At 74.6% G+C, this 108,441-nt stretch carries 85 protein-coding genes and 1 pseudogene; 58 read left to right on the forward strand and 28 right to left on the reverse strand.

Annotated features, from left to right (window positions below):
• Positions 1 to 161: 161 nt before the first annotated feature.
• Positions 162 to 560 (forward strand): annotated as a pseudogene (locus ACJ6WD_RS21715) (solute carrier family 23 protein); the annotation flags it as partial.
• A 129-nt stretch (positions 561 to 689) separates the two neighbouring features.
• Here ACJ6WD_RS21715 and ACJ6WD_RS21720 read toward each other — a convergent pair.
• On the reverse strand, positions 690 to 1,118 hold the full coding sequence (locus ACJ6WD_RS21720) for a PPOX class F420-dependent oxidoreductase (protein WP_331249419.1): 429 nt from the start codon (positions 1,116 to 1,118) through the stop codon (positions 690 to 692).
• A 483-nt stretch (positions 1,119 to 1,601) separates the two neighbouring features.
• Entirely contained in the window at positions 1,602 to 3,095 is a 1,494-nt protein-coding gene (locus tag ACJ6WD_RS21725; protein ID WP_407616355.1) for an MFS transporter, read from the reverse strand.
• 334 nt (positions 3,096 to 3,429) lie between these two features.
• On the opposite strand from ACJ6WD_RS21725, the gene ACJ6WD_RS21730 reads away from it, so the two are divergent.
• From ACJ6WD_RS21730 to ACJ6WD_RS21755, 6 genes are all read left to right on the forward strand, one after another.
• Complete coding sequence (locus tag ACJ6WD_RS21730) at positions 3,430 to 4,176, forward strand: GntR family transcriptional regulator (protein ID WP_233659625.1); 747 nt, start codon at positions 3,430 to 3,432, stop codon at positions 4,174 to 4,176.
• Positions 4,177 to 4,279: 103 nt separating this feature from the next.
• Entirely contained in the window at positions 4,280 to 5,458 is a 1,179-nt protein-coding gene (locus ACJ6WD_RS21735) for an adenosine deaminase (RefSeq protein ID WP_233659626.1), read from the forward strand.
• A 146-nt stretch (positions 5,459 to 5,604) separates the two neighbouring features.
• Positions 5,605 to 7,308: a right-handed parallel beta-helix repeat-containing protein gene (locus ACJ6WD_RS21740; protein WP_407616356.1), complete on the forward strand. Its 1,704-nt coding sequence runs from the start codon at positions 5,605 to 5,607 to the stop codon at positions 7,306 to 7,308.
• Positions 7,305 to 7,712 carry a hypothetical protein gene (locus ACJ6WD_RS21745; protein ID WP_044379501.1) on the forward strand — a complete coding sequence of 136 codons (408 nt, stop codon included), beginning with the start codon at positions 7,305 to 7,307 and terminating at the stop codon, positions 7,710 to 7,712. The genes ACJ6WD_RS21740 and ACJ6WD_RS21745 overlap by 4 nt, the downstream gene beginning before the upstream one ends.
• Positions 7,713 to 7,820: 108 nt before the next feature.
• Positions 7,821 to 8,792 carry an alpha/beta hydrolase gene (locus ACJ6WD_RS21750; RefSeq protein WP_331249422.1) on the forward strand — a complete coding sequence of 324 codons (972 nt, stop codon included), beginning with the start codon at positions 7,821 to 7,823 and terminating at the stop codon, positions 8,790 to 8,792.
• Positions 8,793 to 8,947: 155 nt separating this feature from the next.
• On the forward strand, positions 8,948 to 10,759 hold the full coding sequence (locus tag ACJ6WD_RS21755; protein WP_407616357.1) for a serine/threonine-protein kinase: 1,812 nt from the start codon (positions 8,948 to 8,950) through the stop codon (positions 10,757 to 10,759).
• 21 nt (positions 10,760 to 10,780) lie between these two features.
• On the opposite strand, the gene ACJ6WD_RS21760 is transcribed toward ACJ6WD_RS21755, so the two are convergent.
• Both ACJ6WD_RS21760 and dnaE read right to left on the reverse strand, forming a co-directional pair.
• Positions 10,781 to 11,122, reverse strand: coding sequence for a DUF6300 family protein (locus tag ACJ6WD_RS21760; RefSeq protein ID WP_407616358.1), 342 nt, complete (start codon positions 11,120 to 11,122; stop codon positions 10,781 to 10,783).
• The gene (gene dnaE, locus ACJ6WD_RS21765; RefSeq protein ID WP_233659631.1) at positions 11,119 to 14,715 is read right to left on the reverse strand and encodes a DNA polymerase III subunit alpha; all 3,597 of its coding nucleotides are present in this window, start codon (positions 14,713 to 14,715) and stop codon (positions 11,119 to 11,121) included. Before dnaE ends, ACJ6WD_RS21760 begins: the two co-directional genes overlap by 4 nt.
• A 375-nt stretch (positions 14,716 to 15,090) precedes the next feature.
• Between dnaE and ACJ6WD_RS21770 the strand changes: the two genes are divergently transcribed.
• Positions 15,091 to 16,038: a LysR family transcriptional regulator gene (locus tag ACJ6WD_RS21770; protein WP_233659632.1), complete on the forward strand. Its 948-nt coding sequence runs from the start codon at positions 15,091 to 15,093 to the stop codon at positions 16,036 to 16,038.
• Here ACJ6WD_RS21770 and ACJ6WD_RS21775 read toward each other — a convergent pair.
• Together ACJ6WD_RS21775 and ACJ6WD_RS21780 are read right to left on the reverse strand one after the other, a co-directional pair.
• A complete protein-coding gene (locus ACJ6WD_RS21775) occupies positions 16,035 to 16,976 on the reverse strand; it encodes a GNAT family N-acetyltransferase (RefSeq protein ID WP_407616359.1) in 942 nt (313 codons plus the stop codon). The genes ACJ6WD_RS21770 and ACJ6WD_RS21775 overlap by 4 nt on opposite strands.
• 41 nt (positions 16,977 to 17,017) lie before the next feature.
• Positions 17,018 to 17,509 (reverse strand): DNA-binding protein, encoded by a 492-nt coding sequence (locus ACJ6WD_RS21780; protein WP_331249425.1) that lies wholly within the window; start codon positions 17,507 to 17,509, stop codon positions 17,018 to 17,020.
• Positions 17,510 to 17,757: 248 nt separating this feature from the next.
• On the opposite strand from ACJ6WD_RS21780, the gene ACJ6WD_RS21785 reads away from it, so the two are divergent.
• The gene (locus tag ACJ6WD_RS21785; protein ID WP_407616360.1) at positions 17,758 to 19,347 is read left to right on the forward strand and encodes an alpha/beta hydrolase; all 1,590 of its coding nucleotides are present in this window, start codon (positions 17,758 to 17,760) and stop codon (positions 19,345 to 19,347) included.
• Between the two features lie 15 nt (positions 19,348 to 19,362).
• Here ACJ6WD_RS21785 and ACJ6WD_RS21790 read toward each other — a convergent pair whose 3' ends face one another.
• From ACJ6WD_RS21790 to ACJ6WD_RS21805, 4 genes are all read right to left on the reverse strand, one after another.
• A complete protein-coding gene (locus ACJ6WD_RS21790) occupies positions 19,363 to 20,472 on the reverse strand; it encodes a Ku protein (RefSeq protein WP_233659636.1) in 1,110 nt (369 codons plus the stop codon).
• Positions 20,473 to 20,657: 185 nt separating this feature from the next.
• Positions 20,658 to 23,081 (reverse strand): phosphoketolase family protein, encoded by a 2,424-nt coding sequence (locus ACJ6WD_RS21795; RefSeq protein ID WP_331249427.1) that lies wholly within the window; start codon positions 23,079 to 23,081, stop codon positions 20,658 to 20,660.
• 40 nt (positions 23,082 to 23,121) lie between these two features.
• Positions 23,122 to 23,379 (reverse strand): DUF5133 domain-containing protein, encoded by a 258-nt coding sequence (locus ACJ6WD_RS21800; protein ID WP_233659637.1) that lies wholly within the window; start codon positions 23,377 to 23,379, stop codon positions 23,122 to 23,124.
• Between the two features lie 123 nt (positions 23,380 to 23,502).
• A complete protein-coding gene (locus tag ACJ6WD_RS21805) occupies positions 23,503 to 23,697 on the reverse strand; it encodes a hypothetical protein (protein ID WP_233659638.1) in 195 nt (64 codons plus the stop codon).
• 107 nt (positions 23,698 to 23,804) lie between these two features.
• Here ACJ6WD_RS21805 and ACJ6WD_RS21810 point away from each other — a divergent pair, with 107 nt between their 5' ends.
• The 7 genes from ACJ6WD_RS21810 (at position 23,805) to ACJ6WD_RS21840 (ending at position 31,784) form a co-directional block, all read left to right on the forward strand.
• Entirely contained in the window at positions 23,805 to 24,584 is a 780-nt protein-coding gene (locus tag ACJ6WD_RS21810) for a class I SAM-dependent methyltransferase (RefSeq protein WP_407616361.1), read from the forward strand.
• A gap of 126 nt (positions 24,585 to 24,710) precedes the next feature.
• Complete coding sequence (locus ACJ6WD_RS21815) at positions 24,711 to 25,886, forward strand: FAD-dependent oxidoreductase (RefSeq protein WP_407616362.1); 1,176 nt, start codon at positions 24,711 to 24,713, stop codon at positions 25,884 to 25,886.
• A gap of 125 nt (positions 25,887 to 26,011) precedes the next feature.
• On the forward strand, positions 26,012 to 26,776 hold the full coding sequence (locus tag ACJ6WD_RS21820; protein WP_407616363.1) for a VOC family protein: 765 nt from the start codon (positions 26,012 to 26,014) through the stop codon (positions 26,774 to 26,776).
• Between the two features lie 186 nt (positions 26,777 to 26,962).
• A complete protein-coding gene (locus tag ACJ6WD_RS21825) occupies positions 26,963 to 27,409 on the forward strand; it encodes an SH3 domain-containing protein (RefSeq protein ID WP_233659642.1) in 447 nt (148 codons plus the stop codon).
• Positions 27,410 to 27,631: 222 nt separating this feature from the next.
• Positions 27,632 to 28,831 (forward strand): acyl-CoA dehydrogenase family protein, encoded by a 1,200-nt coding sequence (locus ACJ6WD_RS21830; RefSeq protein ID WP_016573817.1) that lies wholly within the window; start codon positions 27,632 to 27,634, stop codon positions 28,829 to 28,831.
• A 23-nt stretch (positions 28,832 to 28,854) separates the two neighbouring features.
• Entirely contained in the window at positions 28,855 to 29,769 is a 915-nt protein-coding gene (locus ACJ6WD_RS21835) for an oxygenase MpaB family protein (RefSeq protein WP_376439074.1), read from the forward strand.
• Between the two features lie 26 nt (positions 29,770 to 29,795).
• On the forward strand, positions 29,796 to 31,784 hold the full coding sequence (locus ACJ6WD_RS21840; RefSeq protein ID WP_233659644.1) for a serine/threonine-protein kinase: 1,989 nt from the start codon (positions 29,796 to 29,798) through the stop codon (positions 31,782 to 31,784).
• 34 nt (positions 31,785 to 31,818) lie between these two features.
• Here the strand turns inward: ACJ6WD_RS21840 and ACJ6WD_RS21845 are convergent, their stop codons facing one another.
• A complete protein-coding gene (locus ACJ6WD_RS21845) occupies positions 31,819 to 33,123 on the reverse strand; it encodes a glycoside hydrolase family 27 protein (RefSeq protein WP_376439068.1) in 1,305 nt (434 codons plus the stop codon).
• A 195-nt stretch (positions 33,124 to 33,318) separates the two neighbouring features.
• Between ACJ6WD_RS21845 and ACJ6WD_RS21850 the strand changes: the two genes are divergently transcribed.
• From ACJ6WD_RS21850 to ACJ6WD_RS21880, 7 genes are all read left to right on the forward strand, one after another.
• Positions 33,319 to 34,890 carry an NAD(P)/FAD-dependent oxidoreductase gene (locus tag ACJ6WD_RS21850; RefSeq protein WP_233659646.1) on the forward strand — a complete coding sequence of 524 codons (1,572 nt, stop codon included), beginning with the start codon at positions 33,319 to 33,321 and terminating at the stop codon, positions 34,888 to 34,890.
• A gap of 100 nt (positions 34,891 to 34,990) precedes the next feature.
• Positions 34,991 to 36,094 (forward strand): nitronate monooxygenase family protein, encoded by a 1,104-nt coding sequence (locus ACJ6WD_RS21855; protein WP_016571726.1) that lies wholly within the window; start codon positions 34,991 to 34,993, stop codon positions 36,092 to 36,094.
• 36 nt (positions 36,095 to 36,130) lie between these two features.
• The gene (locus ACJ6WD_RS21860; protein WP_376556550.1) at positions 36,131 to 37,681 is read left to right on the forward strand and encodes an acyl-CoA synthetase; all 1,551 of its coding nucleotides are present in this window, start codon (positions 36,131 to 36,133) and stop codon (positions 37,679 to 37,681) included.
• 138 nt (positions 37,682 to 37,819) lie between these two features.
• The gene (locus ACJ6WD_RS21865) at positions 37,820 to 38,449 is read left to right on the forward strand and encodes a hypothetical protein (protein ID WP_407616364.1); all 630 of its coding nucleotides are present in this window, start codon (positions 37,820 to 37,822) and stop codon (positions 38,447 to 38,449) included.
• Positions 38,446 to 39,471 (forward strand): tetratricopeptide repeat protein, encoded by a 1,026-nt coding sequence (locus ACJ6WD_RS21870; RefSeq protein WP_233659649.1) that lies wholly within the window; start codon positions 38,446 to 38,448, stop codon positions 39,469 to 39,471. The genes ACJ6WD_RS21865 and ACJ6WD_RS21870 overlap by 4 nt, the downstream gene beginning before the upstream one ends.
• A 59-nt stretch (positions 39,472 to 39,530) precedes the next feature.
• Positions 39,531 to 41,102, forward strand: coding sequence for an acyl-CoA synthetase (locus ACJ6WD_RS21875; protein WP_331248690.1), 1,572 nt, complete (start codon positions 39,531 to 39,533; stop codon positions 41,100 to 41,102).
• 80 nt (positions 41,103 to 41,182) lie between these two features.
• Positions 41,183 to 41,983 carry a VOC family protein gene (locus ACJ6WD_RS21880; protein WP_233659651.1) on the forward strand — a complete coding sequence of 267 codons (801 nt, stop codon included), beginning with the start codon at positions 41,183 to 41,185 and terminating at the stop codon, positions 41,981 to 41,983.
• A gap of 14 nt (positions 41,984 to 41,997) precedes the next feature.
• On the opposite strand, the gene paaK is transcribed toward ACJ6WD_RS21880, so the two are convergent.
• On the reverse strand, positions 41,998 to 43,335 hold the full coding sequence (gene paaK / locus ACJ6WD_RS21885) for a phenylacetate--CoA ligase PaaK (RefSeq protein ID WP_407616383.1): 1,338 nt from the start codon (positions 43,333 to 43,335) through the stop codon (positions 41,998 to 42,000).
• 120 nt (positions 43,336 to 43,455) lie between these two features.
• On the opposite strand from paaK, the gene ACJ6WD_RS21890 reads away from it, so the two are divergent.
• Both ACJ6WD_RS21890 and ACJ6WD_RS21895 read left to right on the forward strand, forming a co-directional pair.
• A complete protein-coding gene (locus tag ACJ6WD_RS21890) occupies positions 43,456 to 44,154 on the forward strand; it encodes an alpha/beta fold hydrolase (protein ID WP_233659652.1) in 699 nt (232 codons plus the stop codon).
• 163 nt (positions 44,155 to 44,317) lie between these two features.
• On the forward strand, positions 44,318 to 44,947 hold the full coding sequence (locus ACJ6WD_RS21895; RefSeq protein ID WP_407616365.1) for a chorismate mutase: 630 nt from the start codon (positions 44,318 to 44,320) through the stop codon (positions 44,945 to 44,947).
• 79 nt (positions 44,948 to 45,026) lie between these two features.
• On the opposite strand, the gene ACJ6WD_RS21900 is transcribed toward ACJ6WD_RS21895, so the two are convergent.
• Positions 45,027 to 46,655 (reverse strand): acyl-CoA synthetase, encoded by a 1,629-nt coding sequence (locus ACJ6WD_RS21900; RefSeq protein ID WP_233659654.1) that lies wholly within the window; start codon positions 46,653 to 46,655, stop codon positions 45,027 to 45,029.
• Between the two features lie 163 nt (positions 46,656 to 46,818).
• Between ACJ6WD_RS21900 and ACJ6WD_RS21905 the strand changes: the two genes are divergently transcribed.
• The 5 genes from ACJ6WD_RS21905 (at position 46,819) to ACJ6WD_RS21925 (ending at position 51,189) form a co-directional block, all read left to right on the forward strand.
• The gene (locus tag ACJ6WD_RS21905) at positions 46,819 to 47,664 is read left to right on the forward strand and encodes a crotonase/enoyl-CoA hydratase family protein (RefSeq protein WP_020929323.1); all 846 of its coding nucleotides are present in this window, start codon (positions 46,819 to 46,821) and stop codon (positions 47,662 to 47,664) included.
• 24 nt (positions 47,665 to 47,688) lie between these two features.
• Complete coding sequence (locus ACJ6WD_RS21910) at positions 47,689 to 48,636, forward strand: Zn-ribbon domain-containing OB-fold protein (protein ID WP_407616366.1); 948 nt, start codon at positions 47,689 to 47,691, stop codon at positions 48,634 to 48,636.
• Entirely contained in the window at positions 48,636 to 49,682 is a 1,047-nt protein-coding gene (locus ACJ6WD_RS21915; RefSeq protein WP_275465706.1) for a thiolase domain-containing protein, read from the forward strand. The genes ACJ6WD_RS21910 and ACJ6WD_RS21915 overlap by 1 nt, the downstream gene beginning before the upstream one ends.
• A complete protein-coding gene (locus tag ACJ6WD_RS21920) occupies positions 49,679 to 50,860 on the forward strand; it encodes a thiolase domain-containing protein (RefSeq protein ID WP_407616367.1) in 1,182 nt (393 codons plus the stop codon). Before ACJ6WD_RS21915 ends, ACJ6WD_RS21920 begins: the two co-directional genes overlap by 4 nt.
• Before the next feature lie 86 nt (positions 50,861 to 50,946).
• Complete coding sequence (locus tag ACJ6WD_RS21925) at positions 50,947 to 51,189, forward strand: DUF397 domain-containing protein (protein WP_233659658.1); 243 nt, start codon at positions 50,947 to 50,949, stop codon at positions 51,187 to 51,189.
• A gap of 120 nt (positions 51,190 to 51,309) precedes the next feature.
• Here the strand turns inward: ACJ6WD_RS21925 and ACJ6WD_RS21930 are convergent, their stop codons facing one another.
• Positions 51,310 to 51,963, reverse strand: a complete 654-nt coding sequence (locus ACJ6WD_RS21930; RefSeq protein ID WP_078488495.1) for a pyridoxal 5'-phosphate synthase — start codon at positions 51,961 to 51,963, stop codon at positions 51,310 to 51,312.
• A gap of 49 nt (positions 51,964 to 52,012) precedes the next feature.
• On the opposite strand from ACJ6WD_RS21930, the gene ACJ6WD_RS21935 reads away from it, so the two are divergent.
• Together ACJ6WD_RS21935 and ACJ6WD_RS21940 are read left to right on the forward strand one after the other, a co-directional pair.
• Complete coding sequence (locus ACJ6WD_RS21935) at positions 52,013 to 52,618, forward strand: CGNR zinc finger domain-containing protein (RefSeq protein ID WP_331248686.1); 606 nt, start codon at positions 52,013 to 52,015, stop codon at positions 52,616 to 52,618.
• A gap of 71 nt (positions 52,619 to 52,689) precedes the next feature.
• Positions 52,690 to 53,190: a hypothetical protein gene (locus ACJ6WD_RS21940; protein ID WP_233659660.1), complete on the forward strand. Its 501-nt coding sequence runs from the start codon at positions 52,690 to 52,692 to the stop codon at positions 53,188 to 53,190.
• Positions 53,191 to 53,281: 91 nt separating this feature from the next.
• Here the strand turns inward: ACJ6WD_RS21940 and ACJ6WD_RS21945 are convergent, their stop codons facing one another.
• Both ACJ6WD_RS21945 and ACJ6WD_RS21950 read right to left on the reverse strand, forming a co-directional pair.
• The gene (locus tag ACJ6WD_RS21945) at positions 53,282 to 55,294 is read right to left on the reverse strand and encodes an N-acetylmuramoyl-L-alanine amidase (RefSeq protein WP_407616368.1); all 2,013 of its coding nucleotides are present in this window, start codon (positions 55,292 to 55,294) and stop codon (positions 53,282 to 53,284) included.
• 344 nt (positions 55,295 to 55,638) lie between these two features.
• A complete protein-coding gene (locus ACJ6WD_RS21950) occupies positions 55,639 to 56,772 on the reverse strand; it encodes a phosphotransferase (RefSeq protein WP_233659662.1) in 1,134 nt (377 codons plus the stop codon).
• 286 nt (positions 56,773 to 57,058) lie between these two features.
• Between ACJ6WD_RS21950 and ACJ6WD_RS21955 the strand changes: the two genes are divergently transcribed.
• Positions 57,059 to 58,585, forward strand: coding sequence for a hypothetical protein (locus ACJ6WD_RS21955; RefSeq protein WP_233659663.1), 1,527 nt, complete (start codon positions 57,059 to 57,061; stop codon positions 58,583 to 58,585).
• A gap of 312 nt (positions 58,586 to 58,897) precedes the next feature.
• Here ACJ6WD_RS21955 and ACJ6WD_RS21960 read toward each other — a convergent pair whose 3' ends face one another.
• Positions 58,898 to 60,364 carry a PP2C family protein-serine/threonine phosphatase gene (locus tag ACJ6WD_RS21960; RefSeq protein WP_407616369.1) on the reverse strand — a complete coding sequence of 489 codons (1,467 nt, stop codon included), beginning with the start codon at positions 60,362 to 60,364 and terminating at the stop codon, positions 58,898 to 58,900.
• Positions 60,365 to 60,676: 312 nt separating this feature from the next.
• Between ACJ6WD_RS21960 and ACJ6WD_RS21965 the strand changes: the two genes are divergently transcribed.
• From ACJ6WD_RS21965 to ACJ6WD_RS21985, 5 genes are all read left to right on the forward strand, one after another.
• On the forward strand, positions 60,677 to 62,101 hold the full coding sequence (locus ACJ6WD_RS21965; protein WP_407616370.1) for a HEAT repeat domain-containing protein: 1,425 nt from the start codon (positions 60,677 to 60,679) through the stop codon (positions 62,099 to 62,101).
• Between the two features lie 113 nt (positions 62,102 to 62,214).
• Positions 62,215 to 63,348 carry a glycosyltransferase family 1 protein gene (locus ACJ6WD_RS21970; RefSeq protein ID WP_233659666.1) on the forward strand — a complete coding sequence of 378 codons (1,134 nt, stop codon included), beginning with the start codon at positions 62,215 to 62,217 and terminating at the stop codon, positions 63,346 to 63,348.
• Positions 63,345 to 64,589, forward strand: a complete 1,245-nt coding sequence (locus ACJ6WD_RS21975; RefSeq protein WP_407616371.1) for a glycosyltransferase — start codon at positions 63,345 to 63,347, stop codon at positions 64,587 to 64,589. Before ACJ6WD_RS21970 ends, ACJ6WD_RS21975 begins: the two co-directional genes overlap by 4 nt.
• The gene (locus ACJ6WD_RS21980; RefSeq protein WP_407616372.1) at positions 64,586 to 65,446 is read left to right on the forward strand and encodes an SGNH/GDSL hydrolase family protein; all 861 of its coding nucleotides are present in this window, start codon (positions 64,586 to 64,588) and stop codon (positions 65,444 to 65,446) included. Before ACJ6WD_RS21975 ends, ACJ6WD_RS21980 begins: the two co-directional genes overlap by 4 nt.
• The gene (locus tag ACJ6WD_RS21985) at positions 65,443 to 69,063 is read left to right on the forward strand and encodes a hydantoinase B/oxoprolinase family protein (protein WP_407616373.1); all 3,621 of its coding nucleotides are present in this window, start codon (positions 65,443 to 65,445) and stop codon (positions 69,061 to 69,063) included. The genes ACJ6WD_RS21980 and ACJ6WD_RS21985 overlap by 4 nt, the downstream gene beginning before the upstream one ends.
• 104 nt (positions 69,064 to 69,167) lie before the next feature.
• On the opposite strand, the gene ACJ6WD_RS21990 is transcribed toward ACJ6WD_RS21985, so the two are convergent.
• The 3 genes from ACJ6WD_RS21990 to ACJ6WD_RS22000 are packed head-to-tail and all read right to left on the reverse strand — an operon-like array spanning position 69,168 to position 71,577.
• A complete protein-coding gene (locus ACJ6WD_RS21990; RefSeq protein ID WP_233659670.1) occupies positions 69,168 to 70,061 on the reverse strand; it encodes a biotin-dependent carboxyltransferase family protein in 894 nt (297 codons plus the stop codon).
• Positions 70,058 to 70,804 (reverse strand): 5-oxoprolinase subunit PxpB, encoded by a 747-nt coding sequence (gene pxpB, locus ACJ6WD_RS21995; protein WP_407616374.1) that lies wholly within the window; start codon positions 70,802 to 70,804, stop codon positions 70,058 to 70,060. The genes ACJ6WD_RS21990 and pxpB overlap by 4 nt, the downstream gene beginning before the upstream one ends.
• A complete protein-coding gene (locus tag ACJ6WD_RS22000) occupies positions 70,801 to 71,577 on the reverse strand; it encodes a LamB/YcsF family protein (RefSeq protein ID WP_038517990.1) in 777 nt (258 codons plus the stop codon). The genes pxpB and ACJ6WD_RS22000 overlap by 4 nt, the downstream gene beginning before the upstream one ends.
• Positions 71,578 to 71,779: 202 nt before the next feature.
• Here ACJ6WD_RS22000 and ACJ6WD_RS22005 point away from each other — a divergent pair, with 202 nt between their 5' ends.
• From ACJ6WD_RS22005 to ACJ6WD_RS22035, 7 genes are all read left to right on the forward strand, one after another.
• Positions 71,780 to 72,523 carry a GntR family transcriptional regulator gene (locus ACJ6WD_RS22005; protein WP_016578041.1) on the forward strand — a complete coding sequence of 248 codons (744 nt, stop codon included), beginning with the start codon at positions 71,780 to 71,782 and terminating at the stop codon, positions 72,521 to 72,523.
• A gap of 163 nt (positions 72,524 to 72,686) precedes the next feature.
• Entirely contained in the window at positions 72,687 to 73,397 is a 711-nt protein-coding gene (locus tag ACJ6WD_RS22010) for a DUF969 domain-containing protein (RefSeq protein ID WP_233659673.1), read from the forward strand.
• Positions 73,394 to 74,362, forward strand: a complete 969-nt coding sequence (locus ACJ6WD_RS22015) for a DUF979 domain-containing protein (RefSeq protein WP_016578043.1) — start codon at positions 73,394 to 73,396, stop codon at positions 74,360 to 74,362. Before ACJ6WD_RS22010 ends, ACJ6WD_RS22015 begins: the two co-directional genes overlap by 4 nt.
• Positions 74,363 to 74,424: 62 nt before the next feature.
• Complete coding sequence (gene pcp / locus ACJ6WD_RS22020; protein WP_038517987.1) at positions 74,425 to 75,090, forward strand: pyroglutamyl-peptidase I; 666 nt, start codon at positions 74,425 to 74,427, stop codon at positions 75,088 to 75,090.
• A 109-nt stretch (positions 75,091 to 75,199) separates the two neighbouring features.
• Positions 75,200 to 76,738, forward strand: a complete 1,539-nt coding sequence (locus ACJ6WD_RS22025) for a hypothetical protein (protein WP_376556467.1) — start codon at positions 75,200 to 75,202, stop codon at positions 76,736 to 76,738.
• Between the two features lie 94 nt (positions 76,739 to 76,832).
• A complete protein-coding gene (locus ACJ6WD_RS22030) occupies positions 76,833 to 77,843 on the forward strand; it encodes a hypothetical protein (RefSeq protein WP_233659676.1) in 1,011 nt (336 codons plus the stop codon).
• A 53-nt stretch (positions 77,844 to 77,896) separates the two neighbouring features.
• Positions 77,897 to 82,570 (forward strand): hypothetical protein, encoded by a 4,674-nt coding sequence (locus ACJ6WD_RS22035; protein WP_233659677.1) that lies wholly within the window; start codon positions 77,897 to 77,899, stop codon positions 82,568 to 82,570.
• 42 nt (positions 82,571 to 82,612) lie between these two features.
• Here the strand turns inward: ACJ6WD_RS22035 and ACJ6WD_RS22040 are convergent, their stop codons facing one another.
• On the reverse strand, positions 82,613 to 83,416 hold the full coding sequence (locus ACJ6WD_RS22040; RefSeq protein WP_407616375.1) for an IclR family transcriptional regulator: 804 nt from the start codon (positions 83,414 to 83,416) through the stop codon (positions 82,613 to 82,615).
• A 162-nt stretch (positions 83,417 to 83,578) separates the two neighbouring features.
• On the opposite strand from ACJ6WD_RS22040, the gene ACJ6WD_RS22045 reads away from it, so the two are divergent.
• Positions 83,579 to 83,908 carry a bifunctional 3-phenylpropionate/cinnamic acid dioxygenase ferredoxin subunit gene (locus ACJ6WD_RS22045; protein WP_233659679.1) on the forward strand — a complete coding sequence of 110 codons (330 nt, stop codon included), beginning with the start codon at positions 83,579 to 83,581 and terminating at the stop codon, positions 83,906 to 83,908.
• Positions 83,909 to 83,936: 28 nt separating this feature from the next.
• Here the strand turns inward: ACJ6WD_RS22045 and ACJ6WD_RS22050 are convergent, their stop codons facing one another.
• Positions 83,937 to 84,317, reverse strand: a complete 381-nt coding sequence (locus tag ACJ6WD_RS22050; protein ID WP_037632386.1) for a hypothetical protein — start codon at positions 84,315 to 84,317, stop codon at positions 83,937 to 83,939.
• Between the two features lie 371 nt (positions 84,318 to 84,688).
• Here ACJ6WD_RS22050 and ACJ6WD_RS22055 point away from each other — a divergent pair, with 371 nt between their 5' ends.
• From ACJ6WD_RS22055 to ACJ6WD_RS22075, 5 genes are all read left to right on the forward strand, one after another.
• A complete protein-coding gene (locus ACJ6WD_RS22055) occupies positions 84,689 to 87,433 on the forward strand; it encodes a nitrate- and nitrite sensing domain-containing protein (protein ID WP_233659680.1) in 2,745 nt (914 codons plus the stop codon).
• Positions 87,430 to 87,855: a roadblock/LC7 domain-containing protein gene (locus ACJ6WD_RS22060; RefSeq protein WP_016576599.1), complete on the forward strand. Its 426-nt coding sequence runs from the start codon at positions 87,430 to 87,432 to the stop codon at positions 87,853 to 87,855. Before ACJ6WD_RS22055 ends, ACJ6WD_RS22060 begins: the two co-directional genes overlap by 4 nt.
• 31 nt (positions 87,856 to 87,886) lie before the next feature.
• Positions 87,887 to 88,300 carry a DUF742 domain-containing protein gene (locus tag ACJ6WD_RS22065; protein ID WP_016576598.1) on the forward strand — a complete coding sequence of 138 codons (414 nt, stop codon included), beginning with the start codon at positions 87,887 to 87,889 and terminating at the stop codon, positions 88,298 to 88,300.
• A gap of 187 nt (positions 88,301 to 88,487) precedes the next feature.
• On the forward strand, positions 88,488 to 89,357 hold the full coding sequence (locus tag ACJ6WD_RS22070; protein WP_376441435.1) for an alpha/beta fold hydrolase: 870 nt from the start codon (positions 88,488 to 88,490) through the stop codon (positions 89,355 to 89,357).
• A 213-nt stretch (positions 89,358 to 89,570) separates the two neighbouring features.
• A complete protein-coding gene (locus ACJ6WD_RS22075; protein ID WP_016575673.1) occupies positions 89,571 to 90,179 on the forward strand; it encodes an ATP/GTP-binding protein in 609 nt (202 codons plus the stop codon).
• 219 nt (positions 90,180 to 90,398) lie between these two features.
• On the opposite strand, the gene ACJ6WD_RS22080 is transcribed toward ACJ6WD_RS22075, so the two are convergent.
• Positions 90,399 to 91,703: an MFS transporter gene (locus ACJ6WD_RS22080; RefSeq protein WP_407616376.1), complete on the reverse strand. Its 1,305-nt coding sequence runs from the start codon at positions 91,701 to 91,703 to the stop codon at positions 90,399 to 90,401.
• Between the two features lie 82 nt (positions 91,704 to 91,785).
• Between ACJ6WD_RS22080 and ACJ6WD_RS22085 the strand changes: the two genes are divergently transcribed.
• Entirely contained in the window at positions 91,786 to 92,733 is a 948-nt protein-coding gene (locus ACJ6WD_RS22085; protein ID WP_407616384.1) for a GlxA family transcriptional regulator, read from the forward strand.
• 73 nt (positions 92,734 to 92,806) lie between these two features.
• On the opposite strand, the gene ACJ6WD_RS22090 is transcribed toward ACJ6WD_RS22085, so the two are convergent.
• The gene (locus tag ACJ6WD_RS22090) at positions 92,807 to 94,585 is read right to left on the reverse strand and encodes an EAL domain-containing protein (RefSeq protein WP_407616377.1); all 1,779 of its coding nucleotides are present in this window, start codon (positions 94,583 to 94,585) and stop codon (positions 92,807 to 92,809) included.
• A gap of 208 nt (positions 94,586 to 94,793) precedes the next feature.
• On the opposite strand from ACJ6WD_RS22090, the gene ACJ6WD_RS22095 reads away from it, so the two are divergent.
• From ACJ6WD_RS22095 to ACJ6WD_RS22110, 4 genes are all read left to right on the forward strand, one after another.
• The gene (locus tag ACJ6WD_RS22095; RefSeq protein ID WP_407616378.1) at positions 94,794 to 95,894 is read left to right on the forward strand and encodes an ABC transporter ATP-binding protein; all 1,101 of its coding nucleotides are present in this window, start codon (positions 94,794 to 94,796) and stop codon (positions 95,892 to 95,894) included.
• An 86-nt stretch (positions 95,895 to 95,980) separates the two neighbouring features.
• Positions 95,981 to 97,150, forward strand: a complete 1,170-nt coding sequence (locus ACJ6WD_RS22100; protein WP_407616379.1) for an ABC transporter substrate-binding protein — start codon at positions 95,981 to 95,983, stop codon at positions 97,148 to 97,150.
• A 14-nt stretch (positions 97,151 to 97,164) separates the two neighbouring features.
• Positions 97,165 to 98,004, forward strand: a complete 840-nt coding sequence (locus ACJ6WD_RS22105; protein WP_020929337.1) for an ABC transporter permease — start codon at positions 97,165 to 97,167, stop codon at positions 98,002 to 98,004.
• Positions 98,005 to 98,019: 15 nt separating this feature from the next.
• Entirely contained in the window at positions 98,020 to 98,832 is an 813-nt protein-coding gene (locus tag ACJ6WD_RS22110; protein WP_016572073.1) for an ABC transporter permease, read from the forward strand.
• A 64-nt stretch (positions 98,833 to 98,896) separates the two neighbouring features.
• Here the strand turns inward: ACJ6WD_RS22110 and ACJ6WD_RS22115 are convergent, their stop codons facing one another.
• On the reverse strand, positions 98,897 to 99,739 hold the full coding sequence (locus ACJ6WD_RS22115; protein ID WP_376441417.1) for a M15 family metallopeptidase: 843 nt from the start codon (positions 99,737 to 99,739) through the stop codon (positions 98,897 to 98,899).
• Positions 99,740 to 99,841: 102 nt separating this feature from the next.
• Positions 99,842 to 102,319, reverse strand: a complete 2,478-nt coding sequence (locus tag ACJ6WD_RS22120) for a glycoside hydrolase family 31 protein (protein ID WP_407616380.1) — start codon at positions 102,317 to 102,319, stop codon at positions 99,842 to 99,844.
• Positions 102,320 to 102,604: 285 nt separating this feature from the next.
• On the opposite strand from ACJ6WD_RS22120, the gene ACJ6WD_RS22125 reads away from it, so the two are divergent.
• Together ACJ6WD_RS22125 and ACJ6WD_RS22130 are read left to right on the forward strand one after the other, a co-directional pair.
• On the forward strand, positions 102,605 to 104,629 hold the full coding sequence (locus ACJ6WD_RS22125) for an acetoacetate--CoA ligase (RefSeq protein WP_331248667.1): 2,025 nt from the start codon (positions 102,605 to 102,607) through the stop codon (positions 104,627 to 104,629).
• Between the two features lie 151 nt (positions 104,630 to 104,780).
• A complete protein-coding gene (locus ACJ6WD_RS22130; RefSeq protein WP_407616381.1) occupies positions 104,781 to 105,689 on the forward strand; it encodes a hypothetical protein in 909 nt (302 codons plus the stop codon).
• 100 nt (positions 105,690 to 105,789) lie between these two features.
• Here the strand turns inward: ACJ6WD_RS22130 and ptsP are convergent, their stop codons facing one another.
• Positions 105,790 to 107,460 carry a phosphoenolpyruvate--protein phosphotransferase gene (gene ptsP / locus ACJ6WD_RS22135; protein ID WP_020931368.1) on the reverse strand — a complete coding sequence of 557 codons (1,671 nt, stop codon included), beginning with the start codon at positions 107,458 to 107,460 and terminating at the stop codon, positions 105,790 to 105,792.
• 84 nt (positions 107,461 to 107,544) lie between these two features.
• The gene (locus tag ACJ6WD_RS22140) at positions 107,545 to 107,994 is read right to left on the reverse strand and encodes a PTS glucose transporter subunit IIA (RefSeq protein ID WP_016577441.1); all 450 of its coding nucleotides are present in this window, start codon (positions 107,992 to 107,994) and stop codon (positions 107,545 to 107,547) included.
• Positions 107,995 to 108,441: the final 447 nt, after the last annotated feature.

The following is a 108,441-nucleotide window of genomic DNA, read 5'->3' on the forward strand; positions in this document are numbered from 1 at the left end:
ACCGGAACCGATCGGCGCACACCCTCACGGGTGGGCCGCAATGCGTCGAACTGGTCCGAGAATTCCGGTCCTTGACAGAATCTTGAAACCGTGAGGCACTAACTCGGCTCGGTGAGACCGGAGCCGCCCCGATCCCGTGGACACCACGGCCGTGCGGCTTCGGCCTGGTCGCCGGCACTCTGATCTCCCTGCCCCTGGGCGCGGCCGACTTCAGCGGCGTCACCGATGCCCACCTGGTCGGCTTCCCCACCCCCTTCCACTTCGGAGCCCCGCAGTTCTCGGCCGCCGCGGTGATCTCGATGTGCATCGTGATGCTCGTGATCATGACCGAGTCGACCGCCGACGTCCTGGCCCTCGGCGAGATCGTCGGCCGGCCGGCCGACGAGAAGACCCTGGCCGCAGCATTGCGCGCCGACGGCCTCGGCACCGGCATCATCCCCATGGCCGATCCGGACTCCTACCACGCCTTCCCCGAGAGCCTGCGCATCATCCTCGACTCCGGGATCAGCGCGGGCTGCGTCGTCGCCGTCCTGCTCAACCTCGTCTTCAACCACCTGGGGCGGACATCCGAGCCGTCACCCGCGCCGGCCGCCCCCCCAGCCGGTGCACTGACCCCGCAATCGCCCCCAGGCGCCGCGCAGTTCGGGCACGCCTCGGTGGTGGGCGGGTGCGTGCTGTCGGAGGGAGGGCTACCAGCCGGGCGGCTTGGCCGTGCCCATGGCGCGGGTGACGGTGATCTCGATGACGACGCGCTGGGGATTGGGGCGCGGGGTCTTGTAGCGCTCGGCGTACCGGCGTTCGGCGTCGGCGACGGCTTCCGGGTCGTCCTTGACGGTGGCGGTGCCCTCCAGGGTGCACCAGAGTCGGCCTTCGGCCTGGCTGACGGCGACGACGGTACCGGGAGTTGCCGCGCGGAGGTTGCGGACCTTCTTGCTGCCGGCGCTGCTGATGACCCGGGCGACGCGCGTTTCGGGGTCGTAGGTGACACCCACCGGTACGAGGTGAGGTGTGCCGTCGGGCCGGGGCGTGGACAGGAAGCAGATGCGACGTTCTGTCCAGAAGGTGTCGGCAGATGCTGGAGGCGTATTGCTCTGGGAGGTCACGGCAGATTTTCGCATGACCGCTTTGCCGCTGTGCCGAGGCATGCGGCGCAGGGGTCGATGCGGAAACGGGTGCGGCCGGTGCGCCAGTCGATGCCGGTGAGGTACCAGGCGTCGACGCCCTGGGCGTTGGCGGGCTTGGTGTAGGCGTACAGGATGCCGTTGGCGCGGGAGAGTTCGGTGACGACGGTGGGGGACTGCTCCGGGCTGGTCCAGGCGACGTGGCAGGACCTGGCCGTTGCTCATCGGGGCGGAGGGGGGAGGGTGATTCCCCCAGCGGGGCGGTGAAGTGGCGGGGCGCCAGGACGGGGCCGGCCGGATCGCGGGCCGCGGCTCACGGCCCACGGCCCGCGACCCGCGGCCCACGCCACCCCGCGGTGTCGGTCGGCCGGACCGATCGCCCGGGCTCCGCCGCCATCGCCACCGTGCGTCACCGGGGGAACCTGCGTCGCCGGCTGACTCGGATCTGCGCCACCACCCGAGCGGAGCGGCGGACCGGCGTCACAGATGGGCGGGTACCGCCTGCCGGGGGCGTTCGCCGTCCTCGTGGTCCGCTGCGGTGGCGGGCAGCCGCTTGATGAGGAGGGCGGCTCCCATGGCGAGGACGAGGAGGGCCAGCGAGGCGTACAGGGCGCCGGTGTAGACGTCGGTCCCCTTGGCGCCGCCGGCGCCGGCCGCGGTGATGAGTCCCGAGGCGAGGGCGGTGCCGAGCGACGCGCCGATGCCGAAGCAGGCGCCGGTCAGGCCGGTGAGGGCGCCTTCCTGGCCCTTGGGAGCGGAGACCACGGCGAGGCCGTTGAGCGCGGTGATGCTGATGCCGTTGTAGGTGAGGCCGAGGACGGCGAGTGCCGCGAAGAGCGCCCAACCGCTGTGCAGGAAGGTCACCGCGGCCGCGAAGGCGAGCAGTGAGCCCGCCGCGCCGATCAGTGCGATGCGCCGCCAGCCGAACCGCGGGCCGAGGTAGCCGGCCAGCGGGGCGCCGACCACGCCGATGGCGGAGGCCGGGGTGGCGTACATGAGGGCGGCGTGGGTGGCGGAGAGCCCGTAGCCGGCGTGCGGGTCCTGGGTGAAGAGCGGGATGGTCAGGGCGAGGGCCCCGAACGCGCCGGCGAGGGTGAGGGTGACGGTCAGCAGCAGCGGCCAGGCGCGGCGCGAGGCGAGCAGCCGGATGTCGATCACCGCGGTGGCGGCCGTCCCCGCCGCGGCGGCGGTGGCCCGGCGCTGGTCGCCGCGGGCGCGTTGGACCAGGACGAAGACGATCAGGGCGAGCAGGCCGCCCACGAGGCTGACCGCGCCGGGCAGGGAGGTCCAGCCCCAGGAGGCGCCCTGGGCCAGCCCGACCAGCAGCCCGGTCAGGCCCAGCCCGAGCAGGCCGGCCCCCAGCCAGTCCATGCGGCCCCGCGACGTGGGCGGGACGGCCGGCACGCCGCGGAACACGGCGGCGGTGCCGAGCACGGAGAGCAGCAGGCTGCCGAGGAAGATGGCGCGGAAGCCGACGGTGTCGGCCAGCCAGCCGCCGGCGATGGCGTCCACGCCCGCGAAGCCGCCGTTGACGGCGCTGATGATGCCGGCCGCGCGGCCGAAGGAGGCCGGGTCGAGGACGTCGTTGAGGGTCAGGAAGGCCAGGGAGAAGGTCGCGGCCGAGACGCCCTGGAGCACGCGTCCGGCGATGAAGACGGCGATGTCCGGCGCCAGCGCGCAGGCCAGGCTTCCGACGATCAGCATCGCCAGGCAGGCCAGCATCATCGGCTTGCGGCCCCGGTAGTCGCTCAGCCGCGCCAGGGTGACTTGCCCGACCGCCGCGAACAGGAAGAACAGCGTCTGTGACAGCCCGACCAGGCCGCTGGTGGTGTGCAGGCGCCGGACCACGTCGGGCAGCGCCGGGCTGAGCATCGTGGCGTTGATCTGGTACCCGAGCACGGCCAGCATCAGGGCCGGCAGCATGAAGCGCGGGTTCGCGGGCCGCGCCGTACGGGGGCGCTCACGGCACGTCATGGGCATGACGGCTCCTCGGGGCTGGGCGGGATGGAGTGCGGAGGGGGGCGTCGGCGGCGGGCCGGCGGCGGGCCGACGGGGGGCGCCGGTGCGGCGTGCGGTGCGCGCCTGCCTCACGTCGCCTGCTTGTCGGACAAGCTCACGCCGTTCGCACCGGTCTATCTCGCCTTCAACAAAGTGTCAATGCTTCTTTGTCGATCCTTTGTGGGGGTGAAACGGGCCGCGGATGCGTGAACTGCCAGTGGAAAGAGTCGGAACGCGGGGAAAACCGCAGGTCGGTGGCGCGATCGAGGACAATGGTGGGGTGTCGGACCGCGATCACGGAGAGAGGGCCATGGTTGCCAGACAACCTCAGCGGAGGCCGGTCGTCCTGCTGTACGAGCGGATGGTGGAGGCCATCCGCGCCGGCAGTTATCCGCCGGGGTCGACCCTGCCGACCGAACCGCTGCTCGCCGCCGAGCTGGGGGTGAGTCGGGCGGCGTTGCGCGAGGCGTTGATCCTGCTCCAGGAGGACGGCGTGATCACCGTGCGGCGCGGGGTGGGGCGCACCGTCAACCACCACCTCCCGCCACGCGGCTTCGAGTTCCTCAAGTCGCTGGAGGCGCTGTTCGGTCAGGGCGGGCCGGTCGTGGTCCGGCCCCTGGCCCGCGGGTACGAGGAGCCGACCGACTTCTCCACCCAGCACCTGCTGCTACCGGGCAGCGGCCGGGTCCGCTTCTGGGAGACCCTGCTGGAGGTGGGCGGGACGCACGGCTGCCTCACCCAGGAGTGGGCCGCCCCGGACGACGTGCTGTGCCGGGTCCTGCCGCAGGCCGCCGAGGTGTTCGACGGGCCGGGCGGGCGGACCGCTTCGCTGCTCGGCCTGCTCCTGGACGCCGGACGGCACCTCTCGCTGACCGGCAGCAGCAGCATCACGGCCACCACCCTCGGCCGCCAGCGCGGCGCCCAGCTGGGCCGCCCCGGAGACACCCCCGCGCTGCTGGTCACCCAGGTCGTCCGGCTGGACCGCACGCCGCTGCTGGCCGCCAAGCACATGCTGCCGCCCGGTGTGCCGGCGCTCCAGGTCTGGCACGCCCGATGAGGGTCGGCGCAGGGCGGACGCCGCGTCCCGAAGGTCCGGTGTCGGGTGGCTTCGGCCCCCGGCGCTTCGCCCGTCACGGGAAGTCGTGCCATACTCCCGCCCCATGACCTTGTCTGACAAGCTGCGGCTGGAATCCCCGACCTCTTCCCGTTCCCTCACCGAGGACCAGATCCGTCGTGCGCCGAAGGTGCTGCTCCACGACCACCTCGACGGGGGGCTGCGGGCGGAGACGATCATCGAGTTGGCGGCGGAGATCGGCTATCGGAACCTGCCGGCCACCGAGCCGGTCGCGTTGGCCGACTGGTTCCGCGACGCGGCCGACTCGGGCTCGTTGGAGCGGTACTTGGAGACCTTCGCGCACACCTGTGCCGTGATGCAGACCGCCGAGGCGCTGTTCCGGATCGCCGCGGAGTGCGCCGAGGACCTGGCCGCGGACGGGGTGGTCTACGCCGAGGTGCGGTACGCGCCCGAGCAGCACCAGGCCGGCGGACTGACCCTCGACCAGGTGGTCGAGGCGGTCAACGCCGGCTTCCGCGAGGGCGAGCGCCGGGTGGCGGCGGCCGGCCGGCGGATCCGCGTCGGCACGCTGCTGTGCGCGATGCGGCACGCCGACCGGGCGGTGGAGATCGCCGAACTGGCCGTGGCGCACCGCGACCGCGGGGTGGCGGGCTTCGACATCGCCGGCGGGGAGATCGGCAATCCGGCCGGTCGGCACGCCCAGGCATTCGACTACCTGCGCAGTCAGGGCGCCCGGGTGACCGTGCACGCCGGCGAGGCGGTCGGTGCGGAGTCCATCCGCGAGGCGGTGCTGCGGTGCGGCGCCCACCGCATCGGGCACGGGGTGCGGATCACCGACGACATCACGATCGACGCCGACGGGCGCGTCACGCTCGGCCGGTTGGCCTCCTACGTCCGTGACCAGCGCATCGCGTTGGAGGTCTGTCCGACCTCCAACCTCCAGACCGGTGCCGCGGCCGGCTACCCGGAGCACCCCATCGACCTGCTCCGTCGACTGGGCTTCCGGGTCTGCCTGAACACCGACAACCGCCTGGTCAGCGGCACGACGATGACCGAGGAGTTCCAGCACCTGCGGGACGCCTTCGGCTACGGCGCCGCCGAACTGGAGGAGTTCACCGTCCACGCGGCCAAGGCCGCCTTCCTCCCCTTCGACGAGCGCACCGCCCTGATCAACGAGGTGATTCTTCCCGGCTACGCGCACCTGCGGGCCCGGGAACTGGGCCGGGTGCCGGTGCGGGAGGGCGACGCCGCCACGGCGGCGTGAGCCCCTCCGCACGACGGACGGCACCCGCACCAGGGGTCGGGACCGGGCTTGCTGGCCCCGGTCCCGGCCCCGCCGAAGTCGCCGCGCCGGCACCGCCGCTCCGGTAGCATCGGCGGCTCCAAGTCGCCGGTACGGGGGAAGTCCGGATGGTCGCGCGGTACGTCGTCTCGCCGCAGGGTGCGCGTCGCGCGCACCCGGACATCGGCTCGGCCCTGGCCGCCGCCGCCCGGCGGGGTCGCGCGGCACGGGTGGAGATCGCGCCCGGCCGCTACGAGGAACTGCTCCTCGTCGAGGGCGAGGTCGAGTTGGTGGCGGTCGACGGGCCGGGCTCCGTGGTGGTGCACCGGCCGCGCGGCACCGTCCTCGACGCCGCCGGCACGGTCCGGGTGAGCGGCCTCGTGCTGAGCGGCCGCGACGCCGACGTCGTCAACTGCCGTGCCGGCACGCTCGTGTTGGAGCGCGTCGAGGTGCGGGCCCCCAGCGGTGTCGGCGTGCACGCGCGGCCGAACACCACCGTGACGCTGCGGGACAGCGAGGTCCGACACGGCCGCACCCTCTTCGCCGGCTCCGACGGGCGCATCGAACGGTGCCGGTTCGTCGACGCCGCCGACAACGCGGTCGCGGCCATCGAAGGCGCCCGCATCACGGTCCGCGACAGCTGGATCGGCGGCAGCCGCCTCCACGGCGTGCGGGTCAGCGATGCGCGGGCCGAGGTCACCGGGTGCGAGCTGACCGGCACCCGGAAGGCGTCCCTGGTCGCGGACACGCAGGCGGAACTCGCCGTGGCCGACTGCGCGATCGACGCCGTGGACGCCGAGGGCGTCCTCTTCATCGAGCAGTCCCGTGGTTCCGTGGACGGCACCCGGGTCACCGACGCGCAACACGGCATCGCGGTCGCCAGCGGCGCCGACCCGGTGGTGCGCGGCTGCACGCTCACCGGATGCCGGGACACCGGCATCAACGTCCAGACGGGCGGCCGCGGCAGGTTCGAGGACTGCACGGTCGTCGCCGCCGGCAACGTCGCGGTGTTCTCGACCGACGGCGGGGCCCCCGACGTCCACGGCTGCCGCGTCACGGGGGGCAACGTCGGCATCGCGGTGACCGCGGCCGCCAGGGGCCGCTTTGCCCGGATCGAGGTCGAGGACCTGACGAGCGTGGCGCTGCGGGTCCGCGACGAGTCCAAGGCCACCTTCGAGCGGGTCCGGGTGGCGCGCTGCCCGTCCGGCCTGGAGACCAAGGGCGGCGTGGGCACCACCGCCGAGGTCGTGGACGCCGCGTTCCGGGACTGCGGCATGTCCGCCGTGGAGGTGCTCGGGCACTCCCGGGCCACGCTCAGGGGCGCGGTCGCCGACGGCGGACGGCTGGGCTTCGGCGTCGGCGAGGACGGCCAACTGTTCCTGCACGACTGCGCGGTGACGGCGGTGAGCGCCGGCGGCGCGATCGGGTTCGGCGCGGCGCGGCTCGTCGCGCGCGACCTCACCGTGACCGGCTCGGCGGCGTTCGGCGTCTGCGGGCTGGGTTCCGCCTATCTGGACGTGGCGAACGGCCGGTTCGTCGACTGCGCGGCCGTCGGCGCGAGCTTCGACGAGCGGGCCACCGGCCGGCTGGCGGACTGCGCGATCGACGGCGACCGGGGCGCGGCGGTGCTGGACAACGGCCGCGTCGAGCTGGTCTCGCTCCGCACGACGCTGCGGGTCGTCAAGCGGGAGCCGACGCCGGCCGAGCCAGCGCCGACGATCGTCAACAACTACGGCCCGGTCTTCAACGCCGCTGCCAACGGCGTCCAGTTGGCGTGGCACAACCACGAGGTCCACCAGCAGCAGACCAACGAGGACGGATCCCGCACATGAGCGAGCCGCAGCACGAGCAGCACCCCGCCGGGCCGGTGTTCCACGGAGCCGTCTCCGGCTCCCAGTTCGCCTGGAACAACCAGACGGTCACCCAGAACCAGCAGAACGCCGACGGCGCGGCGCCGGGCTTCGAGGCGCTCGCCGCACTCGTCACCGACCTGCTGCGGGAACTGCCCCGGGTCGGCCTGGCCGAACAGGACCGTGCGGACACCGAGGAGGCGGCCCGCGAGGTGCTCGCGACGATCACCGAGCCGACCCCGCCGGAGGCGGGCCGGCTCCGCAGGGCGCTGGCCGTGCTCAAGGGCGTCCTGGCCCCGGTCGCGACGGGCGTGGCGGCCGGTACGGCGGCCGGTGCGCAGGACTGGGCCCGTACCGCGATCGAGGGTCTGACCAGCAGCCTGTGACCTCCCCGCGCGGCCACCGGGACCGGACGCGGGCGAACGGGGTAGAGCACAGGGACGGACCGGGGGCGAGCCCGCCGCCGGTCCGACGTCTCACTGAGGGAGTCGGAGATGACGACGGCCATCAAGCACCACGACGTCGAGGTCAACGGAGTGCGGCTGCACGTCGCCGAGCAGGGGGAGGGGCCGCTGGTCGTGCTGCTGCACGGCTTCCCCGAGTGCTGGTACTCCTGGCGGCATCAGTTCGCCCCGCTCGCCGCCGCCGGGTACCGGGTCGTCGCCCCCGACCAGCGCGGCTACGGCCGCAGCGACCGTCCCAAGGACCCGTCCCAGTACACCGTCCACCACCTCACCGGCGACGTCGTCGCGCTGATCCACGCCCTGGGGGAGTCCCGCGCCTTCCTCGTCGGCCACGACTGGGGCGCACCGGTGGCCTGGACGACCGCGCAGCTCCGTCCGGACCTGGTGCGCGGCGTCGCCGGACTCAGCGTGCCGCCGTTCCCGCGCGGCCGGCAGTCGATGGCCGCCGCGTACCGCCAACAGCTGGGCGAGCGCTACTACTTCGTGTACTTCCAGGAGCCGGGCCGGGCCGACGCCGAGCTGGCGCGGGACGTCCGCACCACCTTCCGGCGCATCCTGGCCGGGCGGCCCGCTGACGGCGACGGCCTGCTGTGGAACGCCCCGGCCGACGGGCGGCTCCTCGACGCGCTGGCCGACCCCGGGGAGCTGCCGGCCTGGCTGACCGAGGCCGACCTCGACGCCTTCGTCGCGGAGTACGCGCCGCACGGCGCCGAGGCGTTCACCGGCGGCCTCAACTGGTACCGCGCCACCGACCTCAACTGGGAGCTGACCGCCGCACTGGACGGGCTGCCGGTCACCGTGCCGGCGCTGTTCCTCGCCGGCGAACAGGACATCGTCACCGCCCTCCCCGCGGCGCGGGACTTCATCGCCGCGTTGCCGCAGGTGCTGCCCCGACTGCACCACAGCGCACTGCTCCCGGACTGCGGCCACTGGACGCAGCAGGAGCGGCCCGACGAGGTCAACGCGGCGCTGCTGGACTTCTTCGGCAGCGTTCGGGACTGACGTCCGGGACCGACGTCCGGCGGGCGGTGCGCGGGCGGGGCAGCACTGCCCCGCCGCGCCCGGCCCGGTCCGGAATCGGTCAAGTGCCTTGCCTGGAACCAGAGTTCGGGGACAGGCGTCCGTACCACCATGGCGAGGAGCACGGGGGTGCCGCTGTGACAGAGCCGTTCGAGATGGGCGTGTTCGCCCTGAGCGGGGAGCTGCGCCGGCTCGGGCCGTACCGGCTGCTCGGCCAACTGGCCACCGGTGGGATGGGTGTGATCTACCTCGGGCGGGATCCGGGCACCGGTCGGATCGCCGCAGTGAAGACCCTGCTCGCCCCCGGCGGCGTGACCGCGGAGGCCCGCAAGCGCTTCGACCGGGAGGTCCGGCTCGCCCGCCGCGTCACGAGCACCTACACCGCCCGGGTGTGGGACTCCGACGTCGAGGCCGGTCGCCCCTGGATGGCCATGGAGTACGTGGCGGCGCCCTCGTTGGAGGCGCTGGTGGTGCAGCAGGGGGCCCTGGAGGACGAGCGGGCCGTGCGCTGGATCGCCTCCGGGGTCGTGCGGGCGCTGGCCGAACTCCACGGCAAGGGCATCGTGCACCGGGACGTCAAACCGCTGAACATCCTGCTGTCCGCCGACGGCCCGAAGGTCATCGACTTCGGCATCTCCCACGCCAGCGACCTCACCAGCACCCAACTCACCCTGGGCACCATCGCCTTCGCCGCGCCGGAACAGGCCGAGGGACAGCCCAGCACCCCGGCCTCGGACATCTACGCGCTCGGCATCACCCTGTACTACGTGGCCTGCGGGAAGCTGCCCTACCCCTCGACCCACGAGCCGTTGCAGCAGCTCAACTACGTGCGGCGGGCCGCCATCGACCTGGCCGGACTGCCCCCGGACCTGACCGGAGTGGTCCGCGACTGCCTCGCGGTGCAACCCGACGAGCGGCCCACCGCCGACCAACTGGTCCGACGCTTCGCGAAGGGCACCACCGGGGTCCTGCCGCCCGGCTGGACGTCGCTCATCGGGCGGTACGCCGACCAGGGCCGCCGGCTCCGCCGCGCCGCCGACCAGGCGGAGGCCGAGACCGTCACCCGCAGCTGGACCTCCGACCTCCCGGGCCGGACCAGACTCCTCACCCAGGAGCGGACGGACCGGGCGGACCGGGCGGACCGGGCGGACGCACCGCGGCGGCCGCGCCCGGAGCCGAGGAACGCCCCGCCCCCGGCGCCGCCGCGACCGGACGGAAAACCGGCGCGCAAGGTCGAGTGGGGCGCGATGTTCGGGGCCGTACTCGTCGTCCTGGCCATCGTCTGGTTGGTCCAGCACCGCAACGACGCGTCGACGGACACGGCGACCGGTGGGCCGACGAGCAGCACCTCCGACGCCACCACCTACGGCGCCGCCCCGACGACCTACGGCCCCGACCCCACCACCTACGGCCCCGATCCGACCACCTACCGTCCCGACCCCACGACCTACCGCCCGAGCCCCACTCCGTCCAGCGCCGACGACCTCGCCTTCGGCCGGATCGCCACCGACGACTGCCTGGGCAACCGCTACGACGCCAGCTGGACGCCCGACACCCCGACGGTGACCGGGTGTTCCGGTTCCGACGCCTACTACCGGGTGCAGTCCGTGTCGCGGTCGTCGACCTGCACCTCCGACGACATGACGTGGTTCCACACCAACGGCGACACCACCGAAGCCAACCTCTGCCTGCGGCGCAACTACGCCGTCGGCCAGTGCATGTTCGCCGTCGCGCAGGGCTCCTCGACGCTCTCCGTCTACACCAACGCCGTCACCCCGTGCGGCGCCGGCATCCCGGCCAAGTACCAGTACACCGTCCAGGTCACGCGGGTGTTCCCCAACGGTGCGCCGAACGACGCCTGCGGCAGCGACCGGCTCTGGAAGACCGACGGTGCCACCGTCTACTGCGGCAAGGCGATCTGGAAGCGGCACGGACTGCCCGACATGTAGGGCGCCGCCGGCCGCGGCCCGTCACAGCTCGCCCGCCCGCCACCGGGACTCCTCGTCGGCCAGGGCCGCCGCGCACGGGGTGCGTGCGCGCACCGCGGCCAGCCAGACGTACAGGCGCGGGCCGAGGGGCGCGGGCGGGTCCGGGGGCGGGCCGTCGCCGTCGCCGAGCAGGGCGAGGAGGGCGGCCGCGGTCGGGTCGTCCGGGGCGCAGGAGGGGCAGAGCACGGATTCCCTGAGGCCGTGCACCGGCGTCCCGGAGCGGTTGTGCCAGGTGTGGGGGTGGCGCACCACCAGCAGTACCGGGGTCCGGCAACGCGGGCAGGAGGGGGCGGCGGAATCGGCGGGATCGGCGGTGGGGTTCATGCCAGGCCCGCCCAGGCTTCGGCGCCGAACGCGCCCTTGACGTCGGAGGCGAGGGTGCCGGCGTCCACCGTGGCGGGCAGGGCGTAGACGGTGGTCTTGACGCTGCCGCGGACGCTGAGGTGGACGGGGTGGTCGCCGGGATGGTCGGCGAGGAGCCGCTTGAGTTCGTGCACCCCGTCCTCGGTGAGGCGGTGCGCGAGGAAGGCCAGCCGCACCGGAGGACGTCCGCCGTGCTCGGCCGCGGACAGGTCCAGCACGGCCAGTTCGCGGCCGAAGACGTTGAGGGTGCCGTCGCGGTCCTCGATCCGGCCGCGGACGGCGATGACGGCGTCCTCGGTCAGGGCGGGCTGCACGAGCTGGTAGGCGGCGGGGAAGAACAGCACCTCGATGCTGGCGTCGCGGTCGGCGAGGGTGACGATGGCCCAGGCGTTGCCCTGTTTGGTCACCTTGCGCTGGATGCCGGTGATCAGCCCGGACAGCTGCACCTCCCCGGTGGTGCGGCCGGAGCCGAGCAGCTCGGCGAGCGAGCAGTCCCGGGCGCCGGCGAGGACGTGCTCGGCCCCGTCCAAGGGGTGGGCGGAGACGTACAGGCCGAGCATCTCGCGCTCGGTGGCGAGCAGGTGGCGGCGCGGCCACTCCTCCGCGTCGATCGGGAGGTCCAGGCCGAAGGCCGGTCGGTCGTCGGCCCCGCCGCCGAGTCCGGCGAACAGGTCGTCCTGGCCGAAGCCGGCCGCCTTCTTCACCGGGATGATCGCGTCGATGGCACCCTCGTGGACCGCGGTCAGTCCCTTGCGGGTGTGGCCGAGCGAGTCGAAGGCGCCGGCCTTGATCAGGGATTCCACGGCCCGTTTGTTCAGCGCCGGCAGCTCGACCTTGTCCACGAAGTCGGCGAACGAGGTGAACTTCCCCTTCCGCCGGCGGGCGTCGACGACGGCCTCGATGACGGCGTCTCCGACGTTGCGCACCGAGCGCAGCCCGAACCGCACGTCGTCGCCGATCGCGGTGAACTCCGCGACGGAGGCGTTGACGTCGGGCTGGAGGACCCGGACGCCGTTCTTGCGGGCGTCGGCGAGGTAGACGGCGGCCTTGTCCTTGTCGTCGCCGACCGAGGTGAGCAGCGCGGCCATGTACTCCGCCGGGTAGTTGGCCTTGAGGTACGCGGTCCAGTAGGAGACGAGGCCGTAGCCGGCGGTGTGCGACTTGTTGAAGGCGTAGCCGGAGAACGGCAGCATCACGTCCCACAGGGCCCGGATCGCCTCGTCGGAGTAGCCGTTGTCGCGCATGCCGCCGTGGAACTTCTCCCACTCCGCGGCCAGCACCTCCGGCTTCTTCTTGCCCATCGCGCGGCGCAGCATGTCGGCGCCGCCCAGGGTGTAGCCGGCCAACTGCCGTGCGATGGCCATGATCTGCTCCTGGAAGATGAGCAGGTGGTGGGTGGAGCCCAGGATCGGCTCCAGCGCCTCCTTCAACTCCGGGTGGATGGGTGTCGGGTCCTGTTTGCCGTTCTGCCGCAGGGCGTAGTTGGTGTGCGCGTTGGCGGCCATCGGCCCCGGCCGGTAGAGGGCGTTGGCCGCGGCGATGTCCTCGAACCGGGTGGGCTCCATCAGTCTGAGCAGGGCCCGCATGCCGCCGCCGTCGAGCTGGAAGACGCCGAAGGTGTTGCCGTCGGCCAGCAGCCGGTACGTCGGGGCGTCGTCCAGGGGGATCACGACGGTGGCGGGGTCGCCGTCCAGGGGGTCCACGGTGGCCAGCCGCACGCCCCGGTTCCCGCGGATGTTCGCCAGCGCCTGGTCGATCACGCCGAGGTTCCGCAGGCCCAGGAAGTCCATCTTGACCAGGCCCATCGCCTCGCACGACGGGTAGTCGAACCCGGTGATCCGCGCGCCGTCCGCGGCCCGCATGTGCAAGGGGATCCGGTCGGTCAGCCGGGTCTTGGAGAGGATCACCGCCGCGGCGTGCACTCCGGTGCCGCGGGTCAGGCCCTCCACGCCGCGGGCGGTGTCGATCACCTGCTGCACGTCCGGTTCGGTGGCGTACAGCCGGCGGATCTCGCCGGCCTCGGCGTACCGCTCGTGCGCGGGGTCGAAGAGGGCGGCGAGCGGGGCGGACTTGCCGTTCTGGTCCGGCGGGAGCGCCTTGGTGATCCGTTCGCCGTGTGCGTAGGGGTAGCCCAGGATCCGGGAGGAGTCCTTGATCGCGTTCTTCGCCTTGATCTTGCCGAACGTGTTGACCAGGGCGGTGAACGCGTCGCCGTACTTCTCGGTGACGTAGCGGACCATCCGGTCGCGCTGGCGGTCGTCGAAGTCGAGGTCGACGTCCGGCGGGTTGATCCGCTCGGGGTTCAGGAACCGTTCGAAGAGCAGGCCGTGCTCCAGCGGGCAGAGTTCGGTGATGCGGGTGGCGTAGGCGACGAGGGAACCGGTGGCCGAGCCGCGGCCCGGGCCGAGCGGGATCCGGTTGTCCCGGGCGTGCCGGCAGATGTCCGCCACGACCAGGAAGTAGGAGCTGAAGCCCATCGGCCCGATGACCGCCATCTCGGTCTCGAACCGCTCCAGGACGTGCGGGGGTACCGGGTCCCCGTAGCGCAGGCTCAGCCCCTTGAGGACTTCCTTGCGCAGCCAGGACTCCTGGGTCTCGCCCTCGGGCAGGTCCGGGAACTGCGGCATCTCGTCGACGTGGTCGAAGACCGCGTCGTAGGGTTCGACGCGCTCGGCGACCAGCAGGGTGTGGTCGCAGGCCGCCGGGAGTTCGGCGAAGAGGCGCCGCATCTCGGCGGCGGACTTCAGGTAGTAGCCGGAGCCGTTGAAGCGGAACCGGTGCGGGTCGGCCTTGTTCTTGCCGACGCCGATGCACAGCAGGTTGTCGTGGGCGTCGGCCTGGTCCTCGGTGACGTAGTGCGCGTCGTTGGTGGCCAACAGCGGGATGTCGAGGTCCCTCGCCAGGCGCAGCAGGTCGTCGCGGACGGTCCGTTCGATGTCCAGGCCGTGGTCCATCAGCTCCAGGAAGTAGTTCTCCCGCCCGAAGAGGTCCTGGTAGGCGCCGGCCGCGGCCCGCGCCTCGGCGTACTGGCCGAGCCGCAGCCGGGTCTGGACCTCGCCGGAGGGGCAGCCGGTGGTGGCGATGATGCCGTCCGGCCGCTGCGCGATCAGCTCGCGGTCCATCCGCGGCTTGCCGGCCGGGAACTGGCCCTCGTAACTGGCCTGTGTGGAGAGCCAGAACAGGTTCCGCAGGCCCTGGACGTTCCGCGCCCACATGGTCATGTGGGTGAAGCGGCCGCCCCCGGAGACGTCCTTGGACCCCTCGCCGTCGTCGCTGACGGCGCGCCGGCCCCCGGGACCCCAGAACTCCCGCTTCCGGGTGAACCGGGACGACGGCGCCACGTACGCCTCGATCCCGATGATCGGCTTGACCCCGTCGAAGCCCTTCGCGACCTGCGCGAACTCGTAGGCCCCGAACATGTTCCCGTGGTCGCTCATGGCGATCGCCGGCATCTGCTGCCGGGCGACCTCGGCGAACATCGGCTTGAGCTTCTGCGCGCCGTCCAGCATCGAGTATTCGGTGTGGTTGTGCAGATGGACGAAAGTGTCCGACACGGGTGCGTCACCTCCGGGAAGATGGGCGGCCCCACCCGGCCGGAGCCGCGGCGGTGGCCGTGCGGGCAGGCAGCAACGGAGCCGTGGGACGGACCGGCCGGACCGTCCGCCACTCCGGACCCTTGCATGCCAGATACAACCAGAAGTTGTTCATGGTGCGGCCGGGCGTCGTGCCCGTGCGGACCGCGCAGGCGAAACCGGCGGACGTGCGCACGCCTGCGCGCCGCTGACCTACCGGTTTGTGCTGCACACTCCCTGGAGTGCAGTCCGGATCCCCGTTGACGACCGCCATCCAAGCCGCCCTCCGTGCGGCGGATCAAACAACCGCCACATCGGCGTGCCACAACGAACTGTTGTGTATGTAGGGTGGCGGCCGTGGACCTCAAAGCTGTGCGGACCTTCGTCGCGGTCGCGGAGACGGGGCAGTTCCAGAAGGCCGCCGTCGACCTCTCGCTCACCCAGCAGGCCGTCTCCAAGCGCATCGGCGCCCTGGAGGGCGAGCTCGGCGTGCGCCTGTTCACCCGGACGGCGCGGGGCGCCGTCCTCACCATCGACGGGCAGGCGTTCCTGCCGCACGCCCGCGCCCTCGTCCAGGCCGAGGAGCGGGCGGCGGCCTCCGTCCGGCCCGGCAGCCGCGCGCTCCGCGTCGACGTGGTCGGCCGGCGGCTGGCGACGGCCGGGCTGCTGCGCGACTTCCACCGCGCGCATCCCGCCATCACCCTCGACGTGGTCACGCTCTCCGACGCCGACGAGGCGGTCGCCGCCGTCCGGGCCGGTGCGATCGACGCCGCCTTCCGCGCCGTCACCCGGCCCGGCGGCCAACTGCCCGACGACGTCCGGGCCACCCCGGTCTTCGACGAGCCGCTCCAACTGTGCGTCGGCCCGGCCCACCGGTTCGCCGCCGCCCCCGCGGTCACCCCGGGCCAGCTCGCCGGGCACCGGATCTGGATGCCCGGCGCCGCCCCCGGCACGGAGTGGCGTGCCTACTACGACGACTTGGCCGCCGCCTTCGGCCTGACCCTCGACACGATCGGACCGGACTTCGGCATCGAGGCGCTCCTCGACGCCCTCGCGGACTCCGCGACGCTGGCCACCTTCTTCGGCCGCCGGACCCCGCTCGTCTGGCCCGACGGCCACGACCTGCGGCGGATCCCGATCCACGGGCCGACGCCGGTGTACCCGCACTCGCTGCTCTGGCGCGGCGACAACCCGCACCCCGGGCTCACCGCGCTCCGCGACCACCTCGCCTCGCTGCCCGTCGACCACCCCGACACCGAGACCTGGCGGCCGAGTTGGGCGCAGCGGCGCACACCGCCCGGTTAGGCCGGCGGCCCGGCGCCGGGTCCGTCGCCCGCCAGCCCCTTGCGGAAGACCGTGGAGCTCCGCGCCACCGTCATGCCCACCCGCAGGTACAGTTCGAGCGCGCCGGTGTTCGAATGGGTCCACAGGATGCAGCGTCGCCTGCCGTGCCGGTGGAAGGCGCGGAAGGCGTGGCGCAGCAGCAGGCGGGCGATGCCCCGGTTGCGGTGGTCGGTGCGGACCGCGACCTGCTCGACGTAGCCCTCGCCGGTCTCCGGGAGGTCCAACGACATGACGGCGCCCACCAGTTGGCCGTCGGCGAAGGCCAGCGACGACAGGCCGGGGGCGAAGGTGGGCCGTTCGACCGTGTGCCGGGCCCACTCCGCGTAGGACTTGCGGCGCGGCTGCCACGCGGCGAACGCGTCCTCGATGAGGCGGTGGGCGGCGCGTTCGTCGCCGGGGCGGAACGGCCGGACCGTGAGGTCCGCGGGGGACGCGGGCACCACCGGCTCCTCGGGCATGGCGTACGCCAACTGCCAGGAACGCACCAGGGGTTGGTACCCGCGCGAACGCAGCAGGGCGACGGCGGCGGTGTCGTCGTCCGGCACGGTCTGCACGATCCCGGCGCTCCCGACCTGGCGCGCCCGGACCTCGGCCCAATCCAGGAGGGCGGCGCCCAGTCCACGGCCCCGGTGGGCGGGATGGACGTCCACCTCCGAACGCCGGTCCACCCAGGCCCGGGCGGCCAGCCGGCCCGCCTGGTCGTGGACCAGCAGGGTGTCCCGCACCGGGTCCAGCCCCGGACGGTGCAGGTCCGCTGCGATGCCGCCGGGATCGGTCTCCGCCCTTCCGTGGAGGGCGCGTTCGCAGGTGGCCACCAGGCGGTGGACCGCGGCCAGGTCGTCGGCCGTGGTCGGTCTGGCCCGGTAGCCCGCGGGCAGAGGCGGCAGGAGTTCGGACATCGCCGGAGACTACCCCCGGGGCGGGGCGTCCGCCATGGTCCTCAGCCCGCCGCGGGGTCGGTGGCGGTGCGGTCGACCAGGCGCTCGTAGCGCTGGCGGGCCGCCTGGGGCGTGCCGAGGCCGAGGCCGAAGGAGATCTCCTGCCAGGTCATGCCGCGGCCGCGGGCCATCTGGAGGAGACCGGCCTCCAGTTCGTCCATCTCCCCGCGCACCATCGGGACCAGGCTCAGTGCGGCGGTGACGTCGGCGCGGTCCACCTCCGGCTCGCCGTCCTGGAGCAGGGCGGCCCCGCTGAGCAGGAAGGACACGAGCCGGACGGCCTCGTGCGGGCTGACGAAGGCGGGGTGCACCTGCCGCCGCCGCTGTTCGTCGGTGGCCGCGTGCCGCTCGGCGATCCGGAAGAGGGCGGCGTGGGCGCGGTGCGCGCGGGCCCGGCCGGGGTCCGGGGGAGTGAACGGGTCGGCGGGGGCGGTCGGTTGATCGGGCTGCTGGGGCTGCTGGGACTTCTGAGGCTGCTCCGAGGTCGCTGACATGACGTCAGGATGCCGACTTGTGTGAGGCGTTGTCAATGGATTGAGGTGAACGAGTTGTTCAAGCGTGTCGCGGTCGAGGGAGGAGGGGTCCCTGTCGGGGCTGATCGGGGTGGAGGGTCGGCGGCTCGCTACCCCCTCGGGGTATGTGGTACCCCTCCCTTTCCCTATCCGGCCCGTGCGGCCCGTGCGGCCCGTGGGGGCTCCGGCGTCCGGATGCCCGTCCGGGGCCGCGGCCCTACCCTCGGGGTATGCCGGGTCTTCGCGGAGCCCTAGCGGTGTTGGCGTCGGGTGCACTGGCCGGCGCCCTGGTGGGGATTCCGGCACCGGTCTCCCTCGCCGGGCCGCGGGGGGCGGCCGGCGGAGGGGCCCTCGACCCGTTCTACGCCCAGCGGCCGGCCTGGCAACCCTGCCCGGCGGACTTCCCCGGGACCGCTGCGTCGGGCCACGGCTCGGCGCCGCCGGCCACCACCGCGCCGCCCACCGCCGCCGGCCGCTTCCAATGCGCCCGCCTGGACGTGCCGCGCGACTACGCCCACCCGGAGAACGGCACGCTGCGCGTCCAGATGGTCCGGCTGCCCGCGACCGGGCCGGGCAAGCGGCTCGGCTCGCTCGTCATCAACCCCGGCGGCCCCGGTGATTCAGGCGTCAACTACCTCGTGGGCAACAGCGACGGCTTCGCCCACCTCGGCCAGCGCTACGACCTGGTGAGCTTCGACCCGCGCGGCACCGGCCACACCGAACCGGTCTCCTGCGGCACCGGCTACACCCCGGCCGGCGGCTCGGGCGCGGCCGGCCTCGCCGCCGACGAGCAGCGCATCAACGAAGCCTGCGGCCGGTACTCCGGCGCGCTGCTGCCCTGGCTCGGCACGCCGAACGTCGCCCGGGACATGGACGTGCTGCGGTCCGCGGTCGGCGACCGCAAGCTCAACTACCTCGGGTTCTCCTACGGGACCCGGCTCGGCGCGAACTACGCCCACCTCTTTCCGCGCACCGCCGGCCGGTTGGTCCTGGACAGTGTCGAGGACCCGACCAAGAACACCTGGCAGACCGCGGTCGCCCAGGCGGGCAGCTTCCAGCGGGTGCTCGACGACTTCGCCGCCGACTGCGTCCGCACCAGCGGCTGCCCGCTCGGGTCGAACGCCACCGGCGCCGACCGCCAACTCACCGACTGGTACCAGAAACTGACGGACCATCCGATCTCCGCGCAGGGCACGGACGTGGACGGCACGACCTACGTCTACGCGCTGCGGGAGGCGCTCTACAGCCGCGACAGCTGGCCCTCGCTGCGGGACGCCCTGGCGCGGCTGCGCCGCGGGGACGCCACCGGCATCCTCCAGCTGAGCGGTGGCGGCAGCGGCGGCAGCGGCACCGGTCGGCCCGGCGGCCGCCCCGTACGCGGCCCGACCACGGCGCTGCCCGCCCAGGACCAACTGGCCCTCCGGGCGATCAGCTGCCGGGACACCTCCGAGCGCTACGGGCCCGCCGACTACCCGCGCGCCGTGCGCGAACTCACCCAGGCCTCCCCGCTCTTCGGCCCGGACATCGCCCCGACGCTGCTGGACTGCTACGGCTGGCCGGTCCCGGGCGACGACTCCTCCCGCGAGGTGGCCGCGCACGACGCGCCGCCCGCCCTGCTCGTCGCCACCACCCGCGACCCCGCCACGCCGTACGAGGGCGCCGCGCACATGGCCCGGGCGCTGGGCAACTCCAGCGTGGTGCTGACCTACCACGGCGAGGGCCACGCCGCGTACACCTCCGGCAATCCGTGCGTGCGACAGAAGGTGGACGGGTTCCTGCTGGACGGCGTGCTGCCGGTGGGGGGCAGCGGCTGCCGCTGAGCGGCCCCGCGGGGCTCAGCCCGCCTTCCGCCCGCGGCCGGTGGTCTGCTTGGCCGCCGCCTTCCCGCGCGCCGTCCCCGCGGTCTTCTCCGCACCCTTCCCGCTGCCCGTGGCCTTCGTGCCGGCGCCCTTCGTGCCGGTGCGCTTGGCCGCCGCGGACTTCTTCGCCGCCGTCCCGCCCTTCGCGGTGCCGGCCGCGGCCCGTTTCGCGGGCTGCCGCTCGGCGGTCTTCCGGGCTGCGGTGGACTTCCGGGGCGCGGTCCTCGTCGCCGTGCGGCCGGCCGGCCGCGCCCCGCCACCCGACCCGGCCGTGCCGTCGGCGCCCTCCGTCCCCTCGGTCTCGCCGCGGGCCCGCTGTGCCGCCCGCACGCTGTCCTGGAGCGCCGCCATCAGGTCGTGCACCTGTCCCGCCGGCCGCTCCTCGCCCGCCTCGAACGCCGGCTCGCGGTGTGCGAGCTTGGCCGCCACGATCTCCTCCAGTGCCTCGCGGTAGTGGTCGTGGACGTCGTCCTCGGACAGCTCGCCGAAGGAGTCCATCAGCGTCTCGGCGGCCCGCACCTCGTTGGCGGCGACCTTCACCTCCCCTTCCGGGAGGACGCCGGTCATCGGGCGGATCTGGTGCGGCCACAGCAGGACCTGCATCACCAGCACGTCCGCCACCGGCCGGATCATCGCCAGGGTCTCCCGGCCGTGCAGGGCGATCTTGCCCAGCCCCACCCGTTGGTGCCGCTCCATCGTGTCCCGCAGCAGGGCGTACGGCTTCGCCGCCGCCGGCCCGTCGGCGCCCAGGTAGTAGCCCTTGCCCATCTGGAGCGGATCGATGTCGCCGCCCGCCACGAAGGCCAGGATGGTGAGGGTCTTGGCGGTCGGCAGCGGCAGCGCGTCCAGGTCGTCGTCGGTCAGCGGGACGACGGCGTCGTCGTCGGTGCGGTAGCCGCGGCCGATCTCGTCGGGGGAGACCTCGGTGCCTTCGAGGGAGCAGACGGGCTGGTTGCGCACGCGTCCGCCGTCGGCCGTGTGGATCCGCACGAAGCTGACCGCGGCGGTGGGGTCGGTGGCGTTGTAGGCGGCCACCGGGATCGTGACCAGGCCGAAGCTGAGGGAGAACTTCGCGGTGGGGCGCATGGGGGGAGCCGCCTTCGTGGTGCGGTTCGGTGCCGTTCCATGCTAGGAGGACGGCGCGCCGGCCACCTCCCGAGCCGGTCCGCACGGGCCGTGCCGGCCGTCGGCGGCCGGCACCGGCGACCGTGCCACCGACCTGACGTCACGTCATCTGCCGAGCGGGTGCCCGAACGGGCCGCCGGTGGCGCTCACCCGCCGGTCCAGGTCCATTCCGCGACCTCCGGCAGGTCCGTGCCGTGCTCCCGGATCCAGGCGTGGTGGCGGATCCGGGCGTCCGTCATCGCCTGCCGCAGTGCCACCGCGCGCACGCCCAGCCCCGGCACCCGGTCCACCGCGTCCAGCACCAGCCGGAACCGGTCGAGGTCGTTGCGGACGACCATGTCGAAGGGCGTCGTGGTGGTGCCCTCCTCCTTGTAGCCGTGGACGTGCAGGTGCTGGTGGCCGGCGCGGCGGTAGCAGAGCCGGTGGATCAGCCAGGGATAGCCGTGGTACGCGAAGATGACCGGCTTGTCCCGGGTGAACAGGGCGTCGAACTCGGAGTCCGGCATTCCGTGCGGATGGACCTCGGCGGGCAGCAGCCGGGCGAGGTCGACGACGTTGACCACCCGCACCGCGAGCTCCGGCAGGTGGTGTCGCAGCAGGTCGGCGGCGGCCAGGGTCTCCAGGGTGGGCACGTCCCCCGCACAGGCCAGCACCACGTCCGGTGCGCGGTCGCCGGTCTCGGTGCCCGCCCACTCCCAGGCGCCGGCGCCGCGGGCGCAGTGCACCCGGGCCTGGTCCAGGGTGAGCCAGTCGAAGCAGGGTTGCTTGCCGGCGACGATCACGTTGACGTGGTCGCGGCTGCGCAGCGCGTGGTCGGCCACGGTCAGCAGGGTGTTGGCGTCCGGCGGGAGGTAGACCCGGACGACCTCGGGGCTCTTGTTGAGGACGTGGTCGACGAAGCCCGGGTCCTGGTGCGAGAAGCCGTTGTGGTCCTGCCGCCAGACGTGCGAGGTGAGCAGGTAGTTGAGGGAGGCGACCGGCCGCCGCCAGGGCAGCCGGCGCGCGGTCTTCAACCACTTGACGTGCTGGTTGACCATCGAGTCCACGATGTGCGCGAACGCCTCGTAGCTGGCGAACAGCCCGTGCCGCCCGGTGAGGAGGTAGCCCTCCAGCCACCCCTGGCAGAGGTGTTCGGAGAGCACCTCCATCACCCGGCCGTCGCGCGCCAGGTACTCGTCGGTGGGGAGCGTGGCGGCCTGCCACGCCTTGCCGGTGGCCTCGTAGACGGCGTCCAGCCGGTTCGAGGCGGTCTCGTCCGGGCCGACCAGCCGGAAGTCGCGGCGCTCGGCCGTCGCCGCCATGACGTCGGCCAACAGCCCGCCGAGCACCCGGGTCGGTTCGTGCAGCACGGTGCCGGGCTTGTCGACCTCGACCCCGTGCCGCTGGAGCGGCGGCAGTGGCAGGTCGCGCAGCAGCAGCCCGCCGTTGGCGTGCGGCGAGGCACCCAGCCGCCGCCGGTCCTGGGGCACGCACGCCAACACCTGCGGGCGCGGCCGCCCCGCCTCGTCGAACAGCTCCTCCGGACGGTACGAGCGCATCCATCGCTCCAGCTGGTGCCGGTGGTCGGCGTGTTCGCGGACCCCGGGGAGGGGGACCTGGTGGGCGCGCCAGGTGCCCTCGACGGGGTGCCCGTCCACCTCGCGCGGACCGGTCCAGCCCTTGGGGGTGCGCAGCACGATCACCGGCCAGTGCGGGCGTCGGGCGTCGCCGTCGGCGCGGGCCCGGCGGTGGATCGCCGCGATCCGGTCCAGCGCCCGGTCCATGGCCGCGGCCAGCGCCTGGTGCACCGCCGCCGGGTCGTCGCCGGTGACGTGCAGCGGCTCGTGTCCGTAGCCGCGCAGCAGCGCGTCGAGTTCGTCCTCGGGGATGCGGGCCAGCACCGTCGGATTGGCGATCTTGTAGCCGTTGAGGTGGAGGATCGGCAGCACCGCCCCGTCGTGCACCGGGTCCAGGAACTTGGTGGCGTGCCAGGACGCGGCGAGCGGCCCGGTCTCCGCCTCGCCGTCGCCGATCACGCAGGCGACCAGCAGCTCCGGGTTGTCGAAGGCCGCTCCGTAGGCGTGGGTGAGGGAGTAGCCCAGTTCGCCGCCCTCGTGGACGGAGCCCGGGGTCTCGGGCGCGACGTGGCTGGGCACCCCGCCCGGGAACGAGAACTGCCGGAACAGCTCCGCCATCCCGGCCCGGTCCCGGGTCACGTCCGGGTACGTCTCGGTGTACGTGCCGTCCAGCCAGGAGTTGGCCAGCACCGCCGGGCCGCCGTGCCCCGGCCCCCAGACGCACAATGCGTCCAGGTCGCGGGCCTTGATCACCCGGTTGAGGTGGGTGTGCACGAGGTTCAGGCCGGGGGAGGTGCCCCAGTGGCCGAGCAGCCGGGGCTTGATGTGCTCCGGGCGCAGCGGCTCGGTCAGCAGCGGATTGGCCATCAGGTAGATCTGCCCGACGGCGAGGTAGTTGGCGGCCCGCCAGTGCGCGTCGAGGGCGCTCAGCTCGGCCGCGTCGAGCGGGGCCGCCGCGTCCGCCGCGCCGGCCGCCGAGGGGGCCGTGGTCGTCCGGGTCCGGGTGTGTGCCACAGTCAGCTCCTCATGTCGCGCGGTGCCGCCGCGGAGCGGGCTAGCCGTTGCGCCGGTCGGCGGTCCGCGGCACGGTCCGGCCGGCCGCGAGGTAGCGCTCCGCCTCCAGGATCGCCTCGTGGACGGTGCGCCGGCCCATCAGCACGCACAGCGTGTAGGCCAGGTCCTCCAGCTGGCGGCGGGCCGCCGGATCGTGCGGATCGGCGAGCACCACGCGTTCCCAGACGCGGTAGCGCCGCAGCAGGTCGACGAGCACGGACTTGTCCGGCAGCAGCATGTCGTCTTCTTCTCCCGACATCGGTCCGGCGTCCCCGAGGCGGCCGACGGCCGTGGCCGGGCGGGGCCGGGCACGGGTCGTTCCCACCTTGCGCCGGCGGTGCGGCGGCTGCAACCGGACGGCCCGCCGCCGGCCGGGCGGCGCTCAGTCGGGCGGCTCGGGCGGTTCGGGGTGCTCGTCGGGGCGGTTGCCGGGCGGTTCCTCAGGCGGCTCCCCGGCCGGCTCCTCGGGCTCCGTCGCCGGCTCCCGCTCGGGGTCCGGCGTCCCCGGGTCGCGCGGTACCGGGTGGGGCGTGCTGGGTACGGGCCCCGGCCCGTCACCCGTCGTTCCTCCGGCCATGCTGGCGGACCTCCCTCCTGGTGGTTCCATCCTGCGATGGTCCGCTGCCCGCCGCCCCTTTGCCCAAACCCCCGCCCGCGCCACCCAGCCGTTGATACGTTCAGGTCATGAACGCGCGTGCGGACGACGGCAGCGCCGGGGACGTCGACTACGGCGCGATCGGCGCGGGATACGCCGACCACCGCCGGCCCGACCCCCGCATCGCGGCCCTGGTCCACCAGGCCCTCGGTACCGCCCGCACGGTCGTGAACGTCGGGGCGGGCGCCGGCTCCTACGAAGCGGTCTCGCTCGACGTCACCGCCGTCGAGCCCTCCGCGGCGATGCGGGCCCAGCGGCCGCCGCACCTCGCCCCGGCGCTCGACGCGGTCGCCGAGCGGCTGCCCTTCGCCGACGACTCCTTCGACGCCGCGATGACCACGTTCAGCGTCCACCAGTGGAGCGACCCGGCGGCCGGGCTGCGCGAGCTGCGCCGGGTGGCGACCGGCCCGGTCGTGGTGCTGACCTGCGACCCGCGGCGGGTGCGGGACTTCTGGCTCCACGACTACTGCCCCGAGGTGCTGGACACCGAGGCCCGCCGCTACCCCGAGGTCGACGCCCTGACCGCCGCCCTCGGCGGCACGGTGCGCGTGACGCCGGTCCCGATCCCCCTGGACTGTTCCGACGGCTTCAACGAGGCGTACTACGGGCGCCCCGAGCGCCTCCTCGACCCCGCCGCCCGCCGGGCGTGCTCCGCCTGGAGCTTCGTCGACGCGCCGGTGCGGGACCGCTTCGCCGACGCCCTGCGCCGCGACCTCGCCGACGGCACCTGGGACGCCCGCCACGGCGCGCTGCGCGAACGCCCCTCGCTGGAGGGCTCGTTGGTGCTGCTGCGGGCCCTGCCGGCGTGATCCCCGTCGGTCCGGCGCCCGGCACCGATCGCGCGGGCGGGCCCGCTGTGCTCCGCTGGTAGGCAGGACGGTCCCGGTCGCACGGGACGGGCCGCGGACCGAGCACCAGCCGAGGAGCGCCGTGCCATGCCCGCCACCGCCTTCCGCATCGCGATCATCGGGGCCGGCCCCGGCGGGCTGGTCTGCGCCGGGATCCTCCAGCGGTACGGGGTGCCGGTGACCGTCTTCGAACGGGACCCGGGCCCGACGCGGGTCGGGCCGGGCGGCCCCCTCACCCTGCGCGCGGCGACCGGGCTGGCGGCGTTGCGGGTGGCGGGGCTGGAACGGGCGTTCCGCGCCGCGGCCCGGCCCGCCGGCCAGGAGCTCCGGCTGCTCGACCGCACCGGCGCGGTGCTCCACCGGGACCTCCCGGTCCCGGGCCCGGAAGCGGACCGCCCCGAGATCGACCGTGGCGCGCTGCGCCGCCTGCTGGTGGCGGCGCTCGCGCCGGGCACCGTCCGCTGGGCCAGCCACCTGCGGACGCTGCACCCGTGCGGCGGCGGCCGCCACCGGGCGGTCTTCGACGACGGCGGGACGGCCGCCTTCGACCTGGTCGTCGGCGCCGACGGCATCTGGTCGCGGGTCCGCCCGCTGCTGTCCGACGCCGAGCCGCACTACTGCGGCGTGACCTTCGTCGAGGCCGGCCTCGACGACGTCGACACCCGGCACCCGCGGTCGGCCCGGCTGGTCGGCCGCGGCACCATGATGGCGCTGTCCGGGGGCCGGGGCCTGCTCGCCCGCCGCGACGGCCGCGGCCGGATCCGGCTCTACGCGGCCTTCCGGGGCTCCCAGGACTGGGCGCGCGGGGCCGGGGTGCGCACCACCGACACCGAGGCGGTCCGGGCCGCCCTGCTGGCCGGGTTCGCGGGCTGGCACGAAAGCCTGCTGGCGCTGCTCAGGGAGAGCGACGGCGGGTTCGCGAGCCACCCGCTGTTCGCGCTGCCGGTGCCGCACGTCTGGCCGCACACCCCGGGCCTGACGCTGCTCGGCGACGCCGCGCACCTGATGGCGCCGCTCTCCGGCCCGGGCGTCGACCTGGCGCTGGCGGACGGCTGCGCGCTGGCCCGGAACCTCGTCGAGGCGCACACCTGGCAGACCGACCCGGACCGGGCGGTGCGCGCGTACGAGGCGGCGCTCTTCCCCCGCGCGGCCACGGCCGCCCGGGCCGCCGCGCGCGACCTGGCCGCCGCCCTCCCGCCGGACGCCCCGCACCGCTCCCACCGCCCGTTCCGCCGTCGGGAACCGCACCCGCACCCGCCCTGACCCGCGCCGCCGCGCCGGGTTGCGGGCCCGCACCGCCCGTCGCACGATCGGCAGCACGGGAGCCGGGGGCGGCGCGGTCCGGTGCGCCGCCCGGCCGGCCGTGGCGCCGAGGGACGGAGCAGCGCGTGAAGATCACCGAGCCGACGCCCGGTGCGCCGTGTTGGGTCGAGCTGGGCACCTCGGACGTGGCCGCCGCCGCGGTCTACTACCGAGAGGTCTTCGGATGGCACCCGGCGACCGAACCGCGGGCCGGGGCCGGCGGTTACACGATCTTCTCGGCGGGCGACGCCCGGGTCGCCGCGGCGACCCCGCTCTACGCGGCGGGCCAGCCCACGGCCTGGACCGTCACCTTCGCCACTCGGGACGCGGAGGCGCTGGCCACGTCCGTGTCCGAGGCCGGCGGCAGCGTGCTGGTGGACCCGCGGGACGTCTTCGACATGGGCCGGTTCGCGGTGTTCGCCGATCCGCAGGGCGCGGCTTTCGCGGTCTGGCAGGCGGGCTCCTTCGCCGGCGCGGAACTGCTCAACGAGCCCGGTGCGCTCGGCTGGGTGGAGCTGGCCACCGGCGACCCCGAGACCGCGGTGGCCTTCTACTCCCGGATCTTCGGATGGTCCGTCAAGTCCCATGGCACGTACGCCCAGTGGGGGATCGAGGGCGCCGACTTCGGCGGCATGAGCACCGTGCAGGACCGCGACCGGGAGGACGTCCGGCCGCACTGGCTGCCGTACTTCGCGGTGGAGTCCGTCGACGGGACCGCGACGCGGGCCGCCGACTCCGGGGGCATGCTGCTGATGGCGCCGACCGACGTCCCGGACGGCCCGCGGATCGCCATGGTGCGCGATCCGCAGGGTGCCGTCTTCGGCATCCACCAGGCGGGTACGGAAGGCTGACCGCACGCACCGGCGCGCCGGGGGGCGGGTGATTTCCTTCGCCCACCGGCCCCACACGGCGTCACACGATCGGCCGTGCAGTCGTCGTTTCACCACACTGTTTGGGGTCTTTGCGCGTAATGTCCGCATCGCACCGTTGGGTGGCACTGCGCGGCACGCATCGCGCGTCAAGAAATGGAGACCCCTATGTCCACGACCGACGTCCTCGTGGCCCGAGGCAAGAAGCTCGCAGCCGGTGCGGGCGCACTGACCACGGCCGTCGCCCTGGGGGCGACGCTGCTCGTAGCGGCTCCGGCGCAGGCGGACCCGCGGCCCCAGCCCCAGATGCAGGCCAGCTCGGGCGACTCGTACGGCACCATCACCGCCGCCCGTGGGATGAACGAGCGCGAGTACCCGAGCACGGACTCCGCCTCGCAGGGAGACCTCCGCAACCGCGCCCGGGTCTACCTCGTCTGCAAGGTCCGCGCCCAGAACATCCGCGGCAACGAGGTCTGGTACCTGGTCCGCGGGAGCCGGCGGAGCTGGATCTCGGCCAAGCACGTGACGAACACCGGCTTCGTGAAGTACTGCAAGGACGGGCAGCGCGACCGCGACCGCGCCCGGGCCGGTGAGGCCGCCAAGCACGCCGGCTGAACCCGGCCGCCCGGCGCGGCGGTTCTCCGGCCGGGGCCCGGCGCGACACCCCTCCAGGGGGCGCGCCGGGCCCTTCGGGCGTCCGGACCGGAGCGGTCACCGCCCTTCCGTATTACTGGAACGCGTTCTACTGTGCCCCCGATCCCGGAATCCGACGGGCCGTCAGCACCCGGGCGGCCGTCGGCGCCGGGACGAGTCGACCGGACGACTGGTGGAGGGGCCGTGCACCTGGACTACACCCCGGAACAGCAGCGGCTGCGCGCCGAACTGCGGGCGTACTTCGCCGCGTTGGTACCGGACAACGCCTACGCCCGCTACGCCGACCCGGCCGCCCAGAAGCGCTTCTACCGCGACACGGTGCGTCGGCTCGGGGCCGACGGCTGGCTGGGCGTCGGCTGGCCCACGGAGTACGGCGGGCGCGGGATGACGCCCATGGAACAGTTCATCTTCTTCGACGAGGCCGCCCAGGCCGGGGTGCCGCTGCCGCTGATGGCGCTGAACACCGTCGGCCCGACCCTCATGCAGTACGGCACCGACGAGCAGAAGGCGTACTTCCTGCCCCGGATCCTCTCCGGCGAGCTCGACTTCGCGATCGGCTACAGCGAACCGGACGCCGGCACCGACCTCGCCGCCCTGAAGACCCGCGCGGTGCGCGAGGGCGACGAGGAGAGCGGCCACTACGTCGTCAACGGCCAGAAGATCTGGACCACCAACGGCGACACCGCCGACTGGGTCTGGCTGGCGGTCCGCACCGGCCCCGTCGAAGAGGGCGTCCCACCCCACAAGGGCATCACCATGCTCCTGGTCCCCACCAGCGACCCCGGCTACTCCTGCACCCTGATCAACACCCTGGCCTCGCACGACACCACCGCCAGCTACTACGAGAACATCACCGTCCCCGCCACCCGCCGCGTGGGCCAGGAGAACAAGGGCTGGCGGATCATCACCAACCAGCTCAACCACGAACGGGTCACCCTCGCCGCCCACGGCACCATGGCCATCCGCGCCCTGCACGACGTCCAGCGCTGGGCCGCCGGCACCAAGCTCGCCGACGGCCGCCGGGTCATCGACCTGGGCTGGGTGCGCGGGCGGCTGGCCCGCACCCACACCAGACTGGACGCCATGAAGCTGTTGAACTGGCGGATGGTCGACGCGCTCCACCGCGGCACGCTCACCCCGCAGGACGCCTCGGCGGTCAAGGTCTACGGCTCCGAGGCCCGACGGGACGCCTACGCCTGGCTGATGGAGGTGGCCGGCGCGGCCGGACCGCTGACCGAGGGCTCGGCGGGCGCGGTGCTCCACGGCGAACTGGAACGCGGCTACCGCTCCTCGGTCATCTTCACCTTCGGCGGCGGCAACAACGAGATCCAGCGCGAGATCATCTCGTGGATCGGCCTCGGCATGCCCCGGGTGCGGCGCTGACCGTCCAAGGAGGCGCGACGGCGATGGCAGGCGATCCGGGGCTCTTCGGGCCCCATTCGGTGACCTGGCAACTGCACGCCGACCCGATGATGTGGATCGCCGGCGTCCGGGCGCTCCACCTCCAGGCGCTGCACCCGCGCGCGGTGCGCGGCGTCCTGCAGAACTCGGCCGCCTTCCGCCCGGACGCGCAGGGTCGGCGGGACGCCTGGGGCCGGCTGATGCGCACCGCCGACTTCGTCGGCACCCTCAGCTACGGCACCACCGACGCCGCCGAGCGCGCCGGCGCCGCGGTCCGCGGCCGCCACCGCCGGCTGACCGCCACCGACCCGGCCACCGGCGCGCGCTACCGGATCGACGAACCGGAGCTGCTGCGGTGGGTGCACTGCGCCGAGGTGGACTCCTACCTCCAGGTGCTGCGCCGCTCCGGCTACCCTCTGACCGACCGGCAGGCCGACCGCTACCTCGACGAACAGCGCACCAGCGCCCGGCTCGTCGGCCTCGACCCGGACACCGTCCCCGGCGACCGGGCCGCGCTCGCCGCCTACTTCGAGCGGATCCGACCGGACCTCGCGGGCACCGACGAGGCCCACCAGGTCGACGCCTTCCTGCGCCGCCCACCGGTCCCGGACCCGTTGGCCCCGGCCCGCGCCCTGCTCTGGCGACCGGTGGCCGACCTGGCGTACGCGACCCTGCCCGGTTACGCGCACCGGCTGTACGGCCGCCCGGCGCCGCCGCCCGCCACCACCACCCGCCGGCTGCGCACCGCCGGCCGGTTGCTGCGGGCCGTACCGCCCGCGCTCCGCTGGCGGCTGCCGCCGCGGCACGTCCTGCGGGCGGTGGCCCGGCTCGGGCCCGCCGCGCGCCCGGGGACCTTCAAGCTCCGCGACTCCGCCGCCATACTGGACGGGCACGACACACAGGGGGATCCACGCGGCTGAACGCGGGAGCGGGGGCGGCGATCGGGATGGCGGAGCACAGGCTGATCCAGGGGCGGTACCGGCTGCTCGACACCATCGGGCGGGGCGGCATGGGGGAGGTGTGGCGGGCCCGGGACGAGGCGCTGGGCCGGTTGGTCGCCGTCAAATGCCTCAAACCGATGGGGCAGCGGCAGGAGCCGGGCTTCCACCGGGTGCTGCGCGAGCGGTTCCGCCGCGAGGCCCGGGTGGCCGCGGCGCTCCAGCACCGCGGGATCACCGTGGTGCACGACTTCGGGGAGGACGGCGGCATCCTCTTCCTCGTCATGGAGCTGCTGACCGGCCGCAACCTCAGTCAGCTGTTGGACGACAACCGGCGCCAGCCGCTGCCCGTCCCCGACGTGATCGAGATCGCCGAGCAGATCGCCGCGGCCCTCGCCTACACCCACGAACAGGCCGTGGTGCACCGCGATCTGAAACCGGCCAACATCGTCCGGACCACCGACGGCACGGTCAAGATCTGCGACTTCGGCATCGCCCGGCTCGGCCACGACATCGGCTTCACCGCCCGGCTCACCGGCACCGGCATCGCCATGGGCAGCCCGCACTACATGTCGCCGGAGCAGATCGGCGGCGGCACCGTCGACCACCGCAGCGACCTGTACTCCCTCGGCTGCGTGCTCTACGAGATCGCCACCGGCGCCCCGCCGTTCGCCCAGGGCGACGCCTGGGCGGTGCTGGTCGGCCACCGCGACACCCCGCCCGAGCCGCCGCGCGCGGTCCGGCCCGACCTCCCCGAGGAGTACCAGCGGGTCGTCCTCGACCTGCTCGCCAAGGACCCGGACGACCGCCCGCGGGACGCCGACGAGCTCGCCAAACGCCTCGCCGACGCCCGCCACCCCCGCGCCCACCGGGGCACCGGCCCGGCGCCAGGCGATCTGACGGTGCCCGCCCCACGACTGCCCGCCTGGACCCGCGGCCTGACCGCCGGTCCGCCGGCGGTCGGCAGCCGACCGCCCCGACGCACCCCGGTGGACCGGGCCGTCGCGGTCCTCACCGACGTCTGGACCGGCCTCGGCGACCCGCTGCGCGGCGAGGCGTCCCCGGCCCTGGGCCCCGAACGGCCGGCTCCGCCGGGCGACCAGCACGCCCTGCTCGGCACGCTCGCCGTCCGGTTGACGCACGCCGACGCGCTGACCCGGGCCGGCCGGCACTTCGAGGCCCAGGAAGTCCTCGGCGAGGTGCTGGCCGGCCGGGAGCGGCTGCTCGGCCCCGACCATCCCGACACCCTCGGCTGCCGCCACCACCTCGTGGTGGGACTCGGCCGGCTGGGCCGCCTGGAGGAGTGCCGGACCACCGCCCGCGAGGTCGCCGACGCCCGCGCCCGGGTGCTCGGCCCCCACCACCCCGACACCCTCGCCACTCGTTGGCAGCACGCCTTCGTCTCCGGGCAGTTGGGGCGGTGGCCGGAGGCGCTGACGGCTTATCAGGAGGTGGCCACCGGGCGGGCCGCGGCGCTGGGCCCGGACCACCCGGACACCCTCGCCGCCCGCTACGAGACCGGCGTCGCCCTGGGCCGGTTGGGCCGCAGCGCGGAGGCGCTGGCCCAGTACCACGACCTGGTGGCGGCCCGCGCCCGCGCCCACGGCCCGGACGACCCCGAGACCCTGCGGGCCCGGCACGGCCTGGGGGTCAACTACGGCCGCCTGGACCGCTGGCCGGAGGCGCTCGCCGAGGCCCACTCGGTCGCCGCCGCCCGGGCCCGGGTGCTCGGCGCCGACCATCCCGACACCCTGGCCAGCCGCCGGGAGGTCGCGGTGGCGCTGGGCCGGCTCGGCCGCTGGGCCGAGGCGCTGGACGCCTACCGCGACGTCGCCGACGCCCGCGCCCGCACGCTCGGCGCCGCCCACCTCGACGCGCTGGCCAGCCGCGGCGAACAGGCCCAGTGCCTGGCGCGGCTGGGCCGGACGGCCGAGGCGGACGCCCTCCACCGCCGGGTCGCGGCACTGCGCCAGGAGCGCGCCGCGCACCGGCGGTAGCGGGTCGCCGCACGGGCCGCGGGCGGCCGGGTGGTCAGTGCTCCGGACGGACCCGGTAGAGCACCGTGGCGTGCGGCGGGACGTCGCGGGCGATGAGCGTCCGGGCGGTCCGCACGGTCCGCCCGGTGACCAGGTCACGCAGCCGGTACGAGTGGGCCGCCGGCAGTCCGGCCGCGCCCGCGGAGATCGACAGCGTGCGGGCGGTGCTGCCCCCGTTGAACAGCGCGATGGCCCGGTCGCCGTTCCGCAGCGGCTTGGACAGCACCGCCGCGTCCCCGTCCTGCTGCACGATGTGGCCCTGGACGCCCAGCGGGTCCTGGTCGACCGCGATCACCTCGCGGTTCCCCAGGATCGCCAGCGCCTCCGGGGAGAGCTTCCCCAGGTCGGTGCTGGAGATCAGCGGCGCGGCCATCACCGCCCACAGCGACATCTGGCTCTGCATCTCGTGGCGGCCCAGCCCCGAGTCGCCGACCAGCAGGAAGTCGGGGTCGTTCCAGCGGCCGGGGCGCTGGAGGTCGGCGAGGTTGGCGTTGTAGCGGAAGTTGCCGGCGATCGAGGCCCACTTCGCGGCCGGGGTGCTCTGCTGCACCGCGATGTCCGCCCCGCCCCGCCACAGGTTGCCCAGTTGCGCGGACCACTCGATGACCCGGTGCCAGACCGCGTCCCCGGCGAACTGGAAGTAGGCGGGTGCGGAGATCGAGAAGGTGATCGGCCGCCCGGTCGCCCGCAGCGCGCGGCTCTGCTGCGCGTACAGGTCGTGGTACACCTGCTCCTTGGTCTGCCCCTTCGGCACCGGCACGTTGCAGCCGTCCGCCTTGAGGTAGTCCACTCCCCAACTGGCGAAGAGCTTGGCGTCCTGCGCGAAGTGGCCGAAGCTGCCGGGGAACTTCCCGCAGGTCAGCGTGCCGACGTCCTCGTAGATGCCGAACTTCAGGCCCATCTTGTGGAGTTCCTGGCCGAGGTAGGCCATGCCGTGCGGGAACTTCGCGGTGTCCGTCACCAGCTCGCCCTGGGGGCCGCGCTGTCTGGTCATCCAGCAGTCGTCGACGGTGACGGTGCGGTACCCCTTGTGTGCCAGCCCGCTGCGGACCAGCGCCCGGGCGTTGTCCAGGACGACCTGCTCGTTGAGGCCGCCGCACTGGTAGTACGACCAGTTGTTCCAGCCCATCGGGGGCGTCGGCGCCAGGTTGGGGTACCCGGACTCGGCCCGGGTGGCGGGCGTGTGGGAGGGGTCGGCGGAGGCGGGGGTGGTGGCCGAGAGCAGCCCCGCCGAGCAGGCGGTGACGGCGGTGAGTCCGGCGAGGGTGCGGCCGATGCGGGATACCGACGGATGGGACACGGGTCACCTCACGTGGTAGGTGGGTCGGCCGGGACGAACGGCCGACGGGGCGGTTCCAGGGCGCGCACCGCGGGACGCTAGAAGTCAGCTGACGGTCGGTCAAGAAGCCGCACCGCCCGGAACAAACGATTCATTCCGCTGCCGCCGCGCGTTTCCTCCCTGGCGACCACCGGCCCCCCGTGCTACTCAAGGGACATGCCGGAACGGACTTCGTACGACGTCGTCATCGTCGGTGGCGGCCACAACGGGCTGGTGGCCGCCGCCTACCTCGCCCGCGCCGGGCGCACCGTGCTGCTGCTGGAGCGGTTGGACCACACCGGCGGCGCCGCCGTCTCCGCCCGCGCGTTCACCGGGATCGACGCCCGGCTGTCCCGCTACTCCTACCTCGTGAGCCTGCTGCCCCCGAAGATCGTGCGGGACCTCGGGCTGCGCTTCGCGGTCCGCAAGCGCACCGTCTCCTCGTACACCCCCGCGGTGCGCGCCGGGCGCCCGACCGGCCTGCTGGTCGGCGCCGGAGCGGACCGCACCCGGGCCTCCTTCGCACAACTCACCGGATCCGCCCGGGAGTACGCCGCCTGGGAGGACTTCTACGGCACCACCCGACGGCTCGCCGAACGGGTCTTCCCCACCCTCACCGAACCGCTCCCCACCCGCGCCGCGCTCCGCGCCCGGGTCGACGACGACGCCACCTGGCACGCCCTCTTCGAACGCCCCCTGGGCGAGACGATCGAGGCGGCCTTCCACGACGACCTGGTGCGCGGCGTGGTCCTCACCGACGGGCTGATCGGGACCTTCACCACCGCCCACGACCCGACGCTCCGGCAGAACCGCTGCTTCCTCTACCACGTGATCGGCGGCGGCACCGGCGACTGGGACGTCCCGCTCGGCGGGATGGGCGCCCTGACCGACGCGCTCGCCGACGCCGCCCGCCGGGCCGGCGCCGAACTCGTCACCGGTTGCCCGGTCACCGCCCTCGCCGCCGACGGCCGCACCGCGGAGGTCACCACCGAAGGGCACGGCACGGTCGCCGCCCGCCACGTGCTGGTCAACGCCGCGCCCCGCGAACTCGCCCGGCTGCTCGGCGACCCCGCCCCGCCGCCCGCCGAGGGCGCCCAGCTGAAGGTGAACATGCTGCTCACCCGGCTGCCCCGGCTCCGCGACCCGCACACCGACCCGCGCGAGGCGTTCTCCGGCACCTTCCATGTCGCCGAGGGCTACGCCCAGTTGGAGACCGCCCATCGGGAGGCCGCGGCCGGCCGGCTGCCGAGCGCGCCCCCGTCGGAGATCTACTGCCACTCGCTGACCGACCCCTCGATCCTGGGCGCCGACCTGGTCCGCCGGGGCTACCACACCCTCACCCTCTTCGGGCTGCACGCCCCCGCCCGGCTGTTCGCCACCGACACCGCCGAGGAGCCGGCCACCCGGGACCGGCTGCTGGCCGCCACCCTCGCGCAGCTGGACGCCCACCTCGCCGAACCGCTCGCCGACTGCCTGGCCGAGGACGCCGACGGCCGCCCCTGCGTCGAGGCCCGCAGCCCCCTCGACCTCGACCGCGAACTGGGCCTGCCGGGCGGCAACATCTTCCACCGCGAGCTGGCCTTCCCGTACGCCGAGGACACCGCCGACCTCGCCACCGCCGCCGCCCGCTGGGGCGTCGCCACCGACCACGCCAACGTCCTGCTGTGCGGCGCGGGCGCGCTGCGCGGCGGCGGGGTGAGCGGCATCCCCGGCCACAACGCGGCGATGGCCGTCCTGGAAGAGGGCTGAGGACGGGGGCCGCCGGGCGAGTGGCGGCCCGGCGGCCAGTTTCTGACGTAGCATCAGAAAATCTCTTCCCTCGTACGACGCGCTGCGGCATCCTGCGCCCATGCAGACGGAGCTGAGCAACGCGCTGGGAGTCGAACACGCCGTCTTCGGGTTCACGCCCTTCCCCGCGGTCGCCGCGGCGATCACCAGGGCCGGCGGCTTCGGCGTGCTCGGCGCGGTCCGCTACACCGCACCCGGCGAACTGGCCCGGGACCTCGACTGGATGCAGGCACACACCGACGGACTGCCCTACGGCCTCGACGTCGTGATGCCCGCCACCAAGGTGGAAGGGGTCACCGAGGCCGACGTCGAGGCGATGATCCCCGAGGAGCACCGCCGCTACGTCGAGGGGCTCCTGGACACCTACGACGTGCCGCCGCTCGCCGCCGGCGAGGCGTCCGGCTGGCGGATCACCGGCTGGATGGAGCAGGTCGCCCGCGGCCAACTCGACGTGGCCTTCGACTACCCGATCGCACTGCTCGCCAACGCCCTCGGCTCCCCGCCGCCCGACGTCATCGCCCGCGCCCACGACCACGGCGTCCGGGTCGCCGCCCTGGCCGGCAGCCCGCGCCACGCGCTGCACCACAAGGCCGCCGGCATCGACGTCGTCGTCGCCCAGGGGTACGAGGCCGGCGGCCACACCGGGGAGATCGCCACCATGGTGCTCACCCCGGAAGTGGTGGCCGCCGTCGATCCGTTGCCGGTGCTCGCCGCCGGCGGGATCGGCACCGGCGAGCAGATCGCGGCCGGGCTCGCCCTGGGTGCCCAGGGCGTCTGGCTCGGCTCGATCTGGCTCACCACCGAGGAGGCCGACCTGCACTCCCGGCGGCTGACCGCCAAACTCCTGGCCGCCGGCCCCGGCGACACCGTCCGCTCCCGCGCCCTGACCGGCAAGCCCGCCCGCCAACTGCGCACCGCCTGGACCGACGCCTGGGACGACCCCGACGGTCCCGGCACCCTCCCGATGCCGCTCCAGGGCCTGCTGGTCGCCGAGGCCAACTCCCGCATCCAGCGGCACGAGGTCGAGCCGCTGCTCGGCACCCCGGTCGGCCAGATCGTCGGCCGGATGACCAGCGAACGCAGCGTCCAGGCCGTCTTCGACGACCTCACCCGCGGCTTCGAGCGGGCCATCGACCGGATCAACCGCATCGCCGGCCGCGCCTGACCCGCCGATCCGCCACCGCCTGAGGAGGAACCGACCATGACCGACACCCCCAACGGCTTCTGGGCCCAGGCCACCGCCGACCCCGGCCGGACGGTCCTGATCGCCCCGGACGGCGAGGAGTGGACCGCCGGCCGCCTGCACGCCGCCACCAACCGGCTGGTCCACGGCCTGCGCGCGGCCGGTCTGGAACGGGGCGACGCCTTCGCCGTCGTCCTCCCCAACGGCGTGGAGTTCTTCACCGCCTACCTCGCCGCCTCCCAGGCCGGCCTCTACCTCGTGCCCGTCAACCACCACCTGGTCGGGCCGGAGATCGCCTGGATCGTCGCCGACTCCGGCGCCAAGGTGCTCATCGCCCACGAGCGGTTCGGCGACGCGGCCCGGCAGGCCGCCGACGAGGCGGGCCTGGCGCCCGAACGGCGCTACGCCGTCGGCACCGTCGCCGGCTTCCGCCCCTACGGCGAACTCCTCGACGACCAGCCGGAGTCCGCGCCCGAGGGCCGGACGCTGGGCTGGGTGATGAACTACACCTCCGGCACCACCGGCCGCCCCCGCGGCATCCGCCGCCCGCTGCCCGGCAAGCCCCCCGAGGAGACCCACCTCGGCGGCTTCCTCGGCATCTTCGGCATCCGTCCGTTCGACGACAACGTCCACCTGGTCTGCTCGCCGCTCTACCACACCGCCGTGCTGCAATTCGCCGGCGCCTCCCTGCACATCGGCCACCGCGTCGTCCTGATGGACAAGTGGACCCCCCAGGAGATGCTCCGCCTGATGGAGCGGCACCGCTGCACCCACACGCACATGGTCCCCACCCAGTTCCACCGGCTCCTCGCGCTCCCCGAAGACGTCCGCGGCGGCTACGACGTCTCGGCGATGCGGCACGCCATCCACGGCGCCGCCCCCTGCCCCGACCACGTCAAACGCGCCATGATCGACTGGTGGGGCGGCTGCGTCGAGGAGTACTACGCGGCCAGCGAGGGCGGCGGCGCCTTCGCCACCGCCGAGGACTGGCTGAAGAAGCCCGGCACCGTCGGCCGACCGTGGCCGATCAGCGAACTCGCGGTCTTCGACGACGACGGCGAGCGCCTGCCGCCCGGCCGACTCGGCACCGTCTACATGAAGATGGCCACCGGCGGCTTCAGCTACCACAAGGACGAGGACAAGACCCGCAAGAACCGCATCGGCGACTTCTTCACCGTCGGCGACCTCGGCTACCTCGACGAGGACGGCTACCTCTTCCTCCGCGACCGCAAGATCGACATGATCATCTCGGGCGGGGTCAACATCTACCCCGCCGAGATCGAGTCGGTGCTCCTCGCCCACCCCGCCGTCGCCGACGCCGCCGCCTTCGGCATCCCGCACGACGACTGGGGCGAGGAGGTCAAGGCCGTCGTCGAACCCGCCGACGGCCACCGGCCCGGCCCCGAACTGGCCGCGGAGATCCTCGACCACTGCACCCGCCAACTGGCCGGCTACAAGCGCCCCCGCTCCGTCGACTTCACCACCGCCATGCCCCGCGACCCCAACGGCAAGCTCTACAAGCGCCGGCTGCGCGCCCCGTATTGGGAAGGACGGGAGCGCGCCGTGTGAGCGTCGGCGGCGCCCCGCACCCCACCCCCGAGGTGCCGGGAGCCGTCCCCGCCGCAGCGGCTAGCCTGGACCCCTCACGCGGCTCGCGCCGGGGAGCCTCGTCGGAGCGCGCACGGTCCTCAGGGGGAAGTCGAACAGGTGGAGCAAGGGGCAGCGGACCTCGGGAACGAGCTCCGGCAGCTGTACCGGGCGGCCGGAAGTCCGGCCGTGGACAAGCTCGTCGAGCTGTCCCAGGGCCGGCTGCCGGTCAGCCACTGGCCGACGCCGTCGAGCGTGCGCGGCTGGTTCCACGAGGGCGCGGCCCCCGTCTCGTGCGCGGCCCTGCTGGTCTTCGTCGAGCTCCTGGACGGCTTCGCCCGGCAGGCCAGCGACGGCGCCCACCTGCCGCGCTCCGCCCAGTGGTGGGAGCTGCTGTGGTACCGCACCACCCGGCCGCAACCACCCGCCCCGGACGGCCCGGACGGCCCCGACGGCCCCGCACCGGCCACCGCGGGCGGCGGCAACGTCGTCGAGGGCCACGCCCGGCTCCTCGGCCCCACCGTGCAGGCCGGCGCCATCAACGGCGGGGTGCACGTCCACCCGCCGGCCGAACCCGCCGCCGCACCGCCCGCGCCGGCCCCCTCGGTACCACCCCAGCGCGACCCACCGGTGGTCATCCGGGTCCAACGGGGCACGGAGACCATCGAGTTCTACGATGAGGGGCTGGCGCGCATCTGGATCACCTCGGTGCTCGGCCAGCGGCACGGCGAAGAGGAGGCGGGACGATGAGCGGTGAGCACGGGATCGATCCGGTGACCGCCCTGCGGGCCGGGAAGATCCTGGAGGCCACGCGCGAGCCGCGCCAGGGGCTGGCGGAGACGGACGAGGCGATCGCCGCACTTGACGCGGTGCTCACCGCCACGCCGCCGGGAGCGCTGCGCATCACCATCCTGTCCAACCTGGGCCTGATCCGCATGGTCCGCTTCCAACTCACCGCGGCCCCGGCCGACCTCGACGCCGCCATCGACTGCTTCCGGGACGCCCAGGCGGCCCACACCTCCCACCTCCCGGAAGGCAGCCACCCCGGACTGAGCGCCGTCGTCCCCAACCTGATCGGAGCCCTGCACGCCCGGGCCGAACTCACCGGCCACTGGGACGACCTCGACGAGGCGATCCTCCTGGGCCGGGAGGCGGCGGTGCACATCCCGCCCGGCCTCCCGCAGCGCGCCGCGGCGCTCGCCAGCCTCAGCAGCGCCCTGCGCATCCGCTACGAACGCGGCGGCTACGACGGCGACTTGACGGAGGCCATCGACCTGGGCCGGCAGGCCAGCGCGGACCTGCCCGCCGACCACCCGCGACAGGGCCCGGTACTGTCCAACCTCGGCAGTTCGCTCGTCGCGGCGGGACTGTGGACGGACGCCGTCCGCGCCTACGAGCAGGCGGTCGAACGGTTCGCGGCGGCGGGCGACCGCCACGGCCGGGCCCGTACGCTCACCAACCTCGCCGCGGCGCTGGCCCAGTCCGGCCGGATCGAAGGGGCGCTGACGGCGTCCCGGGCGGCCCTGGAGGAGTTCCGGGCGCTCGGCGACGCCTCCGACGAGGCCCGGGTGAAGAAGAACGTCGCCTCGTTCCTGACCGGGTGGGCGGAGTCGACCGAGCGGGCCGCCCCGCCGCGGAACCAGGCCGGGTACGCGCGCATCCTCGCGGACTGCGCGCGGATCCTGGGGGCGGACGACGCCACCACCCGCGGCCTCGCGGACCGGCTCGCCGCGCTGCCGGACGACGCGGCCCCCGCCGGTGGGACGCCGTGACGTGACCCGCCGCGGTCCGTTGCCTTGACCGGCTCCACGGTGCGCCCCAGGATCGCCGCATGACGGATGCCACGGACGCCACGGGCGCGCGGAACAACACGGTCGACGGGGTCCTGCGGCGCAGTGCGCGCCGGGTCCCTCAGCGCACGGCGGTCCGGTACGCCGGGCGGAGCTGGACCTACCGGGCGCTGGACGACGCGGTGACCGCCGCCGCCCGGCTGCTGCTGGCCGAGGGGCTGCGCCCCGGCGACCGGGTGGCGTCCTACGGGCACAACTCCGACGCCTACCTGATCGGATTCCTCGCCTGCGCCCGCGCCGGCCTGGTCCACGTACCGGTCAACCACGGCCTGACCGGCGAGGAACTCCACTACATCCTGGACCAGTCCGGCTCCTCCCTGGTGCTCACGGACGTCGCCCTGGCACCCCGGCTGCCCGACGGGGCGCGGTCGGTGCCGCTGCACGGCGCCCCGGACGGGCTGCTGGAGCGACTGGCGGAGCAGCCGGCGGATCCCGGGGAGCCGGCCGGTGCCGACGCGCTGCCCCGGCCGTCCGACGACTCCCTGGTCCAACTGCTCTACACGTCCGGGACCACCGCCCTCCCCAAGGGCGCGATGATGACCCACCGGGCGTTGGTGCACGAGTACACCAGCGCGATCGTCGCCCTCGATCTGGCGGAGGGCGACCGTCCGGTCCATTCCCTGCCGCTCTACCACTCGGCGCAGCTGCACGTCTTCCTGCTGCCCTATCTGGCGGTCGGCGCGGAGAACACCATCCTGGACGGGCCCGCTCCCGAGGCGCTCCTCGCCCTGGTGGAAGCGGGCCGGGCGGACAGCCTGTTCGCCCCGCCCACGGTCTGGATCGCGCTCGCCAACCACCCCGACTTCGGCGTCCGCGACCTGAGCGGCCTGCGCAAGGCGTACTACGGCGCCTCGATCATGCCGGTGCCGGTACTGGAACGGCTCCGCGCCCGGCTCCCGCACCTGGCGTTCTACAACTGCTTCGGACAGAGCGAGATCGGCCCGCTGGCCACCGTCCTCGGCCCCGACGAGCACGCCGGCCGGCTGGACTCCTGCGGACGGCCGGTGCTCTTCGTCGAGGCGCGGGTCGTGGACGGGGAGGGCCGGGAGGTGCCGGACGGCACCCGGGGCGAGGTCGTCTACCGGTCGCCGCAGCTGTGCACCGGCTACTGGGAGAAGCCGGCCGAGACCGCGGAGGCGTTCCGGGACGGCTGGTTCCACTCCGGCGACCTGGCCGTGCGGGACGCCGAGGGCTACTTCACGGTGGTCGACCGGGTCAAGGACGTCATCAACTCCGGCGGCGTCCTGGTCGCCTCGCGCCAGGTCGAGGACGTGCTCTACGCCCATCCGCAGGTCGCCGAGGTCGCGGTGATCGGGCTGCCGGACGAGCGGTGGATCGAGGCGGTGACGGCCGTGGTGGTCCGGCACGCCGACGGCGGGGACGGCGCGGGCGGCGACGGCGCGGTGGGGGAGGCGGAACTGATCGCCGCGGCACGGGAGCGGCTGGCGCCGTTCAAGGTCCCCAAGCGGGTGGTGTTCGTGGACGCGCTGCCGCGCAACGCCAGCGGGAAGGTCCTCAAGCGTGCGCTGCGCGAGCGGTTCGGGACCCGCTGAGCGGCGCGTGCACGGCGACTGTCAGTGCCCGCTGCGATGCTGGGAAACGGCATTGACCCCCGTGTGATCGGAGCCCCTCCATGCTGACGACCCACTACGTTCCGGGCGCGCCGAACTGGCTCGACCTCGGCGCCCCCGACGTCGACGCCGCCGCGGCCTACTACGCCGCGGTGTTCGGCTGGACCTTCCAGTCGTCCGGCCCCGAGGGCGGCGGCTACGGCTTCTTCCAGCGCGACGGCGCGACGGTGGCCGCGGTCGGCCCGCTGACGGAGGAGGGCGCAGCCTCGGCGTGGACCGCGTACTTCCACACCGCGGACGCGGACGCCACCTGCAAGGCGGTGGAGCAGGCCGGCGGCCGGGTCCGCGTCGCACCCATGGACGTCTTCACCGCCGGCCGGCTGGCCATGCTCACCGACCCGACGGGCGCCGACTTCGCCGTCTGGCAGCCGGGCGAGGTCGAGGGCCTGGACGTCGTCATGGAGCCGAACACCCTGTGCTGGACGGAGCTCTACGCCACCGACGCCGCCGCGGCCAAGGAGTTCTACGGCGCGGTCTTCTCCTGGAGCTTCCAGGACGTGTCGACGGGCGGCGACCTGCTCTACAGCCTCGCCTCCGCCCCCGGCGCCGGAGCGGGCGAGGACACCGCGCACGGCGGCATCCTCCAGCTCCAGCAGATGCACCTGGACGCCGGCTCCACCTCGGAGTGGCACCCGTACTTCGGCGTCACCGACTGCGACGCCAGCTACCACACCGCCACCCAGCACGGCGGCACTCCCCTCATCGCCCCCATGGACGTGCCCGGCATCGGCCGGATGGCGATGCTGATGGACCCGGCCGGCGCGCCCTTCGCCCTGCTCAAGGGGGACCGGCCGAAGCCCTGACGGCGGCCCCGTCGTCACCCGTCGCGGCGCGCGTCCACGATGCGCTTGAACTTCCCGACCGAGCGCTCCAGGGTCTCCGGCTCGACGATCTCGACGGAGACGGTCACCCCGATGCCGTCCTTGACCCCGCGGGCGATCAGGCCGACGGCGGCCACCCGGTCGTCGGCGGTGGCGTCCGGCCGGGCCTCGGCGCGGACGGTGAGGTGGTCCAGCCGTCCCTCACGGGTCAGCCGCAGTTGGAAGTGCGGGGCGATCCCCGGGGTGCGCAGCACGATCTCCTCGATCTGCGCGGGGAAGAGGTTGACCCCGCGCAGGATGATCAGGTCGTCGCTGCGCCCGGTGACCTTCTCCATCCGGCGGAAGGCCGGGCGGGCGGTCCCGGGCAGCAGCCGGGTCAGGTCCCGGGTGCGGTAGCGGACGACCGGCATGGCCTCCTTGGTGAGGGAGGTGAGCACCAACTCGCCGTGCGCGCCCTCCGGGAGCACCTTCCCGGTGATCGGGTCGACCACCTCCGGATAGAAGTGGTCCTCCCAGATGTGCAGCCCGTCCTTGGTCTCCACGCACTCCTGCGCCACGCCGGGGCCCATCACCTCCGACAGGCCGTAGATGTCCACGGCGTCGATGGCGAACCGCTCCTCGATCTCCCGGCGCATCTCCTGCGTCCAGGGTTCGGCGCCGAAGATGCCGACCTTCAGCGAGGTCGAACGGGGGTCGACGCCCTGCCGTTCGAACTCGTCGAGGAGGGTGAGCATGTAGGACGGGGTCACCATGATGATCTCGGGGCGGAAGTCCTGGATGAGCCGCACCTGACGGCTGGTCATCCCGCCGGACGCCGGGACGACGGTGCAGCCCAGCCGCTCCGCGCCGTAGTGGGCGCCGAGCCCGCCGGTGAACAGTCCGTAGCCGTAGGCGATGTGGACGGTGTGCCCGGGCCGGCCGCCCGCGGCGCGGATCGACCGGGCCACCAGGTCCGCCCACTCGTCGAGGTCCCGCTCGGTGTAGCCGACGACGGTCGGGAGCCCGGTGGTGCCGCTGGAGGCGTGCAGCCGCCGCACCCGGTCCTTGGGGACGGCGAACATCCCGAACGGGTACTGCGCCCGCAGGTCGTCCTTCACCGTGAACGGGAAGCGGGCGAGGTCGGCCATCGAACGGCAGTCGTCGGGGCGTACCCCCGCCTGGTCGAACGCCGCCCGGTAGAAGGGGACGTGCTCGTAGGCGTGGTGCAACGTGGCCCGCAGTCGCGTGACTTGGAGGGCGTGCAGGGCGTCCGCCGAGAGCCGCTCCGCGTCGTCGCACCAGTCGGCCCCGCAGGCCCCGTCGATCGCCCCGCTGTCCGTCGCCGCTTCCGGCATGGATCTCACCGCCTCGTCTCCCTACCGATCATTCGGTAGCTGCGTGCCGCTCCAAGTAATCAGCGCGCGGCGAACACGTCAAGGGGCGTGCCGCGGACGGACCACGGGTAGCGTCGGCGCATGGGTGACGTACGGAAGGTGCAGGTGGACGGCGTCCGACTGGCGTACCGCGTCTGGGGTGAGACGGACGCCCCCGCGGCGGTGCTGCTGCACTGCCTCGGTGAGGACGGTGAGGACTGGCGTGGAGTGGTCGGCCGACTGGCCACCACGCACCGCGTCTTCGCCCTCGACCAGCGCGGACACGGCCGCAGCGACTGGCCGGGGGAGTACGGCTTCGAGCGCTGGCGCGACGACGCGATCGGCTTCGTCCAGGCGCTCGGCCTCGGACCGGTCACGCTCGTCGGCCACTCGCTGGGCGCCACCGCCGCACTGCTGTTGGCCGCCCACCGCCCGGACCTGGTATCCCGCCTGATCGTGGAGGAGCCCGCCCCGCCGGTGCCCGCGGACCCGCCGCAGTCGGTCCCGGCGCCACCGCCCGGCCCCGCGACCTTCGACTGGCGCGCCAAGGTCGCCGTGGTGGCCGAGCGGAACGCCCCCGCCCCGCACTGGCGCGCTGCGCTGTCCGCGATCACCGCCCCCACGCTGGTCATCGCCGGCGGCGCCACCAGTCACCTTCCCCAGGAGCACCTCGCCGAGCTGGCCGGTGCCCTCCCCGCCGGCCGGCTGGTCACCGTCGAGGGCGCCGGCCACCTCGTCCACGAGGAGCGCCCGGCGGAGTACCTGGCGGCGGTGACGGCGTTCCTGGCGGGGCGCGACTGAGTGCGGTAGGGCCGATCTGACACGTACTTGAGGTGTCGTCAGATGCCGGGTGGAGGCCGGGGCGGGGTGCCGGCGGGGGCGGTCCGGCCGTAAGCTCCCGGCGTCCGCACCACTCCGCGGCCCGCGCCGTGCGTCGGGCCGCGGCCTTCGAGAAGGGCTCGATGTGCAGCTGACCACCTCGATCCGTCGCGCGCTGCTCGCCGGGACCGCGGCCGCGGTGCTGTGCGCCGGCGCCGGGAGCGCCGTCGCGGCGCCCGCCGGCGCGCCCGCGCGGCCGACCGCCGGGCCGCTCGCCGCCGCGCCCGCACCGGCCGACCGGCTCCGCCCGCTCGCTGCGCTCTCCGCCGACCGGCTGGCCACCGCCGACCTCGTGGCGGCGGCGAAGTGGGGGACCGGCAGTCCGATCGACGACCCGGCCCGGGAGCGCGAGGTGTTGGCCGCGGTTGCCGCCCAGGCCCGCCAGGCGGGCGCCGACCCCGAGGCGACGGTGCGGATCTTCCGCGACCAGATCGAGGCCAGCAAGCTCGTCCAGCGGGGGCTGCACCGCCGCTGGGCGGCGGATCCGGCGCAGGCGCCCACGAGCCGCCCGGACCTCGCCCGGGTCCGGGCGGAGATCGACCGGATCAACGGGGAACTGGTCCGGGCCGTCGCCGCGTCCCCGCAGGCCCGTACGGCGCCGGGCTGCGTGCCGCGGCTGGCGGTGGACGCCCTGCGGGTGGGGCGGCAGCGCCACTTGGACCTGCTGCACGCCGCGGGGCTCGCCCGGTCGCTGCGCTCGGTCTGCGAGGGCTAGCGCATGTCCGATGGGCCGCGGCCGGGACCCGCGGTCCGTCCGGCCGTCGAACCCGGGTGCCGGCCCGCGCCGTCCCCGCTCACGCCTGCCGTTCGCCCGCCGCCACGGCCTTCGCCCAGCGGTAGTCCGCCTTGCCGCTGGGCGAGCGTTGGATGCGGTCGGTGAAGACGACCTGGCGCGGGACCTTGTAGCCGGCCAGGCGGGTCCGGCAGTGCGTCTGGAGGGCGTCGAGGTCCAAGGGGGCCGCGTCCGCGCGGAGTTGGACGACGGCGGCCACCCGGTTGCCCCAGCGGTCGTCCGGCACGCCGGCCACCAGCGCGTCGTAGACGTCCGGATGCGCCTTGAGCGCCTGCTCGACCTCCTCGGGGTAGATCTTCTCCCCGCCGGAGTTGATGCACTGCGAGCCCCGCCCGAGGACGGTGACCACCCCGTCGGTGCCGACGGTGGCCATGTCGCCGAGCAGCACCCACCGGTCGCCGTTCGCCTCGAAGAACGTCTCGGCGGTCTTCGCCGGGTCGTTGTAGTAGCCGAGCGGGACGTGGCCGCGCAGTGCGAGGCGGCCCGCCACGCCGACCTCGGCCGGCCGCTGGGTGGCCGGATCCACCACCGCCATACGGGAGTTGACGTTCAGGCGGAAGCCCTTGACGGGGCCGGAGTCGTCGGTGGCGGTGCCGTTGAAGCCCGACTCCGAGGAGCCGAAGTTGTTCAGCAGCAGTGCGTTCGGGACCAGCGCGCTGAACTGGGCGCGGACCGTGTCGGAGAGGATCGCCCCGGAGCTGCTGACGCTGAACAGGGACGAGCAGTCGGTGCCCTTGAGCGGGCCGGCCAGCGCGTCCACCAGCGGCCGCAGCATCGCGTCGCCCACCAGGGAGACGCTCGTGACCCGTTCCCGTTCGATGGTGCGCAGCACTTCCTCCGGCGCGAACTTGCGGTGGATGACGACCTTCTGGCCGAAGTGGAAGGCGATGAACGCGGTGAGCGTCGAGGTGCCGTGCATCAGCGGCGGCGTCGGGAAGAAGACCAGGCCCTCGCCGCCCGCCGCCACCCGTTCGGCCAGCTCCTGCGGGCGGCCGACCGGCTCCCCGGTGGGGGCGCCGCCGCCCATCCCCGAGAAGAAGATGTCCTCGTGGCGCCACACCACGCCCTTGGGCATGCCGGTGGTCCCGCCGGTGTAGATGACGATCCGGTCGTCGGCGGAGCGGGGGCCGAAGCCGCGGTCGGGTGAGCCGGCGGCCACGGCCTGGGCCAGTGGTACCGGGGTGATCCGCGGTTCGGCGGCGCCGGCGGGCGGGGTGCCGACCCGTACCAGGTGGCGCAGCTTCGGGGCCTGCGGCAGCGCGCCGGCCACCCGCTCGGTGAACTCCGCCTCGAAGACCAGCGCCACCAGGTCGGCGTCCCGGTAGAGGTACGCCAACTCCTCCTCGACGTAACGGTAGTTGACGTTCACCGGAACGGCGCGGATCTTCAGGCAGGCGTAGACGCCCTGGAGGTACTCGACGCCGTTGTACAGGTGCAGGCCGACGTGGTCGCCGGGGCCGACGCCCCGGTCGGCGAGGTGGTGGGCGAGCCGGTTGGCGGCGCGGTCCAACTCCGCGTAGCTGAGCCGCGTTTCGGCGCCGGTGCCCGGGTGGTCGAGGTGCACCAGCGCCTCGCGGTCGGGGACGGCGTCGACGATCGACTCGAAGAGGTCGGCGAGGTTGTACTCCATGGCTCCTCCAGACCGTGCGGACGTCGGCTCGGGCGTCATTAGAGCGCCGCGGCCGAGCGCAGGGAAGGGCCCCGACCAAGAAAACTGACTGGTCGTCAGAAAAGCCTTGAACTCGCCGTGCGGCTACTGCAACCTGTTCTACGTCGTGAGACGGGAGGACGGAATGGGCGGGACCGAACACGCCGCGACCGCGCCGGCTCGGCCGGAGGACGCGGGCACCGAACACCTCACCGTGACGCGCACCGGCGCGACACTGGTGCTCACCCTCAACCGGCCCGAGGCCAAGAACGCGCTGTCCCTGCCGATGCTGGTCGGCCTGTACGACGGCTGGTTGGCCGCCGACGCCGACGACGGCATCCGGTCGATCGTGCTGACCGGCGCCGGCGGCTCCTTCTGCGCCGGCATGGACCTCAAGGCGCTGGCCGGCGGCGGGATGACCGGCGAGGAACACCGGGAGCGGCTGCGCGCCGACCCCGACCTGCACTGGAAGGCGATGCTGCGCCACCACCGCCCGCGCAAACCGGTGATCGCCGCCGTCGAGGGCCACTGCGTCGCCGGCGGCACCGAGATCCTCCAGGGCACCGACATCCGGGTCGCCGGCGAGGGCGCCACCTTCGGGCTCTACGAGGTCCGGCGCGGCCTGTTCCCCATCGGCGGCTCCACCGTGCGGCTGCCCCGGCAGATCCCCCGCACCCACGCCCTGGAGATGCTGCTCACCGGCCGCCCCTACCCGGCGCCCGAGGCCGCCCGGATCGGCCTGATCGGCCACGTCGTCCCCGACGGCACCGCACTGGAGAAGGCCCTGGAGATCGCCGAACGGATCAACGCCTGCGGGCCGCTCGCCGTCGAGGCGGTCAAGGCGTCCGTCTACGAGGCCGCCGAGCTGACCGAGGCCGACGGCCTCGCCGCCGAACTCGCCCGCGGCTGGCCGGTCTTCGACACCGCCGACGCCAAGGAGGGCTCCCGCGCCTTCGCCGAGAAGCGCCCACCGGTCTTCCGGCGCGCCTGACCCCACCCCACCGAGGAGACCGCCATGTCAGAGGTCCTGACCGCGCCGCTCGTCGTCGAATTCCCCTTCACCCGCTCGCTCGGCCCGGTGCAGAGCGCCTTCCTCACCGGGCTGCGCGAACGCACCGTCCTCGGGGTCCGGGCCCGCGACGGGCGGGTGGTCGTGCCGCCCGTCGAATACGACCCGGTCACCGCCGACGAGCTGCACGAACTGGTCGAGGTCGCCCCGACCGGCACCGTCACCACCTGGGCCTGGACCCCCTCCGCACGCCGCGGCCAGCCCCTGGACACCCCCTTCGCCTGGGTCCTGGTCCGGCTGGACGGCGCCGACACCGCCCTGCTGCACGCCCTCGACGCACCCGGCCCCGAAGCCGTGCACAGCGGCATGCGGGTGCGGATCCGCTGGGCCGCCGAGCGCACCGGCGCGATCACCGACATCGCCTGCTTCGAACCCGCCGACGACGCGGCGGAGCAACCGCACGGTCGGCCGCACGACGGGGAGTTCGCCGACCCGGTCACCGGCATCACCGCCCCGGCCCGGCTCGACTACACCTACGCGCCCGGCCGCACCCAGTCCCGCTACATCCAGGGGCTCGCCGAACACAAGACCGTCGGCGAGCGCTGCCCCGCCTGCCGCAAGGTGTACGTCCCGCCCCGCGGCGCCTGCCCCACCTGCGGGGTGGCGACCGGCGAACAGGTCGAGGTCGGCCCCCGCGGCACCGTCACCACCTTCTGCATCGTCAACATCAAGGCCCGCAACCTCGACATCGACGTGCCCTACGTCTACGCCCACATCGCCCTGGACGGCGCCGACCTCGCCCTGCACGCCCGGATCGGCGGCATCCCCTACGACCAGGTGCGGATGGGCCTGCGCGTCGAACCCGTCTGGACCGAGGGCGCCCGCCACCCCGACCACTACCGCCCCACCGGCGAGCCCGACGCCGACTACGACAGCTACAAGGAGCTGATCTGATGTCCGAGCCAGCGCGCGGCCCGGTGCGCGACGTCGCCGTCGTCGCCTTCGGGCAGAGCGAGCACGTCCCGGACAGCGCGGAGACCTCCGAGGTCGAGATGCTGATGCCGGTCCTGCACGACGTGCTCGCCCGAACCGGCCTGAAGGCCCGCGACATCGACTTCACCTGCTCCGGCTCCTCCGACTACCTCGCCGGCCGCGCCTTCTCCTTCACCATGGCCCTGGACGGCGTCGGCGCCTGGCCGCCGATCTCCGAGTCGCACGTGGAGATGGACGGCGCCTGGGCGCTGTACGAAGCCTGGGTCAAGATCCTCACCGGCGAGGCCGACACCGCACTGGTCTACGCGTACGGCAAGTCCTCGCCCGGCGACCTCCGCGAGGTCCTCACCCGCCAGCTCGACCCGTACTACGTCGCCCCGCTCTGGCCCGACTCCGTGGCGCTCGCCGCCCTCCAGGCCCAGGCCCTGATCGACGCCGGCCACACCGACGCGCGGGAACTCGCCACGATCGGGGCACACCGCCGCGGACGGCCGGACGCCGCCCCCGGACGGCAGGTCGTCGGCCCGTTGCGGACCGGCGACTGCCCGCCGGTGGTGGACGGCGCCGCCGCGGTGGTCCTCGCCGCCGGCGACACCGCCCGCCGCCTGGCCGACCGCCCCGCCTGGATCCGCGGCCTGGACCACCGCATCGAGGCGCACGCCCTGGGCGTCCGCGACCTGACCGACTCGCCCTCCACCCGGCTCGCCGCCGAACGCGCCGGGGCCTTCGACGCCCCCGTCGACGTCGCCGAACTGCACGCCCCGTTCACCTCCCAGGAGGTCGTCCTGCGCCGCGCCCTGCGGCTCGACGCCCCCGGCAGCACGGTCCGCATCAACCCGTCCGGCGGCGCCCTGGCCGCCAACCCCGTGATGGCCGCCGGGCTGATCCGCCTCGGCGAGGCCGCCGCCGCCGTCCAACGCGGCGACGCCGACCGCGCCCTGGCGCACGCCACCTCGGGCCCCTGCCTGCAACAGAACCTGGTCGCCGTCCTGGAGGGGGAGCGATGAGCAACGCAGCGAGGGCGAAGGAGCCGGTGGCCGTCGTCGGCGTCGGCCAGACCAAGCACGTCGCCGCCCGGCGCGACGTGTCGATCGCCGGACTCGTCCGCGAGGCCGCCCAACGCGCGCTCGACGACGCCGAGTTGACGTGGGCCGACATCGACGCGGTGGTGATCGGCAAGGCCCCCGACTTCTTCGAGGGGGTGATGATGCCGGAGCTCTACCTCGCCGACGCGCTCGGCGCCGTCGGCAAACCGATGCTCCGGGTGCACACCGCCGGCTCGGTCGGCGGCTCCACCGCCCTGGTCGCGACCAACCTCGTCGCCGCCCGGGTGCACCGCACGGTCCTCACCCTCGCCTTCGAGAAGCAGTCCGAGTCCAACGCGATGTGGGGCCTGTCCCTGCCGGTCCCCTTCCAACAGCCGCTGCTGGCCGGCGCCGGCGGCTTCTTCGCCCCGCACGTCCGCGCCTACATGCGGCGCACCGGAGCCCCCGACGCCATCGGCTCCCTGGTCGCCTACAAGGACCGCCGCAACGCCCTCAAGAACCCCTACGCGCACCTCCACGAGCACGACCTCACCTTGGAGAAGGTCCAGTCCTCGCCGATGCTCTGGGACCCGATCCGCTACTCCGAGACCTGCCCGTCCTCCGACGGCGCCTGCGCCATGGTCCTCACCGACCGGGCCGGCGCCGCCCGCGCGCCGCGCCCACCGGCCTGGGTGCACGGCGGGGCGATGCGCAGCGAACCCACCCTGTTCGCCGGCAAGGACTTCGTCTCCCCGCAGGCCGGCAAGGACTGTGCGGCGGACGTCTACCGACAGGCCGGGATCACCGACCCCCGCCGCCAGATCGACGCCGTCGAGATGTACGTCCCGTTCTCCTGGTACGAGCCGATGTGGCTGGAGAACCTGGGCTTCGCCGCGGAGGGCGAGGGCTGGAAGCTCACCGAGTCCGGCGTGACCGAACTCGACGGGGACCTGCCCGTCAACCCCTCCGGCGGGGTGCTCTCCACCAACCCCATCGGCGCCTCCGGCATGATCCGCTTCGCCGAGGCCGCGCTCCAGGTCCGCGGCCAGGCGGGCGAGCACCAAGTCGACGGCGCCCGGCGGGCGTTGGGGCACGCCTACGGCGGCGGCGCGCAGTTCTTCGCGATGTGGTTGGTGGGCTCCGAAGCCCCTGCAGGCTGACTTCCGGCGCCCGTCGGACGTCCTCTGTCCGTCCCCGGGCGCAGTGGCTACCCTGGCCACGGACGACGACCGGGAGGAGCGGTTACGTGGCCGACAGCATCACCGACCAGCGGCTCGCGGGCGGGCCCAGGCCCGCACTCGACCTGTCCCACGCCGACTGGCAAACGAGCACGCGGGGCGTCCGCGGCGACGTCCAGGTCGCCTTCGTCGAGGGGTACGTCGCGATGCGCAACGGCCGCAGTCCGGAGATACCGGCGCTGATCTTCACGCCCGCCGAGTGGCGCGGCTTCGTCCTCGGCGCCCGCGAGGGCGAATTCGACCTCACCTGAACGCTGGTGACGATCCGTCAGGGTCGTTCCGGCGCCCGCTCACGGCGGGGCCGGGCGCTTCGGGGGAGCACCGCACCGCCCGTCACCACCACCGCGTGCCGGACGCCATGCGGCCGTGCGTCAGGGCCACCGCAGCTCCTTCGTCCAGCCGGCCCCGCTGCGGCGGTACGCCAGCCGGGTGTGGTTGCGGTCCTCGGCGCCCTGCCAGAACTCCACCGACTCCGCCCGCACGGTGTGCAGCGTCCACGCGGCCGGCACCAGCTCGGGATCGCGGGCCAGCCGCGCGGCGGCGTCGGCCACCGCGGCGTCCCGCTCGGCGAGCGACGCCAGCGGCCGGCTCTGCCGACCGACCAGCGCCTCGGCACGCGCCCCGGCGCCGCGGGCCAGGAAGTCGGCGGCGGACCGTTCCGCGTCCTCCCGCACCACCGGACCGCGCACCCGCACCTGGCGGGCGAGCGGCTGCCAGTAGAAGGTCAGCGCGGCATACGGGCGGGCGGAAAGCTCCCGTCCCTTGGCGCTGTCGTCGTGCGCGGCGAACCGCCAGCCCGCCGCGTCGACGTCCTTGAGGATCAGGGTGCGCGCGGACGGATTGCCGTCGGCGTCGGCGGTGGCGAGCGTCATCGCGTGCGGCTCGGGGACCTGCGCGCGGATCGCGCCGAGCAGCCAGGCGGTGAACAGCTCCACCGGGTCGTCGGGCGTCGCCACCGGGTCGAACGTCGGCAGTTCGCCCCCGAACACCGTGAGGCCGCGGAGCAGTTGACGGAGATCGGCCATGGCTCCCCCTTGTGGATTAATGGCAGTGAGCGACCGTACCATTAGCACCATGGAGGCAACCCGGCTCGCACTGGATCTCGTCGGCACGATCCACCACGACGGACACGGCGGCGTCGCCGACGACCTGGCCGACATCGCCGGCCTCGCGGCCTGGCTCCGCGACCGGGCGGGCGCCCTGGACTGCACCGAGCACGGCCCGCCCCCGGCGGACCCGGCGCTGCTCACCGCGGTGCGGGAGCTGCGCGCCGCACTCCGCTCGCTGTGCGCCCGCGCCGTCCGCCCGGCCCCGCCCAGCCCCGCCGACGCCCACCGTCTGCTCCCCGAGGACCAGGCGCTGGCCCGGCTGAACGCCGCCGCCGCCCGAGTCCCGACCGCCCCGCGGCTCACCTGGCAACCCGGCGTCCCACCCGTACTGCGCCACCTCCCCGTCGGCACCCCGCCCGCCGCCGACCGGCTCACCGCCACGCTGGCCCGGGCCGCCCTCGCCCTCCTCGGCGGCCCGGACCGCGAGCGGCTGCGGGCCTGCCCGGCCCCGCGCTGCGTGCGCTACTTCGTCAAGGAGCACGCCCGCCAGGAGTGGTGCACCCCGTCCTGCGGCAACCGCGCCCGGGTCGCCCGCCACCACGAGCGCCGCCGCCGCGCCGCGAACCGCTGAGGACGCCGCCGACCTGCACCGGAGAGCGCCGTGCGGGCCGTGCTCGGGGCCGGGCCACGTACGATGGCGACATGTCCTTCCTCCGCCGCCGCAGCGCAGCCACGCCCGCCGGTCCAGACTTCGACGTACTGGCCATGGACCCGGGGGACTGGCCCGGCAATCTCGGGGCCGGGCTGCTGCCGGCGCCCGACGGAAGCTGCCAGGGCGTCTTCCTCCGCTACGACCTGTTCGGCGGCCGCGGCCCGGCGATGATCATCGGCAACCTGCCGGAGGGCTCCCCGGCCCGCGAGGTCGAGGAGGACCAGGTCCCCTTCGAGGTCGCCCAGCTGCTCGCGGCGCTCGACAACGACGAGCCGGTCACGGTCGTCGAGACCGAGGACACCCCGGTGATGCACCAGGACAACCTCCTGATCGTCAAGCGGATCAAGTGCTCCGAGAGCCGCGTCTCCTGCGTGCAGTTCGACCGCAGCGACGGCGTGCTGGTGACCATCGCCAGCTGGGACCGCCCGATCACCGACGACCTCTACGCCCTGCTCAAGCCGCTGCCCGCGGAACTCTTCCAGCAGGGCTGACCCGGCGGACCGGACGCGCGGACGGGACGCGCCCGGTGGACGGCTTCCGAGCCGCCACCGGGCGCACCGCTTTTCCGGCACCGCGCGAGGGCTACGCCCCCGACGACCGGACGTCCACGTCGGCCGCCCGCACGTAGCCGACCCGGTGCCCCAGCTGGATCTCGTAGTACTTGTCCTTGCCCCGGACCACCGCGTGCTGGTTGACGTCGAAGGTCGGCGAGTAGAAGTAGTCCGACCGCACCTGCCCGCCGACCGCGTACTCCTGCCCGGCGAGCAGCTTGTACGGCAGCGGCGTGACCGACTGCACCGGCACCTGCGACGGGTACGCCCCCTTCTCCGGGTACGCCCGCCCGTACACCGGGATCTCCGCCCGGCCCGCCTTCGGCGCGGCCACCAGGCCCTTGCCGTCCACCGCCGTCGGGTTCGCCCGCGGGTTGTGGAACCAGGCCCGCTGCCCGAGGTACCAGATCGCCGTCCAGTCGCCGTCCCGGCCGGCCACCGCGAACCGCTGGCCGGTCGTGGCCCGCGCCCCGGTGTCGTTCACGCCGGTCGTGCTGGGCGAGCCGTCCGGGTGCAGCCCGACGTCCTGGACCAGCGGCGCGCTCTCGCTCGGCGCGGTGTACAGCCGGACCGCGGCCGAACCGTGCGCCGCACAGGTCTGCCCGGCCTTCTCGCAGCCGGTGTAGACCGGCCGGTTGCCGTCGTAGGACGGACGGATGGTGACCAGACCGCCGTGCGGACCCGCGGTGGCCTCGAACGGACGGCCCAGCAGGGTGAAGTAGTGCGCCCAGTCCCAGTACGGACCGGGATCGGTGTGCATCCCCGCGATCGTCGACGGGATCGTCCCCGGCACGTTGTCGTGGCCGAGGACGTGCTGCCGGTCCAGCGGGATGTCGTACTTCTCCGCCAGGTACTTCACCAGCCGGGCCGAGGCGCGGTACATCGCCTCCGTGTACCAGGCGTCCGGCGCGGCGAGGAAGCCCTCGTGCTCGATGCCGATCGAGTGTGAGTTGACGTACCAGTTGCCCGCGTGCCACGCGACGTCCTGGGTCCGCACGTGCTGCGCGATCAACCCGTCCGCGGAGCGGATCGTGTAATGCCAGGACACGTACTTGGGGTCCTTGATCAGCCGCAGCGTGGTGTCCCACGAGCCCTCGGTGTCATGGATGACGAGGGTGTCGATCCGCTGGTCCTTGGGCCGGTCCGCCAGGTCGTGGTTGCCGTAGTTGGTGCCGTTGTCGTACTGCTCGTACGGCGCCGGCCAGGACTCGCACGCCACCGTCCAGGGGCACTCCAGCGCCCCACCGGATTTCTGCGTCGAGGCGCGCCGGGCGCTGGCGGCCTTGCCGAGACGTTTCTCCTGCGCGGGGTCGGCGGTCAGCCGCGGCGCGGCGGCCAGCGCGACCCGCTGCCCCGCGTCGGTGGTGCGGCGCTGACCCTGCCGCATCACCTCGAAGACGTCCCGCGCGAACACCGCCCCGCTGCGCGGATCGTCCGCGCTCCCGTAGCGCGCCACCGCCGCGTACCACTTGGCCGGATCGGCGCTGGCCGGCAGCCCCAGCTGGCGCTGGGCGGCGGCGAGCAGCGCGGCGCCGCCCCGCACGTTCGCGGCCGGATCGGACCGCAGCTTCGCCGCCGACAGCCCGGTCAGCCGCGCCGCGGTCGGCAACGTCCGCAGCCCGGAGGGGAGTTCGGCGGGCAGCACCGCCCGCCGCGTCGGCGCGACCGTCCGCAGCGGCCGGGCGGTGTCGCCGCGGGCGTCCTCGTCGTCCGCGCTGAACTCCGGATCCCGCGCCACCGCGGTCCGGGCGTCGGTCAGGTGCATCGGCCCGTAGCCCCCGGACACGCTGGGCGCGCCGCCGTGGCCGTCCCACCGGGACTCCAGGTACGCGACGCCCAGCAGCACGCTGCGCGGCACGTGGTAGCGCGCGGCGGCGTCGCTGAAGGCGCGCTGGAGGGCGCCGGACGGCGGCTGCCCGGCCGGTGCGGACGGCGACGCCGCGACCAGCGGCACCAGCAGCGCCGCCGCGGCGACGGCGGTGGCGGATCTGCGTAGGACGGGATGGCGGGTTCTCGACGCGTCTTCCGGTGCGGATCCTCGCAAAACAGCCTCCTCAAGCCGGCCCGAGCCGGGGCGGTGTGACGGTGGTGTGCCTTGCCAGGGCCTGCCCGGTGGAGCGTGGCACCGGCCCAGGCCGCGGCCGTGCGGGAGAACCCGAGACTAGGGCCCAGGTCGGCCGAGAACCATAGCTGTGCCGACGTACCGTCAATCACCACACCCGCTCGGGATTTCGCATGTCAGGGCATCACCTGAGGAGCCTTCCCGGCGCGGGCCCGGGAGCTGCGGGGCGTCAGTGGAATGGACCAATGCACGGGTGAGCGGCGCGGCCCGGGTGGGGCGCGCCGCTCACGGATTCCCTCTCGGGGTGCCGCCGGCACCCCCGGCGGTCAGCGGGTGCCGACCGCCGCCCGCACCGCCCGCCGCGCCATCTGCGCGTCGTCGTGCAGCCTGCGCAGCAGCAGCCGCTGCTCCTCGCCCGCCCCCGGTGCCCCGGGCGCCCCGGTGCCCGGCACGGTGGCCGGCGCGGGCTCGCGCATGGTCCGCTGGACCGCGGTCTCGTAGCGCCGGATCTCTCGGGTCAGCACCAGCATCAGGTTCACCAGGAAGGCGTCCCGGGCCGCGGTGCCCGCCGCCTGGGCGAGTTGGCTGATGTGCCGGCGGGCGACCGGCGCTTCGCCCAGCACCGCCCACAGCGTGGCCAGGTCGTAGCCGGGCAGGTACCAGCCCGCGTTGTCCCAGTCCAGCAGCACCGGGCCGACCGGCGAGAGCAGGACGTTGTTCAGCAGCGCGTCGCCGTGGCAGAACTGGCCCTGGGTGTGCGCCAGGCCGTGCAGCAGCTTCTGCAGGTCGCCCAGATCGCGGTCGGTCAGCAGCCCCAGGTCGTGGTAGCGCCCGATCCGACCCGCGTAGTCCAGCGGGGCGTCGAACAGTCCGGCCGGCGGACGCCAGGCGTTGATCCGGCAGATCGCCCCGAGCGCGGCCCGCAGGTCGGCCCGCGGCGGCGCCTCGGAGGGGTGGCGCGTCAGGGCCGCCACCCGTCCCGGCATGCGCTCCACCACGAGCGTGCAGTTGTCGGGGTCGGCCGCCACCAGCCGCGGCACTCGGACCGGCGGACGGTGCCGGACGAACGCCCGGTATGCACTTATTTCCTGCCGGAAGCTGTCGGCCCAGGCGGGAGAGTGGTCCAGTAAACACTTGGCGACGGCGCTCATCCGACCGGTCGTCCCCAGGAGCAGTACGGACTTCCCGCCGCGGCGCAGCACCTGGACCGGGTTGAACTCCGGGCAGATGCGGTGCACCGAGGCGACGGCGGCGCGCAGCTGGGCGCCCTGGGGGCCGGACAAGTCGAGTCTCCCGCTGAGCGGTTGGGCGCCCATTCCCTGTGCCCGCCGGTTCCGGCCGCCGGAGAGACCGGTCACCGCCCCCGCGGAAGGGGTGGGATCGAGATACGGCCCACTCCCGTGGGGGTGTGGGCGGTACGTCCGGGTGGGGGCGGTCACGGCGGACGATGCTGCATACATGGGTGAGACAGATCCCTTCGTGCGCCGACGAGTTGCGTGCGCTCCCGGCCCGGCGGCGGGAACCCGTGAACGGGCCCCGTACAGGCGGCCGATCCTCAAGGTCCCCGTGCAGGGCACGCACCCTGGGGAATGCGGTCCCGCCACCGGGCCGGGGGCTGCACACCTACCGAACACGCGGCTGCGGGTGGCAGACCATCTGGCGCACCCTGGCGAACCCTGGCGAATGCTCGCAGCCCCCGTCACCGGCCGTTACTGTCAACTCAGTCGAGGAACCTGGGGGCTTGACGTGAGCAGGGAGCCGAACGCTCGTCTCGCGGACCTTTTCGGCCTGGCCGGATGGTCCAAGGGAGAACTCGCGAGACTGGTCAACCGGCAGGCGGCGGCCATGGGGCATCCGCAGTTGGCGACCGACACCTCGCGGGTCCGGCGCTGGATCGACATGGGCGAGACGCCCCGGGACCCGGTGCCCAAGGTGCTCGCCTCCCTCTTCACCGAGCGCCTCGGCCGTGTCGTAACCACCGAGGACCTCGGGTTCGCCCGGACCGGTCGCGCGGGGAAGCGGCAGGCCATGGACGGTCTGCCGTGGGCGCCCGAGCGGACCGCTGCGGTCCTCACGGAATTCACGGGAATGGACCTCATGCTCAATCGACGCGGCTTGGTGGGGGCCGGCGCAGCGCTCGCCGCCGGCTCCGCACTCGCCGGTGCCATGCACGAGTGGCTGCACACCGACCCCGCTCCGCTCGCCCTCCGCCACGACGATCCGCTCGCCCACGAATCCCTCTACGAACTCGACCAGATCGGCCTCGACCGCTACGAGGCGGCCCCGGTGGGGTCGCAGGAGATCGACGCCCTGGAGCACTCCGTCGACGTGTTCCGCCGCTGGGACGCGGCCCGCGGCGGCGGCCTCCAGCGCAAGGCCGTGGTGGGCCAGCTCAACGAGGTCGGCGGGATGCTCGCCTACCGCCACCCCGACCACCTCCAGCGCCGCCTCTGGGGCGTCGCCGCCAACCTCGCCGTACTGGCCGGCTGGATGTCCCACGACGTGGGCCTGGAGCCCACCGCGCAGAAGTACTTCATCATCGCCGCCCACGCGGCCCGTGAGGGCGGGGACCGTCCGCGCGCCGGCGAGGCGCTCTCCCGCGCCGCCCGGCAGATGGTCCACCTGGGCCGTCCCGACGACGCCCTGGACCTGATGAAGCTGGCCCAGTCCGGTTCCGGCCAGGAGACCCTGCCGCGCACCCGCGCCATGCTGCACACCATCGAGGCGTGGGCCCACGCCTCGAAGGGCCACGGCCAGGCGATGCGGCGGACGCTCGGCGAGGCCGAGGAACTCTTCGTCTCGGACAAGGGCGACGTGCCGCCGCCGGCGTGGATGCAGATGTTCGACGAGGCGGACCTGCACGGGATGCAGGCGTTGGCGTTCCGCACCCTCGCGGAGCACGACCCGTCCGCCGCCAAGGTCGCCCAGGGGCACGCCAAGCAGGCGCTGCACCTGCGCAGGAGCGGCCACCAGCGGTCGCAGATCTTCGACTACATCTCGATGGCCTCGGCCTGCTTCCTCGGCAACGAACCCGAACGGGCCGACCGCTACGCCCGGTTGGCGCTGGTCTCCATCGGGGAGAACTCCTCGCACCGCACCTGGGACCGGCTGCGCGAGATGTTCCGGCTCACCGGCCAGTTCGCCGGCTGCGGCAAGATCCAGGACCTCCGCGACGAGCTCCAGCAGGTCCTGCCGAAGCCGCGGGCCAAGGGGAGGGGCGCGGCCCTCAAGCCGGGCATCGGGCCGGACCTGGGGCCGAACTTCTCGGTCTGAGGGCCCGGCGGGGCCGTGTCGCCCCCCTGTTGCCGTCGGGGGCGGACCCGCACCCGCGCCCGGGAGCAGGGCGACGACGGTGTGCCCGCGCCCTCGTCGACCGGCCGGTCGTGCCGAGCCCGGTCGCCCCTTGTCACCGACACCACCCGATGCCCGCGGGAGATCAAGTGGAACACCCTGCCCGAAGACCCGTCCGAAGATCCGCCCGCTGACCCGCGGAGGCCGAGAGTCGACGGACCTTCAGAAGCGGGTCAGGCCGCTCGGGGTGACCGGCGCCCCCGCAGCCGGTCCGCCCGACGATCGTGCCGTGCGTCAGTCGCCGACCTTGGCGAGCAGCACGCAGGCGTCGTCCTCCCGCTCGGTGGCGCCGAACTCCTCCACCACGATGCGGACGCTCTCCTGGGCGCTGCGGGCCGCGCCGAGCCGCGGTGCCAGCGCGAGCAGCCGCTCGGTGCCCTCGTGGGCGCTGTCCGGGCCGTGGGTGCGGCGCGGAACGAGCCCGTCGGTGTGCAGCACCAGCAGGTCGCCCGGCTCCAACTGCTCGGTCCGCTGGCCGTAGCTGGCGCCGGTCGTGGCCCCGAGCAGGACGCCCTCCGGCGGGTCCAGCGCGCGCCCCGTGCCGCCGCGGAACAGCAGCGGCGCGGGGTGCCCGGCCTGGGACCACTCCAGTGACCGCGTCGCGGGGTCGAACTGGCAGCAGACCGCGCTGCCCAGCGCCGGCTGGGCGGCACTGTCCAGCAGTTGGTTGAGGAAGCCCATCAGCTGTCCGGGTCGGTGCCCCGCCACGGCCATGCCGCGCAGCGCGCCGAGCACCATCGCCATGCCGGACGTCGCCGCGACGCCGTGCCCGGTGAGGTCGCCCACGCTCAACAGTGTGCGCCCGTCGGGGAGTTGGAGGGCGTCGTACCAGTCGCCGCCGATCAGGGCGGAGGTGTCGGCCGGTAGGTAGCGCCCGGCGAGGTCCAGGGTGACCGGGCCGCCCTCGGGGAAGCGCAGCGAACCGCGCCACGGCGGCAGCACGGCCTCCTGGAGCTCGACCGCGAGCCGGTGCTCGGTCTGGGCGATGTGCCGCTGGCGCTGGAGCGAGTCACCGGTCTCGCGCACCGCCGTCTGGCTCCGGCGCAGCTCGCTGACGTCGCGCAGCACCGCCCACATGCAGGCGGTGCTGCCGTCGGCTTCGAGCACCGGCTCGCCGACCATGTGGACGGTGCGGATGCCGGAGTCGGCGCGCAGGATGCGGAACTCGCCGTCGATCGGTCGGCCGTCCACCAGGCAGTCGGTGACCATCACGGCCAGCTTCTCCTGGTCGTCGGCGTGCACCAGGGACGGCAGCTCGTCCAGCGTCAGCGGGTCGTCGGCCGGCTCCCGGCCGAACATCGCGTAGAGCTCGTCGGACCAGGTCACCTCGTCGGTGAGGAGGTTCCACTCGGCGCTGCCCACCCGGCGCAGCAGCGCGCCCCGCTCGGGCGCCTCCGGCTCGGGCGGGGCCACCGGCAGCTCGACGTGCGGATCCGCGACCCCGTCTGGCGAGGTGGGCAGGCCCTCTCTGAGCTGGTCGAGGTGGCCGCCGAGGTCGTCCAGGTGGTGGACGGCGAGGTCGCACAGTGCTCGCTGCCAGCGCAGCTGCGGGTCGGCGGCGAGGTCACCGGCGACCGAGGACTCTCTGCGTACCGCGTCGAGGCCACCGCGCAGGGTGCGGGCCTGCGAGATGAGTGCCTCGACCGCGCCACGCTCGGGGGTCTGATCGGCTGGGTGATCCGCGAAGAGAGGGGGCGGCATGACGTACTCCGTGATCAGGCGGCGCCGGAACGTATGGGCCGGTTACGACTCTTGCACAGGCTGCGACGGACCGTAAGGGATTTGGCACTACCCGATACGGTGGTGCACCCGGCATATGTCATCGGCCTCCTTGTGGCAACCGGGCCCGAATCGGCGGAAGCAATGGTTCCACGCTAGGCTGCGGCCGCCGTACAGCTGTCTACCCCGCCGATCCATGGTGGGAACGACGCATAGGGCCCGCGGTCACCGGCAAGAATGCCGGTCAGCGGAAATCCCGTTGCCAGCCTGTCCCCCGCACCGGATGCTGACCTCATGTTCGATCCAGACATAGCGCCCAGTGGCACCCTGCTCGGCCTCCTCCAGCGAGGCCGCGGCGACGGGACCCTGCATGCCCTCGCGGCGCCGCGGGCCGAGGCGCTCGCGGCACTCAACGACAGTGTGCTGTGCGATGCGCGCCGGGACTGGCAGGTGGAGAACCGCTCGCTCTATTACGCGCGCCTCTACATGCAGCTCGACGGTGGTCTCGAAGAGATCGAACGGCACCTCTTCCACCCCGACGACCTCACCGACACCGGCGAGGAGCGCACCGGGCTGACCCTCTCCGTCCTCGGCCACCTCGCCGCGTACGGCAAGGACGCCGCCCGGCTGCTGCTGCGCAGCTACGCCGCGGTGGGCAGCAACTGGCGCTGGGCCCTCGACGAGCTCGCGCTGCGCGACGACGACGCCGGGCTGATCGGCCTGGCGCCGGCCGTCCTGGCCCGTTTCCCCGAGACCCCGGAGGGCGACGCCCTGCTGGCCACCACCGTTCGGGACGCCTTCGAGCCCCGCCCCTGGCGGCTGTGGGCCGAGGACGCCCGGTACGGCGCACGGCTGGCCGCCGCCGACGAGCAGGGTTCCTTCGACCGCTGGCAGCGCCAGCTCCGACCGCGCGGTCCGCGCCCCGGCTGGAGCGTGGCCGAGGTGCTGGAGTGGGCCCAGCACGAGCTCGAACCGCGCCCCGGGGAGCACCGCTACCTCGCCGCCGCCCGCTGCCTGAGCGCCGTCGCCGGTCCCGAGGACCGCGCCGAGCTGCTGCGGGCTGGTCGCGGCGGACCCGACGCGGCGCGCGCCGCGGTCCTGCACCACCTCGCCGAGCGCGGCGACGGAGCGGTCCTCGACCTGATCGAGGCCGCCGTGACCGATCCGCTCTCCGGCGAACCGCTGGTCGCCGCCGCGCTCTCCGCCTACGAACGGATGCGCAGCGTGGCCGCCGTCGAGCGGGCCCGCACCTGGGCCGCGCGCCCGGACCGGCTGGGGGCGTCCGCCGCTGCCATGCTGGCCCGGCGCGGCGCCCGCCGCGACACCGGCCTGGTGCTCGCCGCGCTGCGCCGCACGGTGCGGGAAGAGGGGCCGGACGCCTGCGCGCTGTGGGAGCTGGTGGACGGCGCCGGTCGCCTCGGGATCGTCTGTGCCGCCCCCGTGCTGCGCCACCTCTATCGCGAGACCTCGTCCTCGCACCTGCGCGGCCGGGCCGCCGCCGCGCTCGCCGCCACCGACCCCGGCTTCGCGGCCGGTTTCGCCGTCGAGTGCCTCTGGGACTGCGAGGAGACCACCCGGGAACTCGCCGCCCGGCACGCGGCCACCGGCGACGACCGGGTGGTGGAACAGCTCCGCCGCCTCGCCGCCGACCCGGCCGAGGAGGCCGAGGTGCAGACCGCCGTGCGCGCCCGCTTCGGGCCGGACGCCTCGGCGGTGTGAGGCCGCGGCCGACGCCCGGCTGAGCGGGCGCAGGGGCGAACGCTCATGGGACGTTCGCCGGTTGGAAAGATCCCCTTGGTGCGGCCCACGCACGGTGCGCCGACAACAGCGGTATGCGTGTCGCCCTCGTCACCGAATCCTTCCCGCCCGACGTCAACGGCGTCGCACACTGTGCCCTCCAAACCGCCCGCCACCTCGTCCGGCGCGGGCACGAACCGCTGGTCATCGCCCCGTTGGCGAACTCCGCACCGGCCGCCACCGGCCACGGCCAGGAAAGCCCGTGCCCGGTGGTGCGGGTGCCCTCGATGCCGTTGCCCGGATACCCGCAGGTGCGGATCGCGCTGCCCGGGCGGCGGCTGTCCGCTGCGCTGGACGGCCACCGGCCCGACCTGGTGCACCTGGCCAGCCCCTTCGTCCTGGGGGCCCGGGGCATGGCGGCCGCGGCCCGGCGGGGGGTGCCGGCGGTCGCGGTCTACCAGACGGACATGGCGCGCTACGCGCGGACCTACCTGGGGCGGGGCGGGACGGCGGCCTGGCGCCGGATCCGGGCGGTGCACGCCGCCGCCGACCTCACCCTGGCCCCGTCGAGCGCGGCGCTGCTGGACCTCACCGAGCACGGGGTGCCCCGGGTGCGGCTGTGGCCGCGCGGGGTCGACTCGGCGCGGTTCCACCCCGGGCGGCGGGACGCGGTGCTGCGCAGTTCGTTGCTGGCAGGGCGGGAGCTGCTGGTGGGATACGTGGGGCGGTTGGCTCCGGAGAAGGACGTCCGGCTGCTGGCCGAGACCTCCCGGTTGCCCGGCGTCCGCACCGTGGTGATCGGGGACGGCCCCAGCGCCGCCGCCCTGCGGGCGCAGCTGCCCGAGGCGCGGTTCCTGGGGCGGCGGACCGGTGACGAACTCGCCCGGCTGTACGCGTCGTTGGACGTGTTCGTGCACACCGGGCCGTACGAGACCTTCTGCCAGACCGTGCAGGAGGCGATGGCCTCCGGGGTCCCGGTGGTCGCCCCGGCCGCCGGCGGGCCGCTGGACCTCGTCGACCACGGGCGGACCGGACTGCTGGTCCCCTCCGGGGACGGCACGGCGGTGCGGGACGCGGTGCGGACGCTGTTCGGGGACGCGGAGCTGCGGGTGCGCTACGGCGACGCCGGCCGGCGCGCGGTCGCGGCCCGCACCTGGGAGGCGGTCGGTGACCAGTTGCTGGCCCACTACGACGACGTGCTCGCCGACCGGACGGCGGTGGCGGCGTGAGCGCCCGTCGGGCCCGGAGCGGCCGGGCGGGACTGCGGATCGTCCGGATCGCCAACTTCGTCGCCCCGGCCTCCGGCGGGCTGCGCACCGCACTGGGCGAGTTGGGCGCCGGCTACCGGGCCGCCGGCCACGAGCCGGTGCTCGTCGTGCCGGGACCGCCGGACGCGGTGGGGCCGCGCGGCATCCGCGACGAGGAGACCGCCCAGGGCCGGGTGCTCACCCTCCCCGGGCCCCAGGTGCCCGGTGCCGGCGGCTACCGGGTGCTGGCCGACCGCCCCCGGCTCCGGCACCTCCTGGCCGAACTGGACCCGGACCGGCTGGAGGTCTCGGACCGCACGACGCTGCGCTGGACGGGGGAGTGGGCGCGGCGGGCCCGGGTCCCGGCGGTGATGGTGTCGCACGAGAGCGTGGACGGGGTGCTGCGCACCTGGGGCGTGCCGCGCCCGTTGGCCCGCGCGCTCGCCGACCGGGCCAACGCCCGTACCGCGTACGCCTACAGCCGGGTGGTGTGCACGACCGAGTGGGCGGCGGCGGAGTTCCTCCGGGCCGGGGCGCGGAACGTGGTGCGGGCGCCGCTCGGGGTCGACCTCGCCGCCTGGCACCCGGGTCTGCGCAGCGCCGCGCTGCGCGGGCGGTACGCCGACCGGGCCGCCGTCCTGCTGCTGATGTGCTCCCGGCTGTCACCCGAGAAGCGGCCCGGGCGGGCCCTGGACGCCCTTGCCGAGCTGCGCCGGCGGGGCGTGGACGCGGCGCTGGTGGTGGCCGGCGACGGGCCGCTGCGCGGCCGGCTGGCGGACCGGGCGCGGGCCGCCCGGCTGCCGGTGACGTTCCTCGGGCACCTCACCGACCGGTCCCGGCTGGCCGCGCTCCAGGCCGGCGCCGACCTGGTCCTGGCGCCCGGCCCGGCCGAGACGTTCGGGCTGGCGGCGCTGGAGGCGCTGGCCTGCGGCACCCCGGTGGTCGCCAGTGCGGCGTCGGCGCTGGCCGGGCTGGTGGGCGACGGCGGGGACACCGCCCTGGACGACGGACCCTCCTTCGCGGACGCGGTGCAGCGGGTGCTGGCCCGGCCCGAGCCGCTCCGCCGGGCCGCCGCCCGGCGGCGCGCCGAGGGGTACGGCTGGCAGCCGGCGGTGGCCGCGTTCCTGGCGGCCCACGACGCCCCCAGGCCGGCCGGTGGGCGGCCGGCTGTGCCGGTCGGGCCGGTCGGGCCGCGGCCGGTGGGCCCCTGGAGCCGGCGGTGACGCCCGGGTTCGTGGCCCTCGGCGACTCGCTCACCGAAGGGCTCGGCGATCCGGTGGCGGGCGGCGGTTGGCGCGGCTGGGCGGTGTTGCTGGCCGACGCGCTCGGACCACGGCCGGGCGACGTCCCGCTGGTGAACCTGGCGCGCAGCGGCGCGCTGGCGGCCGACGTGGCGGACGAGCAGCTGCCGCGGGCCCGCGCGCTCGCCCCGCGCTTCGCCTCCGTGCTGGTCGGCGCCAACGACACGCTGCGCGCCGCCTTCGCCATCGACCGGGTGGCGGCGGCGCTGGACCAGGCCCACGGCACCCTCAGCGCCGGCGGGACGGTGGTGCTGACGGCGTGCCTGCCCGACCCGGGCCGGATGCTGGCGCTGCCCGCGCCGCTGGCCCGCCCGTTGGCCCGCCGGATGCGCGCCGTCAACACCGTCGTGCACGCGGTCTCCGCGCGCTACGGCGGCGTCCACCTCCATCTCGCCGACCACCCCTGGGTGGGCGAGCGGACCACCTGGAGCGTGGACCGGCTGCACCCCAGCGAGCGCGGCCACCGGCTGCTGGCCCGCGGCTTCCACACCGCACTGGCCGCCCGCGGCCTGGCCTGCGGGCCGCCGCCCCCGCTGACCCTCGACGGCCCGGCGCCGACCCGGACCGGCTCGCTGGTGTGGATGGCGACCCGCGGCACCCGGTGGGTGGCCGACCGGTGCACCGACCTGTTGCCCGGCCTGCTGGCGCTGGCCGCACGGGAGTGCCGGTACGGGGTGGCCGGATCCGGGCGGTTGCTCGACGCCGCCGCCGAACGGGCCACCCGCAGCGCCCTCGCGGCCCTGTCCGAACCGGGCGGCGCTGCGACAATGGCGGGATGACCGGACGCTGGGAGTTCTGGATCGACCGCGGCGGCACCTTCACCGACGTGGTGGGCAGACGGCCGGACGGGCGCCTGGTCACCGGCAAGCTCCTCTCCCACCACCCCGAGCGCTATGGGGACGCCGCGGTCGCCGGGATCCGGATGATGCTGGGCCTGGGACCGGAGGAACCGGTGCCCGCCGAGCGGGTCTCGGTCGTCCGGATGGGCACCACCGTCGCCACCAACGCCCTCCTGGAGCGCACCGGCGAGCCGACGGTGCTGCTGACCACCGAGGGGTTCCGGGACGCGCTGCGGATCGCCTACCAGAACCGGCCGCGGATCTTCGACCGGCGGATCGTGCTGCCCGAGGCGCTCTACGACCGGGTGATCGAGGTGCCGGAGCGGATCGGCGCCCGCGGTGAGCAGGTCCGGCCGCTCGATGCGGAGCCCGTCCGCCGGGAGTTGCGCCGGGCCCGTGCGGACGGACTGCGCAGCGCCGCGGTGGTGCTGCTGCACGGCTACCGGCACACCGCGCACGAACGGGCGGTCGCCGAACTGGCCAGGGCCGCGGGCTTCACCCAGGTCAGCTGCTCGCATGAGGTCAGCCCGCTGATGAAGCTGGTGGCCCGCGGCGACACCACCGTCGTCGACGCGTACCTGTCGCCGATCCTGGCGCGCTACGTCGACGGGGTCGCGGCCCAGCTCCCGGGCATCCGGCTGCTGTTCATGCAGTCCAACGGCGGGTTGCGGGAGGCCACCCACTTCCGGGGCAAGGACGCGGTGCTGTCCGGGCCGGCGGGCGGGGTGGTCGGAATGGTCCGGGCGGCCGCGGAGGCCGGTGGGCCGGACCGGCGCGGCGGTTTCGACCGGGTGATCGGGTTCGACATGGGCGGCACCTCCACCGACGTGTCGCACTACGCGGGCGAGTTCGAGCGGATCTTCGGCAGTGAGGTCGCCGGCGTGCGGATGCGCGCCCCGATGATGAACATCCACACCGTCGCGGCCGGCGGCGGCTCGGTGCTGCGCTTCGACGGCCGCCGCTACCGGGTCGGCCCGGACTCGGCCGGCGCGGACCCCGGACCCGCCTGCTACCGGCGCGGCGGCCCGCTCACCGTCACCGACGCCAACGTCATGCTCGGCCGCATCCAACCGGACCACTTCCCGGCGGTGTTCGGCCCGGACGGCGACCAGGGGCTGGACGCCGCGACGGTCCGTACCCGGTTCGCGGAGCTGGCCGCGCGGGCCGCCGCCGCGACCGGGGACGCGCGCGGGCCCGAGGACGTCGCCGCCGGCTTCCTGGACATCGCGGTGCTCAACATGGCCAACGCGGTCAAGAAGATCTCCGTCCAGCGCGGCCGGGACGTCACCCGCTACGCCCTGGTCAGCTTCGGCGGCGCGGGCGGCCAGCACGCCTGCGCGGTCGCCGACGCCCTGGGCATCGACACCGTCCTCGTCCCGCCGCTGGCCGGGGTGCTCTCCGCCTACGGCATCGGGGTGGCCGACGCCACCGCGATGCGGGAACGGGCCGTCGAGGAGCCGTTCGACGAACCCGGGGCGATCGACCGGGTCCACGCGGCGTGCGCCGCCCTGGCCCGGCAGACCCGGCAGGAACTCCTCGACGACGGCGTGCCGGCGGCGTCGCTCACCACCCGCGCCCGGGTCCTGGTCCGCTACGCCGGGACCGACGCCGCCCTCGGGGTGCCGCTCGCCGACGCCGCCACCATGGCCGCGGAGTTCGTCCGGGCCCACCGCGAGCGGTACGCCTTCGCGATGGACAAGCCGCTGGTCGCCGAGGCGGTGTCGGTGGAGGCGCTCGGCGCGGCCGGCGGCGCGGCCGACTACCGCGCCCGACTGCCGGAGCGGAAAGGCGAGTTGCGGGCCGCGACGACCGTCCGGATGTACGTCGGCGGGCGGTGGCGGGACACCGCGCTGTACCGCCGCACCGACCTGCGGCCCGGCGACGCCCTCAGCGGTCCGGCGATCGTCGCCGAGGACGACGCCACGACGGTCCTCGACCCCGACTGGCGGGCCACCGTCGGCGAACGCGGTCACCTGGAGCTCACCCGGGTCCGTCCGCGCCCCGGGCGGACCGCCGTCGGCACCGCGGTGGACCCGGTGATGCTGGAGGTCTTCAACAGCCTCTTCATGGCCATCGCCGAGCAGATGGGCGTCCGCCTGGAGCACACCGCCCACTCGGTCAACATCAAGGAGCGGCTGGACTTCTCCTGCGCGCTCTTCGACGCCGAGGGCAACCTGATCGCCAACGCCCCGCACATCCCCGTGCACTTGGGCTCGATGGGGGAGTCCATCAAGGAGGTGCTGCGGCGCCGCGGCGACGACCTGCGGCCGGGGGACGTGTACGCGGTCAACGACCCGTACCACGGGGGCACGCACCTGCCGGACGTCACCGTCGTCACCCCGGTGTTCGACCCCGACGGGCGCGAGCTGCGGTTCCTCGTCGCCTCCCGGGGGCACCACGCCGAGATCGGCGGGATCACCCCGGGCTCGATGCCCGCCTTCAGCCGCACCATCCAGGAGGAGGGGGTGCTCTTCGACAACTGGCTGCTGGTGCGCGACGGCGCGCTGCGGGAGCGGGAGACCCGTGACCTGCTCACCGCCGGTCCGTACCCGTCGCGGGCGCCGGACGTCAACCTCGCCGACCTGCGCGCCCAGATCGCCGCGAACGAGAAGGGCGTCCACGAACTGCGCCGGATGACCGACCAGTTCGGACTGGACGTCGTGCGGGCGTACATGGGCCACGTCCAGGACAACGCCGAGGAGTCGGTGCGCCGGATCCTCGGCGGGCTGTCGGACGGCAGCTACCGCTACGAGACGGACAGCGGTGCGCAGATCCGGGTGGCGTTGACCGTCGACCGGGCGGCCCGCAGCGCCGTGCTGGACTTCGCCGGCACCTCGCCGCAGCAGCCCGGCAACGCCAACGCGCCCCGCTCGGTGGTGATGGCGGCCGTGCTGTACGTGCTGCGGACCCTGGTCGCCGAGGACATCCCGCTCAACAGCGGCTGCCTCAAACCCGTCGAGGTGCGCGTCCCGGAGGGCTCGATGCTGGCGCCCGTCTACCCGGCGGCCACCGTGGCGGGCAACGTGGAGACCTCCCAGGCGGTCACCGGCGCGCTCTACGCCGCGATGCGCGTCCAGGCCGAGGGCTCGGGCACGATGAACAACCTGACCTTCGGCAACGCCCGGGTGCAGTACTACGAGACCATCGCCAGCGGGGCGGGCGCCGGCGACGGCTTCGACGGGGCGGACGCGGTGCAGACCCACATGACCAACTCCCGGCTGACCGACCCCGAAGTCCTGGAGTGGCGCTATCCCGTCCGGGTCGACGGCTTCGCGCTCCGCGAGGGCAGCGGGGGCACCGGCCGCTGGCACGGGGGCCGCGGGGTCGAGCGCCGGCTGCGGTTCCTGGAGCCGATGACGATCGCCCTGCTCTCCCACCACCGGCGCATCGCCCCGTACGGCATGGCCGGCGGCGGACCGGGCGCGCTGGGCGTCAACGTCCTGGAGCGGGCCGACGGTTCGCGCGAGGAACTGCGGGGCTGCGACGCGGCGGAGGTCGGCGTGGACGACGTGCTGGTCGTCCGGACGCCGGGCGGCGGCGGGTACGGGGTGGCGTAGCCGGTGGCCGGCCACGGGCGCCGGTCCGCGGCCGAGGGAACCAGGGCACCCGGCGCGAACGGCCGGCCTACGGAGCGCACTTCATGCGCCGGGACGCGCCGGCGTCACCCGGGGTGCGCCGCCCGCCCCGGCCGCCGGCCGATCCGTGCGAACCGGATCGGCGTGCCCGGCGTCGCCTGGGCCGCCGGGGCCAGGAAGCGTTCGGGGACCACACCGACGACCGGGTAGCCGCCGGTGGTGGGGTGGTCGTGCAGGAACAGCACCGGCAGGCCGTTCGGCGGGACCTGGAGGGCGCCCAACGGCATCCCCTCACTGGGGAGTTCGCCGTCTCGGACGCGCTCCAGGGCGGGCCCCTCGGTGCGCAGCCCGATCCGGTTGGACGCCGCGGAGACCCGGAACCGGCCGGTGGCCAGGGTGCGCAGCCCGTCGGCGGTGAACCAGGCGTCGCGCGGCCCGGGCAGGAACGGCAGCACCAGCTCGGCCGCCGCCCCGGCGAGCGGGGCCGCGTCGGCGGCGGCCGGGGGGCCGTACGGGGAGCCCAGCGGGAGCACCGTGCCGTCCGCGAGCGGGTCCGGGCCCAGTCCGGAGAGCAGGTCGGTGGCGCGGCTGCCGAGCACCGGCTCGACGGCGATGCCGCCGGCGCAGGCGAGGTAGCAGCGGACGCCGCGGGTGGCCGCGCCGACCTCCAGCACGGCACCGGCCGGGACGTGCACCGGCGCGCCCCACGGGGCGGGGCGGCCGTCCACGGTCACCGGGCACGCGGCGCCGGTGACCGCGACGGTGGTGGCGGTGCGCGGGCGGACCGCGCAACCGGTGAGGGTGGTCTCCAGGGTGGCCGCGGAGGCGGGGTTGCCCACGAGGCGGTTGGCGAGCCGGTGCGCCGGCCCGTCCAGGGCACCGGAGCGCGGCACCCCGAGGTGGGCGTGGCCGGGCCGGCCGAGGTCCTGGACGGTGGTGAGCGCACCGGCCCGGACCACCGAGAGGGCGCGGTCGGTCATCGGGCGGACTCCTCGGTGGTGCGGTCGGGGCGGGCCGGTGCGGCGCCGGCCCGGGGGGTGCGCGGCGCCGGTACGGGCGCGTCCACGGGGACGAAGCGGACGGGCGTGCCGGGGGCCAGGAGCGCCGCGGGCTCGCGCCGCGGGTCCCACAGGACGGCGTCGGTGCGGCCGATCAACTGCCAGCCGCCGGGGGAGGAGCGCGGATAGACCCCGGTGTACGGGCCGGCCAGTCCGACCGAGCCGACCGGGACCCGGGTGCGCGGGGTCGCCCGGCGCGGGACGTGCAGTCGCTCCGGTAGACCCGTCAGATAGCCGAAGCCGGGCGCGAACCCGCAGAAGGCGACCCGGAAGCGGGCGCCGGAGTGCAGCCGGACCACCTCGTCGGGGGTGACGCCCCACAGCGCGGCGACCTCGGCCAGGTCGGGCCCGTCGTAGTGCACGGCGATCTCCACGGCCGGGCGGTCGCCGCTGGTGAGCGGCGGGATCCGCCAGTCGGCCAGCTCCGCGGCGAGCGCCCGGGGGTCGGCCAGGCCGTCGAGGAAGACGGTCCGGGCGGCCGGCACCACCTCGCGCACCGCCGGCAGGGTGCCGGCGGCGGCCCGGCGCAGCACCTCGGCGTGCAGGGCCTCCACGTCCACCGCGCGGGCCAGCTCGATGAGCACCCCGTGGTCGCCGACCGGCAGTGCCGTCAGGGGGAGCCGTTCCGCCCCGTCGGCTGCCGCGCCCGCCGCGCCGCCCGTCATGCGAAGCTCCGGACGGGGACGCCGGCCGCGGCCAGTTCGGCCCGCACCCGCCGCGCCAAGTCCGCGGCGCCCGGGGTGTCGCCGTGCAGGCACAGTGAGCGCGCGGCGACCGTGATCCGGGTGCCGTCGCGGGAGGTGACCGCGCGGTCCCGGGCCAGGCCCACGGCGCGCTTGACCACCGCGTCGGGGTCGTGCACCACCGCGCCGGCTTCCCGGCGCGGCACCAGGGTGCCCCGGTCGGTGTAGGCGCGGTCCGCGAACGCCTCGCCGACGACCGGGAGGCCGGCCTCCTCGGCGGCCCGGTGCAGCTGGGAGCCGGGCAGGCCGAGGAGCGGCAGCCGGCCGCCCGCGGCACGGACCCCGGCGACCACCGCGGCGGCCTGCTCGACGTCGTCGACGCAGCGGTTGTAGAGCGCCCCGTGCGGCTTGACGTAGCCGACGCGGGCGCCGGCGGCGCGGGCGAAGACCTCCAACGCGCCGATCTGGTAGGTGACTTCGTCGGCCAGTTCGTCGGGCGGCAGGTCCATCGCGCGGCGTCCGAAGCCGGCCAGGTCGCGGTAGGAGACCTGGGCGCCGATCACCACCCCGCGCTCGGCGGCCAGCGCACAGACCCGACGCATCGTGGACGGGTCGCCGGCGTGGAAGCCGCAGGCGACGTTGGCACTGGTGACGACGGAGAGCAGGGCCTCGTCGTCGGTGAGGTGCCAGCGGCCGAACCCTTCCCCGAGGTCGGCGTTGAGGTCGATGGGGGGAAGGGCGGCCTGGTCGCTCATGGGTGTCCGTTCCGGGTGCGGGGGTGCAGTGCGGATGCGGGAGGTGGCTGCGGCGATGCCGGAGCGGATGTCAACGTACAGATCGTTCAACGATCCGACAAGCGGTGTGTTGTCCCGTCCCGTCATCTGGGATTGACTGCGGCTGACATCGCAGTGGGCGGGCCGCCTCGGCCGGCCCGAACGGCACGGAACGGACGGCGGCATGGCGGGCCAAGTGGCGAAGAACGACCGGCGGCGGCTCGCCGAGGTCGCCGGACTGGAACGGGACCGCGCCCTGCTCGGCCGCGCCAGCACGGCCGAACGGGTCGCCGACATCCTGCGGGACCGGATCACCGAGGGCTACTTCTCGCCCGGTGCGCGACTGTCCGAGGAGAGCATCGGCGGCGCACTGGGCGTCTCCCGCAACACCCTGCGCGAGTCGTTCCGGCTGCTCACCCACGAACGGCTGCTGGAGCACCGGCTCAACCGCGGGGTGTTCGTGCGGATGGTGACCGTCGAGGACCTCGACGACATCTTCCGGGTGCGGATGCTGGTGGAGTGCGCCGCGGTGCGCGGACTGGGCCAGGGCCCGTACGACCCCGCCACCGCCGCGTCGGTGGCGGCGATCGAGGCGGCGGTGCGGGCCGGCGAGGAGGCCGCCGCTGACCGGGTCTGGGACGAGCTCTCCACCGCCAACCTCCGCTTCCACCAGGCCGTCGTGGCGGTCGCGGGCAGCCCGCGCACCGACGAGCTGATGCGCGGGGTGCTGGCCGAACTCCGGCTGGTCTTCCACGTGATGGACGACCCGCAGCGCTTCCACTCGCCCTACCTGGTCCGCAACCGGCAGATCGCGGAGGCGCTGGTGGCCGGGGACGCGGTCGCGGCCGAGCGGCTGCTGCGCGCCTACCTGGAGGACTCGCGCGGCCAGTTGTCGGCGGCGTACGCCCAGCGCATCGCCGAGGGGTAGGCGCACTTCCGTTTCGTCGGCACCGACCCCTTGTCGGATCGTTGAACAATCGCATAGCCTCCGCAGCAATCTCCCGAGCAACCCCTCATCGCTCCCCAGATGCCTGCGGCCCGTCATCCGTGGCCCGCATCCGTTGGGGAACCCGTACGCGGAAGGCTGATCCATGATCGTGCTCCTCGGCGTGCTCGTGGTCGTCATCGGCTTCGCCACGAAACGCAACCCCCTGCTGGTCGTCGCGGTGGCCGGCATCGTCACCGGCCTCCTCGGCGGCCTCTCGCCCACGAAGGTGCTGGCCGCCTTCGGCGAGGGCTTCGCGGGAAGCCGGGCGGTGACCATCTTCGCCATCACCCTCCCGATCATCGGCCTCCTGGAGCGCTACGGCCTCCAGGAACAGGCCCGCTCCCTCATCGCCCGCTTCGGCCGGCTCACCACCGGGCGCTTCCTCGCCCTCTACCTGGGGCTGCGGCAGATCGGCGCCGCCGTCGGACTGACCAACGTCTTCGGGCACGCGCAGACCGTCCGCCCGCTCGCCGTCCCGATGGCGGAGGGCGCCGCCGAGCGCCGCTACGGCAAGCTCCCCGCCCAGAGCCGGGAGAAGGTGCGCGCGTTCGCGGCCAGCGCGGACAACATCGGTCTCTTCTTCGGCGAGGACGTCTTCCTGGCCGTCGGCTCGATCCTGCTGATCACCGGCTTCGTCAACACCACCTACGGGACCCACCTCGAACCGCTGCACCTGGCGCTGTGGGCGATCCCCACCGCGGTGTGCGCCTTCGTCGTCCACGGCTGGCGGCTGCTGCGCCTGGACCGCCACTTGGAGCGGGACCTGCTCACCGCCAACGCCCGCCCCACCACCGCAGCGGAGGCCACCCGATGATCAAGGCAGAGTGGTTCTACTGGCTGGTCGGCCTCAGCTTCCTGGTGATGGCCGCCCAGATGGTCACCGACCGCGGCAACCCCAAGCGCTTCGGCACCGGCGCCTTCTGGGGCCTGATCGGCGCCGGCTTCATCTACAGCAGTTGGGTGGTCACCAAGCAGGCGCCGGCCGAACCGCTGGGCGTCGCCGTGCTCGTCATGGCCGTGCTGGCCGGCTTCGGCTTCACCGGGCGCGGCACCCCGCGCACCACCACCCCCGAGGAGCGCACCGCGAGCGCCGCCCGGCTGGGCAACAAGCTCTTCGTCCCGGCCCTGACCATCCCGGTCGTCGCGATGGCCTGCGCCATCGGCGTCAAGCACCTCACCATCGGGGGCCGGCCGGTCCTCCAAGAGGGCAGCGAGACCATCCTGGGCCTGGGCATCGGCGCGGTCGTCGCGCTGGTCGTCGGCATGGTGATGTTGCGCGAGAAGCGTCCCTCGGTGCCGGTCCAGGCCGGCCGCACCATGCTGGAGGCGATGGGCTGGGCGATGCTGCTGCCGCAGATGCTGGCCACGCTCGGCGCCATTTTCCAGGTCTCCGGCGTCGGCGGTCAGGTCGGCAAGCTCGCCACCGCCGTGCTGCCCGAGGACTCCCTCTACGTCGCGGTGGTCGTCTACTGCGTGGGCATGTTCGCCTTCACGCTCGTCATGGGAAACGCCTTCGCCGCCTTCCCCGTGATGACCGCCGCGGTCGGCTGGCCCGTCCTGATCGGGCACTTCCACGGCAACCCGGCCGCCGTACTGGCCCTCGGCATGCTCGCCGGCTTCTGCGGGACGCTGGTGACCCCGATGGCCGCCAACTTCAACATCGTCCCGGCGGCGCTGCTGGAACTGAAGGACCAGTACGGGCCCATCAAGGCACAGTTGCCGACCGCCGGCATCCTGCTGGGCTGCAACGCCCTGATCATGGCGCTGTTCGCGTTCTGACCGGCCGGGCCACCGACCGCCGGCGCTCCGTCCCGCCCCCGCACGACCCCGAGAGAAGCCGCATGCACGCCACCACCACCCCGCCGACCCGCGTCCTGCTCACCGGCTTCACGCCGTTCGGCGGCGAGGCCACCAACCCGTCCTGGCAGGCGGTGCGCATCGCCGCCGCCACCCCGCTCGCCGGGCTCGCGCTGCACACCGTGGAACTGCCCTGCGTCTACGGCGCCTCACTGACCGCCCTGCGCACCGCGATCGCCGAGACGTCCCCCGACCTCGTGGTGTGCGTCGGGCAGGCCGGCGGCCGCCCCGACGTCACCGTGGAGCGGGTCGCCGTCAACGTCGACGACGCCCGCATCCCCGACACCGCGGGCGCCGAACCCGTCGACGAGCCGATCGTGCCGGGCGGGCCCGCCGCGTACTTCGCCACCCTCCCCATCAAGGCGTGCGTGGCCGCCGTCCGCGCCGCCGGGCTGCCGGCCTCGGTCTCCAACACCGCCGGGACCTTCGTCTGCAACCACGTCTTCTACGGGCTCGCCCACCTCATCGCCACCGAACTGCCGCACGTGCGCGGCGGGTTCGTGCACGTCCCGTACGCGCCCGAGCAGGTCACCGACCGCGCCCAGCCGTCGCTGCCGGTCGACGCGGTGGCCACCGCACTGCGCGCGCTCGTCACCGCCGCGGCCCGGACCCGCACCGACCTCAAGGTCGCGGAGGGGGCCACGCACTGACCGGTCGGCGCCGCCGGTAAAATGACCGGTCGGCCGGCCCGCGGGTCCGCCCATGAGCGGATCCGCGCCGTTTCGTCCGTTGTCCGTGCCAGCGCCTACTCTGTGCGACGTGACTTTTTCCGCCCCGGGGGCCGCTGCGCCCCAGCTCAACGGCCACAGCCGGCCCGCGCCGGGCCCGGCCGCCGACGAAGGACTGGCCCGCCGGCTGCGCGCGCTGGCGTGCACCGCGCCGCTGCACGACCTCGACGCGCGCAAGGCCAACCTCGCGGGCGAGTACGGGGTCTACGCGATGGCGGAGGTGGCGCTGGCCGTCATCGACCTGGTCACGCTGAACATGGACTTCGACACCGGCGCCGACCACGAGGAGATAGTCGCCAAGGTCCTGCCGCGGGTGGCCGCCCAGGCCCCGGACCGCCCCTCGTCCGAGCACGAGCGGGTGGCCCGCTGGGTGCTGGAGAACCTCATCAACGTCGGCAGCGTCGACCGCGGCTTCCGCGCCGTGTACGGCACCTTCTCGACCGACGGCGCGTACGTCCGCCGCGACTACGACTTCAAGCTCATCGAAGAGGTCCCCGGCGCCGGCGGCGTCGTCTACCTCCGCGCCACCGACGAGGCGGTCAACGTCCTCGTCGGCGCCCTCGACACCGACGTCACCAGCGCCCAGATCGCCGCCGAGGTCAAGCTGGAGGTGCTGATCAGCCGCGGCCGGCTGGCCGACGCCCAGCTCGCCGCCGAGCAGGCCCGCTACCGGACCGTCCAGTACGCCGAGACGCTGCGCAGGACCCTGGAGGCCACCCGGCGCAACGTCCGCTCGGTCGACTGGCTGCGCACCGTCCCCGACATGATCAACGAGGCCCTGGACCACGTCGCGGACCGCTACCGCCACGAGAACGCCATCCTCACCAACATCCGCAAGGCCCGCGACGAGGCCGAGGCCGTCGACGCGCGGACCAGCGAGCACAAGCGGCGCGCCGCCGAACTCGTCGACATCGTCAAGGACTGCATCCGCCGCCACACCCAGCTCCAGTCCCGCCTGCTGGAGGCCGGCCCGCTCTTCCGCGCCGAGCAGGACCGCCAGGCGTTCGCCGCGCCCGCCGCCCGCACCGGCCTCGACCTGTACGGCCAGCTCGTCGCGCCCCTGCTGCCGCTGCCCGTGGAGCAGGCCACCCGGGTCACCGACGCCTTCTTCGCCCGCGGCACGGGCCTGCGCACCCCCGCCGCGGTCCGGGTCGGCGACCTCGTCGAGGTGCTGCTCACCCCGCCCGTGGAGCGCGAGCACCTGGGCGCCGAGATGCCCGAGCCCGACCTGGTGGCCACGCCCGACGACAGCCGCTTCAGCGAGGCCCAGCTCGACGCCGCGACGGCCCTGCTCGACCTGCCCTCCGACGCGCCCCGCCGGCTCTCCGGACTGCTCGCCGAGGCCCGCCGCAGCGACCCCGAACTCCCTTACCTCGTCGCCCTGTTGGCGGTGCACGCGGCCAGCCCCCCGGTCGGCACCGCCTACCGTCAGGGCGAGCAGCAGCTGCTCTTCGCCGTGGACGACGGCACCGAGCTGGTCGACGCCGAGTTCGGCGGCGCCGACCTCATCGTCGGCACCGCCCTGCTGGACGCGGTCGGGATGGCCGCCGACCGCTCGGAGGGGGCCTGATGCCCGCCGCGCACCACCGCCGCCCGATACCGGCCGGACCCACCCCGCCGCGCCACGAGATACCCCCGACCGTCCCCCGCAAGGAGCTCCGCCCGTGACCCAGTACGACGCCGACGAGGTGCCCGCGCCCGACCCGGCGCCCGGGACCGGCGAAGCGGCCCGGAGCACCGCCGACGCCCCCGGGCCGGTCCCCGGCCACCCGTTCGCCGAGCCCCCGGCCGCGGCTCCCTCCCCGGCCCCGTTCGACCGCGCGGAAGCACCCGACCAGGTCCGGGCGCCGTCGCTCACCCCGGCCGACGCCGCCGACGCCGCCCGGCTCGTCTCCTTCGGCCTCCAGCCCAAGCTGCTGCCGGCCCGGGACGCCGAATACGCCGAGCTGCTGCGCCGCTACCGCGACGAGCCCTCCTTCGCCCGGCTCGCCGACGCCGTCGCCAGCGGTCTCGGGCTGGTCGTCCTGGAGGTCTCCACCCGCGCCGGGATGGCCGTCACCGCCGCCGAGGACTCCGTCTTCGCGGTCCGGATGGGCGACTACGCCCGCCGCGCCTCGGCCGACTCCGCCGACCGCTTCCTGCACGGCCTGGCCCACCTGGCCGTCGCCGCCATGTCCTTCCCCCGCCCCGAGGACCTCGCCGACGACGGCTACATCGGCCGGATCACCGTCAACGGCGTCGACGCCTTCGTCCGGCAGGCGTGCCGCCGCCTGGAGGAGCGCGCCGAGCAGGACGGCGAGAACACCGACCCGGTCACCGAGGCCCCCGGTCTGGAGTCCGCCTGGCGGGTCTACGCCCGCCGCAGCGCCACCGGCGCCACCAAGGACGCCCGGCGACTGGCCGGCTCGACCACCGGCATCATCGCCAAGGCCGTCACCTTCCTCGTCGACTCCGGCTTCCTCCAGCGCACCGGCGACGACGCCGGCGGCGCCTACCGCACCACCGCCCGCTACCAACTCCAGGTCCGCGACATGGCCGGCACCGCCGCCATGGCCGAGCTGCTGGAGCTGGGCATCGTCCCGGTCTCCGACGGCACCGCCTCGCTGCTGCCCGGCGAGGAGACCGACGACCTCGACCTGGTGGCCGAGGCCGGCCTGCCCTTCCACTCCGGCTGACGCCCCCGGCGCCCCACCCGCCCCGACCACCCACACACCAACGAGAGTCCGCCATGTACGAGCTGTCCCGGGTCCGCCTCTACTCCATCGGGCCGGCCGGTGCGCGCTACGCCGACACGGTCCTGGACCTGCGCGGGGTCGGCGCGCCGGTGCCGCAGCCGGCCCCCGCCCAGGCGGACTTCTTCGAGGACGAACCGGTCGGCCCGCCGCGCCGCCCGGCCCCGGCCGGCGTGCTCTTCCTGGAGAACGGCGGCGGCAAGTCCGTCCTGCTGAAGCTGATCTTCTCGGTGATGCTGCCGGGCCACCGCAACACCCTCGGCGGCGCCAGCTCCGGCGTGCTGCGCAAGTTCCTGCTCGCCGACGACTGCGGCCACGTCGCCCTGGAGTGGCAGCACGTCGTCACCGGCGAGAGCGTCGTGGTCGGCAAGGTCAGCGAATGGCGCGGCCGCCAGGTGTCCAACGACCCCCGCAAGTTCGCCGAGGCGTGGTACAGCTTCCGGCCCGGCCCCGGGATGAGCCTGGACTCCCTCCCGGTCGCCGAGGCCACCCTCGTCCGCCCCCGGGCCGCGCAGGGCGAGGGGGGCTCCGGCGCGCAGGGCCGCCGCCGCACCATGAAGGGCTTCCGCGACGCGCTCACCGACGCCGGCAAGAACTACCCGAACCTCGACGTGGTCTGGGAGGAGGTCCACGAGCGCTGGAACGAACACCTCGGCGACCTCGGCCTGGACCCCGAACTCTTCCGCTACCAGCGGGAGATGAACGCCGACGAGGGCGAGGCGGCCGGCCTGTTCGCGGTCAAGAACGACTCCGACTTCACCGACCTGCTGCTGCGCGCCGTCACCGACACCCGGGACACCGACGGCCTCGCCGACCTCGTCCACGGCTTCGCCCACAAGCTCGGCCGGCGCGCCGAACTCACCGCCGAACGCGACTTCACCGCCGGCTCGCTGGACCTGCTCGCCAAGATCGCCGAGGCCGCCGAGACCCGCGAACGGGCCCGCGAGGTGCACGCCGGCGCCGAACGCCGCACCCGCGCCCTGGCCCAACGGCTGCACGCCCGAGGCACCGAGGAGCGCGGCCGGACCGCCGAGCTGGCCGAGGCGGTCGCCGCCGCCGCGCACCGGGTCACCGACGCCGAACGCGGCCGCGAGCGCCGCGCCCTGGTCTCCGCCGAACTCGCCTACCGGCACGCCTCGTTGGCGCTGGCCGCCGCCGAGAAGGGCGCCGCCGCCCAGCGCCGCGAGCTGAACGACGCCCGGACCCTGCACAGTGCCTGGCAGGCCGCCGAGACCGCGCTGCGGCACCGCGCCGCCGCCGACCGCTCGACGCGGGTCGCCGCCGCCATCCGGGAGGCCGAGCGGGACGCCGCCCCGGCGCTCGCCGCCCGCGCCACCGCCGCCGCCGACCTGGTGCGCGCCCTGCACGGCGCCGCCGAGGCCGGCGAACGCCTCGCCAACGAGGAGGAGGAGCGCTCCGCCCACCTCCAGGAGGCCAGCGAGTCCGCGCACCGCGACGCCACCAGCGCCGCCACCCACGCCCAGCGCTCCCGCAGCGAGTCCGACCACCTCAAGCAGCGGCTCACCGAGGTCGCGGAGGAGACCGCGGAAGCGGTCCGGGCCGGCTGGCTCGACGCCGCCCAGGGCGCTGACCCCGACACCGACCCGGCCCGCGCCGCGCTCGCCGCCTCCGACGCCGAGAAGACCGCCGTCGAGGCGTGGGACGCGGCCCGCGACGCCGCCCGGCAGGCCACCGACCGGGCCCGCGAGACCGCCGCCCGGCACTCCGCCGCCGAACTCGCCGCGGCCCGCGCCGCGGACGCCGCCGAGGCCGCCGAGCGGGCCCACGACGCCGAGCGGCGCGCCGCCGAGTCGATCGGCGCCGAACAGCGGCTGACCGAACTCCTCGGCCTGCCCGAGGCGTCGGCGATCGCCCTGCCCGGCCCCCGTACGGCCGACGGCGCCGGATCCGCCGCCCCGCGCCGCGCCGCCGGTCCGCTCACCGCCGAGGAGCTGGACCGCAGCGCCGACGCCCTGCGCGAACTGCTGGAGCAGGGCGTCGCCGCCGCCGAGCGGCAGCTGTTCGACCTGCGCACGGCCGCCGCCGACGACGCCCGGATCCTGGGCGCGCTGGGCGACGGCGGGCTGCTGCCGCCGGGCCCCGACGTGTTGGCCGCGGTGGAGTACCTCGGCGAGCACGGCGTCCCCGCCCTGCCCGGCTGGCGCTACCTCGCCCAGTCCGTCGACCCGGCCGACCACGCCCGGGTGCTGGCCGCCCGCCCCGAGCTCGTCGACGGCGTGATCATCACCGACCCGGCCACCCACGCCCGGGCCCGCGAGGTGCTCGCGCAGGCCGCGCTGCTGCCGCGGTCCGCCGTCGCGGTGGGCACCGCCGCCGCGCTGCTGGCCCCCACCCCGGCCCCCGACGCCCAGGACACCGGCGTGTTCCTCGTGCCGCCGAACCCGGCCATGCACGACGAGTCCGCCGCCGACGAGGAGCGCCGCGCGCTGCGCACCCGCGCCACCGAGCGCGACGAGGAGATCCGGACGCTCGCCGCCCGCCTGGCCGGGGACCGGGCGCTCGCCGCCCGCCTGGGCTCCTGGCGCGCCGGCTGCCCGGCCGGGCGGCTCGTCGAGCTCGCCGAGGCCGCGGCGCGCGCCCGGACCGCGGCCGAGGAGGCCGCCGCGGAGCTGACCGAGGCCCGCGTGGGCCGCGCCGAGGCCGACGAGGTCGCCGCCGAGGCCACCCGGCTGCGCGACGAGCGCCAGGACGCCGCCCAGCGGGCCCGCCGCGCCGCCGACCTGCTCGCCGGCCTCGCCCACCGGCTGCGCGAGCGCGCCGGCTGGCAGTCCCGGATGCGGGAACTCGCCGACGAGGCGGTGGAGTTCGAGGCCCGCGCCGCGGAGTGCGTGGACCGGGCCCGGGCCGCCGACGAGGACCGCCGGGCCGCCCAGCGGGCCGCCGACGACGCCCGCCGCACCGCCCGCGCGCTGCGCGCCGAGCGCGCCGAGATCGCCGGTGTCCCCGACGACCTGGGCGAGGCGCCCGAGGAGTCGGGCGCCTCGCTGCCCGCGCTCCGCGAGGCGTACCGCGCCGCGTCCCAGCTCTACGAGAAGGTCGGCGTCGGCGCCGACCTGCGCGCCGAGCAGGCCCGCGCCGAGGGCGACGAGTCCGCCGCGCTGGCCGAGCTTAACCGCCTCACCAACAAGGTCCGCACCCGCGCCGAACAGCTGCTGCAGAGCCCGGACGCCGCCGACGGCCCGTCCCGCCAGGCCGCCGCCGGCCGCGCCGAAGCGCTGGTGCAGATGCTGGAGACCCGCGCCTCGGCCGCCAGCGAGCAGCTGGGCCGGCTGCGCGGCGAGGCGGAGCGGCTGGCGCCGACCGACGGCGCGGCCCACACCGAACTGCCCGAGGACCTGGTGCCGGCCGACGCCGACCGGGCCAAGGAGCTGCTGCGCACCGCCAACGGCGAACTCGCCACCGCCACCGAGGCGCTGGAGGCCGCCCGCACCGAGCACGAGGAGCTGTTGCGCGCGCACCGCGGCGCCGAGGACGCGGCCGGCGGCTTCGACGAGACGGCCGCCCTCCTGCGCGACCTGCTGCGGGACCACCAGGACGCCGAGGAGGGCGAGGAGGCGTCGATCGAGCCGTACGGCGACGGCCTGGCCGCGGCCCGGCAGGCCGCCGCGGAGTCCCGGCGCTCGTTGCGCGGCTGCGCCGGGGACCTCTCCGCCGCCGAGGCCGCGGTCCGCGAGGCCGCCGACGTCCTCGTCCGGCACGCCAACTCCACCCGCTACGAGCAGGTGCGCACCCCCGCCCGGCAGCAGATCCGGGAGCTGCCCGCCGCGGCGCTGCCGGACCACGCCGCCAAGTGGGCGGAGGCGTTCGCGCCCCGCCTGCGGGTGCTCACCGACGAACTCGCCCAGCTGGAGCGGAACCGCGACTCGATCGTCGACCGGCTGCGCGGCCTGGTGGAGTCGTCGCTGACCACGCTGCGCTCCGCCCAGCGGCTGTCCCGACTGCCCGAGGGGCTGGGGGAGTGGTCCGGTCAGGAGTTCCTGCGGATCCGGTTCGAGGACCCCGACCAGGCCACCCTCACCGAGCGGTTGGGCGAGGTCATCGACGAGGCGACCCGCGCGGCGGTCAGGAAGAACAGCGATCTGCGCCGGGACGGGATGTCCCTGCTGCTGCGCGGGGTGCAGGCCGCCCTCCAGCCGCGCGGGGTGGCGGTGGAGATCCTCAAGCCGGACGCGGTGCTGCGCGCCGAGCGGGTCCCGGTGGGGCAGATGGGCGACGTCTTCTCCGGCGGCCAGCTGTTGACCGCCGCCATCGCCCTGTACTGCACGATGGCGGCGCTGCGCAGCAACGACCGGGGCCGGGACAAGCAGCGGCACGCCGGCACGCTGTTCCTCGACAATCCGATCGGCCGCGCCAACGCCACCTACCTGCTGGAGCTCCAGCGCGCCGTCGCCGACGCCCTGGGCGTCCAACTGCTCTACACCACCGGCCTGTTCGACACCACGGCGCTCGCGGAGTTCCCGCTGGTGATCCGCCTGCGCAACGACGCGGACCTGCGGGCCGGCCTGAAGTACATCAGCGTCGAGGAGCATCTGCGTCCGGGCCTGCCGCAGCCGGACCCGTCCGGCGAGGTGGTGCACGGGCAGATCACCGCGACGCGGATGTACCGCCGCCCGGAGGAGGCGGCACCGGCGGAGCCGGCCACCGGCTGAGCGGCCGCCCGGGCGGGGCCGCCACCGCGCCCGGGCGGCCGCTCAGCCGGCGTACCCCATGCGGCGGGAGAGTTCGGCGGCGGCCTGCACCGCCGCCTTCGCCAGCTCCGGGAGGCGTTCTTGGGCCATCCGGTAGGCGGGCCCGGAGACGCCGATCGCGCCGATGACCGTCCCGTCGTAGGAGCGGACCGGCGCCGCGACGGCGTTCAGCCCGGTCTCGAACTCCTCGACGGTGCAGGCGGACCCGTCCTCGTGGGCGGCGGCCAGCTGCTCCCGCACGGCGGCCGCGGTGGTCAGGGTGCCGTCGGTGAACCGCGGCAGCGGGCGGCCCAGCAGCGCCTCGCGGCGCTCCCGCGGCAGGTGGGCCAAGAGGACCTTGCCGCTGGCGGTGGCGTGCAACGGGGTGCGCCGGCCCAGCCAGTTGTGGGCGGTCACCGCGGCGGAGCCCCGGGCCTGCATGATGTTGACCGCGGCGTCGCCGTCCAGCACCGCGATGTTGGCGGTCTCGCCGGTCTCGTCGGCCAGCGCCCGGCAGACCGGCTGGCCCTCCTGGGAGATGTCGAGGCGGATCGCCGCGGCGCCGGCCAGCCGCAGCACCCCGGCGCCCAGGAAGTACTTGCCGCGCTCCTTCTCCTGCTCGACCAGGCCGCGGTTCTCCAGGACGCCCAGGATCCGGAAGGCGGTCGACTTGTGGACGCCCAACTCGTCGGCGAGTTCGGTCACCCCGGCCTCGCCCAGCCGCGCCAGGCTCTCCAACACGCTCACCGCGCGGTCCACGGACTGTACGGAACCGCTCCCGCGTCTGTCCTCGGCGCGTCCGTCCGCCGGGTCCGTCGTCTTCGCCATGGCTGTCGCCTCACCACCCCGTCGCCCCCGACGGGCACGTCGTGGGGCCGCTCTCCGGAAGGCCCTTGACGCGGGCTCCCCCGGCTTGGATTCTGTTGCGCATCGCGCGATGCGATGCGCAATTCACAACGCCATGATACCGATCAGTGCGAGGGGGGCCAGATGTTTCCCGTCTGCCGCATCGAGGACCTGCCGGTCGGCGAATCCGTCCGGATCCAGATCGACGACACCACACCCGCCATCGCCGTCTTCCACACCGAGGACGGGCTCTACGCCGTCGACGACACCTGCAGCCACCAGGACGCCTCGCTCTCCGAGGGCTGGGTCGAGGGCTGCTTCGTCGAATGCCCGCTGCACGCCGCCCTGTTCGACCTGCGCACCGGAGCGCCGACCTGCCTGCCCGCCCGCCGCCCCGTGCGCACCCACGAGGTCGGGGTGCTGGACGGAACGGTCCACGTGCGGCCCGCCGTGCGCGAAGGGGCGGTGGCCTGACCGCCGCCCCGGTCCGGGCGCCGGCCCGTCACGCCGCGGCGCGGTCCGTCCGCGACGGCTCCTGCGACGGCCGGCGCCCCTGCCGGCGGGCCCGTCGGCGCTCCCGCCGCAGCTCCCGGGCGGTGCTGCTCGGCTCCGACCGCACCCCGTGCCGCTGCACCCAGACCTGCCGGGTCACCCACACGTCCAGCACGCCCCAGGTCGCCACGATGGTGCTGGCGACCGTGCACAGGACCGCGGGGAACGCGAACCAGGACCCCGCGAGCGTGCACAGGAAGGCCACCATGGCCTGGATCAGGGTGACCGCCACGATGATCACGGCCCGCACCGCCGCGGTGCGCACCGGGTCGGCCATCCGGCGCCGGCTCGCCGGCTCCTCCTGCCACAAAGGACGCCTGTCGCGGTCCATAGCGTCACACTCCCCGCACTCTCCCCGGACCCTGCCCCGCCGCCCGACTCCTCGGTGGCTGCCCGGGTTTCACCGGATACATGCCACACGGACCGGCCCGCTGTCCACTCGGCGTCCCCCTCAGCCACCACGCACCGGGGTGCGCGGAAGCATCCGGGCGGGACGACACCGGCCGCGCGCCCCGGGTGGCCATAGCCACACTCGACGGCCGGCCGTCCGGGCATCGCCGGACATCTCATGACGATCCCGCCCCGCCGACGTGCCCCGCTGCTGCGCCGGGCCTACGGATCGGTCGCCCGACAGTAGTAGGCTCACGCCGCTGTTGACGGAACACCACCCCCCGGACGCGCGGGGTTGACGTAGGGGAGGCCATGCGCTTTCGCGGGAGGTCGGTCCGCCGGAAGATCGTGGCGCTGCTGCTCGTGCCGCTGGTGTCCCTGACGCTGATGTGGACGATCACGACGTACGTCGCCGGGCGGGAAGCCAACCAACTCCTCGACGTCGGCACGGTGGTCCGCAACCTCGGCTACCCGGTCGAGGACACCATCCAGGCCATCCAGCGCGAACGCCGCCAGAGCCTGCTGTACCTCGCCGACCGCCGCGGCGCCAACGCGCTCAGCGAACTCCACCACCAGACCCGGGCCACCGACGACGCCGTGGCCCGACTGCACGACAACGTGGACACCCCGGACGTCCGCTCGGACCTGGCCGGTTCGGCCGTCGGCCGGCTCGACGACCTGGTCAGGGGCCTGGACGGGCTGGAGGACCTGCGCACCCAGGTCGAGGACAACCGGCTCGGCCGCGAAGAGGCCATGGAGTCCTACAACGCCGTGGTCGACCCCGGCTACGACCTGCTCGCCGCCCTCCACGCCCTGGAGAACGTCGAGATGGACAAGCAGGGCCGGGCGCTGGTCAACCTCACCCGCGCCCGGGAGGCGTTCTCCCGCGAGGACGCCCTGATGTCCGCGATCCTCGCCTCCGGCAGCATCAGCAAGCGCGACCAGCGCGCGCTCTCCGACCGGATCGCCGAGCGCCGCATCCTCTACGCCACCAACCTGCCGCTGCTGCCCGCCGCCGACCGCGGCATCTTCGAGGACTACTGGCACTCCGCCGGCGCCCGCGAACTCACCTCCTTCGAGGACCGGGTGATCGCCGCCGACCCGTCGACCGCCGCGCGCACGGTCAACGCCGACCGCTGGAACACCGCCGCGGAGCAGGTCCTCGGCGACCTCGGCCGGTTGGGCAGGGACGCCGGCGACCGCTATCAGGAGCGGGTCGCACCGATCGCCACCCGGATCGTCCTCAAGGCCGTCGCCACCGGCGTCCTCGGCTTCGTGGCGCTTTTGGTCTCGGTCGTCGTCTCGCTGCGCATCGGCCGCCGGCACGTCCGGGACCTGACCCGCCTGCGCAAGACCGCCCACGAGATGTCCGGCGTCCGACTGCCGAGCGTGATGCGCCGCCTGGCGGCCGGCGAACGGGTCGACGTCGAGACCGAGGCGCCCCGCCTGGAGTTCGGCCCGGACGAGACCGGCCAGGTCGGGCAGGCGCTCAACACCCTCCAGCGGGCCGCCGTCGAAGCCGCCGTCAAACAGGCCGACATGCGCCGCGGCGTCTCCGAGGTGTTCGTCAACCTCGCCCGCCGCAACCAGGTCCTGCTGCACCGCCAACTGACCCTCCTGGACGCCATGGAACGGCGCACCGAGGACACCGACGAACTCGCCGACCTGTTCCGGCTCGACCACATGACGACCCGCATGCGGCGGCACGCCGAGGGCCTGGTCATCCTCTCCGGCGCGGCCCCCTCCCGGCAGTGGCGCAAGCCGGTCCAGCTGATGGACGTGGTGCGCGCGGCGGTCGCCGAGGTCGAGGACTACGAACGCATCGAGGTCCGCCGGCTGCCCCGCCTCGCGGTGGACGGCCCCGCGGTCTCCGACCTCACCCACCTCGTCGCGGAACTCCTGGAGAACGCCACCGTCTTCTCCCCGCCGCACACCGCCGTGCAGGTCCTGGGCGAACGGGTCTCCAACGGCTACGCCCTGGAGATCCACGACCGCGGCCTGGGCATGGCCCCCGACCAACTGCTGGACGCCAACCTCCGGCTCGCCGAGACCCCCGAGTTCGAGCTGTCCGACACCGACCGGCTCGGCCTGTTCGTCGTCAGCCGGCTCGCCCAGCGCCAGGGCGTGCGGGTCTCCCTCCAGCCCTCACCGTACGGCGGCACCACCGCCGTGGTCCTCGTCCCCGGCACGCTCCTCACCGACACCGGCGAGGGCGCCCGCGACACCGGTCCGACCGCCGTCGACACCGCGGCCGAGACCGCCGAGGACGCCGCGGCCGCCGCCCTCGACCCGCTCGCCCAGGTCCCGGTGCCGCTGCCCCAGCGCACCCGGCGGGGCGTCCTGGACGGGCCGGTCGAGCTGGAGGCGCCGGTGACGCCCGACGAGCGGGACGCGGCGGACCGCGCCGACGACGGGACCACCCCCTTCCCGGCCCTGCCGCGCCGCCGGGCCGGCCGGGCGGCGTCCGGCGGCCCGAAGGCCGTGCGCGCCGCCGCCGACGTCCCGTCCGGCGAACAGCACCAGCAGGCCGGCGACCAGGCACCGACCGGTGCCCCCGCCCCGCTGCCGCGCCGGCCCCGCACGCCGGTCCTGGTCGCCGACCACGGCCGGACGGTGGACGGCGCACGGACCCCGGACGCCCCGCGCGACAAGGAGCGCCCGTCGTCGTCCGCGCCGCCGCGGCCCACCGCCGCGCACACCCCCCGGGACACCCCGGCCGAGGGCACCCCGGCCGACGGCACCCCCGCCCCGTCCACCACCCCCACCGGCCTGCCCCGCCGGGTGCGCCAGGCCAGCCTGGCCCCGCAGCTCAGGACCGACCAGGGCGCCGAGCCCCCGGCGGACCAGCCGGCCGCGGCGACCGCACCGGCCGCGGACGACCGGGACGCCGAGGCGGTCCGGGCCCGGATGTCCTCGCTCCAGCGCGGCTGGCAGCGCGGCCGGCGGGAGAACGGCGAGGCCCCCCACACCCCCACACCCCCGGACCGGGGCACCCCAGACGGTGCCGCCGGGGGCGCAACAGCACCACGAACCACATCGGGAGAGGACGGTCCATGACCGCACCGAAGGCAGCCGCTTCCACCACCGCCTCGCCGCACGGATCCGGGGAGTTGAACTGGCTCCTGGACGAGCTCGTCGAGCGGGTCGGCAGCATCCGCAAGGCACTGGTCCTCTCCAGCGACGGCCTGGCCACCGGCGCCTCCAAGGACCTCACCCGCGAGGACAGCGAGCACCTGGCCGCGGTGGCCTCCGGCTTCCACAGCCTCGCCAAGGGCGTCGGCCGGCACTTCGACGCCGGGCAGGTCCGCCAGACCATGGTCGAGCTGGACGACGCGTTCCTCTTCGTCAGCGCGGCCGGCGACGGCAGTTGCCTGGCGGTCCTCGCCGACGCCGACTCCGACGTCGGGCTGGTCGCCTACGAGATGACCCTGCTCGTCAAGCGGGTGGGCACCCACCTGGGCACCGCGCCCCGGTCCTGACCGGCCGGCCGAGTACGACTACGGTGACGCCATGACCGAGCAGGAGGGCCGGCCGGCACCGCAACGCCATCCGGCCCGTTGGTTCGACGACGACGCGGGGCCCGTCGTCCGCCCGTACGCGATGACGCGCGGGCGCACCCGCACGGCCGCCGAGGGGCGGTTGGACCTGATCGCGCTGGTGGTCGCGGAGAGCCGGGCCGAGGGGACGATCACCGACCAGACGCTCTCGCCGGAGCACGTCGACATCGTCGAGCTGTGCCGCGACGCGCCGCAGTCGGTCGCCGAGCTGGCGGCCGAGTTCGACCTGCCGGTCGGCGTGGTCCGGGTCCTCATCGGCGATCTGCTGGACGCCGGGCTGGTCCACGTCACCCGCCCGGTGCCGCCGGCGGAGCTGCCGGACGAGCAGGTGCTGCGCGAGGTCATCGACGGCCTGCGCGCGCTGTGACGGCGCGGCCGGACGCCGCAGCGGACCGCACCACCGCCCGCCCCTTACCCGGGCGGGCGGCGCCCGTCCCCGGCCCGCACCACCCCGCGCCAGGCGCGCCCGGCGCCCGACTACGGTTGCCGTGATCATCCGTCACCCCCCGCCGGCCGGCACACCGTGCCCGTCCCCGGACCCCAGGAGCCCCACCATGGCCGCCGACCCCACCCCCGTCACCCCCCTGCGGCTGACCGCCGGACCGTACACCTTCGACGCACTGGCCAGCGGCCCGGCCGACGGCGAGGTCGTGCTGTTGCTGCACGGCTGGCCCGAGTTCGCCGACTGCTGGCACGCCGTCCTGCCCGCCCTGGGCGCCGCCGGCTACCGCGCGCTCGCCGTCGACCAGCGCGGCTACTCCCCGGACGCCCGCCCGCCGCGGATCGCCGACTACGCCGTCCCCGAACTCGTCGCCGACGCCCTCGCCTTCGCCGACTCCCAGGGCGCCGAGCGCTTCCACGTCGTCGCCCACGACTGGGGCGGCATGGTCGCCTGGGCGCTGGCCGGCGCGCACCCCGAGCGGCTGGCGTCGCTGACCGTGCTCGCCACGCCGCACCCCGAGGCGCTCAACCGCGCCGCCGCCGGCGACCCCGAACAGCACCACCGGCTGGACTACGTCCGCTTCTTCCGCCGCCCGGACGGCGCCGCCGAAGCGTCCCTGCTCGCCGACGACGCGGCCCGCCTGCGCGCCGTCTACGGCGGCAAGGTCCCCGCCGAACTGGTCGAGTCCAACGTGCGGCGGCTCGCCGAGCCCGGTGCGCTGACCGCGGCCCTGAACTGGTACCGCGCCCCCGAGTCGGTGATCTCCGTGCCCGCCGGGCGGATCGCGGTGCCCACCCTGTTCCTGTGGGGCAGCGAGGACGTCGCCCTGGGCCGCGGCGCGGCCGAGTCGACGGGGGAGTGGGTGGACGGCCCGTACCGCTTCGAGGCCCTGGAGGGCGTCAGCCACTGGCTGCCCGAGGAGGTCCCGGCACGCGTCACCCCGCAGATCCTCGACCACCTCGCCGCCCACCGGCAGGGCTGAGCCGCCCGCCGCACGGTCCTTTTGGGGCGGTTGGCGGCCTCTGCCCGGCTGCCGGACCGGGCCGACAGGACCTCAAGTGGGCGCCGTACGAAGCACGTTGTACGGTGCAGGGGCGACCGCCGTCGGTGGTCGCCCCTGCACGGGCCGCCCGGGGACACCTGGCGTCGCCCCCCTGCGCGTCCCGCATCCTCGGCAACCACGAGAAGGAATCCCATGGTCTGGCGTTCTGAGCGCCACCGCCGGTCCGCCCCGGTCGAGCCGGTGACACTCAAGATCCTCGTCGCCGGCGGTTTCGGCGTCGGCAAGACCACCCTGGTGGGCGCGGTCAGCGAGATCCGACCGCTGCGGACGGAGGAGCGGCTCACCGAGGCCGGTCGCCCGGTCGACGACCTGCACGGCGTCGAGGCCAAGTCCACGACCACCGTCGCGATGGACTTCGGTCGGATCACCGTGCACGAGGGACTGGTCCTGTACCTCTTCGGCACCCCCGGCCAGGACCGCTTCTGGTTCCTGTGGGACGAGTTGGCCCGCGGCGCGCTCGGCGCGGTCGTGCTCGCCGACACCCGCCGGCTGGCGGACAGCTTCGCCGCCATCGACTACTTCGAGCGCCGCGGCCTGCCCTTCGTCGTCGCCGTCAACTGCTTCGACGGCGCCGACCGCTACCCCGTCGACGCCGTCAAGGACGCCCTGGACCTCGACCCCGCCGTCCCGGTGGTGCTCTGCGACGCCCGCGCGCAGGACTCGGCCCGGGACGTGCTGGTCGCCGTCGTCGAGCACGCGATGCGGCGCGGCGCCCAACGGCGGGAGCCCGCCCTGCCCTGACCGGCGCCCCGGGACCGCGCCGGCGCCGCGCGGCCCGACCGCATGGTCCCGACTGAGCCGCCCCGCCCCGCGCTTCCCCGACCCGCGCTTCCCTGACAGGGCGCGGAAGTACGGCCCGCACCCCGCCGCCCGGGGTGCGGGCCGTACGCCTGTCGGACCGCCCGGCCACCAGCAGGTGCCCGCCGACGGCTCGTCTCCAGGGCCGCCGCGCTGTGAGACCTACGCGCGGGGGGTGCTCGCCGGCGGTTCCGGCCGGGGCGCATGAGGCCGGAGCCGAGCGGGTCGACCGCGATCCCGCCCCGAAGCCCCGGGGTGCCGTGCCTGTTGCGGTTCGCGTCCTTGTCCCGGTTCGCGAGGGACTGCGTGCGCGCGCGTGCTACGGCTGGGGGCCCACACCAGAGCAAGTGCCGCGACCCCGGCGGTGATGAGGAACATGGCGCGCAGACCATGGCGTTCGGCGTACGCGCCGAGCAGCGCGGGCCCCGCGATGGTGCCCAGCCCCAGGCAGAAGACGGTGATGCTGAAGCCGGCAGTGGGCCGCTCGGGAAAGACGCGGTAGCTCCACACCGCGAGAAGCCCGGAGCCGGCCATGAAGCTCGGGCCGTAGAGCAGGGCGGAGAGGGCGACCGCGGGGAGCACGTCGGGGGCGAGGCCGAGCAGGGCGGCGGCGCCCGCGATGCCGGAGAAGACCACGGCGTGGACGCGGTTCAGCCCGTACCGCGCGATGGCGTGGCCGGTCAGCGCGCCCGCCGTGCCGGCGGCGCCCATCAGGGACCAGAACAGGGGCGCGGTCGCGGAGCCGGTGCCCGCGGCGTCGGTGACGGCCTCGACGGCGAAGGACCAGTAGACGGCGCCCACGATGCCGTAGAGGACGGCGGTGAGCAGGAGTGGCAGTGCGCTACGACGGTAGGTCGGCCGACCGCCGCTCTGCCTCCGCCGCCCCGAACCCCTCGGCAGCACACGGGCGTTGTAGACCGCCGACGCCAGCGCCGCCAGCGCGAAGGCCACCCACGCGTACCGCCAACCGGTGCCGCGGGCGAGCAGCGCCAGCGGGCCCGCGATCAGGATGGCGAAGGCGGTGCCGCTGGCGATGGTGCCCATGACGTGCTCGCGCCGCCCGGCCGGCACCATCCGGTCGACCACGTCGGAGTAGGGGGCCCACGCCCAGCCGGAACTCGTACCGGCGAGGACCAGGCCGGTGATCAGCAGCCCTGGTTCCTGGGCGAGCGCCACAAGCCCCATCCCGACGGCGGCGGACAGGCCACCGACGAGGACGAGCGGACGCGGCCCGTAGCGTGCCACCAGGGCGCCGACCGTCAGCAGCGCCGCCAGGTAGCCGACGTAGGTGGCGCTGCCGATCAGCCCCACGAGGGAGACGGAGAGCCCGAACTCCGCACGCAGCTCGGGGAGGAGGAGTCCGTATCCGTACCGCGCGAAACCGAAGGTCACGCCGATCGCCGCGACCCCGGCGAGGGTCAGCCTGCGGACGGATGCGTCGGGTGCGTCGGGTGAGTTCCATGCCATCCCCCCACCCTCCGGCCTCTGCCCGGCGCACACCATTGGCGAAAACGTCAGCCTCCTCTAGGTTTACGCCATGGCGCTTCGTGTGGTGGTGACCCTGCTGGCAGAGACCTCGCTGTTCGAACTGGCCGTGCCCTGTGCGGTGTTCGCCGGCGAGGGGTACGACCTGGTGCTGTGCGCCACCGCCGAGGGAGGCACGCAACGGGCTCCCGGCGGTCTGCGCCTGACGGCCGAGCACGGCCTTGAGTCGCTGCGCGAGGCGGATCTCATCGTGGTCCCGGCCTGCATGATGGACGGCTACGAACCACCGGCCGCCCTGCTCGACGCGCTGCGCGAGGCGCACGCCCGCGGGGCGCGGATCGCCTCGCTCTGCTCGGGCGCGTTCGTGCTGGCCGCGGCCGGGCTGCTGGACGGGCGCCCGGCGGCGACGCACTGGATGTACGCGGAGGAACTGCGCCGCCGCCATCCGAACGTGCGCGTCGACGACCGTTCCCTGTACGTCGACGACGGCTCGATCCTCACGAGCGCGGGCACCGCCGCCGCCATCGACCTGTGCCTGCACATCGTGCGGGGTGACTACGGCACGGCAGCGGCGGCGGAAATCGGCCGCCGGATGGTCGTGGCCCCGCACCGGGAAGGCGACCAGACCCAGTACGCCCTGCCGCCGGCTCCCGTCCCACCGCGGGCCGACGGCGTGGGGCCGGTACTGGACTGGGCGCTGGCCCGGCTCCACCGCCCCCTGCCGATCGCCGAGTTGGCGTCCCGGGCGGGGATGAGCCCCCGGACGTTCGGCCGCCACTTCGCGGCCGAGGTGGGCGTGACCCCACTGAAGTGGCTCAACCAGCAGCGGCTCGCGCGGGCGCGGGAGTTGCTGGAGACGACGGATCTGGGGGTGGACGCGGTGGCGGAGCGCAGCGGCCTGGGCAGCGCCGACAGCTTGCGCCAGCACTTCCACCGCGCGCTGTCGACGACCCCGGCGGCGTACCGACGCACCTTCCAAGGGGGCACCCCGCAGGGACTGCCGGGCAACTGAACCACCGAACCGGACAGCGGCGCCGCGGTGGCCGGGGAGGCTGCCCGCCCGGCTGTCGGGCGGTGCGCGACGGTCAGCCGGCGGTCCGCGCCCCTTCCCGTCCCGTCGGCGCACGGTCCTCGGCCCCGTCCACGCCCACGGCCGCCGCCGGGTCCACCGCCGCCGGGTCCACCGCCGCCGCGGGTCCCGATACCCGCGCGGCAGCCCCCCGCCGCACCTCGGTGCGCGTCGATCCCGGCCGCCCCACCACCCAGCTCGCCCCCGGCAACTCCTTGGCGGCCTTCTTCAGCGGCGCCAGCGCGGCCGCCGCCGGACCGTGGCCGGTGACGCTCCCAGGGGGACAGACCACCGTCGCCAGCGACAGCGTCACCGGCATCTCGCCCGCCGACCACGCCACGTCGAGCAGCGCCTTGGCGAACGGCTCCAGCCCGTCCGGTTCGGCCAGCACCAGGAAGTCGTCGCCGCCGATGTGCCCCACCCGGCTGGCCGGCTCGCGCGCCGCCACCTCCGCCAGCGTCCGCCCCACCGACCGGATCAGCTCGTCCCCCGCCGCGAACCCGGCACCGTCGTTGACCTGCTTGAACCCGTCGACGTCCAGCCAGCTCAGGGCGATCTCCCGCCCCTCGGCGATCCGCCGGTCCACCTCGCCGTTGACGGCGTCCGACCCCGGCAGTCGGGTCAGCGGATTGAGCCGGGCCGCCTCCTCCACCCGGCTCTCGGCCAGGGCCCGCAGGATGTCGGCGAGGTGCACCACCCCGATGCAGCGGCCGCGCTCGTCCACCACCGCCACGTCGTCCCCGGTCCGGTCCCGCTCGCCGTCGGCGATCATGTCCAGTACCTGCCAGGCGGTGGCGTCCGCGCCCACCGTCCGCGGCCGGTCCGCCAGCCGCAGCGCAGGCCGGTCCGCGTACAGCGCGTGCCCGTACCGCCCGGAGAGCGAGAGCAGGAACCGGTCCCGGTCGATCGCCCGCACCGGCACCCCGTCGGCGTCCACCAGCAGCACCCCCGACACCTCGGGGAACCCGGTCAGATGGCTGCGCACCGCCCCCGCCGACGCGCCCATCGGCAGCAGCGCGGCCGGTTGGAGGAACTGCGCCACCGGCGGACCCGACGGCGCCCGGTCCGGTACCCGCCGGCCGCTGACCGGCGGCGGCAGGGCGGCCGGCACGTACACCTCGGTCGCCGCCCGCCGCGACGGCGGCGCGAACAGGTGCCCCTGCGCCAGCTGCACCCCGGCCTCCCGCACCGCCGCGTACTGCCGCTCGGTCTCCACCCCCTCGATGGCCAGCAGCCCGCCCACCCGCTCGCACAGCTGCCGCATCGCGGCCACCGCCGCCTGCCGCCCCGGGTCGCGCTCCAGCCGCACGCACAGCGACCGGTCCAACTTCACCAGGTCCGGGGCGAGTTCGCCCAGCATCCGCAGCGGCAGGTCGCCGTCCCCGACCCCGTCGGCGCAGATCCGGTAGCCCGCGTCCCGCAGCCCGGCCACCGCGGCCAGCAGTTCCTGCTCCGGAACCTGGGTGAACGGCCCCACCAGGTCCAAGGTGATCTCCCACGGCCGCCGGCCCGCGGCCCGCACCGCCGCACCCAAGGACGCCAGCTCCGGCCGCTTCGCCACCGTCCCCGCGAAGACGTTGACGTGCAGCGGCAGCAGCGTCTCCTGCTCCGCCGCGGCCTGCACGGCGAGCGCCGCCAACTCCGCGTCCAGATCGGGGCACTGACGCGCGCAGGCCAGCACGTCGACCTCGCCGTCCTCGGGTCTGGCGAGGGGCTCCAGCGCGGCGACCGACCCGGTCGCGAGGTTCACCACGGGCTGGAAAGCGAAGCGGAGCTGGTCCGTCCAGGCAGGCACGAGCAGCAGGATGCCCCTCCCGGGACACCGGCGCCGGCGCGTTCACGCACTGTTCACACATCCTTCCGGAGCGTGCCGCGGTCGGGGTGCGGCCGGGCCGTCGCGCCCACCTTCGACGCCTCGTCAGTCACGATGGCGTCCTCCCTGCCGACGCGTAACGCCGGTACAGTCACCGGCGCGCTCACCCCGCTCACGAGAGGGCCCGCCCGTGACCGAAGCCGCCCGCACCGACGGCCACCCCCCGCACCCCGAGGCTGCCCCGGGCACCCCCGCGGTCCGACTCACCGCCCTCACCAAGGACTACACCAGCCGGACGACCGGCACCGTCCGCGCCCTCGACGCCGCCGAACTCACCATCGAGCAGGGTGAGTTCTTCTCGCTCCTCGGCCCGTCCGGCTCCGGCAAGACCACCCTGCTGCGCCTCATCGCCGGCTTCGAACACCCCACCGCCGGCCGGATCGACCTCGCCGGCCGGGACGTCACCGCCCTCCCGCCCAGCCGCCGTGACGTCCACACCGTCTTCCAGGACTACGCGCTCTTCCCGCACATGACCGTGGAGCAGAACGTCGCCTACGCGCTCACCGTCCGCGGCGTACGGAAGGCCGAACGGCTCGCCAGGGCCCGCGAAGCCCTGCACACCGTCCAACTCGACGACCACGCCCGGCACCGCCCCGCCCAGCTCTCCGGCGGTCAACGACAGCGCGTCGCGCTGGCCCGCGCCCTGATCGACCGCCCCGCCCTCCTGCTCCTCGACGAACCACTGGCCGCCCTCGACCGCCGGCTCCGCCACGAACTGCAGCGCGAACTGGCCCGCCTCCAGCGCGCCACCGGCGTCACCTTCCTCCTCGTCACCCACGACCAGGAGGAGGCCCTCACCCTCAGCGACCGGCTCGCCGTCCTCGACCACGGCCGGCTCGTCCAGACCGGCCCGCCCCGGGACCTCTACGACCGCCCGGCCACCGCTTTCGTCGCGGCCTTCGTCGGCACCACCAACCTGGTCCGCGACGCCACCGCGGTCCGCCTCATGGGCGCACCCGGCACCTACAGCATCCGCCCCGAACGCCTCCGCATCGCCGTCCCCGGCACCCCGGACGCCATCCCCCGACCGGGCGAGCGGACCACCCCCGGCCGGATCACCGGTATCGCCCACGCCGGCGCCCACACCCGCTTCACCGTCCGCCCCGACCCCGACGGCGACGAACTCACCGTGCTGCACCTGAACACCTCCGCACTGCCCGACGCCGCCGGCCCCGGCGCCGGCGTCCACGTGCTGTGGCGCACCGACGACGCCCGCCGGCTGCCGGAGTGACATCCCGGTGAGGCCCTCTGGTGGCGGACCGTCGTCATCCGGATACTGACGGGGACCGACGGTCGGGTGCGACGGGAGAGTTCGGCATGCGCAACGCGAAGTTCTGGACCGCCTCGATGGGGATCGGCACACTGCTGCTCGCCACGGCCTGCGGCAGCGGCACCGGTGGCCAAGGTGCCACCGCGCAGCGCAGCGTCGGCAAGGGGGAGGGCCGGGTCGACATCATCGCCTGGGCCGGATACGCCGAGGACGGCTCCAACGATCCCAAGGCCGACTGGGTGCACCCCTTCGAGAAGAGCACCGGCTGCAAGGTCAACACCAAGGTCGCCGGCACCTCCGACGAGATGGTCGCACTGATGAAGACCGGCCAGTACGACACCGTCTCCGCGTCCGGCGACGCCACCCTGCGCCTGATCGCGGCCAAGGACGTCGCCCCCGTCAACACCGACCTCGTCCCCAACTACCGGGACATCTTCAGCGGCCTGAAGATGCGGCCGTTCAACTCCCGCAACGGGCAGATGTACGGCATCCCGCACGGCCGCGGCGCCAACCTCCTCATGTACCGCACCGACCGGGTCACCCCGGCCCCCGACTCCTGGAAGGCCGTCTTCGACGACGCCGCCAAATACCCCGGCAAGGTCACCGCCTACGACTCGCCCATCCACATCGCCGACGCCGCCCTCTACCTCATGAAGACCGAGCCGGCCCTCGGCATCAAGGACCCCTACGCGCTCGACCAGACCCAACTCGCCGCCGCCGTCGCCCTTTTGAAGAAGCAACGACGCAGCGTCGGTGAATACTGGAGCGACTACCAGAAGGAAGTCACCGCCTTCAAGAGCGGCGACAGCGTCATCGGCGACGCCTGGCAGGTCATCGCCAACACCGCCCTCGCCGAAAAGGCCCCGGTGAAGGCCGTCCTCCCCAAGGAAGGCGCCACCGGCTGGTCCGACACCTGGATGATCTCCGCCAAGGCCGCCCACCCCAACTGCGCCTACAAATGGCTCAACTGGATCGTCTCGCCCAAGGTCAACGCCCAGGTCGCCAGCTACTTCGGCGAAGCCCCCGCCAACGCCAAGGCATGCCGGGAAACCACCGACCCGCACCACTGCGCCATCTACCACGCCGACGACGAGAACTACTACCGCCGCGTGCACTTCTGGACCACGCCCACCCGCCAGTGCCTCGACGGCCGCACCGACACCACCTGCACCGACTACGCCCAGTGGACCCGCGCCTGGACGGAGATCAAGGGCTGACCCGGCCCACCGCGATGGCCCCCGCACCCCGCCACCGGGGCCGGCTCGCGGCCCTCCTCGCCCCGCCCCTCCTCTGGCTGGTCCTCGCCTACCTCGGCTCCCTCGCCGTCCTCCTCCTCTCCGCCTTCTGGACCACCGACCCCTTCACCTCCGACGTCCTCCACACCTGGACCCCCGACAACTTCCACGAACTGCTCACCACCCCCGTCTACCGCACCGTCGCCGTCCGCACCGTCGGCATCGCCCTCGCGGTCACCTTCCTCGACGCCCTGCTGGCCCTCCCCATGGCCTACTTCACGGCCCGGATCGCCACCGGCCGACTGCGCCGAGCCCTCCTGGTCGCCGTCCTCACCCCGCTGTGGGCCGGCTACCTGGTCAAGGCGTACGCCTGGCGCGTACTGCTCAGCGACCACGGCCTGATCAACGCCGCCCTCGCCCCGTTCGGCCTGCGCGGCCCCGGCTACGGCACCACCGCCGTGGTCATCGTGCTCGCCTACCTCTGGCTGCCGTACATGATCCTGCCGGTGCACGCCGCCCTGGAGCGGCTGCCCGTCCACCATCTCGAAGCCTCCGCCGACCTCGGCGCCGGCACCCTGCGCACCCTCCGCTCGGTGATCGCCCCCACCGTCCGCCCCGCCCTCCTGGCCGGCTCGGTCTTCACCTTCTCGCTCAGCCTCGGCGACTACCTCACCGCCCAGATCGTCGGCGGCCGCACCCAACTCCTCGGCAACGTCATCGCCTCCCAGGTCACCCTCGACCTGCCGCTCGCCGCCGCACTGTCCACCGTCCCCGTCGCCCTCGTCGTCGGCTACCTCGCCGCCGTCCGCCGGGCCGGCGCGCTCGACCAGCTCTAGCCCCCAGGAGGCCCGGTGCACCTGTCACGCACCGCCCGTGCCGTGCTCGGCGCCGTGACCGCAGCCGGCCTCGCCCTGATCCACCTCCCGTTGCTCCTGGTCGTGCTGAACTCCGTCAACGCCGACCGGTCGTTCGCCTGGCCGCCGCCCGCGCTCACCGGCGAGTGGTGGGCGCGCGCCCTCCACACCGCCGGCGCCCGCGACGCGCTCGCCACCTCACTGCGGGCCGGCCTGGGCGCCACCGCGGTGGCCCTGGTCCTCGGCAGCCTCGCCGCCTTCGCCGTCCACCGCCACCGCTTCTTCGGGCGGCAGACGGTGTCGTTCCTGCTCGTGCTGCCGCTCGCGCTGCCCGGCATCGTCACCGGCATCGCCCTCAACGCCGCGTTCCGCACCGTCCTCGCACCCCTGGGCATCGGCTTCGGCCTGTTCACCGTCATCGTCGGCCATGCGACCTTCTGCGTCGTCATCGTCTTCAACAACGTCGCCGCCCGGCTGCGCCGGATCGCCCCGTCGCTCGCCGAGGCCTCCGCCGACCTCGGTGCCCGCCCCTGGCAGACCCTCCGCCACGTCACCCTCCCCGCGCTCGCCCCGGCCCTGTTCGCGGGTGCCCTGCTGGCCTTCGCGCTCTCCTTCGACGAGGTGGTGGTGACCACCTTCACCGCCGGCGCCGGCACCAAGACCCTGCCGATCTGGATCTACGAGAACCTCGCCCGCCCCAACCAGGCCCCGGTCGTGGACGTCGTCGCCACCGTCCTCATCGCCCTCTCGGTGATCCCCGTCTACGCCGCCCAGCGGCTCTCCTCGGACCCGGCCGGCGGACGCCTGTGAGGACGCCCGCCGGCACCGCCCCCGGCACCCCACACGGAAGTGCACCCGGGCGGACACCCGGGATTCAGCGACGCTCCAGCGAACTCCGGGCGATCGGGAAATCGAAGTAGGTGTCCGGGAACGTCTCCGGCGAGAACGTGTAGTGCCACCACTCGTCCGCGTAGTTCACGAACCCGGCCTCCTCCAGCCCCGCCTTCAACAGCAGCCGATGGGCCCGCTGCGTCCCCGTTATCCGCGGATCGAGGGTGTGCGCGAGAGTGTCGAAACAGTCGAACCCGGTCCCCATGTCCAGGGAATTGTCCGGGAAACGGCTCGCCTTGGGCCCGAAGCACGACGTCAGCGGCTCCCCGGGCACATACGGCCGGGTCGGCACCGCCGGCAGCCTGACCAGCGTCAGATCGACCGTACTGCCCCTGCTGTGACCGGACTTCTCCGCGATGTACCCGTCCCGGAACAGCACCGACTTGTCCACCCGCGGATAGAACTCCGCCTTCATCCGCTGGTCCGACAGGTCCTTCGCCCAGGCCACGAAGTGGTCCACGGCCCGCTGCGGGCGGTAGCAGTCGTACACCTTGAGGGAGTAGCCGCGCCGCAGGAAACCGACCTGCGCCCGGTGCAACGCCCGCGCCGCGTCCCGGGTGAGCAGGCACAGCGGCTCGCGGTACCCCGCCACCGGTACGCCCATGAAATCGTGCGGCGTGGCGTACCGGATCTCCTGGATGATCGTGGGATCGACGTCGCGCAGCGCCACGAACTCCCGCGGCGCCCTGGGATCGCCGGCGCCGGCGGGGTGCGAGGACGGCGCGGCGGCGGGCCCCGCCGCCGCGTGCGACGGGACGAGGGCGACGGTCAGCAGGGCGGCGGCAGCGGCGGCCAGGCCGCGCCAGGCGGCAGCAAGTCTCGGCATGCCCCCTCGTCTACCAGGCGCGGCGGTCACGGGGAACCCCCTCGCCGACCGCCAGCCCCCACACCCCTCCGCCCCGCCCAACGGGCCGACCCCGCACGCCCGTTACCCGTCTACCGCCCCCGCGTCCTCCCCGGGCAGCCCCCGCACCCGCACCGGATACCCCACCGGGCTCCCGTCCCGCCGCTCCACGACCACCCGACCGCCCTCCCACCGGCTGGTGAACCGCTCCACCTCAGGCCGCCGCCAGCCGTCCCCGCAGTCCGGCACCACCACCCCACCGCCCGTACGTCCGACCGCCGGCGCCCACGCCTCCAACTCCGTCCCGCCGTCCGCCCCCGTCACCGGCAGCACGGCACCGGCCCGCGCCAACACCGGAATGCGGGACAGCGGCGCCTCCACCCACACCCGCCCCGGCCCGTCGTAGGCCCGCCCGGTCGCGGTGTCGTACCACCGGCCGCGCGGCACCCGCACCGCCCGCCGCACCGCCCCCGCCTCCAACACCGGCGCCACCAACAGCGCGTCCCCCAACAAGAACGCGTCCGTACAGTCCCGCAACGCCCGGTCCCGCGGCGAACTCCACCACACCGGCCGCACGTACGGCGCCCCCGACAGCCGCGCCAACTGCCCCAACGTCACGAAGTACGGCAACAGCCGGGTCCGCTCCCGCAGCGCCGCCCCCGCGTGCGCCAGCACCTCCGCCCCGTACTCCCACGGCTCCCGCCGCCCCGCCCACAACGCCGAATGCGTACGGAACAGCGGCAGGTACGCCCCCAACTGGAACCACCGCAGATACAGCTCGGGCGACGGCACCCCCGAGAACCCGCCCACGTCCGGCCCGCTGTACGGCACCCCGCACAACCCCAGACCCAACACCAGCGACAACGACGCCCGCAGCCCCGGCCACCCGGTCGCCACGTCCCCCGACCACGTCCCCCCGTACCGCTGGAGCCCCGCCCAGCCCGACCGGGAGAACAGGAACGGCCGCTCCCCGGGCCGCAGTTCGCACAGCCCCTCGAAGGCCGCCTGCGCCATCGCCAACCCGTAGACGTTGTGCGCCTCCCGGTGGTCACCACCGTGCCCCTCCAGGTCGTGCCGCGCCGACCGGGGCAGCGTCGCCTCCCCGAAGGCCGCGAACGACACCGGCTCGTTCATGTCGTGCCACACCCCGGCGAAGCCCTGCGCCAGCCGCTCCGCGTACAGCGCCCCCCACCACTTGCGCACCCGCGGATCGGTGAAGTCCGGGTACACCGACTCGCCCGACCACACCTCCCCCCGCACCAGCTGCCCCTGCGCGTCCCGCACGAACGCGTCCACCGCCGCCCCGCCGTCGTACACCGCGTTGCCCGGCTCCGCCTTCACCGCCGGATCGACGATCGACACCAACCGCACCCCCGCGGCCCGCAACTCCCCGGCCAACCCCGGAAGATCCGGAAACCGCTCCCGGTCCACGGTGAACACCCGGTGCCCGTCGTAGTGGTCGATGTCCAGATGCACCGCGGACAGCGGCAGCCCCCGCTCCCGGTAGCCCGCCACCACGCGCCGCACCTCGTCCGCACCGCCGAACCCCCACCGGGCGTGCTGGTACCCCAACGCCCAACGGGGCGGCAGCGCCGGCGCACCGGTCAGCGCCGTCCACCCCTGCAACACCCGGGCCGGCGTCCCCGCCAGCACCCAGTAGCGCAGCGGCCCGCCGTCCATCCGCACCTCGCAGGTGCCCGGCCGGTCGTGCCCCGAACCGGCGCCCTCCACGCCCTCCTGCAACGCCACCCGGCCGTCCCAGGAGTTGTCGTGGAACACCAGGTGCGTCCCCGCGTCGGCCACCACCAACTGCACCGGCATCGTCAGGTACAGCGGATCGTCCCCCGGCCCGAACGCGCCGCCCGGATCGGCGTTCCACAGCCGGTACGTCCCGTCCCGCAACCGCGGCCCGGCCGACCGGCCGCCCAGCCCGAAGAACCGCGCGTCCGCCGCCACCTCCGCCCGCTGCACCCACCGCGACGTCACCGCCCCCGCGGGCCGCCCGTCCGGCTCCACGGCCTCCTCCGCCGCCTCGCCCCCGGCCGCACCGCCTCCGGCCGCCTCGCCACCCCCGTCCGGCGCGTGGTCCGCGACCCGGTGCCACCAGCGCGGCGGCAGCTCCCGCCGCAACAGCGCCCCACCCGGCGTGCGCACCTCCACCGCACCGAACCGCGACACCACCACCAGCACCCGCTCCGAGACGATCCGCCAGCCGCCCTCCGTGTCCGGCTCCAGCACCGCCCGCGGATCCACCGCCGGACACGCCCCGGCCAACGCGTACGACGGCTCCGGCCCGGCCCCGTCCCAGCCGCAGAACACCGCACCGCCCGCCGCCACCCGCACCCGCAGCGACGACCGCGCGAAGTGCATCACCCCGCCACCCGGCAACCGCTCCGCCCCACGCGCCTCACCCGGCACCCGCGCCCGCTCCGCACCCCGCCGCGGAAGCGCCCGCGCATCCGCTCTGCTCCGCCGCCACGCCGCACGCACGGACCGCAGCCCCTGCACCGCCCCGACCGCCCTGACCATCCGTACCGACCGCACCAGATCACGCCCGTCCATGCCGGTCAGCCTGCCATTGACGACCCACCCGGCGGGAACCGTTCAACTGCCGTTCACCTGCGCACGGGCGAGCCGGCCACCTCCCGCGCCCCGCCCCGCCCCCGCACCTGGCCGGAACCGCCCCGCGCACGCAGACCCCCGCCACCCCCGAATCTGCCGGTCCACCCTGGTGCCCGAGTCGATCACGTGGCATCGTCCAGGCAAGCCGGTCACGCGCACCGCCGGGAGACCCCCACCACCGCGCGGGACCGCCGCCCACGCCGCGTACCTGCCAGGAGCCGCATCATGACCACCGCCCCGCACTCCGCCGCACACCCGGCACCGGAGCCGCTCTGGCAGCCCGGCCCGGACCGGATCGCCGGCGCACAGGTCACCCGCTTCCACACCTGGGCCGCCACCCACCACGGCGCACCCGCCCCCACCCCCGGCGACCCCGCGGCCAGCTACGCCGCCCTGCACCGCTGGTCCGTCGACCACCTCCCGACCTTCTGGCAGGCCGTCGCCGCATGGTTCGACGTCCGCTTCGGCACCCCCTACGACACGGTCCTGGCCGACCCCGCGATGCCCGGCGCCCGCTGGTTCCCCGGAGCCACCCTCAACTACGCCGAGCACGCCCTGCGCGCCGCCGAGGACCCCGCCCGCGCCGACGCCCCCGCCCTGCTCCACGTCGACGAGCGCCACCAGCCGGCCGCCGTCACCTGGACCGAGCTCCGCGGCCAGGTCGGCTCCCTGGCCGCCGCCCTGCGCCGCCTCGGCGTCCGCCCCGGCGACCGCATCAGCGGCTACCTCCCCAACGTCCCCGAGGCCGTGGTCGCCCTCCTGGCCACCGCCGCGGTCGGCGCCGTGTGGACCTCCTGCGCCCCCGACTTCGGCGCCCGCAGCGTCCTGGACCGCTTCCAACAGGTCGAACCGGTCGTCCTGTTCACCGTCGACGGCTACCGCTACGGCGGCAAGGAACACGACCGCCGCGACACCGTCGCCGAACTCCGCGCCGAACTGCCCACACTGCGCGCCGTCGTCCACGTCCCCCTGCTCGGCACCCCCGCCCCCGAAGGGGCCCTCGACTGGTCCGAGCTGACCTCGGACGCCACCGAACCGGACTTCGCCCAGGTCCCCTTCGACCACCCGCTGTGGGTCCTGTACTCCTCCGGCACCACCGGCCTGCCCAAGGCCATCGTCCAGTCCCAGGGCGGCATCCTCCTCGAACACCTCAAGCAGACCGGCCTGCACTGCGACCTCGGCCCCGACGACCGCTTCTTCTGGTACACGTCCACGGGCTGGATGATGTGGAACTTCCTCGTCGGCGGCCTCCTCGCCGGCTCCACGATCGTCCTGTACGACGGCAGCCCCGGCCACCCCGACACCGCCGCCCAGTGGCAGGTCGCCGCCGCCACCCGCACCACCGTCTTCGGCACCTCCGCCGCCTACGTGATGGCCTGCCGCAAGGCCGGCCTGCACCCCGCCCGCGACCTCGACCTCTCCACCGTCACCTGCGTCGCCACCACCGGCTCCCCGCTCCCGCCCGACGGCTTCCGCTGGCTGCACGACACCTTCGCCGAAACCGGCACCGACCTGTGGACCGCCTCCGTCAGCGGCGGCACCGACGTCTGCAGCTGCTTCGCCGGCGCCGTCCCCACCCTCCCCGTCCACATCGGCGAACTCCAGGCCGCCTGCCTGGGCACCGACCTCCAGGCGTGGGACCCCCAGGGCAAGCCGGTCATCGACGAAGTCGGCGAACTGGTCGTCACCAACCCCATGCCGTCCATGCCCACCCGGTTCTGGAACGACCCCGACGGCACCCGCTACCACGACAGCTACTTCGACACCTACCCCGGCGTCTGGCGGCACGGCGACTGGATCACCGTCACCTCCCGCGGCAGCGTCGTCATCCACGGCCGCTCCGACTCCACCCTCAACCGCCAGGGCGTCCGGATGGGCTCCGCCGACATCTACGAGGTCGTCGAACGCCTCCCCGAGATCCGCGAATCCCTCGTCATCGGCCTCGAACTCCCCGACGGCGGCTACTGGATGCCGCTCTTCGTCCACCTCGCCCCCGACGCCACCCTGGACGACGACCTGCGCGACCGCATCAAGCGCACCATCCGCACACAACTCTCACCCCGCCACGTCCCCGACGAGATCATCGAAGCCCCCGGCGTCCCGCACACCCTCACCGGCAAGCGCATCGAGGTCCCGGTCAAACGCCTCCTGGCCGGCACCCCCCTCGAAAAAGCCGTCAACCCCGGCTCCGTGGACAACCTCGAAATCCTCCGCTTCTACGAGCGGATCGCCGCCGACCGCGCCAAGTGACCCCGCCCCGGCGCCGGCGGCCCCCGCCCGGCGCCGGGCCCACCCACGCCCGAACGGCCCCGCCCGCCGTTGTCAGACCCCCCGATTACTCTCGGTGACATGGATCGTCCGACCAGTGACGACCGCACCACGCACCCACCGAGGGGGAGTCATGACACCCACCACCCGCCCCACCCACCACCCCGCCGGCCACCCGCTCCGCCGCGACCTCCCCACCACCGCCGCCGTCCTCGCCGACGCCCGGGACTTCGCCGCCATGCGCCGCTACCGCACCTTCCCCTTCCACGACCACCGCGGCTACCTCCGACAACTGGAGGGCCTGCTGCACACCCTCGCCGCCGAGGGCGTGCACACCACCCTCTGCCTCTTCGACCCGACCGCCTACGCCCACTACTGCACCGACCACGACCTCGACCCCGACGACCCCCGCAGCCGCAGCCGCTACACCGCCGCCGTCGCCCGCACCGGCGCCACCCTCGCCTACGACGGCACCCCGCTCGACCGCCTCCTGCCGTTACTCACCGAGGAAGCGGCCCGCCGCGCCTCCTGGGACCGCGCCACCGCCCTGCTGGCCCGCGCCGGCCGCTGCACCGCATGCGGCCACGACCTCGCCCACGCGGCGTTCACCCGCGCCACCACCGCCCTCCACCACCTCCTCACCGCCCTCGGGGACGGCACCCACCACCTCGTCTGCACCCTCCCCGACACCACCGGCCCACTCCGCGCCTACCTCCTCGCCACCACCGGCCCCGACGGCACCCCACCACGCCTGCCCGAGTCCGAGACGCTCGCCTTCTGCACCGTCCTCGCCGCCGCCCTGGCCCGGCCCGCCCCCGGCGCCCTCGTCTGCCGCACCACCCCCACCCGAGGCGCCACCCCCGCCACCGTCCGCGGCTGGCGCCTGCGCGACGCCTGGCCCACCCCCCTCAGCGCCGCCGAGATCTTCGACGCCTACTGCACCGACCCCGAAACCGACGAACCCATCCCGCCCGAGCACCACGTCGACTACGCCACCGGCCTGCCCCTGCCACCCCCACCCGGCCCGCACTGCCACCCCTGACCCCACCGCAGGCACCCCGCAGACACGCGAAACGGCCGCCCCGCCACCAGGCGGGACGGCCGTCCCGAAGCACCTCACACGGCGCGGTGCGCCGCCCGGATCACTCCCCGGAGAGCACCGCCTGCGCGGCCGCCCGGGCATCCGCAGCAGTGTCCGCGGCCCGCGCCGCGGCCGCCGCCCGCTCGCACTGCGCCAGCGTGTGCTTGGCCAGCGTCGCCCGCACGTAGGGGAGCGACGCCGCACCCATCGACAGGCTGGTGACCCCCAGACCCGTCAGCACGCACGCCAACAGCGGATCGGAGGCCGCCTCACCGCACACGCCACAGCTCTTGCCCTCGGCCTTCGCGGCCTCGGCCGAAACCGCCACGAGGTCCAACAACGCCGGCTGCCACGGGTCCTGGAGCCGCGACACCGCGCCCACCTGCCGGTCCGCCGCGAAGGTGTACTGCGCCAGGTCGTTGGTGCCCAGCGACAGGAACTCCACCTCCTGAAGGATCGACCGCGCCCGCAGCGCCGCCGACGGAATCTCCACCATCGCGCCGAACTTCGCCTGCAGCCCGGCCTCCCGGCAGGCATCCGCGAACGCCTTGGCGTCGATCCGGTCCGCCACCATCGGGGCCATGACCTCAAGGTAGACCGGCAGCCCCTCGGCGGCCTTGGCCAACGCCGACAACTGCGTCCGCAGCACCTCGGGGTGGTCCAACAGCGTCCGCAGACCCCGCACGCCCAGCGCCGGGTTCGGCTCGTCCGCCGGCGTCAGGAAGTCCAGCGGCTTGTCCGCCCCCGCGTCCAGCACGCGCACCACCACGCGCCCTTCCGGAAAGGCCTCCAGCACCTTCCGGTACGCCTCGACCTGCTTCTCCTCCGACGGCGCCTGCTTGCTGTCGTCCAGGAACAGGAACTCGGTCCGGAACAGCCCGACGCCCTCCGCACCGGCCTCCACCGCCGCCGGCACGTCCGCCGGCCCACCGACGTTCGCCAGCAGCGGCACCTTGTGCCCGTCGGACGTGGCACCCGGACCGGACGACGCCGCCAGCGCCGCCTTCCGCTGCTCCGCCGCCCGCGTCAGCTCGGCCCGCTTCTCGTCGCTCGGGTTGACGAAGACCTCACCGGTGCTGCCGTCCACCGCGATCACGGTGCCCTCGACGAGCTCACCGGCACCCGGCAGCGCCACCACGGCCGGCACTCCCAGCGCCCGCGCGAGGATCGCGCTGTGGCTGGTCGGCCCGCCCTCTTCGGTCACGAACCCGAGCACCAGCGCCGGGTCCAGCAGCGCGGTGTCGGCCGGCGCCAGGTCCCGCGCGATCAGCACGTACGGCTCGTCGCTGTCCGGCACGCCCGGCATCGGCACACCCAGCAGCCGCGCCACGATCCGGTTCCGCACGTCATCGAGGTCGGCCACCCGACCCGCCAGGTACTCGCCCGCACCGGCCAGCAGCGCCCGGTACGCGGCGAACGCGTCGTACACTGCGCGCTCGGCCGTGCTGCCCACGGCGATCCGCCGCTCGACGTCGGCCATCAGCTCGGGGTCCTGGGCCATCATGGCCTGGGCCTCCAGCACGTGCTGGGCCTCGCCACCCGCCAGGTTGCCCCGCGCGATCAGATCGGCGGCCACAGCCTCCACGGCCTGGCGGGCGCGCCCCTGCTCGCGCTCCGCCTCCTCCGTGGGAATCTGCTTGGCCGGCGGCTCCAGCACCGCCGTCCCCATGTGCCGCACCTCGCCGATGGCCACGCCGTGGCTCACGCCGACGCCCCGCAGCGTTGTCTCCATGTCACCCGTCTCCGGTCGTTGCGGCGGGCCCGGCCGCCGCGGTGGATGTCGTACCTGCCGTCTCGCGACGGCGTCCGGCTGCTGCTACTGCCAGGAGAAGAGCGCGTCGCCGGCCTTGATGTCGCCGTCCTCGCGCACCTCGCCGAGCGAGTCCGCAGTCGCCTCCAGCGCGACGACCGGGCACACCGGCGACTTGCCGGCCTCCTCGACCGCGGCCGGGTTCCAGCGCACGACGGCCTGCCCGCGGGTGACGGTGTCGCCCTTGTTCACCAGCAGCTCGAAGCCCTCGCCGTTGAGCTGGACGGTGTCGATGCCGAGGTGCGTCAGCACACCGTGCCCTTCGCCGTCCACGACGACGAACGCGTGCGGGTGCAGGGAGACGATGACGCCGTCCACGGGCGAAACCGCCGCCGACGGTTCACGGACCGGGTCGATGGCGGTACCGGGACCCACCATCGCGCCGGAGAAGACGGGGTCCGGCACTGCCGCGAGCCCGATTGCGCGTCCTGCAAGAGGGGACGTCACGGTGGTCATGGGAAACCTCCCGGGTGAAGATTCATCAGGCCGCCGTCACTGCCTGTCCCGGACGGCGCACCGTTGAGAAGCGTAAGTCATAAGAACTGACGGTTCCGCATGACAGAGCCCAGTTGTGCCCCCATCTCAGCGCGGAATCGATTTGCCTCGCCCACCCGGCCCCTGTACTGTCTGAGATCTGCCCCGGACAGCCAGGAAGCGCTTCGACGCGACCGACTGAGTGGGCGGCACTCCTCAGAGACATGATCCAGATTCTCGAATCATGCGCTTCTGCATGCTTGCAGAAAAGCGGTGGTCCGAAAGCCGGAAAAGCCCTGATAGAGTGTGAAACACCGAAGGGAAGCGCCCGGCGGAAACCCGAGAGGGAATCCAAAGGAAGCGTCCGTTCCTTGAGAACTCAACAGCGTGCCAAAAGTCAACGCCAGATATGTTGATACCCCGTCTCCA

This window comes from Streptomyces sp. VTCC 41912 (assembly GCF_045799175.1).
Lineage (GTDB): Bacteria > Actinomycetota > Actinomycetes > Streptomycetales > Streptomycetaceae > Streptomyces > Streptomyces albulus_C.

What these genes read in the sequence shown, in the direction of transcription:
- ACJ6WD_RS21750 (WP_331249422.1), top strand. Translation starts at nt 7,821, where the DNA reads ATGACGACGGCCATCAAGCACCACGACGTCGAGGTCAACGGAGTGCGG.
- ACJ6WD_RS21970 (WP_233659666.1), top strand. Translation starts at nt 62,215, where the DNA reads ATGCGTGTCGCCCTCGTCACCGAATCCTTCCCGCCCGACGTCAACGGC.
- ACJ6WD_RS21860 (WP_376556550.1), top strand. Translation starts at nt 36,131, where the DNA reads ATGACCGACACCCCCAACGGCTTCTGGGCCCAGGCCACCGCCGACCCC.
- ACJ6WD_RS21780 (WP_331249425.1), bottom strand. Translation starts at nt 17,509, where the DNA reads ATGTCAGCGACCTCGGAGCAGCCTCAGAAGTCCCAGCAGCCCCAGCAG.
- ACJ6WD_RS21825 (WP_233659642.1), top strand. Translation starts at nt 26,963, where the DNA reads ATGTCCACGACCGACGTCCTCGTGGCCCGAGGCAAGAAGCTCGCAGCC.
- ACJ6WD_RS21850 (WP_233659646.1), top strand. Translation starts at nt 33,319, where the DNA reads ATGCCGGAACGGACTTCGTACGACGTCGTCATCGTCGGTGGCGGCCAC.
- ACJ6WD_RS22010 (WP_233659673.1), top strand. Translation starts at nt 72,687, where the DNA reads ATGATCGTGCTCCTCGGCGTGCTCGTGGTCGTCATCGGCTTCGCCACG.
- ACJ6WD_RS21790 (WP_233659636.1), bottom strand. Translation starts at nt 20,472, where the DNA reads ATGCGCCCCACCGCGAAGTTCTCCCTCAGCTTCGGCCTGGTCACGATC.
- ACJ6WD_RS22040 (WP_407616375.1), bottom strand. Translation starts at nt 83,416, where the DNA reads ATGGCGAAGACGACGGACCCGGCGGACGGACGCGCCGAGGACAGACGC.
- ACJ6WD_RS21760 (WP_407616358.1), bottom strand. Translation starts at nt 11,122, where the DNA reads ATGAACCCCACCGCCGATCCCGCCGATTCCGCCGCCCCCTCCTGCCCG.
- ACJ6WD_RS22050 (WP_037632386.1), bottom strand. Translation starts at nt 84,317, where the DNA reads ATGGACCGCGACAGGCGTCCTTTGTGGCAGGAGGAGCCGGCGAGCCGG.
- ACJ6WD_RS21905 (WP_020929323.1), top strand. Translation starts at nt 46,819, where the DNA reads ATGGGCGGGACCGAACACGCCGCGACCGCGCCGGCTCGGCCGGAGGAC.
- ACJ6WD_RS22070 (WP_376441435.1), top strand. Translation starts at nt 88,488, where the DNA reads ATGGCCGCCGACCCCACCCCCGTCACCCCCCTGCGGCTGACCGCCGGA.
- ACJ6WD_RS21855 (WP_016571726.1), top strand. Translation starts at nt 34,991, where the DNA reads ATGCAGACGGAGCTGAGCAACGCGCTGGGAGTCGAACACGCCGTCTTC.
- ACJ6WD_RS22075 (WP_016575673.1), top strand. Translation starts at nt 89,571, where the DNA reads ATGGTCTGGCGTTCTGAGCGCCACCGCCGGTCCGCCCCGGTCGAGCCG.
- ACJ6WD_RS22100 (WP_407616379.1), top strand. Translation starts at nt 95,981, where the DNA reads ATGCGCAACGCGAAGTTCTGGACCGCCTCGATGGGGATCGGCACACTG.
- ACJ6WD_RS21785 (WP_407616360.1), top strand. Translation starts at nt 17,758, where the DNA reads ATGCCGGGTCTTCGCGGAGCCCTAGCGGTGTTGGCGTCGGGTGCACTG.
- ACJ6WD_RS22005 (WP_016578041.1), top strand. Translation starts at nt 71,780, where the DNA reads ATGGCGGGCCAAGTGGCGAAGAACGACCGGCGGCGGCTCGCCGAGGTC.
- ACJ6WD_RS21890 (WP_233659652.1), top strand. Translation starts at nt 43,456, where the DNA reads ATGGGTGACGTACGGAAGGTGCAGGTGGACGGCGTCCGACTGGCGTAC.
- ACJ6WD_RS21875 (WP_331248690.1), top strand. Translation starts at nt 39,531, where the DNA reads ATGACGGATGCCACGGACGCCACGGGCGCGCGGAACAACACGGTCGAC.
- ACJ6WD_RS21935 (WP_331248686.1), top strand. Translation starts at nt 52,013, where the DNA reads ATGGAGGCAACCCGGCTCGCACTGGATCTCGTCGGCACGATCCACCAC.
- ACJ6WD_RS22015 (WP_016578043.1), top strand. Translation starts at nt 73,394, where the DNA reads ATGATCAAGGCAGAGTGGTTCTACTGGCTGGTCGGCCTCAGCTTCCTG.
- ACJ6WD_RS21835 (WP_376439074.1), top strand. Translation starts at nt 28,855, where the DNA reads ATGGCAGGCGATCCGGGGCTCTTCGGGCCCCATTCGGTGACCTGGCAA.
- ACJ6WD_RS21745 (WP_044379501.1), top strand. Translation starts at nt 7,305, where the DNA reads ATGAGCGAGCCGCAGCACGAGCAGCACCCCGCCGGGCCGGTGTTCCAC.
- ACJ6WD_RS22125 (WP_331248667.1), top strand. Translation starts at nt 102,605, where the DNA reads ATGACCACCGCCCCGCACTCCGCCGCACACCCGGCACCGGAGCCGCTC.
- ACJ6WD_RS21920 (WP_407616367.1), top strand. Translation starts at nt 49,679, where the DNA reads ATGAGCAACGCAGCGAGGGCGAAGGAGCCGGTGGCCGTCGTCGGCGTC.
- pcp (WP_038517987.1), top strand. Translation starts at nt 74,425, where the DNA reads ATGCACGCCACCACCACCCCGCCGACCCGCGTCCTGCTCACCGGCTTC.
- ACJ6WD_RS21805 (WP_233659638.1), bottom strand. Translation starts at nt 23,697, where the DNA reads ATGGCCGGAGGAACGACGGGTGACGGGCCGGGGCCCGTACCCAGCACG.
- ACJ6WD_RS21950 (WP_233659662.1), bottom strand. Translation starts at nt 56,772, where the DNA reads ATGTATGCAGCATCGTCCGCCGTGACCGCCCCCACCCGGACGTACCGC.
- ACJ6WD_RS21800 (WP_233659637.1), bottom strand. Translation starts at nt 23,379, where the DNA reads ATGTCGGGAGAAGAAGACGACATGCTGCTGCCGGACAAGTCCGTGCTC.
- ACJ6WD_RS21900 (WP_233659654.1), bottom strand. Translation starts at nt 46,655, where the DNA reads ATGGAGTACAACCTCGCCGACCTCTTCGAGTCGATCGTCGACGCCGTC.
- ACJ6WD_RS22105 (WP_020929337.1), top strand. Translation starts at nt 97,165, where the DNA reads ATGGCCCCCGCACCCCGCCACCGGGGCCGGCTCGCGGCCCTCCTCGCC.
- ACJ6WD_RS22065 (WP_016576598.1), top strand. Translation starts at nt 87,887, where the DNA reads ATGACCGAGCAGGAGGGCCGGCCGGCACCGCAACGCCATCCGGCCCGT.
- ACJ6WD_RS21985 (WP_407616373.1), top strand. Translation starts at nt 65,443, where the DNA reads ATGACCGGACGCTGGGAGTTCTGGATCGACCGCGGCGGCACCTTCACC.
- ACJ6WD_RS22045 (WP_233659679.1), top strand. Translation starts at nt 83,579, where the DNA reads ATGTTTCCCGTCTGCCGCATCGAGGACCTGCCGGTCGGCGAATCCGTC.
- ACJ6WD_RS21775 (WP_407616359.1), bottom strand. Translation starts at nt 16,976, where the DNA reads ATGTCCGAACTCCTGCCGCCTCTGCCCGCGGGCTACCGGGCCAGACCG.
- paaK (WP_407616383.1), bottom strand. Translation starts at nt 43,335, where the DNA reads ATGCCGGAAGCGGCGACGGACAGCGGGGCGATCGACGGGGCCTGCGGG.
- ACJ6WD_RS21910 (WP_407616366.1), top strand. Translation starts at nt 47,689, where the DNA reads ATGTCAGAGGTCCTGACCGCGCCGCTCGTCGTCGAATTCCCCTTCACC.
- pxpB (WP_407616374.1), bottom strand. Translation starts at nt 70,804, where the DNA reads ATGACGGGCGGCGCGGCGGGCGCGGCAGCCGACGGGGCGGAACGGCTC.
- ACJ6WD_RS21725 (WP_407616355.1), bottom strand. Translation starts at nt 3,095, where the DNA reads ATGACGTGCCGTGAGCGCCCCCGTACGGCGCGGCCCGCGAACCCGCGC.
- ACJ6WD_RS22035 (WP_233659677.1), top strand. Translation starts at nt 77,897, where the DNA reads ATGTACGAGCTGTCCCGGGTCCGCCTCTACTCCATCGGGCCGGCCGGT.
- ACJ6WD_RS22080 (WP_407616376.1), bottom strand. Translation starts at nt 91,703, where the DNA reads ATGGCATGGAACTCACCCGACGCACCCGACGCATCCGTCCGCAGGCTG.
- ACJ6WD_RS21915 (WP_275465706.1), top strand. Translation starts at nt 48,636, where the DNA reads ATGTCCGAGCCAGCGCGCGGCCCGGTGCGCGACGTCGCCGTCGTCGCC.
- ACJ6WD_RS21730 (WP_233659625.1), top strand. Translation starts at nt 3,430, where the DNA reads ATGGTTGCCAGACAACCTCAGCGGAGGCCGGTCGTCCTGCTGTACGAG.
- ACJ6WD_RS21735 (WP_233659626.1), top strand. Translation starts at nt 4,280, where the DNA reads ATGACCTTGTCTGACAAGCTGCGGCTGGAATCCCCGACCTCTTCCCGT.
- ACJ6WD_RS22120 (WP_407616380.1), bottom strand. Translation starts at nt 102,319, where the DNA reads ATGGACGGGCGTGATCTGGTGCGGTCGGTACGGATGGTCAGGGCGGTC.
- ACJ6WD_RS21990 (WP_233659670.1), bottom strand. Translation starts at nt 70,061, where the DNA reads ATGACCGACCGCGCCCTCTCGGTGGTCCGGGCCGGTGCGCTCACCACC.
- ACJ6WD_RS21880 (WP_233659651.1), top strand. Translation starts at nt 41,183, where the DNA reads ATGCTGACGACCCACTACGTTCCGGGCGCGCCGAACTGGCTCGACCTC.
- ACJ6WD_RS21810 (WP_407616361.1), top strand. Translation starts at nt 23,805, where the DNA reads ATGAACGCGCGTGCGGACGACGGCAGCGCCGGGGACGTCGACTACGGC.
- ACJ6WD_RS21720 (WP_331249419.1), bottom strand. Translation starts at nt 1,118, where the DNA reads ATGCGAAAATCTGCCGTGACCTCCCAGAGCAATACGCCTCCAGCATCT.
- ACJ6WD_RS21870 (WP_233659649.1), top strand. Translation starts at nt 38,446, where the DNA reads ATGAGCGGTGAGCACGGGATCGATCCGGTGACCGCCCTGCGGGCCGGG.
- ACJ6WD_RS22130 (WP_407616381.1), top strand. Translation starts at nt 104,781, where the DNA reads ATGACACCCACCACCCGCCCCACCCACCACCCCGCCGGCCACCCGCTC.
- ACJ6WD_RS21940 (WP_233659660.1), top strand. Translation starts at nt 52,690, where the DNA reads ATGTCCTTCCTCCGCCGCCGCAGCGCAGCCACGCCCGCCGGTCCAGAC.
- ptsP (WP_020931368.1), bottom strand. Translation starts at nt 107,460, where the DNA reads ATGGAGACAACGCTGCGGGGCGTCGGCGTGAGCCACGGCGTGGCCATC.
- ACJ6WD_RS21960 (WP_407616369.1), bottom strand. Translation starts at nt 60,364, where the DNA reads ATGCCGCCCCCTCTCTTCGCGGATCACCCAGCCGATCAGACCCCCGAG.
- ACJ6WD_RS22140 (WP_016577441.1), bottom strand. Translation starts at nt 107,994, where the DNA reads ATGACCACCGTGACGTCCCCTCTTGCAGGACGCGCAATCGGGCTCGCG.
- ACJ6WD_RS22055 (WP_233659680.1), top strand. Translation starts at nt 84,689, where the DNA reads ATGCGCTTTCGCGGGAGGTCGGTCCGCCGGAAGATCGTGGCGCTGCTG.
- ACJ6WD_RS21965 (WP_407616370.1), top strand. Translation starts at nt 60,677, where the DNA reads ATGTTCGATCCAGACATAGCGCCCAGTGGCACCCTGCTCGGCCTCCTC.
- ACJ6WD_RS22060 (WP_016576599.1), top strand. Translation starts at nt 87,430, where the DNA reads ATGACCGCACCGAAGGCAGCCGCTTCCACCACCGCCTCGCCGCACGGA.
- ACJ6WD_RS22000 (WP_038517990.1), bottom strand. Translation starts at nt 71,577, where the DNA reads ATGAGCGACCAGGCCGCCCTTCCCCCCATCGACCTCAACGCCGACCTC.
- ACJ6WD_RS21740 (WP_407616356.1), top strand. Translation starts at nt 5,605, where the DNA reads ATGGTCGCGCGGTACGTCGTCTCGCCGCAGGGTGCGCGTCGCGCGCAC.
- ACJ6WD_RS22115 (WP_376441417.1), bottom strand. Translation starts at nt 99,739, where the DNA reads ATGCCGAGACTTGCTGCCGCCTGGCGCGGCCTGGCCGCCGCTGCCGCC.
- ACJ6WD_RS21815 (WP_407616362.1), top strand. Translation starts at nt 24,711, where the DNA reads ATGCCCGCCACCGCCTTCCGCATCGCGATCATCGGGGCCGGCCCCGGC.
- ACJ6WD_RS21930 (WP_078488495.1), bottom strand. Translation starts at nt 51,963, where the DNA reads ATGGCCGATCTCCGTCAACTGCTCCGCGGCCTCACGGTGTTCGGGGGC.
- ACJ6WD_RS21840 (WP_233659644.1), top strand. Translation starts at nt 29,796, where the DNA reads ATGGCGGAGCACAGGCTGATCCAGGGGCGGTACCGGCTGCTCGACACC.